This window comes from Bradyrhizobium sp. LVM 105 (genome assembly GCF_003957705.1).
Taxonomy (GTDB): domain Bacteria; phylum Pseudomonadota; class Alphaproteobacteria; order Rhizobiales; family Xanthobacteraceae; genus Bradyrhizobium; species Bradyrhizobium frederickii.
Genome location: NZ_QZMV01000001.1, coordinates 850,253 through 962,060, shown reverse-complemented (window position 1 = coordinate 962,060; position 111,808 = coordinate 850,253). Strand labels below are relative to the sequence as shown.

At 63.5% G+C, this 111,808-nt stretch carries 113 protein-coding genes and 1 pseudogene (2 of these 114 cut by a window edge); 53 read left to right on the top strand and 61 right to left on the bottom strand.

Features of this window, described 5'->3' with window-relative positions; translation table 11 throughout:
• A protein-coding gene (locus D6B98_RS04600; protein ID WP_164718378.1) for a pyridoxal-phosphate-dependent aminotransferase family protein crosses the window boundary here: on the bottom strand, positions 1–36 show its 5' end (the start). 1,167 nt of this gene lie to the left of the window's left edge; the window shows 36 of its 1,203 coding nt (coding positions 1–36); it begins with the start codon at positions 34–36; its stop codon lies off the left edge, out of view.
• Positions 37–166: 130 nt separating this feature from the next.
• Here D6B98_RS04600 and D6B98_RS04595 point away from each other — a divergent pair, with 130 nt between their 5' ends.
• The 3 genes from D6B98_RS04595 (at position 167) to D6B98_RS04585 (ending at position 4,400) form a co-directional block, all read left to right on the top strand.
• On the top strand, positions 167–904 hold the full coding sequence (locus D6B98_RS04595) for a GntR family transcriptional regulator (RefSeq protein ID WP_164718377.1): 738 nt from the start codon (positions 167–169) through the stop codon (positions 902–904).
• A 102-nt stretch (positions 905–1,006) separates the two neighbouring features.
• Positions 1,007–3,979: an FAD-binding and (Fe-S)-binding domain-containing protein gene (locus D6B98_RS04590; protein ID WP_126255703.1), complete on the top strand. Its 2,973-nt coding sequence runs from the start codon at positions 1,007–1,009 to the stop codon at positions 3,977–3,979.
• A complete protein-coding gene (locus D6B98_RS04585) occupies positions 3,972–4,400 on the top strand; it encodes a GlcG/HbpS family heme-binding protein (protein WP_126255702.1) in 429 nt (142 codons plus the stop codon). The genes D6B98_RS04590 and D6B98_RS04585 overlap by 8 nt, the downstream gene beginning before the upstream one ends.
• A gap of 183 nt (positions 4,401–4,583) precedes the next feature.
• On the opposite strand, the gene D6B98_RS04575 is transcribed toward D6B98_RS04585, so the two are convergent.
• Positions 4,584–5,366, bottom strand: a complete 783-nt coding sequence (locus tag D6B98_RS04575; RefSeq protein ID WP_126255701.1) for an enoyl-CoA hydratase/isomerase family protein — start codon at positions 5,364–5,366, stop codon at positions 4,584–4,586.
• A 165-nt stretch (positions 5,367–5,531) separates the two neighbouring features.
• On the opposite strand from D6B98_RS04575, the gene D6B98_RS04570 reads away from it, so the two are divergent.
• Positions 5,532–6,926, top strand: a complete 1,395-nt coding sequence (locus tag D6B98_RS04570; RefSeq protein WP_205680448.1) for a caspase family protein — start codon at positions 5,532–5,534, stop codon at positions 6,924–6,926.
• Here D6B98_RS04570 and D6B98_RS04565 read toward each other — a convergent pair.
• Entirely contained in the window at positions 6,923–9,013 is a 2,091-nt protein-coding gene (locus D6B98_RS04565; RefSeq protein WP_126255700.1) for a molybdopterin oxidoreductase family protein, read from the bottom strand. The two genes, D6B98_RS04570 and D6B98_RS04565, sit on opposite strands and share 4 nt — an antisense overlap.
• Positions 9,014–9,246: 233 nt before the next feature.
• Between D6B98_RS04565 and D6B98_RS04560 the strand changes: the two genes are divergently transcribed.
• The 4 genes from D6B98_RS04560 to D6B98_RS04545 are packed head-to-tail and all read left to right on the top strand — an operon-like array spanning position 9,247 to position 13,531.
• Complete coding sequence (locus D6B98_RS04560) at positions 9,247–10,221, top strand: tripartite tricarboxylate transporter substrate binding protein (RefSeq protein ID WP_164718376.1); 975 nt, start codon at positions 9,247–9,249, stop codon at positions 10,219–10,221.
• A 15-nt stretch (positions 10,222–10,236) separates the two neighbouring features.
• On the top strand, positions 10,237–10,707 hold the full coding sequence (locus D6B98_RS04555; RefSeq protein WP_126255699.1) for a (2Fe-2S)-binding protein: 471 nt from the start codon (positions 10,237–10,239) through the stop codon (positions 10,705–10,707).
• 2 nt (positions 10,708–10,709) lie between these two features.
• Entirely contained in the window at positions 10,710–12,836 is a 2,127-nt protein-coding gene (locus tag D6B98_RS04550; RefSeq protein ID WP_126255899.1) for a xanthine dehydrogenase family protein molybdopterin-binding subunit, read from the top strand.
• A complete protein-coding gene (locus D6B98_RS04545) occupies positions 12,833–13,531 on the top strand; it encodes a molybdate ABC transporter substrate-binding protein (protein WP_126255698.1) in 699 nt (232 codons plus the stop codon). Before D6B98_RS04550 ends, D6B98_RS04545 begins: the two co-directional genes overlap by 4 nt.
• A 9-nt stretch (positions 13,532–13,540) precedes the next feature.
• Here the strand turns inward: D6B98_RS04545 and D6B98_RS04540 are convergent, their stop codons facing one another.
• From D6B98_RS04540 to D6B98_RS04525, 4 genes are all read right to left on the bottom strand, one after another.
• Complete coding sequence (locus D6B98_RS04540) at positions 13,541–14,347, bottom strand: SDR family NAD(P)-dependent oxidoreductase (RefSeq protein ID WP_126255697.1); 807 nt, start codon at positions 14,345–14,347, stop codon at positions 13,541–13,543.
• A gap of 23 nt (positions 14,348–14,370) precedes the next feature.
• A complete protein-coding gene (locus tag D6B98_RS04535) occupies positions 14,371–15,663 on the bottom strand; it encodes a TRAP transporter large permease (protein WP_126255696.1) in 1,293 nt (430 codons plus the stop codon).
• The gene (locus D6B98_RS04530) at positions 15,654–16,205 is read right to left on the bottom strand and encodes a TRAP transporter small permease (protein ID WP_126255695.1); all 552 of its coding nucleotides are present in this window, start codon (positions 16,203–16,205) and stop codon (positions 15,654–15,656) included. Before D6B98_RS04530 ends, D6B98_RS04535 begins: the two co-directional genes overlap by 10 nt.
• 65 nt (positions 16,206–16,270) lie before the next feature.
• A complete protein-coding gene (locus D6B98_RS04525; protein ID WP_126255694.1) occupies positions 16,271–17,242 on the bottom strand; it encodes a TRAP transporter substrate-binding protein in 972 nt (323 codons plus the stop codon).
• Positions 17,243–17,540: 298 nt separating this feature from the next.
• Here D6B98_RS04525 and D6B98_RS04520 point away from each other — a divergent pair, with 298 nt between their 5' ends.
• Positions 17,541–18,317, top strand: coding sequence for a cyclase family protein (locus D6B98_RS04520; protein WP_126255693.1), 777 nt, complete (start codon positions 17,541–17,543; stop codon positions 18,315–18,317).
• A 10-nt stretch (positions 18,318–18,327) separates the two neighbouring features.
• Here the strand turns inward: D6B98_RS04520 and D6B98_RS04515 are convergent, their stop codons facing one another.
• Both D6B98_RS04515 and D6B98_RS04510 read right to left on the bottom strand, forming a co-directional pair.
• Positions 18,328–19,056 (bottom strand): Crp/Fnr family transcriptional regulator, encoded by a 729-nt coding sequence (locus tag D6B98_RS04515; protein WP_126255692.1) that lies wholly within the window; start codon positions 19,054–19,056, stop codon positions 18,328–18,330.
• Positions 19,057–19,555: 499 nt separating this feature from the next.
• Positions 19,556–20,269 (bottom strand): helix-turn-helix domain-containing protein, encoded by a 714-nt coding sequence (locus D6B98_RS04510; RefSeq protein ID WP_126255898.1) that lies wholly within the window; start codon positions 20,267–20,269, stop codon positions 19,556–19,558.
• A gap of 154 nt (positions 20,270–20,423) precedes the next feature.
• Here D6B98_RS04510 and D6B98_RS04505 point away from each other — a divergent pair, with 154 nt between their 5' ends.
• Entirely contained in the window at positions 20,424–20,741 is a 318-nt protein-coding gene (locus D6B98_RS04505) for a c-type cytochrome (RefSeq protein WP_126255691.1), read from the top strand.
• A gap of 6 nt (positions 20,742–20,747) precedes the next feature.
• On the opposite strand, the gene D6B98_RS04500 is transcribed toward D6B98_RS04505, so the two are convergent.
• From D6B98_RS04500 to D6B98_RS04490, 3 genes are read right to left on the bottom strand one after another with little or no spacing between them, the layout of a single operon-like run.
• Entirely contained in the window at positions 20,748–21,851 is a 1,104-nt protein-coding gene (locus D6B98_RS04500) for an ABC-type transport auxiliary lipoprotein family protein (protein WP_126255690.1), read from the bottom strand.
• A gap of 3 nt (positions 21,852–21,854) precedes the next feature.
• Positions 21,855–22,622: an ABC transporter ATP-binding protein gene (locus D6B98_RS04495; protein WP_164718375.1), complete on the bottom strand. Its 768-nt coding sequence runs from the start codon at positions 22,620–22,622 to the stop codon at positions 21,855–21,857.
• Between the two features lie 2 nt (positions 22,623–22,624).
• The gene (locus D6B98_RS04490) at positions 22,625–23,761 is read right to left on the bottom strand and encodes an ABC transporter permease (RefSeq protein WP_126255688.1); all 1,137 of its coding nucleotides are present in this window, start codon (positions 23,759–23,761) and stop codon (positions 22,625–22,627) included.
• 174 nt (positions 23,762–23,935) lie between these two features.
• Here D6B98_RS04490 and D6B98_RS04485 point away from each other — a divergent pair, with 174 nt between their 5' ends.
• Entirely contained in the window at positions 23,936–24,211 is a 276-nt protein-coding gene (locus tag D6B98_RS04485; RefSeq protein ID WP_126255687.1) for a hypothetical protein, read from the top strand.
• Positions 24,212–24,724, top strand: coding sequence for a phage holin family protein (locus D6B98_RS04480; protein WP_126255686.1), 513 nt, complete (start codon positions 24,212–24,214; stop codon positions 24,722–24,724). It begins immediately after the preceding gene.
• A 9-nt stretch (positions 24,725–24,733) separates the two neighbouring features.
• Here the strand turns inward: D6B98_RS04480 and D6B98_RS04475 are convergent, their stop codons facing one another.
• Positions 24,734–27,427 (bottom strand): bifunctional acetate--CoA ligase family protein/GNAT family N-acetyltransferase, encoded by a 2,694-nt coding sequence (locus tag D6B98_RS04475; protein ID WP_126255685.1) that lies wholly within the window; start codon positions 27,425–27,427, stop codon positions 24,734–24,736.
• A 66-nt stretch (positions 27,428–27,493) separates the two neighbouring features.
• Positions 27,494–28,333 carry a universal stress protein gene (locus D6B98_RS04470; RefSeq protein WP_126255684.1) on the bottom strand — a complete coding sequence of 280 codons (840 nt, stop codon included), beginning with the start codon at positions 28,331–28,333 and terminating at the stop codon, positions 27,494–27,496.
• Positions 28,334–28,501: 168 nt separating this feature from the next.
• On the opposite strand from D6B98_RS04470, the gene D6B98_RS04465 reads away from it, so the two are divergent.
• The 3 genes from D6B98_RS04465 to D6B98_RS04455 are packed head-to-tail and all read left to right on the top strand — an operon-like array spanning position 28,502 to position 32,026.
• Complete coding sequence (locus D6B98_RS04465) at positions 28,502–29,485, top strand: zinc-dependent alcohol dehydrogenase family protein (RefSeq protein ID WP_126255683.1); 984 nt, start codon at positions 28,502–28,504, stop codon at positions 29,483–29,485.
• 23 nt (positions 29,486–29,508) lie between these two features.
• Positions 29,509–31,068, top strand: a complete 1,560-nt coding sequence (locus tag D6B98_RS04460) for a bifunctional aminoglycoside phosphotransferase/ATP-binding protein (RefSeq protein WP_126255897.1) — start codon at positions 29,509–29,511, stop codon at positions 31,066–31,068.
• Positions 31,055–32,026 (top strand): CHAD domain-containing protein, encoded by a 972-nt coding sequence (locus tag D6B98_RS04455; protein WP_126255682.1) that lies wholly within the window; start codon positions 31,055–31,057, stop codon positions 32,024–32,026. The genes D6B98_RS04460 and D6B98_RS04455 overlap by 14 nt, the downstream gene beginning before the upstream one ends.
• Here the strand turns inward: D6B98_RS04455 and D6B98_RS04450 are convergent.
• Entirely contained in the window at positions 32,023–33,876 is a 1,854-nt protein-coding gene (locus D6B98_RS04450; protein ID WP_126255681.1) for a PHA/PHB synthase family protein, read from the bottom strand. The genes D6B98_RS04455 and D6B98_RS04450 overlap by 4 nt on opposite strands.
• A 209-nt stretch (positions 33,877–34,085) precedes the next feature.
• Between D6B98_RS04450 and D6B98_RS04445 the strand changes: the two genes are divergently transcribed.
• Complete coding sequence (locus D6B98_RS04445) at positions 34,086–34,814, top strand: CBS domain-containing protein (RefSeq protein WP_126255680.1); 729 nt, start codon at positions 34,086–34,088, stop codon at positions 34,812–34,814.
• Between the two features lie 49 nt (positions 34,815–34,863).
• Here D6B98_RS04445 and D6B98_RS04440 read toward each other — a convergent pair whose 3' ends face one another.
• The 3 genes from D6B98_RS04440 to D6B98_RS04430 all read right to left on the bottom strand — a co-directional run bounded on the left by D6B98_RS04440 (position 34,864) and on the right by D6B98_RS04430 (position 37,696).
• Entirely contained in the window at positions 34,864–35,322 is a 459-nt protein-coding gene (locus tag D6B98_RS04440) for a RidA family protein (RefSeq protein WP_126255679.1), read from the bottom strand.
• Positions 35,323–35,343: 21 nt separating this feature from the next.
• Positions 35,344–37,035 carry a benzoate-CoA ligase family protein gene (locus tag D6B98_RS04435; RefSeq protein ID WP_126255678.1) on the bottom strand — a complete coding sequence of 564 codons (1,692 nt, stop codon included), beginning with the start codon at positions 37,033–37,035 and terminating at the stop codon, positions 35,344–35,346.
• A 142-nt stretch (positions 37,036–37,177) separates the two neighbouring features.
• A complete protein-coding gene (locus D6B98_RS04430; protein ID WP_164718374.1) occupies positions 37,178–37,696 on the bottom strand; it encodes a MarR family winged helix-turn-helix transcriptional regulator in 519 nt (172 codons plus the stop codon).
• Between the two features lie 249 nt (positions 37,697–37,945).
• Between D6B98_RS04430 and D6B98_RS04425 the strand changes: the two genes are divergently transcribed.
• Together D6B98_RS04425 and D6B98_RS04420 are read left to right on the top strand one after the other, a co-directional pair.
• On the top strand, positions 37,946–39,118 hold the full coding sequence (locus tag D6B98_RS04425; protein ID WP_126255677.1) for an ABC transporter substrate-binding protein: 1,173 nt from the start codon (positions 37,946–37,948) through the stop codon (positions 39,116–39,118).
• Between the two features lie 88 nt (positions 39,119–39,206).
• Entirely contained in the window at positions 39,207–39,662 is a 456-nt protein-coding gene (locus tag D6B98_RS04420) for a cupin domain-containing protein (RefSeq protein ID WP_018643141.1), read from the top strand.
• Between the two features lie 9 nt (positions 39,663–39,671).
• On the opposite strand, the gene D6B98_RS04415 is transcribed toward D6B98_RS04420, so the two are convergent.
• The 4 genes from D6B98_RS04415 to D6B98_RS04400 all read right to left on the bottom strand — a co-directional run bounded on the left by D6B98_RS04415 (position 39,672) and on the right by D6B98_RS04400 (position 45,055).
• A complete protein-coding gene (locus D6B98_RS04415; protein ID WP_126255676.1) occupies positions 39,672–40,922 on the bottom strand; it encodes a flavin-dependent oxidoreductase in 1,251 nt (416 codons plus the stop codon).
• A gap of 51 nt (positions 40,923–40,973) precedes the next feature.
• The gene (locus D6B98_RS04410; RefSeq protein ID WP_126255675.1) at positions 40,974–43,325 is read right to left on the bottom strand and encodes a bifunctional salicylyl-CoA 5-hydroxylase/oxidoreductase; all 2,352 of its coding nucleotides are present in this window, start codon (positions 43,323–43,325) and stop codon (positions 40,974–40,976) included.
• A 101-nt stretch (positions 43,326–43,426) separates the two neighbouring features.
• Positions 43,427–44,263 (bottom strand): enoyl-CoA hydratase family protein, encoded by an 837-nt coding sequence (locus D6B98_RS04405; protein WP_126255674.1) that lies wholly within the window; start codon positions 44,261–44,263, stop codon positions 43,427–43,429.
• A gap of 30 nt (positions 44,264–44,293) precedes the next feature.
• Entirely contained in the window at positions 44,294–45,055 is a 762-nt protein-coding gene (locus tag D6B98_RS04400; protein ID WP_126255673.1) for an SDR family NAD(P)-dependent oxidoreductase, read from the bottom strand.
• Between the two features lie 158 nt (positions 45,056–45,213).
• Here D6B98_RS04400 and D6B98_RS04395 point away from each other — a divergent pair, with 158 nt between their 5' ends.
• From D6B98_RS04395 to D6B98_RS04375, 5 genes are read left to right on the top strand one after another with little or no spacing between them, the layout of a single operon-like run.
• Positions 45,214–46,032 (top strand): alpha/beta fold hydrolase, encoded by an 819-nt coding sequence (locus D6B98_RS04395; protein ID WP_126255672.1) that lies wholly within the window; start codon positions 45,214–45,216, stop codon positions 46,030–46,032.
• A gap of 7 nt (positions 46,033–46,039) precedes the next feature.
• Positions 46,040–47,329, top strand: a complete 1,290-nt coding sequence (locus tag D6B98_RS04390; protein WP_126255671.1) for an acyl-CoA dehydrogenase family protein — start codon at positions 46,040–46,042, stop codon at positions 47,327–47,329.
• A gap of 2 nt (positions 47,330–47,331) precedes the next feature.
• On the top strand, positions 47,332–48,858 hold the full coding sequence (locus tag D6B98_RS04385; protein ID WP_126255670.1) for a class I adenylate-forming enzyme family protein: 1,527 nt from the start codon (positions 47,332–47,334) through the stop codon (positions 48,856–48,858).
• The gene (locus D6B98_RS04380; RefSeq protein WP_126255669.1) at positions 48,855–49,943 is read left to right on the top strand and encodes an NAD/NADP-dependent octopine/nopaline dehydrogenase family protein; all 1,089 of its coding nucleotides are present in this window, start codon (positions 48,855–48,857) and stop codon (positions 49,941–49,943) included. Before D6B98_RS04385 ends, D6B98_RS04380 begins: the two co-directional genes overlap by 4 nt.
• A 3-nt stretch (positions 49,944–49,946) precedes the next feature.
• The gene (locus D6B98_RS04375) at positions 49,947–50,939 is read left to right on the top strand and encodes a 3-hydroxybutyryl-CoA dehydrogenase (RefSeq protein ID WP_126255668.1); all 993 of its coding nucleotides are present in this window, start codon (positions 49,947–49,949) and stop codon (positions 50,937–50,939) included.
• Here the strand turns inward: D6B98_RS04375 and D6B98_RS04370 are convergent.
• From D6B98_RS04370 to D6B98_RS04345, 6 genes are all read right to left on the bottom strand, one after another.
• Positions 50,936–51,982, bottom strand: a complete 1,047-nt coding sequence (locus tag D6B98_RS04370; protein ID WP_126255667.1) for a 2,5-dihydroxypyridine 5,6-dioxygenase NicX family protein — start codon at positions 51,980–51,982, stop codon at positions 50,936–50,938. The two genes, D6B98_RS04375 and D6B98_RS04370, sit on opposite strands and share 4 nt — an antisense overlap.
• 34 nt (positions 51,983–52,016) lie before the next feature.
• Positions 52,017–52,784: an ABC transporter permease gene (locus tag D6B98_RS04365; protein WP_126255666.1), complete on the bottom strand. Its 768-nt coding sequence runs from the start codon at positions 52,782–52,784 to the stop codon at positions 52,017–52,019.
• Positions 52,781–53,566 carry an ABC transporter permease gene (locus D6B98_RS04360; RefSeq protein ID WP_126255665.1) on the bottom strand — a complete coding sequence of 262 codons (786 nt, stop codon included), beginning with the start codon at positions 53,564–53,566 and terminating at the stop codon, positions 52,781–52,783. The genes D6B98_RS04365 and D6B98_RS04360 overlap by 4 nt, the downstream gene beginning before the upstream one ends.
• Positions 53,563–54,408, bottom strand: coding sequence for an ABC transporter ATP-binding protein (locus D6B98_RS04355; RefSeq protein WP_126255895.1), 846 nt, complete (start codon positions 54,406–54,408; stop codon positions 53,563–53,565). The genes D6B98_RS04360 and D6B98_RS04355 overlap by 4 nt, the downstream gene beginning before the upstream one ends.
• A gap of 82 nt (positions 54,409–54,490) precedes the next feature.
• Positions 54,491–56,185 (bottom strand): dihydroxy-acid dehydratase, encoded by a 1,695-nt coding sequence (gene ilvD / locus D6B98_RS04350; RefSeq protein WP_126255664.1) that lies wholly within the window; start codon positions 56,183–56,185, stop codon positions 54,491–54,493.
• A 71-nt stretch (positions 56,186–56,256) separates the two neighbouring features.
• Positions 56,257–57,240, bottom strand: coding sequence for an ABC transporter substrate-binding protein (locus D6B98_RS04345; RefSeq protein ID WP_164718373.1), 984 nt, complete (start codon positions 57,238–57,240; stop codon positions 56,257–56,259).
• Between the two features lie 246 nt (positions 57,241–57,486).
• On the opposite strand from D6B98_RS04345, the gene D6B98_RS04340 reads away from it, so the two are divergent.
• On the top strand, positions 57,487–58,317 hold the full coding sequence (locus tag D6B98_RS04340; RefSeq protein WP_245481240.1) for an NAD(P)-dependent oxidoreductase: 831 nt from the start codon (positions 57,487–57,489) through the stop codon (positions 58,315–58,317).
• 25 nt (positions 58,318–58,342) lie between these two features.
• Here the strand turns inward: D6B98_RS04340 and D6B98_RS04335 are convergent, their stop codons facing one another.
• The 4 genes from D6B98_RS04335 to D6B98_RS04320 all read right to left on the bottom strand — a co-directional run bounded on the left by D6B98_RS04335 (position 58,343) and on the right by D6B98_RS04320 (position 62,186).
• Positions 58,343–58,906, bottom strand: a complete 564-nt coding sequence (locus D6B98_RS04335) for a flavin reductase family protein (protein ID WP_126255662.1) — start codon at positions 58,904–58,906, stop codon at positions 58,343–58,345.
• A 9-nt stretch (positions 58,907–58,915) separates the two neighbouring features.
• Positions 58,916–60,121, bottom strand: a complete 1,206-nt coding sequence (locus D6B98_RS04330; RefSeq protein ID WP_502699878.1) for an acyl-CoA dehydrogenase family protein — start codon at positions 60,119–60,121, stop codon at positions 58,916–58,918.
• Between the two features lie 137 nt (positions 60,122–60,258).
• Positions 60,259–61,524 (bottom strand): CaiB/BaiF CoA transferase family protein, encoded by a 1,266-nt coding sequence (locus D6B98_RS04325; protein ID WP_164718372.1) that lies wholly within the window; start codon positions 61,522–61,524, stop codon positions 60,259–60,261.
• Between the two features lie 233 nt (positions 61,525–61,757).
• Positions 61,758–62,186, bottom strand: coding sequence for a GNAT family N-acetyltransferase (locus tag D6B98_RS04320; RefSeq protein WP_126255659.1), 429 nt, complete (start codon positions 62,184–62,186; stop codon positions 61,758–61,760).
• Positions 62,187–62,263: 77 nt separating this feature from the next.
• Here D6B98_RS04320 and D6B98_RS04315 point away from each other — a divergent pair, with 77 nt between their 5' ends.
• A complete protein-coding gene (locus D6B98_RS04315) occupies positions 62,264–62,866 on the top strand; it encodes a hypothetical protein (protein ID WP_164718371.1) in 603 nt (200 codons plus the stop codon).
• Between the two features lie 138 nt (positions 62,867–63,004).
• Here D6B98_RS04315 and D6B98_RS04310 read toward each other — a convergent pair whose 3' ends face one another.
• Both D6B98_RS04310 and D6B98_RS04305 read right to left on the bottom strand, forming a co-directional pair.
• Positions 63,005–63,346 (bottom strand): hypothetical protein, encoded by a 342-nt coding sequence (locus D6B98_RS04310; RefSeq protein ID WP_126255657.1) that lies wholly within the window; start codon positions 63,344–63,346, stop codon positions 63,005–63,007.
• Positions 63,343–63,552 carry a hypothetical protein gene (locus D6B98_RS04305; RefSeq protein ID WP_126255656.1) on the bottom strand — a complete coding sequence of 70 codons (210 nt, stop codon included), beginning with the start codon at positions 63,550–63,552 and terminating at the stop codon, positions 63,343–63,345. Before D6B98_RS04305 ends, D6B98_RS04310 begins: the two co-directional genes overlap by 4 nt.
• Before the next feature lie 248 nt (positions 63,553–63,800).
• Here D6B98_RS04305 and D6B98_RS39700 point away from each other — a divergent pair, with 248 nt between their 5' ends.
• The 3 genes and pseudogenes from D6B98_RS39700 (at position 63,801) to D6B98_RS04295 (ending at position 66,125) form a co-directional block, all read left to right on the top strand.
• The gene (locus D6B98_RS39700; protein WP_164718370.1) at positions 63,801–63,965 is read left to right on the top strand and encodes a hypothetical protein; all 165 of its coding nucleotides are present in this window, start codon (positions 63,801–63,803) and stop codon (positions 63,963–63,965) included.
• A 58-nt stretch (positions 63,966–64,023) separates the two neighbouring features.
• On the top strand, positions 64,024–64,368 hold the full coding sequence (locus tag D6B98_RS04300) for a response regulator (protein WP_126255655.1): 345 nt from the start codon (positions 64,024–64,026) through the stop codon (positions 64,366–64,368).
• Positions 64,369–64,593: 225 nt separating this feature from the next.
• Positions 64,594–66,125: pseudogene (locus tag D6B98_RS04295) on the top strand (FAD-dependent monooxygenase).
• Positions 66,126–66,276: 151 nt separating this feature from the next.
• Here D6B98_RS04295 and D6B98_RS04290 read toward each other — a convergent pair.
• The 3 genes from D6B98_RS04290 to D6B98_RS04280 all read right to left on the bottom strand — a co-directional run bounded on the left by D6B98_RS04290 (position 66,277) and on the right by D6B98_RS04280 (position 69,908).
• Positions 66,277–67,914, bottom strand: a complete 1,638-nt coding sequence (locus tag D6B98_RS04290; RefSeq protein WP_126255654.1) for an AHH domain-containing protein — start codon at positions 67,912–67,914, stop codon at positions 66,277–66,279.
• Between the two features lie 375 nt (positions 67,915–68,289).
• Positions 68,290–68,922 carry an imm11 family protein gene (locus D6B98_RS04285; RefSeq protein WP_126255653.1) on the bottom strand — a complete coding sequence of 211 codons (633 nt, stop codon included), beginning with the start codon at positions 68,920–68,922 and terminating at the stop codon, positions 68,290–68,292.
• Positions 68,923–69,128: 206 nt separating this feature from the next.
• Positions 69,129–69,908 (bottom strand): DUF4261 domain-containing protein, encoded by a 780-nt coding sequence (locus D6B98_RS04280; protein ID WP_126255652.1) that lies wholly within the window; start codon positions 69,906–69,908, stop codon positions 69,129–69,131.
• Between the two features lie 509 nt (positions 69,909–70,417).
• Here D6B98_RS04280 and D6B98_RS04275 point away from each other — a divergent pair.
• Together D6B98_RS04275 and D6B98_RS04270 are read left to right on the top strand one after the other, a co-directional pair.
• On the top strand, positions 70,418–70,618 hold the full coding sequence (locus D6B98_RS04275) for a hypothetical protein (RefSeq protein ID WP_126255651.1): 201 nt from the start codon (positions 70,418–70,420) through the stop codon (positions 70,616–70,618).
• Positions 70,615–70,842 (top strand): hypothetical protein, encoded by a 228-nt coding sequence (locus D6B98_RS04270; RefSeq protein ID WP_126255650.1) that lies wholly within the window; start codon positions 70,615–70,617, stop codon positions 70,840–70,842. Before D6B98_RS04275 ends, D6B98_RS04270 begins: the two co-directional genes overlap by 4 nt.
• Positions 70,843–70,980: 138 nt before the next feature.
• On the opposite strand, the gene D6B98_RS04265 is transcribed toward D6B98_RS04270, so the two are convergent.
• Complete coding sequence (locus tag D6B98_RS04265) at positions 70,981–71,229, bottom strand: hypothetical protein (RefSeq protein WP_126255649.1); 249 nt, start codon at positions 71,227–71,229, stop codon at positions 70,981–70,983.
• A 350-nt stretch (positions 71,230–71,579) separates the two neighbouring features.
• On the opposite strand from D6B98_RS04265, the gene D6B98_RS39695 reads away from it, so the two are divergent.
• The 4 genes from D6B98_RS39695 to D6B98_RS04245 all read left to right on the top strand — a co-directional run bounded on the left by D6B98_RS39695 (position 71,580) and on the right by D6B98_RS04245 (position 74,984).
• On the top strand, positions 71,580–71,738 hold the full coding sequence (locus D6B98_RS39695; protein WP_164718369.1) for a hypothetical protein: 159 nt from the start codon (positions 71,580–71,582) through the stop codon (positions 71,736–71,738).
• 187 nt (positions 71,739–71,925) lie between these two features.
• Positions 71,926–72,111 (top strand): hypothetical protein, encoded by a 186-nt coding sequence (locus D6B98_RS04255; RefSeq protein WP_126255647.1) that lies wholly within the window; start codon positions 71,926–71,928, stop codon positions 72,109–72,111.
• Between the two features lie 229 nt (positions 72,112–72,340).
• Complete coding sequence (locus tag D6B98_RS04250; protein WP_126255646.1) at positions 72,341–73,627, top strand: NRAMP family divalent metal transporter; 1,287 nt, start codon at positions 72,341–72,343, stop codon at positions 73,625–73,627.
• A 145-nt stretch (positions 73,628–73,772) separates the two neighbouring features.
• Complete coding sequence (locus D6B98_RS04245) at positions 73,773–74,984, top strand: mandelate racemase/muconate lactonizing enzyme family protein (RefSeq protein ID WP_126255645.1); 1,212 nt, start codon at positions 73,773–73,775, stop codon at positions 74,982–74,984.
• 5 nt (positions 74,985–74,989) lie between these two features.
• Here D6B98_RS04245 and D6B98_RS04240 read toward each other — a convergent pair whose 3' ends face one another.
• The gene (locus D6B98_RS04240) at positions 74,990–75,274 is read right to left on the bottom strand and encodes a hypothetical protein (RefSeq protein WP_126255644.1); all 285 of its coding nucleotides are present in this window, start codon (positions 75,272–75,274) and stop codon (positions 74,990–74,992) included.
• Positions 75,275–75,410: 136 nt separating this feature from the next.
• Positions 75,411–79,442: a LuxR C-terminal-related transcriptional regulator gene (locus tag D6B98_RS04235; RefSeq protein ID WP_126255643.1), complete on the bottom strand. Its 4,032-nt coding sequence runs from the start codon at positions 79,440–79,442 to the stop codon at positions 75,411–75,413.
• A gap of 119 nt (positions 79,443–79,561) precedes the next feature.
• On the opposite strand from D6B98_RS04235, the gene D6B98_RS04230 reads away from it, so the two are divergent.
• Positions 79,562–79,897: a nuclear transport factor 2 family protein gene (locus tag D6B98_RS04230; RefSeq protein ID WP_235885097.1), complete on the top strand. Its 336-nt coding sequence runs from the start codon at positions 79,562–79,564 to the stop codon at positions 79,895–79,897.
• 335 nt (positions 79,898–80,232) lie between these two features.
• Here the strand turns inward: D6B98_RS04230 and D6B98_RS41375 are convergent, their stop codons facing one another.
• Positions 80,233–80,355, bottom strand: coding sequence for a hypothetical protein (locus tag D6B98_RS41375; protein WP_283810147.1), 123 nt, complete (start codon positions 80,353–80,355; stop codon positions 80,233–80,235).
• Between the two features lie 5 nt (positions 80,356–80,360).
• Complete coding sequence (locus D6B98_RS04225; RefSeq protein WP_235885098.1) at positions 80,361–80,567, bottom strand: hypothetical protein; 207 nt, start codon at positions 80,565–80,567, stop codon at positions 80,361–80,363.
• A 227-nt stretch (positions 80,568–80,794) separates the two neighbouring features.
• Here D6B98_RS04225 and D6B98_RS04220 point away from each other — a divergent pair, with 227 nt between their 5' ends.
• Entirely contained in the window at positions 80,795–81,211 is a 417-nt protein-coding gene (locus D6B98_RS04220) for a hypothetical protein (RefSeq protein ID WP_126255642.1), read from the top strand.
• Positions 81,212–81,285: 74 nt separating this feature from the next.
• On the opposite strand, the gene D6B98_RS04215 is transcribed toward D6B98_RS04220, so the two are convergent.
• On the bottom strand, positions 81,286–81,624 hold the full coding sequence (locus D6B98_RS04215) for a hypothetical protein (protein ID WP_126255641.1): 339 nt from the start codon (positions 81,622–81,624) through the stop codon (positions 81,286–81,288).
• A 371-nt stretch (positions 81,625–81,995) separates the two neighbouring features.
• Positions 81,996–82,163: an addiction module antidote protein gene (locus tag D6B98_RS04210; protein ID WP_126255640.1), complete on the bottom strand. Its 168-nt coding sequence runs from the start codon at positions 82,161–82,163 to the stop codon at positions 81,996–81,998.
• 222 nt (positions 82,164–82,385) lie between these two features.
• Between D6B98_RS04210 and D6B98_RS39690 the strand changes: the two genes are divergently transcribed.
• The gene (locus D6B98_RS39690) at positions 82,386–82,556 is read left to right on the top strand and encodes a hypothetical protein (protein WP_164718368.1); all 171 of its coding nucleotides are present in this window, start codon (positions 82,386–82,388) and stop codon (positions 82,554–82,556) included.
• A gap of 125 nt (positions 82,557–82,681) precedes the next feature.
• On the opposite strand, the gene D6B98_RS04205 is transcribed toward D6B98_RS39690, so the two are convergent.
• On the bottom strand, positions 82,682–84,223 hold the full coding sequence (locus tag D6B98_RS04205) for an OpgC domain-containing protein (RefSeq protein ID WP_245481237.1): 1,542 nt from the start codon (positions 84,221–84,223) through the stop codon (positions 82,682–82,684).
• Between the two features lie 1,107 nt (positions 84,224–85,330).
• Between D6B98_RS04205 and D6B98_RS39685 the strand changes: the two genes are divergently transcribed.
• Positions 85,331–85,477 (top strand): hypothetical protein, encoded by a 147-nt coding sequence (locus D6B98_RS39685; protein ID WP_164718367.1) that lies wholly within the window; start codon positions 85,331–85,333, stop codon positions 85,475–85,477.
• Between the two features lie 353 nt (positions 85,478–85,830).
• Positions 85,831–86,178: a DUF3551 domain-containing protein gene (locus D6B98_RS04200; RefSeq protein ID WP_349644810.1), complete on the top strand. Its 348-nt coding sequence runs from the start codon at positions 85,831–85,833 to the stop codon at positions 86,176–86,178.
• A gap of 336 nt (positions 86,179–86,514) precedes the next feature.
• Here D6B98_RS04200 and D6B98_RS04195 read toward each other — a convergent pair whose 3' ends face one another.
• From D6B98_RS04195 to D6B98_RS04165, 6 genes are all read right to left on the bottom strand, one after another.
• Positions 86,515–88,050, bottom strand: a complete 1,536-nt coding sequence (locus D6B98_RS04195; RefSeq protein WP_126255639.1) for a PAS domain S-box protein — start codon at positions 88,048–88,050, stop codon at positions 86,515–86,517.
• A 415-nt stretch (positions 88,051–88,465) separates the two neighbouring features.
• Positions 88,466–88,792: a GcrA family cell cycle regulator gene (locus tag D6B98_RS04190; RefSeq protein ID WP_126255638.1), complete on the bottom strand. Its 327-nt coding sequence runs from the start codon at positions 88,790–88,792 to the stop codon at positions 88,466–88,468.
• 39 nt (positions 88,793–88,831) lie between these two features.
• Positions 88,832–89,023 (bottom strand): hypothetical protein, encoded by a 192-nt coding sequence (locus D6B98_RS40495; protein ID WP_205680446.1) that lies wholly within the window; start codon positions 89,021–89,023, stop codon positions 88,832–88,834.
• A 99-nt stretch (positions 89,024–89,122) separates the two neighbouring features.
• The gene (locus D6B98_RS04180; RefSeq protein ID WP_126255637.1) at positions 89,123–89,434 is read right to left on the bottom strand and encodes a hypothetical protein; all 312 of its coding nucleotides are present in this window, start codon (positions 89,432–89,434) and stop codon (positions 89,123–89,125) included.
• A gap of 154 nt (positions 89,435–89,588) precedes the next feature.
• Positions 89,589–90,083, bottom strand: coding sequence for a dodecin family protein (locus D6B98_RS41370; RefSeq protein ID WP_283810146.1), 495 nt, complete (start codon positions 90,081–90,083; stop codon positions 89,589–89,591).
• 317 nt (positions 90,084–90,400) lie between these two features.
• The gene (locus D6B98_RS04165) at positions 90,401–90,811 is read right to left on the bottom strand and encodes a hypothetical protein (RefSeq protein ID WP_245481236.1); all 411 of its coding nucleotides are present in this window, start codon (positions 90,809–90,811) and stop codon (positions 90,401–90,403) included.
• A 353-nt stretch (positions 90,812–91,164) separates the two neighbouring features.
• Between D6B98_RS04165 and D6B98_RS04160 the strand changes: the two genes are divergently transcribed.
• Together D6B98_RS04160 and D6B98_RS41880 are read left to right on the top strand one after the other, a co-directional pair.
• Complete coding sequence (locus D6B98_RS04160; RefSeq protein ID WP_126255635.1) at positions 91,165–91,551, top strand: nuclear transport factor 2 family protein; 387 nt, start codon at positions 91,165–91,167, stop codon at positions 91,549–91,551.
• Between the two features lie 121 nt (positions 91,552–91,672).
• Positions 91,673–91,861 (top strand): heme-binding protein, encoded by a 189-nt coding sequence (locus D6B98_RS41880; protein ID WP_164718366.1) that lies wholly within the window; start codon positions 91,673–91,675, stop codon positions 91,859–91,861.
• A 110-nt stretch (positions 91,862–91,971) separates the two neighbouring features.
• Here D6B98_RS41880 and rocF read toward each other — a convergent pair whose 3' ends face one another.
• The gene (rocF, locus tag D6B98_RS04150; RefSeq protein WP_126255633.1) at positions 91,972–92,949 is read right to left on the bottom strand and encodes an arginase; all 978 of its coding nucleotides are present in this window, start codon (positions 92,947–92,949) and stop codon (positions 91,972–91,974) included.
• Between the two features lie 250 nt (positions 92,950–93,199).
• On the opposite strand from rocF, the gene D6B98_RS04145 reads away from it, so the two are divergent.
• Entirely contained in the window at positions 93,200–93,460 is a 261-nt protein-coding gene (locus D6B98_RS04145; RefSeq protein WP_126255632.1) for a hypothetical protein, read from the top strand.
• A gap of 33 nt (positions 93,461–93,493) precedes the next feature.
• Here the strand turns inward: D6B98_RS04145 and D6B98_RS04140 are convergent, their stop codons facing one another.
• Positions 93,494–96,235 carry an EAL domain-containing protein gene (locus D6B98_RS04140; RefSeq protein ID WP_126255631.1) on the bottom strand — a complete coding sequence of 914 codons (2,742 nt, stop codon included), beginning with the start codon at positions 96,233–96,235 and terminating at the stop codon, positions 93,494–93,496.
• 59 nt (positions 96,236–96,294) lie between these two features.
• Positions 96,295–97,509, bottom strand: coding sequence for a FecR domain-containing protein (locus D6B98_RS04135; RefSeq protein WP_126255630.1), 1,215 nt, complete (start codon positions 97,507–97,509; stop codon positions 96,295–96,297).
• Between the two features lie 130 nt (positions 97,510–97,639).
• Here D6B98_RS04135 and D6B98_RS04130 point away from each other — a divergent pair, with 130 nt between their 5' ends.
• From D6B98_RS04130 to D6B98_RS04120, 3 genes are all read left to right on the top strand, one after another.
• Positions 97,640–99,436: a ShlB/FhaC/HecB family hemolysin secretion/activation protein gene (locus D6B98_RS04130; protein WP_126255629.1), complete on the top strand. Its 1,797-nt coding sequence runs from the start codon at positions 97,640–97,642 to the stop codon at positions 99,434–99,436.
• A gap of 156 nt (positions 99,437–99,592) precedes the next feature.
• On the top strand, positions 99,593–100,423 hold the full coding sequence (locus tag D6B98_RS04125; protein ID WP_126255628.1) for an alpha/beta hydrolase: 831 nt from the start codon (positions 99,593–99,595) through the stop codon (positions 100,421–100,423).
• Between the two features lie 284 nt (positions 100,424–100,707).
• Positions 100,708–101,025 (top strand): c-type cytochrome, encoded by a 318-nt coding sequence (locus D6B98_RS04120; protein WP_126255627.1) that lies wholly within the window; start codon positions 100,708–100,710, stop codon positions 101,023–101,025.
• Between the two features lie 291 nt (positions 101,026–101,316).
• On the opposite strand, the gene D6B98_RS04115 is transcribed toward D6B98_RS04120, so the two are convergent.
• A complete protein-coding gene (locus tag D6B98_RS04115; protein ID WP_126255626.1) occupies positions 101,317–101,658 on the bottom strand; it encodes a phasin in 342 nt (113 codons plus the stop codon).
• Positions 101,659–101,782: 124 nt separating this feature from the next.
• Positions 101,783–101,968 carry a hypothetical protein gene (locus D6B98_RS04110; RefSeq protein ID WP_007601490.1) on the bottom strand — a complete coding sequence of 62 codons (186 nt, stop codon included), beginning with the start codon at positions 101,966–101,968 and terminating at the stop codon, positions 101,783–101,785.
• 644 nt (positions 101,969–102,612) lie between these two features.
• Here D6B98_RS04110 and D6B98_RS04105 point away from each other — a divergent pair.
• Positions 102,613–102,969, top strand: coding sequence for a hypothetical protein (locus tag D6B98_RS04105; RefSeq protein WP_126255625.1), 357 nt, complete (start codon positions 102,613–102,615; stop codon positions 102,967–102,969).
• A 14-nt stretch (positions 102,970–102,983) separates the two neighbouring features.
• On the opposite strand, the gene D6B98_RS04100 is transcribed toward D6B98_RS04105, so the two are convergent.
• Both D6B98_RS04100 and D6B98_RS04095 read right to left on the bottom strand, forming a co-directional pair.
• The gene (locus tag D6B98_RS04100) at positions 102,984–103,559 is read right to left on the bottom strand and encodes a hypothetical protein (RefSeq protein WP_126255624.1); all 576 of its coding nucleotides are present in this window, start codon (positions 103,557–103,559) and stop codon (positions 102,984–102,986) included.
• Positions 103,560–103,601: 42 nt separating this feature from the next.
• A complete protein-coding gene (locus D6B98_RS04095; RefSeq protein ID WP_126255623.1) occupies positions 103,602–104,132 on the bottom strand; it encodes a GcrA family cell cycle regulator in 531 nt (176 codons plus the stop codon).
• A 166-nt stretch (positions 104,133–104,298) separates the two neighbouring features.
• On the opposite strand from D6B98_RS04095, the gene D6B98_RS04090 reads away from it, so the two are divergent.
• Both D6B98_RS04090 and D6B98_RS04085 read left to right on the top strand, forming a co-directional pair.
• The gene (locus D6B98_RS04090) at positions 104,299–104,907 is read left to right on the top strand and encodes a S24 family peptidase (RefSeq protein WP_035705094.1); all 609 of its coding nucleotides are present in this window, start codon (positions 104,299–104,301) and stop codon (positions 104,905–104,907) included.
• 100 nt (positions 104,908–105,007) lie between these two features.
• Positions 105,008–105,283, top strand: a complete 276-nt coding sequence (locus D6B98_RS04085; protein WP_126255622.1) for a hypothetical protein — start codon at positions 105,008–105,010, stop codon at positions 105,281–105,283.
• 33 nt (positions 105,284–105,316) lie between these two features.
• Here D6B98_RS04085 and D6B98_RS04080 read toward each other — a convergent pair whose 3' ends face one another.
• Positions 105,317–106,291 carry a quinone oxidoreductase family protein gene (locus tag D6B98_RS04080; RefSeq protein WP_126255621.1) on the bottom strand — a complete coding sequence of 325 codons (975 nt, stop codon included), beginning with the start codon at positions 106,289–106,291 and terminating at the stop codon, positions 105,317–105,319.
• A gap of 225 nt (positions 106,292–106,516) precedes the next feature.
• Here D6B98_RS04080 and D6B98_RS04075 point away from each other — a divergent pair, with 225 nt between their 5' ends.
• The 3 genes from D6B98_RS04075 (at position 106,517) to D6B98_RS04065 (ending at position 109,193) form a co-directional block, all read left to right on the top strand.
• Positions 106,517–106,717, top strand: coding sequence for a hypothetical protein (locus D6B98_RS04075; protein ID WP_126255620.1), 201 nt, complete (start codon positions 106,517–106,519; stop codon positions 106,715–106,717).
• A 146-nt stretch (positions 106,718–106,863) separates the two neighbouring features.
• Entirely contained in the window at positions 106,864–107,811 is a 948-nt protein-coding gene (locus D6B98_RS04070) for an AAA family ATPase (RefSeq protein WP_027562443.1), read from the top strand.
• Positions 107,812–107,816: 5 nt separating this feature from the next.
• Positions 107,817–109,193, top strand: coding sequence for a vWA domain-containing protein (locus D6B98_RS04065; protein ID WP_126255619.1), 1,377 nt, complete (start codon positions 107,817–107,819; stop codon positions 109,191–109,193).
• 33 nt (positions 109,194–109,226) lie between these two features.
• On the opposite strand, the gene D6B98_RS04060 is transcribed toward D6B98_RS04065, so the two are convergent.
• Entirely contained in the window at positions 109,227–109,409 is a 183-nt protein-coding gene (locus D6B98_RS04060) for a hypothetical protein (RefSeq protein ID WP_126255618.1), read from the bottom strand.
• 346 nt (positions 109,410–109,755) lie between these two features.
• Between D6B98_RS04060 and D6B98_RS04055 the strand changes: the two genes are divergently transcribed.
• Positions 109,756–109,977 carry a hypothetical protein gene (locus D6B98_RS04055; RefSeq protein WP_126255617.1) on the top strand — a complete coding sequence of 74 codons (222 nt, stop codon included), beginning with the start codon at positions 109,756–109,758 and terminating at the stop codon, positions 109,975–109,977.
• Positions 109,978–110,016: 39 nt separating this feature from the next.
• Here D6B98_RS04055 and D6B98_RS04050 read toward each other — a convergent pair whose 3' ends face one another.
• Entirely contained in the window at positions 110,017–111,399 is a 1,383-nt protein-coding gene (locus tag D6B98_RS04050) for a hypothetical protein (RefSeq protein ID WP_126255888.1), read from the bottom strand.
• Positions 111,400–111,805: 406 nt separating this feature from the next.
• Here D6B98_RS04050 and D6B98_RS04045 point away from each other — a divergent pair, with 406 nt between their 5' ends.
• On the top strand, positions 111,806–111,808 hold the start of the coding sequence (locus tag D6B98_RS04045; RefSeq protein WP_164718365.1) for an ABC transporter ATP-binding protein. The gene runs 1,587 nt beyond the window's last position; 3 of the gene's 1,590 nt are visible here — the first part of the coding sequence; the start codon lies at positions 111,806–111,808; the stop codon falls past the right edge of the window.

Here is a 111,808-nt window from a genome sequence, read left to right as displayed (position 1 = left end):
GCCCGGGATCTGGAGGAAATGACGTCCCTGATGCATGAGGCCTCCCTGGCCGCGGTCTTGGCAAAGCCGACAGCCATTTTGCATTCATTTTTTGCCGTTTCAATCGATTTTTGGTATGCGATTGTGGACATCGACGCGACCGAACGGGCAAATTATTGTGCTGCAAATGAAATCCACGATTCCCGACAGCGGGGTTCCAATCGCCCCGCCCGCCGGCAATGGCGCTGACCGCCAGGAGGCCTCGCTCCACGGCGAGATCCTATTGCGGCTGCGCGACTATGTGGTGGAAGGCAATATCCCGGAAGGAGCCCGCATTCCCGAGCGGCAGCTCTGTGAGATGCTCGGCATTTCCCGCACGCCCCTGCGCGAAGCCCTGAAGGTGCTTGCCGCCGAGGGCCTGATCGAGCTTTTGCCCAACCGCGGCGCTCGGGTGCGCCAGCTCAGCCAGCGCGACCTCGAAGAGCTGTTCGACGTGATGGCGGGGCTGGAGAGCCTTGCCGGGCGCCTCGCCTGCGAGGCGATCAGCGACGCGGAAATCGCCGCGATCGAGCAGCTGCATTACGAGATGTACGGCCATTATCTGCACCGCGACATGCACGGCTATTTCCTGGCCAACCAGCGAATTCATGAGAGCATCGTAGCGGCCGCGCGCAACGAGGCGCTGAAGACGGCCTACGCCAATTTCGCGGGGAGAATCCGCCGCGTCCGTTACTCCGCCAATTTCGCCCGCAAGCGGCAGCGCTGGGCCGAAGCGATGCGCGAGCATGAGGCCATCCTCGATGCGCTGCGCCGGAGAGCCGGCAGCGAGCTCAGCGACATCCTGTTCCAGCACCTGCGCAACAAGCGGACGGCGGCGATCGAGCACCTGATCGAGCCACAAGAGCCTGCACCGGCCTCGCCCTGAGGGCGGCCAGCCTGCTCTTTTTGAATTCATAATACGTCGGCCGGGAACAATAATGAATAACTCAGCAAGGCGGGGCCTTACTGGATCAGTCCGGGACCAGGGATGACAAACGCCTCCTCGCTCGAACGGCGCCTGCGGTCGGAACTGACCGGCGACGTCCTGTTCGACCCCTTCAGCCGCGGCCGCTACGCCACCGACGCCTCGTTCTATCAGATCGTGCCAGCCGGCGTGGTAGCGCCCAAGACCATGGACGAGGCCCTGCGGGCGCTGGCGATCGCCCGCGACGAGGGGCTGAAGGTCACCCCGCGCGGCGGCGGCACCTCGCAATGCGGCCAGACCGTCAATGACGGGCTCGTTGTCGATCTCTCCAAGCATCTGAACCGGATCCTGTCGCTCGACCTCGAGGGCCGGACCTGCGTGGTCGAGCCCGGCATCGTGCTCGACGACCTCAACCGCCAGCTCAAAAAGCACGGGCTGTGGTTTCCGGTCGACGTCTCCACCGCCTCGCGCGCCACGATCGGCGGCATGGCTGGCAACAATTCCTGCGGCGGCCGCAGCCTCCGTTACGGCACCATGCGCGACAACACGCTGTCGATGGAGGCGGCCCTCGCCGACGGCACGCTGAGCCGCTTTGGCGAAGTGTCGCGCGACCTCGCCGAGGTTGATGCGGACGACAAAGTGCGAGCGCTGTTTCGCGACATGCTCGATCTCGGAATGCGCGAGGCCGGGGAGATCGCGGCGCGGTTTCCCAAAGTGCAGCGCCGCGTCGGCGGCTACAATCTCGATGCGCTGGTGCCGCGCAACGCGCCGAACAACATGGCGCATCTTTTGGTCGGCTCAGAAGGCACCCTCGCCCTCACCACCAAGGTCGAGCTGAAGCTGTGGCCCGTCATCCGCAACAAGGCGCTCGGCGTCTGCCATTTCGGCAGCTTCTACGAGGCGATGGACGCGGCCCAGCATCTCGTCAAGCTGAAGCCGATCGCGGTTGAGCTGGTCGACCGCACCATGATTGCGCTCGGCCGCGACATTGCGATGTTCAGGCCGATCATCTCCGCCGCCATCAAGGGCGATCCGGATGCCGTGCTGGTGGTCGAATTCGCCGAAGAGGACCAGGCAGACAACCTCCTTCGTCTGAAACAGCTCGGCGAGCTAATGGGCGATCTCGGCTTCGGCTGGAGCAACGACACGCGCAAATGGGGCGGCGTGGTCGAGATCACCGAGCCCGCGCTACAGAGCGGCATCGCCGATTTCCGCGCCGCCGGCCTCAATGTCATGATGTCGATGAAGCAGGAAGGCAAGCCGGTCTCCTTCGTCGAGGATTGCGCAGTGCCGCTGCCGCACCTTGCCGACTACACCGCGCGGCTGAACGAGGTATTCGCCAGGCACGGCACCAGCGGCACGATGTATGCGCACGCCTCCGAGGGCTGCCTGCACGTGCGTCCCGTGCTGAATTTGAAGCTGGAAAAGGACGTCAAGGCGATGCGCGCCATCGCCGAGGAGGCGTTCGCGCTGGTGCGCGAATACAAGGGCTCGCATTCCGGCGAGCACGGCGACGGTCTGGTACGCTCGGAATTCCACGAGACCATGTTCGGCGCGCGCCTCGTTGCCGACTTCAGGGAGGTGAAGCAGCGCTTCGATCCCGACGGCGTCCTCAATCCCGGCAAGATCGTCGATCCGCCCAGGATGGACGACCGCTCGCTGTTTCGCTTCAAGCCCGACTATCGCGTCGGTGAGCTGAAGACAAAACTCGACTGGTCTGCCTATCCCGGCGCCGGCGGCGGTTTCCAGGGCGCGGTCGAGATGTGCAACAACAACGGCGCCTGCCGCAAGCTCGAGGGCGGCGTGATGTGCCCGTCCTATCGCGCCACGCGCAATGAGAAGGACGTCACCCGCGGACGCGCCAACACGCTGCGGCTCGCGATCTCCGGCCAGCTCGGCCCCGATGCGCTATCGTCCGACGAAATGATGGAGACGCTCAAACTCTGCGTCTCCTGCAAGGCCTGCCGCCACGAATGCCCGACCGGTGTCGACATGGCCAAGATGAAGATCGAGGTGCTGGCGGCACGAGCAGCGAGCCATGGCCTGACGCTGCGCGACCGCCTGGTCGGCTATCTGCCGCGCTATGCCGGCCTCGCCTCGCGCCTCGCGCCGCTGGCGAATTTGCGCAATCGCAGCCCATGGCTGCGACGACTGTTCGAGCGCTTTGCCGGCATCAGCGCGCGCCGGACGCTGCCCGCGTTCCGCAGCGACGTGTTCGCGCCGCCGGCCGAAAGCGTTGGCCCGGAAGCCGGCCGCGAGGTCGTGCTGTTCGCCGACACCTTCAATCGCATCTATGAGCGCGAGAACCTCGAGGCCGCGCTGCGCGTGCTCGTCGCTGGCGGTTATCGCGTGCATCTGAAGCCGGCAAGCGGCAGCCGCCCGCTGTGCTGCGGCCGCACCTTCCTGTCCGCAGGGCTCGTCGACGAGGCCAGAGCCGAGCTCGACCGGCTCGTGACCGCCTTCACGCCCTTCGCAGCGCGCGGCGTGCCGATCGTCGGGCTGGAGCCGAGCTGCCTGCTGACGCTGCGTGATGAGCTCGCTTCACTGCGCAAGGACAAGGATGCCAAGGCGGTCGGCGCCCATGCGTTGACCTTTGAGGAATTTCTGGTGCGCGAGGCCGAAGCCGGCCGGCTGCAACTGCCGCTCGGCAGCGTCGCCGATAAGGCCGTGGTGCACGGCCATTGCCACCAGAAATCCTTTGGCGCCTTCAAGCCGGTCGAGCAGGTGCTCCGGCTCGTGCCGGGCCTCAAGGTCGAAACCATCGAGTCGAGCTGCTGCGGCATGGCCGGTGCCTTCGGTTATGGCGCCGACACCTATGATGCCTCGATCGAGATGGCCGAGCTGTCGCTGCTGCCCGCCGTGCGGCGCGCAAGCGAGACGACACTCGTCGTTGCCGACGGCACATCCTGCCGCCACCAGATTCACGACGGCACGGGGCGCGAGGCGCTCCACGTCGCACGCGTGCTGGCGCTGAGCCTCGAGCGCGCCGAGCCCAATTCCACTTCCACCACTGCAAAGGAACCCAGCCATGGCTGACCTCACGCTCGAAGTTGCCCGCAAGATCCTCGACGCCGCCCTCGCGAAGGCCGGCGAGCTCAAGCTGAAGCCGCTGGTCGTCACCATCCTCGACGCCCGCGGCGTGCTCAAGCTCGCCGCCGCGCAGGACGGCACCAGCCTGATGCGCGCCGAGATCGCGCACGGCAAGGCCTATGGCGCGCTCGCCATGGGCATGGGCTCGCGCGCGCTGTTCCAACGCGCCCAGGAGCAGGCCTATTTCATCGATGCCGTGAACACGATTGCCAAGGGCGCGCTGGTGCCGGTGCCCGGCGGCGTGCTGATCATGGATGGCACGACCCTGCTCGGCGCCGTCGGCGTCTCCGGCGATACCTCCGACAATGACGAGGCTTGCGCGGTGGCGGGTATTCAGGCGGCGGGGCTGAAGCCGAACGCGGGGTAGTCGTCCCAGAGCGCATCACATTGAACCATCACCGTCACTCTGAGGTGGCCGCTTCTTCAGCGGCCCTCGAAGGGCGACGGCCCGGCTGCATCTCGGCCGTGCATCCTTCGAGGCTCCCGGCGCGATGCTAGACGCACCGCGCCACTCGCACCTCAGGATGACGGATCAACCAGCAGCCTTCCCTCACCGTCCCGTCCAGACCGGCTTCCTCTTCTCGCTGAACGCCTTCAGGCCTTCCTTGGCGTCCTCGGTCATCGCGAGCAGCGCGATCTGGCTTTCGGTGTAGGCGATGCTCTCGTCGAACGACATCGCGGCGATGGCCCGCATGGCGTACTTGCCGCGGCGGATCGCGGTCGGGGACTTGTCGACGATGCGGCCGATCATCCAGTCGACCTTGGCGTCCAGCTCGGCGGTGGGCACGACGTAGTTGAGCAGGCCCGCCGCCTGTGCGGCCTTGGCGTCGAACGGTTCGCCCGTGAGCGCCCATTCGTTGACGAGGCGCGGCGGCGCGATGCGCTGGAGCAGGCTCAGCACCTGCATCGGGAACACGCCGACCTTCACCTCCGGCAGGCCGAACACGACGTGATCGGCCGCGACCGCCATGTCGGTCATGCAGAGCAGGCCCATGCCGCCGGCCATGCAGACGCCCCCGACCCGCGCAATCGCCGGTTTGGTGGCGTTCTGTGACAAACGTAACAGATCGGCATAGTCGACATTTGGTTTGGAATGGTCCATCGCGAAAGCCGCGCCGGAATTCTGCAAATCGGCGCCCGCGCAGAACGCCTTGTCGCCCGCGCCCGTCAGTACGATGACGCGGACGTCCTTGTCGTCATGCGCGTCGCGATAGCCTTTGGTGATGCCGGCGATGACGTCGCCGTTCAATGCGTTGCGCTTTTCCGGCCGGTTGATGGTGATCCAGAACGCCTGCCCGCGCTTCTCGGTGATGATTGCTGTGGTGTCGGTCATGGTAGGCTCGCTTCCCTGGCTCTGTTTTGCAGCCATTTGCGGCAGGACGGGCCGCGCGCGCAAGGGCAATCTGCCACCCCCGTCACCATAGCGTGTGGGCGCAACTTCACTTGCCGATTGTATTGTGAGTGACGGCCGCTATCCTGTCCGGAGATTTTGATCACCATGAGCCATTTCATGCGCGCCGCGATGATGGTGTTGCTAACAGCCCTGCTGGTGCTGAGCAGCGGCCCTGCAAGCCGCGCGGCCGACGTCGCGAAGATCGCGCTGGTGATCGGCAACGCCAGATATCCGGACAACGAGTTCGTGCTGAGCGACGTCGCCAACGACGCACAGGACGTCGCAGAAGAGTTGAAGCGCGACGGCTTCGTCGTCGACCGGCAGAGCAATCTCACGGCCGACGCCATGCGGCAGGCGCTGGATCGCTTCTATGCCCGCATCGAACGCGGCGCAGTGGCGCTGATCTTCTTCGACGGCTTTGCCATCCAATCCAACCGGCAGACCTATCTGCTTCCGGTCGACGCGCAGATCTGGACCGAGCCGGACGTCTCACGCGACGGCTTCAGCCTCGACAGCATCCTCGCCGAAATGAACACGCGCGGTGCCGCGATCAAGGTCGCGCTGATCGACGCCTCGCGGCGTAACCCGTTCGAGCGACGCTTCCGCCGCTATTCGGCGGGCCTTGCGCCGGCGATCGCGCCGAGCAATTCGCTGGTGCTCTACTCCGCGGCGCTCGGCGCGGTCACGGCCAGCGGCAAGACCGATCACGGCCTCTTCGTTGCCGAACTGCTCCGCGAGATGCGTGCGCCGAACATCAGCGCCGAGCAGGCCCTGATCAACACCAAGAACGGCGTGATCGCCGCCACCAAGCGGGAACAGGTGCCGTGGCTGTCGTCCTCGCTGACCACGGAATTCTCGTTCGCAGGCTCGGTGACCCGGCCGCCCGACAGCAAGGGCGACCCGACGCCGACGAAGCCCGAGCCTCAGAAACCGGAGCCGCAGAGACCGGTCTGCGAGGCGCCGCAGGCAGAGCCTCCCCCGAGCGCCGACGATCTCGCCAGGGATCCGGTCATCGCCGATCTCACTCGCAAGATCGCGGCGAACGCCAATGACATCGTCTCGCGCTACAAGCGCGGCCAGGTCTATGCGATCAAGCGCGCTTATGCGCTCGCCAGGCAGGATTTCGACCTCGTGATCAGCAGGAATCCGAGGGATGGCGAGGCGTTCAACAACCGCTGCTGGGTGCGCGCTGCGACCGGCGACCTGCAGGGCGCGCTGGCCGACTGCAATCTGGCGCTCCAGATCAATCCCGGCTTGAGCGATGCGCTCGACAGCCGCGGGCTCGTCAACCTCAAGCTCGGCCGCAACGCGGAAGCGATCAAGGACTACACCGACGCGATCCAGCGCAATCCGCGCTCGTCATCGTCGCTGTTCGGCCGCGGCATCGCCACCCGCAAGAGCGGCGGCGACGGGGCCACCGATATCGCGCAGGCGAAATCCATGAACCCCGATATCGCGAAGGAGTTTGCCGGCTACGGCGTCACGGAGTGCAGCCCCTAGGCCGTCGCGGCCTTCCTGATCCAGACCTTGTTGTCATGGAATGCGGCCCCGCCGATCGGCGCGACGGTTTCGGCGCCCGTCAGCATGTTGATGCCACGGCCGCCGATATGGTTCTTGTTGGGGTGAACGGATTCCGCGATCAGGACGCCGCGCCGCACGCCGTCGAACAGGGTTGCGATCAGCGTGGTCTCGCCGCGCGTATTGCCGAGCGTCACCGCGTCGCCGTCGGCGATGTCGAGCGCGGCGGCATCCAGCGGATGGATCATCACGCTCGCCTTGCCCTCGCGGGCCTGCGAGGACGGCGTCTCGTTGAAAGTGGTGTTGAGGAAGCTGCGCGAGGGGCTGGTCGCGAGCCGGAACGGATGGGCCTGATCGGTTTGCTCGATCACGGCCCAATGATCCGGCAGGGACGGCATCTTGTCGACATCGCCCATGGTCACGCCGAATGGCGGGTGCGCCCAATCGGCCCTGAAGTGGAATTTGCCGTCGGCATGGGCGAAGCCGTCGAGATAGTGAGACGTGCGGAAACCCGGTTGCAGGTCGCGCCAGAGATCGGCCTCGAGGCCGCCGATGTCGCCGTGGCCGCTCAGCTTCAGCGTCGCGTCGATCAACTGGCGCGGCGTCATCTCGAAACCCCGATGCCTGGCGCCGAGCCGCGGCGCCAGCGCCTGCAGGACCTCGTGGTTGGAGCGGCATTCGCCGGGCGGGTCGATCAGCTTCGGCCCGACCGAGATGTGCTGGTGGCCGCCGCCGTAATAGAGGTCGTCGTGCTCCATGAACATGGTCGCGGGCAGCACGATGTCGGCCATCTGCGCCGTCTCGGTCATGAACTGCTCGTGCACCGCGACGAACAGATCCTCGCGCGCAAAGCCCTGCCGCACCAGCGCCTGTTCCGGCGCCACCGTCATCGGGTTGGTGTTCTGGATCAGCATCGCCTTGACCGGGCCCTTGCCTTGCAGGGCTTCGGCATCGCCGGTGAGGATGCGGCCGATCTGCGACTGGTCGAGCGCGCGCGTCGACTTGTCGATCGCGTCGTGACCTTCGATGATGGATTCGTTGAAGTGCCACAGCGCGTAATTGTTGAAGAAGGCGCCGCCGCCTTCGTATTGCCAGGCGCCGGTCACCGCGGGAATGCAATTTGCCGCGTGCATCTGCGTGGCGCCGTTGCGGCTGCGTGTAAAGCCGTAGCCGAAGCGGAAGAAGGTGCGCTTGGTCTCGCCGACGGCCTTGGCAAAGGCCTCGATCTCCGTCACCGGCACGCCGCAAATGGCGGACGCCCATTCCGGCGTGCGCGTCTTCAGATGCGCCTCGAGCTCGGCGGGGCAATCGGTGTATTTGTCCATATAGGCGCGGTCGGCATAGCCGTCGCGGAACAGGACATGCATGACGCCGCAGGCAAACGCGCCGTCGGTGCCGGGCCGCAGTATGATCTTGATGTCGGCCTGCTTCATGGTCTCGTTGTCGTAGATGTCGACCGCCGCGATCTTCGCGCCGCGCTCTTTCCGAGCACGGGAGGCGTGCGTCATCACGTTGACCTGGGTGTTGACGGGATTGGTGCCCCAGATCACAACGAGATCGGACAGCGCCATCTCGCGCGGATCGACGCCGGCGATCTTGCCGGTGCCGATGGCAAAGCCGATGCGGGCGACGTTGGCGCAGATGGTCTGATAGAAGCGAGAATATTTCTTCACATGCGTGAGGCGGTTGAGACCGTCGCGCATCACCAGCCCCATCGTGCCGGCGTAGTAATAGGGCCAGATCGATTCCGCGCCGAACTCGCGCTCGGCCGCGTTGAAGCGGTGCCCGATCTCGTCCAGCGCCTCGTCCCAGGAAATCCGCGCGAATTGCCCGGAGCCCTTCGGTCCAGTGCGGCGCAGCGGGTACATCAGCCGCTCAGGATGATGGATGCGCTCGGCGTAGCGGGCGACCTTGGCGCAGACGACGCCGGCTGTGTAGGTCTGCCTTTTCGAACCGCGGACACGACCGATGCTGCGGCCCTCGACCACCTCGACATCGAGGGCGCAGGCGGAGGGGCAATCATGCGGACAGGTCGAATGGCGGATTTCGATCTTGGCGTGCTGGTTCATGTCCCAGTTCGTAACACCAAAATACCTGCCAGCCGAGGGCATTTATCCGGCAGCGCCCATGCGATTTGCTCAAACCGTGCGCGCCGGCGGTTCCTGCTGCAACAGCGAAATGCAGACGGCCACACCGGACGTCGCCGGCTATTCCCGGCTCGGGCGCTTTTGTGAGGCGTCGACAGTCCGCATTCCCTGCCGCTACAGTGCCGGCCAACAAGAACGACACCAGGGAGGTGGGCATGATCGCCCGAAGATTCGCGCTGGCATTGGCGGCCGGCCTGCTTGCCGCGTCCTCCGCAGTCCCCTCCTCCGCACAGGACTATCCCACCCGCGCGGTCCGGATCGTCGTGCCGTTCGGCGCCGGCGGGCCGGCCGATGTCGCGGCCCGGCTGATCGGCAACGTGCTGCAGGAGAGCTTCGGCCAACCCTTCGTGATCGAGAACCGCACCGGCGCGGGCGGTGTCATCGGCACGATTGAAGCGGCGAAGTCGCCGGCCGACGGCTACACGCTGCTCATGATGTCCAACACCCAGACCGCGAATGAATCGCTGCTGACGGCGGACAAGCGCAAATACGAACTGATGCGCGACCTCGTGCCGATCGCGCCGGTGAACTATTCCGATCTCGTCATCGTGGTGAACCCGGGCGTTGCAGCGAAAACGCTGCAGGAATTCATCGCCCTCGCCAAAGCGCAGCCAGGCAAGCTGAATTACGCCTCCTCCGGTCAAGGCACGCCCTACCATATGGCCGGCGAGCTGTTCAAAGCCATGACCGGCATCGATATCGTCCACGTGCCCTACCGCAACAGCGGCGAAGCGCGCAGCGGCGTGATCGGCGGGCAGGTGCAGATGATGATCGACGCGGTGCCGGCGATGGCGCCGAACGTCGCCGAGAACCAGGTGCGCGCGCTTGCCACCACCGGCAAGCAACGATCGACCGTGCTGCCGAACGTGTCGACCGCGATCGAGGCCGGCGTCCCCGGCTATGAGGCGACGATCTGGCTCGGCCTGATGGCACCGGCCGGCACGCCGAAGCCCGTCGTCGACAAGCTCAATGCCGCCGTTAACGCCATGGTGAAGCGGCCCGACATCGTCAAGCTCTGGACGGAACAGGGCGCCGTACCCATGTCGATGACGCCGGACCAGTTCGACAGATTCCTGCGCGGCGACATCGAGAAATGGGCCGATGTCGTCAAGAAGTTCGACAAATCCTGAGGCCGCAGCGCGATCATGCCGATCATTCAATTCCGTCTCAACGGCGCCGCCATGGCCGTCGATGCCGATCCCGATCAGATGCTGCTCGATGTGCTGCGCGGCCGTCTCGGCGTCACGGGGGTGCATTTCGGCTGTGGTGCCAACGAGTGCGGCGCCTGCTATGTGATGGTCGGCGATCGTGCCATGGCCTCCTGCGACATGCCGTTATGGTCGGTAGCGGACAAGGATGTCGTCACGGTAGAAGGCCTCGGTACGATAGAAGCACCACACCCGCTGCAACGCGCCTTCATCTCCGAACAGGCGATGCAGTGCGGTTATTGCGTCTCCGGAATCCTCGTCAGCGCCGCAGCGCTGCTGAAACGCAATCCGTCGCCGACGGAGGCGGAGGTCAGAGCCGCACTGGATCGCAATCTGTGCCGTTGCGGATCGCATAACCGCATGATCCGCGCCGTGCTGCGTGCGGCTGCGGAGATGGCGGCGTCATGAGCATGCCATCCCCGGTCCCGAAGCTGCCGGTCAGCCTCATGACCAATCCAAGACTGTCGTCATGGGTGCGGTTCACCGGTGACGGCCGCGTGACGATCTTGCCCGGCAAGGTCGAGATTGGCCAGGGCATCGTCACGGCGCTGGCGCAGATCGCGGCGGACGAGCTCGATGTCGATATCGGCAGGGTCGAGATGATCCGTGCCTCGACGGCGACCAGCCCGAACGAAGGCGTCACCTCGGGCAGCCTGTCGATCCAGCAGTCCGGTCGCGCGCTCCGGCACGTCTGCGCGGAGGTGCGCCAGCGCTTTCTTGGCGCGGCATCGGAACGTCTCGGCGTCGATGCGCCGCTGCTCGATGTCGACGACGGAACGATCTCGGGTCCCGGCAATGTCAGGACCAGCTATTGGGAATTGAAGGGCGACGTGTCACTCGACCACGATGCCACCACGGACGCGACTGCGAAGGGCGCCGCCAAGCGCAGCATCGCCGGACATTCTATCCAGCGCGTCGACATTCCCGACAAGGTGTTCGCGCGGCCGCGCTTCATCCACGACCTTGCACTGCCGGGACTGGCGCATGGTCGCGTGCTGCGGCCGGATATATCGGGTGCCAAATTGATCGCACTCGACGAGGAGGCCGCGCGCGCGGTTCCCGGCCTCGTTGCGATCGTCCGCGACGGCGGCTTTGCCGGCGTGGTCGCTGATACCGAGGCGGCGGCCGACATAGCGCTCAGGGCCTTGCGCAAGGGCGCGACATGGTCGGCCGGCGAGCCGCTGCCCGATGAAGACGATCTGGCAGGGTTTCTCAGGAGCCAACCGGTCGAGACCACCATCATCGACACCAGGATGGCGGAGCCGGCGCGCAAGCCCGCCCAAACGCTCCGCCGGCAATACACCCGCCCCTACGTCGCGCATGCCTCGATGGCGCCGTCCTGCGCCGTGGCACAATGGGACGGTGATCGTGTTCATGTCCGGACGCACAGCCAGGGCGTCTACCTGCTCCGCGCCGATCTCGCGATCGTGCTGAAGCTGCCTGCAGAGAATATTGTCGTCGAACACATGGAGGGCGCCGGCTGCTACGGGCACAATGCGGCCGATGACGTCGCGCTTGACGCCGTGCTGCTGGCCGCGGCCGCCGGCGGCCGTCCGGTCCGGGTGCAGTGGTCACGCCACGACGAGATGTCGCACGCGCCGTTTGGCGCCGCGATGGCGATCGAGATCGAGGCCGACCTCGATGCGGGCAACGAGATCGTCGGCTGGCGCCACGCGATCTGGAGCAACGGCCACGCCGCGAGACCGGGGCGCGCGGCAGAGCCGGCGCTGCTGGCCGCAACCGAGATCGCCAATCCCTATCCGCGCATGATCTCGACCAACCCGCCCGCCGCGAACGGCGGCGGCGCCGACCGCAACTCCGTTCCGCTCTATGATTTTCCGGCCTGGACGGTCACGAGCCACCGGCTGCTGACCATGCCGGTGCGAACCTCGGCGCTGCGGACGCTGGGCGGGCAAGGCAACGTGTTTGCCATCGAGTCCCTGCTCGACGAGATCGCCGCCTTGCGCGGTGAGGACCCGATCGCGTTCCGCCTGCGCCATCTGCGCGATGAGCGGGCGAAGCATGTGATCCGCGTCGCGGCGCGGCGCGCCGCCTGGAAACCGCAGCAGCGTCCCGGCATCGGCTACGGCATCGGCTTCGCCCGCTACAAGAACTCGGGCGCCTATTGCGCCGCGATTGCCGAGATCGAGGGCGCCGACGATATCCATGTGAAGCGGCTGACGCTCGCCGTCGATGTCGGCGAAGCCATCAATCCGGACGGCGTCATCAACCAGATCGAGGGCGGCGCGATCCAGGCCACGAGCTGGGTGCTGAAGGAACGCGTCCGGTTCGACCGGACCCGCATCACCTCGACTTCGTGGACGGACTATCCGATCCTGACCTTCAGCGAGGTGCCGGCCGTGGACGTCGAGATCATCCAGCGGCCGGAGATCGAGCCGGTCGGCGCCGGTGAAGCCGCGCATGGCCCGGTGACGGCGGCAATCGCAAATGCAGTTTACGATTGCCTCGGCGTGCGCGTGCGCGACCTGCCGATCTCGCGCGACAGGGTCATTGCAGCCATGGAGCGTACGTCTTGACGACACTGAACATCCTGAGCGGCGGCGCGGCACAGGGCCTGGTGCGTGGCCTCACGGAGGCTTTCAGGGCGCAGACCGGCCTCGGCATCGAAGGTGAGTTCGGCGCGGTCGGCCTCATGGCTGACAAGCTGCGCGCGGGAACGCCGGCCGATCTCGTGATCCTGACGCAGGCTCTCGTTGCGAACCTTGCCGGGGAAAAGCTCATCGTCCCCTCCTCGATCACGGATGTCGGCCGGGTCGAGACCGCGCTGGCGGTCCGCAGCCATGATCCCAAGGCGACGGTGACGACCGAGGCCGATCTGCGCGAAGTACTGCGCGGTGCCGACGCGATTTACGTCCCCGACACCAAGGCCTCGACCGCGGGGCAGCACGTCGCAAGAGTGCTGGACCAGCTCGGCATCGCCTATGAGGTCGCCTCGCGCCTCAAGATCTTTCCGAATGGCGCGACCGCAATGCGCGAGCTTGCGAATTCGACCGCGACGCGGCCGATCGGCTGCACCCAGGCGACCGAGATCATCGCAACCGACGGCATCACGCTATCGGGATCGTTGCCGCCCGGCTGCGAGCTCGTGACGATGTACTCGGCCGGCATAACCGTGCGCGCCGCACATCCGAAGCAGGCCGCCGCGCTGATCGCGCTATTGAGCGGCGCAGATCGAAAGAATCTACGCCAACGCATGGGCTTCACTGGCTAGGCGCGAAGCCTATTTGTGCAGCTGGGTGAGACCGGTCGGCGGACCGTCGACGGCGGTCCAGCCGCCATCGACGAACAGCGTGCTGCCGCTGACATAGCTTGCGGCGTCCGAAGCGAGATAGGCGACCGCGGTCGCGACCTCGTCGGCACTGCTCCAGCGGTTGAATACGGTGTGGCCGGCATAGAGATTGTAGATGTCGGGCCGCTGCTTGAACGGACCGGTGAGCGCCGTCTCGGCGATGCTGGGCGCGATGGCGTTGACGCGCACGCCGGCATGGCCGACCTCGGAAGCAAAGCCCTTCACCAGCAGGCCGATCGCCGCCTTGGTCGAGCCGTAGACGCCCAGTCCCGGCTCGATAGTCACCGCGCGCACCGAGGAGCAGGCGATGATGCTGCCGCCCTTCTGCGCGACCATGATGCGGCCGAAGGCCTGGAAGAACCACACCGTGCCCTTGACGTTGAGGCTTAGAACGCGATCGAGATCCTCCTCGGTATAGTCGAGGATGGTCTTGCGGATGTTGAGCCCCGGCGTCGTCACGGCGATGTCGAGCCGCGGGAATTTCTGCATCACGACCTTGGCGAGCGCATTGACGTCCGCAGCGCTCGCGGCGTCGCAAGCAGCTGCTTCCGCCCAGCCACCCCTGTCGCGAATGCCGGCGGCGGTCGCCTCCGCCCCGTCAAGCGCGCGATCGGCACAGACAACGCGGGCCCCTAACCCGGCCAGCGCCTCGGCCGACGATTTGCCGATACCCGAGGCGGCGCCGAGCACCACGGCCGTCTTGCCGGTGAGATCGAAAAGCTTGCGATAGTCCGTCACTGATAGCTTCTCCTGTGCTGCTGCTATCCCTTGTAGCCCATCAAGAGGCGCGGCAGCCACAGCGAGAATGCGGGGACATAGGTCACGAACATCAGAGCTGCGATCAGCGCAGCGTAGAACGGCAGTATGGTGCGCATCACCGCGCCCACCGATATGCCACCGATGGCGCATCCCACGAACTGCGTCGTTCCGACCGGCGGGGTGTTCAGCCCAAGGGCGCAGTTGATCAGCATCAGCATGCCGAACTGCACCGGGTCCATGCCCGCCTTCATCGCGATCGGCAGGAAGATCGGGGTGCAGATCAGGATGGTCGCCGCCATGTCCATGAACGTTCCGAGCACGAACAGGATGACGTTGATGAGCAGGAAGATGACCCAAGGCTGCGTCGAGACCCTGCTCATCATCTCGCCGGCGAGGTCGGCCACCTCGTAAAGCCCCATCAGATATTGGAACATGGTGGAGACGCCGATCAAAAGCAGCACCACACCCGTCGTCTTCACCGCCTTGGCGGCCGCGCGCAGGAAGTTCTGCAGGGTCATGGTGCGGTAGATCAGGAACGTCAGCAGGATCGTGTAGGTCACCGCAACGGCTGCGGATTCCGTCGCCGTGAAGACGCCGGACAGGATGCCCGCCAGGATGATGCCGACGATCAGAAGGCCCGGCAGCGCGGCTGCCAACGAGCGGAACACCTCGGCCCAACCCGGGAACTTGCCGGCCGGATAGCCGCGCTTCACCGCGACGGCGTAGGCAGCGACCAGCATGCACACCATCAGCACGATCGCCGGCAGCAGGCCGGCGGCGATCAGCGCGCCGATCGAGACCTTGCCGCCGGCGGCGAGCGCATAGATGATCATGTTGTGACTGGTCGGCATCAAGGCCCCGACCAGCGAAGCGTGGGTGGTGACGTTGACGGCGTAGTCGGTGTCGAACCCTTCCTTCTTCATCATCGGGATCATCACCGCGCCCATCGCCGACACGTCGGCCACGGGCGAGCCGGAGACGCCGCCGAACAGCGTGCAGGCGACCACGTTCGACATGCCGAGGCCGCCGCGGATATGTCCGACGAGATTCTTGGCGAGCTGGACGATCTTGTCGGCGACGCCGCCATGCAGCATCAGCTCACCGCTGAATACGAAGAAGGGAATCGCGAGGAAGGAGAAGATGTTCATCCCCGACATCATCTGCTGGAAGATGACGGCGACCGGCAGGCCTTCGTAGAGGATGGTGCAGATCGCGGAGAGGCCGATCGCGAAGGCAACCGGGACGCCGAGGATCAGAAAGCCGAAGAAGGTGGCGCCGAGGATGATCAATTCCATGACGGGACGACCTCTTCGCCGCGCAGAAGAGCCATGATGTGCTCGATGGAAAAGGAGACGATCAGGAGGCCGGAAGCGATCAGCGGCACGTAGCGGATCACCTCGGGAAGGCCGAGATTGGGAATCTTCACGGTGCCGACAGACGACCCGAGGATCCAGCCGTTATAGGCCATGGCAATGCCGAACACGGCGACCAGCACGTGGATCACGATCTCGATCTTCTCTCGCGCGTGATCGGGAAGCATCACAAGCAGACTGTCCATGCCGATATGTCCGGCATCGCGCACGCCGACGGCGGCGCCGATCAGCGTCACATACAGGATCAGCACCAGTGCGAGGTTCTCGGTCCAGGTCGGGCTGGAATTGAGCACGTAACGTCCGAATACCTGGTAGAAGACGATGGCGACGATGACGAGCAATCCGGTCACGGACAGATACATGCCCACACGCGCGACAGGTGCGTTGATCCGCGACAGCAAGCCGGTGGACGGGCGTCCGGCGACCGCGTCATGCTCGTGATCTGCGACTTGTGGGTCTGTCATCCCGGGTCTCCTTGCGCGGGCCCGGGTCGCCTTTGCGGCGACGCCGGGCCCGCGCTGCTGGCGTTCTACTTCGTGCCCTGGATACGCTTGACGAGGCCCTGCAACTTCTCGTCGCCGGCGAACTTCTGATAGACCGGCTTCATCGCATCGACGAATTCCGCCTTATTGGCGATCGTGACGACCTGAACGCCGGCCGCCTCGACGGTCTTGCGGGACGCCTGCTCACGCTCGTCCCACAGCTTGCGCATCACCGGCACCGATTCCTTGGCCGCCTTGCGGATCATCGCCTGATCCTCCTTGCTCAGCGTGTCCCAGACCTTTTTCGACATCACGAGAACTTCGGGCGCGAGGGAGTGCTCGGTGATGTTGTAGAACTTGGCCGCCTCGAAATGGCGCGAGGACTCGTAGGACGGCCAGTTGTTCTCGGCCGCATCCACCAGGCCGGTCTTCAGCGCGGTGTAGACCTCGCCATACGGCATCGGCGTCGGGTTGGCGCCGAGGCTCTGGATCATGCCGACCCAGAGATCGGATTGCTGGACGCGGATCTTCAGGCCCTTGAGGTCGGCGAGCGACTTGACGGGTGCCTTGACGGTGTAGATGGACCGGGCGCCGCTGTCGTAATAGGCGAGACCGACCAGGCCCGCAGGCTCCATGGCGGCCAGGATCTCGTCGCCGATCGGCCCATCGAGCACGGCGCGCATGTGCTGCGTGTCGCGGAATACGAAGGGCAGGCACAGGGCGATGGTCTCGGGCACGAAGTTGTTGAGCGGCGATGCGTTGATCCGCATCATGTCGAGTGCGCCGATCTTGAGCTGCTCGATGGTGTCCTTCTCGGAGCCCAGGGCTCCATTGGGAAACACCTTCACGCCGAGCTTGCCACCGCTCGCGGTCGCGAGCTGCTTGCCCATGAACTTGACGGCCTCGACGGTCGGATAGTCGGCGGGGTGGACGTCGGCCGAACGGAAATCGCGCGCGGTCGCCAGGGGCGCTGAGACCGCCAATGCAACGGCTGTGATAATACCGGTGAGTGTCTTCATCTGGGCTTTCCTCCTGGGTTGATTATGTCGTTGTCGGGCGGATGCTGCGGGCCGGCCTTGGGTCGCTCCACCTCAGACATGAAGTCAAGCGCCAATGTCGTCCCTAGGGCGCGCGGCATTCCCTGTCCAAGCCAAATCCGGCATCGATCGATGCAACAGTTGCATCAATCGATTTCTGGCGCAATTCGCATTGCGGTGGGTCGGGTGGGTCGGCTGACGTCGCCGGCACGTGACTTGACGCCAGCAATTGGGGCCCCTCAAGATGACCGGCACAGCGGACCATCTCGAAGGAATGCCCATGCCGCGGAAGCTGATCGATATCTCGGTGCCGCTCAGAAACGACGTGACGGCCGATCCGCCGGGCAACCATCCGACCATCCAGTATATCGACCATCAGCAGGGCCTGCCGCGGATGCTGCAATTCTTCGACGGCCTCAAGGCCCAGGATCTGCCCGACGGACAGGGCTGGGCCGTCGAGCAGGTCTCGCTGTCGACCCACAACGGCACGCATCTCGACGCGCCCTGGCACTTCCATCCGACCATGAACCGCGGTGAGCGGTCATGGACGATCGACGAGGTCCCGCTGGAATGGTGCTTTCAGCCGGGCGTGAAGCTCGACTTCCGGCATCTGCCCGACGGCTGCGTGGCGAGCGCCGACGACGTCGAGAAGGAGCTGAAGCGCATCGGGCACAAGCTGTCGCCGCTGGAGATCGTCGTCGTCAACACCAGCGCCGGCGCAAAGTTCGGCAAGGCCGAATACGTCAATTCCGGCTGCGGCATGGGCTATGAAGCCACCATGTACCTGCTCGAACGCGGCGTGCGGCTGACCGGCACCGACGGCTGGAGCTGGGACGCGCCGTTCGTCTACACGGCGAAGAAATATGCCGAGACGCACGACGCCGGCCTGATCTGGGAGGGCCACAAGGCGGGACGGCATATCGGCTATTGCCATCTCGAGAAGCTGCACAACCTCGACCAATTGCCCTCGACCGGGTTCATGGTCTCATGCTTTCCGGTCAAGATCGAACGCGCCTCGGCGGGGTGGACCCGCGCGGTCGCCATCATCGACACTTAGGCAGACGCCGTCACGCGCCGTCGAGGCCGCTCTCGGCGAGTTCGCGCAGCGCATCCGTATCCAGCACGACGATGGCGCCGTGCTCGAGGCGAACCCAGTTGCGGCCGGCCCAGACGCGCAATTGCTTGTTGATGCTCTCGCGCGTCATGCCCACCATCTCGCTGATCTCCTGCTGCGTGATGGCGAGCGTGCCGCTGCCGGAGTCGAACTTGCGCTCCTCGGTGAGACCGAGCAGCGCGCTCGCGAGCCGCCCCGGCAGATTCTGCAGGATCACCTGCTCGACCTGCTGGCTGGTCCAGCGCAGCCGGGCGCAGAGCAGCTCGATGAACTTCATCGCCAGCGCCGGCTGGCTCTTCACGAACGGCAGGAAGTCCCGGCGGTCAATGACGTAGAGCTCGCAATTGGTGTTGGCGGTCGCATCGGCCGATCTCGGGGCGCCGTCGAGCACCGCGATCTCGCCGAAGATTTCCCCGGGACCGATCAGATTGAGAATGGCGTTGCGGCCGTCCGGCGAGGAGGAGGAAATCTTCACCGTCCCCGAGATCACCGCGAACAGATTATTGCCGGGATCGCCCTTTGCGGCGATCGTCGCGCCGCGCTTCACGGTGGTGTGCTTGGCGTAGCGACAAAGCTGATCGAGCGCTTCCGGCTCCAGATCCGCGAAGATCGGGTGCTTGCGCAGGACCGATAGCTTGTTGCCCGCCGAGTGTCGGGGGTCGCCGGTCTTGTCCTGAGGCACGCCGCGGGGCTCCTAAGACTGCGAGGCAGTGAGGTTCCTGCGTAGTCAACGTTATCAGGGTTTTCAACCGGAAAGCACCCGCTCGGTTTGAGACAAATGCCGCGAAAAAGCCGCGGTCGGGCCGAAAGCCCGCATCCGAAGGATGCGCCTGGACATTCCAATCGATGCAGAGTTGCAGGCGGCGCGAGCCGCGATTGCGTTGAGGCGCTGGCGAACAGCCGGGCCGGCCGGACGAGCGTCGGCCTGTTGGCAGGCCTTAGCGGACTACGATCTTGGGAGCTTCAGCGCCTGGAATCCGGGTCGAGCCGGACGGAGCTGGTTTGCCTATCGGCCCAAGCCAGGACAGCGGCAAACACCACGAAAATTGCGACGACGACAACGGTCACCAGCAACGCGTCAGCGGGCATTATTCCCTCCCCATAGTTTGCGGCATTATTTTGCTGCAGTCGGCCGGCGTCATTGATCGAGATCAAAAACGTCAGGGCGTTGCGGCGGAATGTCAGGCTGCTGCCATCGCCTCGGCGCGCGCGGGATCGAGCAGGCTGATACCGCCGTGAATGATCTCGATCACGCCGTGACGCTCCAGCTTGGTGAAGGTGCGACTAACGGTTTCGATGGTCAGGCCGAGATAGTCGGCGATGTCCTGACGGCTCATCGGAAGCGGAACCGTGTCGGACAGGCCCTTGCGCGCGACCAGCCGTTCACGCCAGCCGAGCAGGAAGGTCGCCACCTTCTCGTCGGCCGAACGGCGGCCCAGCAGCACCATATGATCGCGCGCCTGACTCAACTCGCGAATGGCCAGCTCGTTGATCCGCTTGAGCAGAAGCGGCCGGTCTTCGATGAAACGGCTGAACGGGGCTTTGGCGAACTGGCACACGGTCACGACACCGATCGCATCGGCCGAAAAATTGTGCCGGCCGGAAATGTTCATCCCCAGGAAATCGCCGGGCAAGGCGAAACCGACGATCTGCCGCCGCCCGTCCGGCAGCAGCTTGTACAGCCGCATGACGCCTTCGAGGACGTTGTAGAACGAGGTCGTGATGTCCTCTTCGGAGAAGACGGTCTCGCCCGAGTCGAAATGAACGCGGCGCCCGAGATGCTCGAACTCCCTGAGCTCGGCCGCATTCAGCGACGAACAAACCGCCGCACCGCGTACGGCACAATCGTTGCAATAATGTCCGTTCGGCTCAATCATGACCACGGAAGGCTTCATCCACCGCTCCCCGCGCCGGCTGCGCCCAGCCCCAGGCCGAGTCCACCGCGCGGCTTGGATTTTACTGCACTGCGCCAAAGCCAATTGACTCAGATCAAATTTGGGTGGCATCCCCGTCTTATTCTGCTCCAGCGTTCGACGGGATCACTTTTCCATGCTGCAAGGCGCCCTACGTCACAGCCTGATTGGGCTGCTTCTGATTACGCCTGCCCTGGCGGCGCCGACCGCCGAACAGCGTGGCAAGGCCTTTGCAAAGGCCAATTGCGCGCGCTGCCATGCCATTGACCGCGCTTCCCGCAGCCCGCTCGAGGGCGCTCCCCCGCTGCGCATGCTGCATCGGCGTTACCCGATCGAGACCCTGGGCGAGGCGCTGGCCGAGGGGATTTACACCGGTCACGCCGACATGCCGGCCTTCGAGCTCAATCCAGGCCAGATCCACGACCTTCTGTCCTACCTGAAAACGCTGGAATAGACCGCGCTATACCGCCTGCACGGTCCACCCGATCAGCTCCTTGGCGATGCGGGCAAAGGCCGCGTCGAAGGCGGCGACTGAAGCGGCGGGCTCGACCTTGTCGAGCTTCTCGCTGGTCTCGACCAGGCGCGAGGCGACCACCTTGCCGTTCTTGTCGACGATCCGCGCCGACAGTCCGATCTCGACCCTCGCCTCGCCCTCCGTGGCGATCCGAAAGCGCCGGATGTCGATCAGGAGCTGGTAATCCGCCTGACCGAGATCGCTCGCGCGCAACGGGGCGTGGGCGATGTCGTAATTCTCGAAACTGTCGATCAGGCGTGCCTGCACCAGTTTCGGAATGCTGTCGGCCCAGAGGAAGTCGGCAAAGCCCGGCCTGTCGCCGACGGGCGCGAACAGCATGCGCTGGGTCTGCAGCATTGCGACCGCGCTGGGCTCGGGGATGGCCAGTGACGCCGACAGCGTCTTGCCGGAGGGCCCTAGGTTCTGCGGCGTGTGCAGGTCGTAGGTGACCTTCTGCGCGGGAGCGCCGCCGCCGGTCATCTTCTCCAGGCCGGCCAGAATGCCGTCGACCTTGCCGGTGTTGCGCGCGAGCCCGTCGGAGAAGGTCTTGAAATTCGCGATGGTGTCCTTGAGCGGGCCGGAATTGTCCTGAAGCACCGTATCGACCCGCCGCAGCGCATCCCGCGCCGCCTGCGTCATGCTCTGGCCGGCGCCGGCCTCGGCGATCAGGGTCACGGGCTCGCCGGATTTGGCGACGATCACGCCGCCCTCCAACGTCACCACCGGCACGCCGGTCAGGCCCTGAAATTCGAGGCCGACCTTGGTATCGGAGCGGACCGGCGTGGTGGTCGCAACCGAAATCGTGGCATTGACGAAGCGCGGATTGTCCGGCGCGAGCCCGAGCTGCGTCACCTCACCGACGCGGATGCCGTTGAACAGCACGCCGGCGCCGACCAGCAGGCCTGGGACCGGCCCCTGGAATTGCACATGGTAGTTCGTGCGCGGTCCGATGCCGCCAGTGTTGCTCAGCCAATAAACGAAGCCGAACACCGCAAGGATCGCGGCCAGCACGAAACTGCCGATCAGCACGTAGGGAGCGCGGGTTTCCATGTCTCATCTCATCTCGTGTTGCAGCATCTGCGAGCGCTTGCCGTGGAAATAAGCGCGCACCCAGGGATGCTCGGATTGCAGCAATTCGCGCATCGGGCCGATCGCCACGATCTTGCCGTCGGCGAGCGCGGCGACGCGGTCGCAGACCGTGGTCAGGCTCGCAAGATCGTGGGTCACCATGAACACGGTCAGCCCCAGCGTCTTTTGCAGCGTCTTGATCAGCGCATCGAAATCGCCGGCGGCGATCGGATCGAGGCCGGAAGTCGGCTCGTCCAGGAACAGGATCGGCGGATCGAGCGCGAGCGCGCGGGCCAGCGCCACGCGCTTGGTCATGCCGCCGGACAGCTCCGCCGGATATTTGTCGGCGTCCTGGGCACGCAAGCCGACCATTTCGAGCTTGGCGATCGCGATTTCGTCCATCAGCTCCTGCGACAGGACCAGATTTTCGCGCAAGGGAAACTGGACGTTCTGGCGGACCGTGAGCGAAGAGAACAGCGCGCCCTGCTGGAACAGGATGCCCCATGTCGTGGCTGCGCCTCGACCGTGCCCCCCGGTGGGTTGTCCCATAACTTCGATGGTCCCGCCCCGGCGCGGGATCAGGCCGATGATGGTCCGCATCAGCACCGACTTGCCGCCGCCGGACGCCCCGACCAGCCCAAGGATCTCGCCGCGGCGGACGTCGAGCGACAGATGGTCGAGCACCGTCTGGCGGCCAAAGCCGACCACGAGGTCACGGACGCGGATCGCGAACTGGTCTTGCGGCGCGTCCATCGTCACATTCCGATCGAGGCAAAGAAGACCGCAAACAGGCCGTCGAGCACGATCACCAGGAAGATCGATTTCACCACCGACGTCGTGGTCTGTCGCCCGAGCGACTCGGCGCTGCCCTTGACCCGCAGTCCCTCGCTGCAGGCCACGATCCCGATCACCAGCGCCATGAACGGCGCCTTCAAGATGCCCACCTCGAAATGCGTGACGGAGATGGCCTCGTGCAGCCGCGCCATATAGATCGCCGGTCCCATATCGCCATAGAATTGTGCGACGAGACCGCCGCCATAGAGCGCGGCAATCGATCCAATGAAAGTGAGAATGGGCAAGGCAATGACCAGGGCCGCAACGCGCGGCAGGATCAGGACCTCCACGGGATCGAGCCCCATGGTGGAGAGCGCGTCAATCTCCTCGCGCATCTTCATCGAGCCGAGCTCGGCAGTGTAGGCACTTCCCGACCGGCCGGCGACCATGATGGCGACGATCAGCACGCCGAGCTCACGCAGCACCAGGATGCCGACCATGTCGACAGTATACGATTCCGCGCCGAATCTGCGGAAATGGAAGAAGCCCTGCTGCGCGATGATGGCGCCGATCAGGAAGGTGATGAGCGCGACGATGGGAATCGCCTGCCACCCGATGCGGTAGAGCTGATAGACCAGCGAGGTCAGCCGCAGCGAACGCGGCCGGCGCAGTACACCGATCACCGCCATGAACAATGCGCCGAGCAACTCGAGGAAGATCGTGACGTCTTCGCGGGCGCCGACCGTGGATTTGCCGAGATCGCCGAGCCTCGCCAGCACCGGGTTGGGCGCAGCCGTGGGGGCCGGCGTGTGGCGGTTGACCTGGCGCACCTCATCCATCAACCCGCTGAAATGATCGGCGACGCCGACGAACTCAGCCGATCTTCCGGATGATGCGGCCCTGCGCGACAGCTTCTCGAGGACCCAGGCGCCGAGCGTGTCGAGCGCACTGACGCCCGACATGTCCAGGGTGACGACGCGCGAGCGATCGACGTCGGCTCCGACCGACCGGGACAATGTCTCGAGCGTCACCACATTCGCGGCGGTCCAGGGCCCTTCGGGACGCAGGTTCAGCACGTCGCCGGACGGCGTCGCGAGCAACAGCGGTTCGTGGTTCACGCTTCCACCTCGTCGGGACAGTCGGTCCCCATTCAGACGGCATTTCTAGGCCAGCATATGGCGGCCGGCTTGACCTGTCTCAAGAGCCGAACTGCCCTGCCGATTGACGCAAATCAAGCGTGATCGCGTACGCGGGCCCTAGGCTTGCGTCCGTTCAATGGGGATATCAGGTCCATGTTCGACCGTGACAGGATGAGCGAAGAATTGCGCACGCTGAAGGTTGATGTGACGCGCTTGCTGAGCACCGCCGGCGAGGAGATGTTCGAGAGCTCGAAAGATCGCGCCGAGGCGCTCGCCGATCAGATCAGGGCTGCGCTCGCTGAACTCGGCGAGACCGTCGAGGAAGAGCAGGAGCAGCTTCGGGGCCTCATTGCGGACCGTCCTATCGCATCGCTCGCCTCCGCCTTCGCGCTCGGCGTGGTCGTCGGCTTCATGCTGAGGAGACACTAGGTGAATACCGAGAACGTGGTCAAACATCTGCGCGTGCTGTGGCGCACCGACAGGATCATCGCGGACATCAGGCTGCGTCATCTGCTGATAGGCCTCGGCCTGCGCGCCTTCGCGGCACTGATTGCGGCGTTCGGGCTTCTGATGCTGGAGCTGTCGGCCTATTTCGCGCTGGTCCAGATCTGGAGTGCGATTGCCGCGGCAGCCATCCTCGGTGCCGTCAATTTCGCCATCGCGGCTGCCATCTTCGTCATCGCCGGCCGCGCTCCGTCCGGCCGGGACATTGAGCTCGCCGGCGAAATCCACGACGCCTCCATCGAAGCCCTTCAGCTCGAGGCGCGCGCACTCCAGGCCCAGGTGTCGGGCGCGGTGCATCATCCGCTCAGCACGATCGTGCCGGTGCTGGTGCCGCTGATCGCGATCATCGTGAAGAATTTGCGATCGACGGCCGGAACGTCGGCCAAGACATCAGCCAAGACATCCGCCGCCGCAGGTTCGGCCGAAGCGCGCTCCTGAGGGGTGCGCTCAGAGCTTCAACTTGACGTCGCAGATGTCGGGTTCGGCCGGGTCCGGCTTGACCTCGAAGCCGAGGTTTCGGCACATTTCGAGCATCACGGTGTTCTCCTGGAGCACGTCGCCCGAAATGACCTTCAGCCCTTCCGACCTGGCATAGTCGATGATGAGCTGCATCAGGGCCCAGCCGAGCCCCCTGCCCTTCAGGTCGGACCGCAGCAGGATCGCATATTCACCGCTTTCGTAGATCGAATCCGAATGGAGCCGGACCACGCCGACCATCTCGCCGGTGGCCTCGTCGAATGCAATGAAGGCCATTGCGCGCGCATAGTCGAGCTGGGTCAGGCGCGCGATGAACTCGTGGGTAAACTCCTTCATCGGCGCGAAGAACCGCAGGCGAAGGTCGTGCGGCGTGACGTGGCGCAGGAATTCGTGGATGGTCGGCTCATCCTCCGGGCGCATGGGCCGCACGAAGATGCGCCAGTCGTCCTTGAGCTTGAGGCGGCGCTCCCATTGTGACGGATAAGCGCGAACGGCGAAATTGGCCGGGCCGGAGCCGACGAACTTCCGTTGCGGCGGGCCGACCGCGACGCGGGCATCCACCGCAGTCACGCCGGTTTCGTCCGCCAGCAACGGATTGATGTCGAATTCCCGGATCTCGGGAATATCGGCGGCCATCTGCGCCAGCTTGACCAGCACCATGGCGACCGCGTCTTGCTTCACCGCTGGCACATCACGATAGGCCTTCAGCAGCCGCGACACGCGCGTGCGGTCGATCAAATCGCGGGCGAGCTGCAAATCCAGCGGCGGCAGCGCGAGCGCCTTGTCGTTGATGATCTCGACCGCCGTGCCGCCACGACCGAACACCACGACCGTGCCGAAAGTGGGATCGTCCGCGAGGCCCAGGATCAGCTCGCGCGCCTTCGCCTTGACGATCATGGCCTGGACGATGACGCCGCCGATGCGGGCCTCGGGCCGCAGCCTTCTCGCCCGGGCGAGAATATCGGAGGTGGCCGCACGCACGGCCTCCGGCGTTGTCAGATTGAGCACGACACCGCCGACATCGGATTTGTGGACGATGTCCCGCGACATGATCTTCAACACGACAGTGCCGCCCTGTGCGAAGATTTCCTTGGCATAGGCTACCGCCTGCTCGACATCGGCTGCGGCATAAGTCGGCACCATCGTGATGTCATAGGCTTCGAGCAGATGCTTGATCTCGACCGGCTCGAGCCATTGGCGGCCGTCCGCGATCGCGGCGGTGACGATCCGCCGCGCCCCTTGAGCGTCCGGAACGAATGTGTCGGGCATCGCGGGTGGAACCTGACTCAGCTCCTCCACCACTTCCCGGTGCCGGACCAGATGCATGAAGCCGCGCACGGCGTCGTCCTCGGTCGGATAGTTCGGCACACCGGCGCTGGAAAGCGCCTGAATGATGTCCTGATCGGCGCCGACCCAGGCCGCCAGCACCGGCTTGGCCCATCGGCGGTGCTCCTTCCGATATTTGCCGACGAGCTCCGTCACGGTCGCAGCGATCTCGGCCGCCGAGGCGATCGCAGTTTGCACGTTGAGAACCAGAACCGCGTCATTGTCGCGATCGGCTAGCAGCAGCTCCAGCGCCGTCGCATAGCGCGCGGCGTCGGCGTCGCCGACGATGTCGACAGGATTTGCACCGGACCAGGTCGGCGGCAACACAGCATCCAGCTTCTTACGCGTCTCCACCGAGATGGTCGCCGGAATTCCGCCGAGTTCGACCAGTCGATCGACGGCGAGCACGCCGATGCCGCCGCCATTGGTCAGGATGGCGAGGCGCTTTCCGGTCGGCGATTCGACGCGCCCGAGTGTCTCGGCACAATCGAACAGCTCACGCAGATCGGAGACCCGCAGGACGCCCGCGCGGCGGAACGCCGCGTCGTAGACCGCGTCAGCGCCGGCGAGCGCGCCGGTATGCGTGGCAGCCGCCTTCGCGCCCTGCGCCATGCGGCCGGACTTCACCACGACGACCGGCTTCACGCGCGCGGCGGCGCGCGCCGCCGACATGAACTTGCGCGCGTCCTTGATGGACTCGATGTAAAGCAGGATCGCGCGCGTCTTGTGGTCCATCGCGAAATAGTCGAGCAGATCGGCAATATCGACGTCGATCTGATCACCGATCGAGACGATGCCGGAGAAGCCGACGCCGCGTTGCGCGGCCCAATCGACCATGCCGGCAGCGATCGCACCCGATTGCGAGATCAGCGCGAGGCTGCCCGCCCCCGGCATATGCGCGGCAAAGCTGGCATTCAGGCTGACGCCGGGCATCATGATGCCGAGACAGTTCGGTCCGATCAGCCGCATGCCGTATTTGCGGGCTGCCGTGCTGGCGGCCTCGTGCAGAGATCCCGGTCCGTGGCCGAGCCCGGCCGAAACGATCAAGGCGCCCGCCGATCCGCGACGCCCGGCTTGGTCGATGATACCTGGAATCTCACGCGCAGGCGCGGTGATGACCACGAGCTCGGGCACGAAGTCCAAAGCGTCCATGCTCTTCACCGCGGCGATGCCGCCGATTTCGGCATGACGTGGATTGACGAGGCCAAATCGCCCCTTGAATTCGGCCTTGCGAATGTTCTCGAGAACGGCGCGTCCCACCGAGACCGGACGGGCGCTCGCGCCGACGAGCGCAACTGAACGCGGCGCCAGAAGATTATTCAGACGATAAGTTGACATGAAAGCAAATGCGCCCGGTCGGCGACGGTTCCGATTGTTGACGATCAGGCTGGACGAATGGCGAGCCTAGTGCGAGATCATAACCCAGCATGGTGGCTCGCCAATGACGGTCGTTGTCACACCGCCCCAGACGATCTCGTTCAGGCGCGAATGATGATAGGCGCCCATCACGATGGCGTCCATGCCATGGGAATTCGCCCAATTTCCCAAGACCTTGCCGATCGAGCTGCCGCGGCTCTTCGCCGCTTCGAACGAGGCATGGACACCGTGTTCCCTCAGATGATCGACCAGAGCGGTTCCGGATTGCACGATCGCGTCGGTCTTCTCATCCGCCACGGTCACCACGCGAACAGAGGCCGCCGCCTGCAGGACCGGCAACGCGTCGCCGACCGCACGTGCCGCACGCGCGGAGTGATCCCAGGCGATCATAACCTTCTCGAATTTTGGGCGCAGCTCTCCTGCGAGATGTTCCGGACAGAGCAGGAGCGGCCGGCCGGATCCGAACAGCAAGGCATCAACGATGCTCTCCGTTCGACTGTCATGCGGCTTCACGGGGAGCAGCGTGAGATCGCTGAAACGAGCGTGTTCGGCAAGGATGGCCGGGATCTGGTCCGCCGGCACCTTGCCCGTTCGGCTCTGGGCGCGAATGTCGGCGCGTGATGTCGCATTGGTGAATGCGTTCAGGAGCTGCTGCACGTCGCTCATTTCGCGCAAACTGCCGGGCTCCGCAGACTCGCGATCGTAGGGCAGCATCACCTTCGGCCGCTCGTAAACCTCTTCCTCGAGCGCGAGCGCGGTGATCCTGGCGCCGAGATCGGCAGCAACGGCCACGCATTTCTCGATCGCAGCCAGGGCCGGCCCGCGCGGCTGGCCGACAAGCGGCAGAAAGACGTCCTTGATGGGCATCGGGATTCTCCTTGGCCGCCACAATAGGCCGGCTTTGGTCGAGACCCTTGATCCTCGTCAACCCAAGGGAACTCAGTCCGGCCCGTATAGCGTTGACCGGCGTCAAGGACTGGCCGCACTGCTATTCTATGGATAATTCAGTCGGAGCGGTTCGCCCTGGAGAAGCTCATGCGTGCGATGGTGTTGCCGGCCGCACGAACGCGGCTCCAGATGGAGGAGCGGCCCGACCCGATCCCCGGCGAGGGGCAGCTCCGGGTGAAGATCAGCGCCTGCGGGGTCTGCCGGACCGATCTTCACCTCGTCGACGCCGAATTGCCCGAAATTCGCTATCCGATCGTGCCTGGTCACGAGATCGTCGGTCGGGTCGATCTCGTGGGCCCGAATGTCGCAACGCATGTGCCCGGTGATCGGGTCGGCATTCCCTGGCTCGGCTTTACCTGCGGACATTGTCGCTTCTGCCGGGATGGCACGGAAAACCTGTGTGACGCCCCGCTATTCACCGGATATACGCGCGATGGCGGCTATGCGACCCACACCATCGCCGACGCACGCTACGCCTTTCCCCTTGGTGAGGACGGCAACGACGAGGAGATCGCGCCTCTGCTATGCGCGGGGCTGATCGGCTGGCGCTCGCTGGTGCTGGCCGGCCCTGCCGAACGGCTCGGCCTCTATGGTTTCGGCGCGGCCGGCCACATCATTGCGCAGGTCGCGCGCTGGCAGGGACGATCCGTCCACGCATTCACGCGACGCGGCGACGCCGCTGCGCAAGATCTTGCACGTCGTCTCGGCGCGGTCTGGGCGGGAGCATCTGACGAGGTGCCAGACGAGCCGCTCGACGCCGCCATCATCTACGCACCATCAGGCGAGCTCGTCCCGGCTGCGCTACGCGCGGTCCGCAAAGGCGGGCGCGTCGTATGCGCGGGCATCCACATGACCGACATTCCAAGCTTTCCCTATGATCTGCTCTGGCAGGAACGGCAGCTGGTGTCGGTCGCCAATCTCACCCGACAGGATGGCCTCGATTTCCTCAAGATCGCGCCGCAAGCTGGCGTTCGCACCGAAACGACGGCATTTCCACTCGAGCAGGCCAACGAAGTTCTGACCATGCTGCGGGCTGGCCAGATTCTCGGCGCGGCCGTGCTGACGCCCTGATGGTGCTCCGGATGTCCGTTTCCATGAAGGACGACATGGCAGCCCAGGAGCGGATCTTCCGGACGCTGACCGACCATCCCGGCGTGACGCGGATCGACACGCATGGCGCCTCGGTGTTCCTCGACGGGAGGCGCGCGTTGAAGATCAAGCGCGCCGTCCGATATCCCTTTCTCGATTATTCGACACTCGATAAGCGCAAGGCGGCGTGCGAGGAGGAGATCAGGATCAACCGGCCGCTGGCGCCGCAGATCTATCATCGCGTCGTGGCGATCACGGAAGAGCCGGATGGATCGGTGCAAGTCGGCGGCGCCGGCCGGCCGATCGAGTATGCGGTGGACATGTCGCGCTTCGACGAAAGCAGAACGCTGGATCATCTGGCAAAGGCCGGGCCGCTGGATGCAAAGCTCGCCTCGGCTGCCGCCGATGCGGTCGTGGCTTCCCATGGCGCAGCCACAAGCGCGGATGCCATAGCATGGGTCTCCTCCATCCCCGCCCTGATCGACGGCAACGGTCACGGCCTGCGGGCCGGCGGCCATCTCGACGCGGGAGACATCCACAAGCTCAGCCGAGCCTCGCACGAGGCCTATTTGCGCCTCCGCCCCCTGCTCGCGGAGCGCGGCCGGAAAGGTTTCGTGCGCCGCTGTCATGGCGATCTGCATCTCGCAAACATCGTCCTGATCGATGACCGTCCCGTGCTGTTCGACGCCATCGAGTTCGATGCGCAGATGGCGACCGTCGACGTGCTCTACGATCTCGCATTCACGCTGATGGACCTGTTGCACCACGATCAGCCACGCGCGGCCAACATCGTCCTGAACCGCTATCTCGCCGCGACGCCCGCCGATAATTTCGACGCGCTCTCGGCCCTGCCGCTGTTCATGTCCGTCAGGGCGGCGATCCGCGCCCAGGTGGCCCTGACACGGCTGAGGCCGCCGCATTCCGACGACCCCAGCATTCTCGAGCAGGCACGGCGCTATTTTGACCTCGCCAGGATGCTGATCCATCCTGCCGCTCCGCGCCTGATTGCCGTCGGCGGATTGTCAGGCACCGGCAAGACCGTTCTGGCGCAAGCGCTGGCGCCCAGCATCGCACCGCCGCCCGGAGCCGTGTTGCTGCGCAGCGACATCGTCCGCAAGCAGATGTTCGGGGTCGAGGACACCCACCGCCTGCCGCCCTCCGCCTACACGCCGGAGCATGCAGCCCGCGTCTACGACACGCTGGCTCAGCTCGCCCGGCGGGTGCTGGCGCAAGGCCATTCGGCGATCATTGACGGCGTATTTGCCCGCGAGGACGAACGAAACGCGATCGCCGCACTGGCGCGCGAGTGCAACGTGTCGATGGACGGCCTGTTTCTGGTTGCAGATCTTGCCACCCGGCAGACGCGGATCGGAAGCCGCCGGGGAGACGCATCCGACGCCACGCAAGAGGTTGCCGCGCTGCAGGAGCACTATAATATCGGCCATGTCGGTTGGGCGACCATCGATGCATCCGGGACGCAAGAGCAGACGCTCCAGAACTGCCGGAACGCGATCGAAGGCAAACAAGGCAATCTGATTGGCGCGGGCAAAGATGGCGCGACCTAGCACGACCTCGACGGCCGCTCGCGTCGCGCCGGCGGCACGTCGCAATGCCCTGCCCGGCCGCCTTAGTCCAGGCATGGCCTGCGACACGGCGTTCCGGATCATCGCGCGCCGTCACCTCGCTGCCGTCCTCGCCCAACATGACGGCACCTGCCGCGGCGATCCCGACGCGCTGCATCAGATCCGGATCGCACTGACGCATCTGCGCACCGCCATCCGCTTCTTCTCGCCGATGATCGACGACGCTCTGCGGCCGACTATCTGGACCGAGCTGAAATGGCTGAACAGCCAGCTCGGCATGGTGCGGGACCTCGATGTGGCGATCGAGCGGGTCGTCGCCGAGAGCGGCGACGAGCTCGCCGTGATCGCCGAGCTTCAGCACTGGGACGAAAAACGCACCGAGAGCCACCGCGAGCTGGCGCGTGCACTGCAATCCCCGCGGTATCGCCGCCTTGTCGAGCAGACCTCGGCCTGGATCGAGAGCGGCCCCTGGTCGACCCGGCGCAACAAGGAGGCCATCCGGTTGCGCCGCTGCACGCTCGCTGACCATGCAGCGCAGCGGCTGGCGGAGTGGGAAACGACGCTGCTCAAGAAGGCGCGAAAGCTCCGCAAGCTCGACGTCGAGAAACGCCACAAGCTGCGGCTTCTCAACAAGCGGATGACCTATTCGATCGAGTCGCTCCAGGACCTGTTCGCCGATGAATCACTGACGAAACAGAAATCCATCCTCAAGAAATTGCGCCAGGCGCAACGGTCACTCGGACAATTGAACGACGATGCGCGGGGACAAGCGCTGGCGGCGTCATTGGATGGCGCCGGCCAAGAAGCCGGCGCTCGCTTCCTCAACCGCAAGCGGGAGAAGAAGCTGTTGCGGAAGGCGTCAGCCGCCTACCGCAAACTGGACAAGGCCAAACCCTTCCGCTCCTCGGATCTCGCGCCAAGGTCCGAGCCGGAGGCTTAGGTGTGGACGTAGTCCCCCGGCGCATCGGGCAGTCCCGGAGCGTCTCCAACTCCGGTTTGCGGCGGACCGCAGGGCGCGCCGGAACGCGCCGCTAGCCAATTGGCCCATTCCGGCCACCACGAGCCCTCGACGTGCGGAGCCAGCTTCAGCCATTCGTCCGGACCAACATAGGGCGCATCGGCAGGCTTGGTCAGCACCTGATAGCTGTGGCCGGGCTCCTCTGGAGGTGCAACGACACCGGCATTGTGGCCGCCGCTGGTCAACAGGAACGTCACGTCGGCATCGACCTGATAGTGGATCTTGTAGACGGATCGCCACGGCGCCACGTGATCGGCGAGCGTGCCGACCACGAACATCGGCGCGTGAATATCGGACAGCGAAACGCTCCTGCCGTCGACCTGATAGCGTCCGCCGGCCAGATCGTTGTCGAGGAACAACTTGCGCAGATATTCCGAATGCATCCGATAGGGCAGCCGGGTTGCGTCGGCGTTCCAGGCCATCAGGTCGCTCGGCGGCGCGCTCTCGCCCATCAGATAGTCGTGTGACAGACGCGACCAGATCAACTCGTTGGAACGCAGCAGCTGAAAGGCGCCGGCCATCTGCGTCGTGTCGAGATAGCCTCGCTGCCACATCACGTCTTCGAGAAAGGCGACCTGGCTCTCGTTGATGAAGAGCGTCAGCTCCCCAGCCTCGGTGAAATCGGTCTGGGCCGCAAGGAGCGTGACGGTGCCGAGGCGGTTGTCGCCGTCGCGTTCCATCGCCGCCGCGGCGATCGACAGCAGCGTGCCGCCCAGACAATAGCCGAGCGCATGCATCTTCCGCCCCGGCATGATCAGGCCGATCATGTCCAGCGCCGCCATGACGCCCAGCTTGCGATAGTCGTCAAAGGCGAGATCCCTATCCCTCGCATCCGGATTGCGCCAGGAGATCGCGAACACGGTGAACCCTTGACCGGTCAGATATTTGACCAGCGAGTTCTGCGGCGAGAGATCGAGAATGTAGTACTTCATGATCCAGGCCGGCACGATCAGGATCGGCTCGGGCCTCACCTGTGCGGTGGTCGGGTGGTACTGGATCAGCTCGATCAGCTCGTTGCGGTAGACGACCTTGCCCGGTGAAACCGCCACGGTCTTGCCGACCACGAACCGCCCGTCCTCCGCCAGCTTCGAGTTGGAGAGCAGGCGCATCAGATCGCTGCACCAGTTCTGCCAGCCAAAGACGAAATTCTCGCCGCCGCTCTGGAACGCCTTCTCCAGCACCTTCGGATTGGTCGCCGCGAAATTCGAGGGGGCCAGCATGTCGAGCATCTGGCGCATCGAGAACTCGACGATGGCCTCATTGGCGTGCGACACGCCCCGCACGCCCGTCGCGGCATCGCGCCACCAGCGTTCTGCGAGCAAGAACCCCTGCGCCAGCAGATTGAACGGCGCAGTCTCCCATTGTGGTCCACTGAAACGGCGATCCCGCGCCTGCGGCCGGATCACGGACCACGGCCTTTGCTCCGGCGACGCCGCGTGCGCGGCGGCTTCCGCCAGCCGCCCGGTGTCGCGCAGGACGGTGCGGGAAATCTCCATCTGGCGTTGCGGCGCCGCAGCGAGATGCGAGCTCCAGTCGAGCCAGGCAAGCGACAAGGCCAGCGGCGAAATACCGCCGGTAAACCGTGCCAGCATGGCGTGAAACGCGCGATCGAATGGATATGGCTCGGATTCTGGCAGAGAATCGGCGGCAATCGTCTTTTCCGCGAGCTTTTCGGCGCTCACCGTCGAAGCTCCGGGAGCAGCGGCGGGACTGAGCGGGAGGGCCTGCACCGCCGGCTCATCGGCCCGTGGATAAATCTTCACGACGCTCATGGCTCAATGATCCGAAGGGCTGCGGTTTGATGTCGGCGGAAGGATATGGCCAGTCTTCGCAACAGCGTTGAGCTGCATCAAACCGGCGGGCGGATCACAATTGCTTCATCGATGCGGACGGGTTCGTCCCATTGACCTGAGTCAAGCCGCAGCCCGGCGTCCGGGCTAGTTTTCGCGCATCGAAATTTGACAAGCCAGCGGAGTCTTCCATGCGCGCCCACCAGATCATGACCCGGTCGGTCATCTCGGTTACCCCCGACACCAGCATCGTCGAGGCGGCGAATATCATGCTGAAGCGGCATGTCAGCGGCCTCACGGTGGTCGACGAGACCGGCAAGCTGGTCGGCGTCGTCTCCGAAGGGGATTTCATCCGCCGCAGCGAAATCGGCACCGGGCGCAAGCGCGGACGCTGGCTGCGGTTCATCCTGGGGCCGGGCAAATCCGCCAGCGATTTCGTCCACGAGCACGGCCGCAAGGTCTCGGAAGTGATGACCGACACGCCCATCACCATCACGGAGGATATGGCGCTCGCCGAGATCGTCGACCTCATGGAACGCAACAACGTGAAGCGGCTGCCCGTGGTGCGTGGCGACAAGGTCGTCGGCATCGTATCGCGAGCCAACCTGCTGCAGGCCGTGGCGGGGCTCGCCCGCGAGGTGCCGGATCCGACGGCGGACGACGATCACATTCGCAGCCGTATCATCGAGACCATGGAGAAGAACGACTGGTGCCCGTTCGGGCTGAACGTCATCGTCCGTGACGGCATCGTTCACCTCAGCGGCGTCATCAGCGAAGAGCGCACACGGCAGGCGGCGATCGTCGCCGCCGAGAACGTCGAAGGCGTGAAGAAGGTGCACGACCATCTGTGCTGGGTCGACACCATGTCGGGCATCTATCTGAACTCGCCCGAGGACGACGAGCTCGCCAAGGCCAGTTGACAAGGCCAGTTGACAAGCCAGCTGACAAGGCGAGCTGAGCCTGCGCGATTCAGCGTGGAACGACGGCGGTGGCTTCGATTTCGACGCGCGCCGCCTTCTCCACGAGGCGGACCACCTGAACCAGCGCCATCGCAGGATAGTGGGCTCCGAAGACGTCGCGATAGACCCTGCCCAGTTCCTTCAGATTGGCCAGGTACTCGTCCATGTCGACGACGTACCAGGTCAGGCGCACGAGGTGCTCGGGCCGCGCGCCGGCTTCGGCCAGGATCGCCGCGATGTTGCTCAAGGTCTGGCGCACCTGCGCAACAAAGCCGTCGGCGAGACGCTCCTCAGCGTCCCAGCCGATCACCCCGCCGGTGACGACGATGCGCCCTTCGGCGGCCATGCCGTTGGCATAGCCCTTCGGCATCGGCCATCCCGACGGCTGGAGCACCTGCACCCGCGAACGGGTGCCATCCTCGGCGGCTGTCGGCAGCACCGCGAGCTGCGGGCCTTTCGGCGTCGTCACGGACAATTCGTCATCCTTTTCTCATTCCGCCGCGACGCCTGAGGACGTCACGGCAGCTTGCGCCAGTTGCCGCAGGGCAAAGCGCTTCACTTTTCCAGTCTCGGTCTTCGGCAGTTGCGTCACGAACTCGATCGCCCGAGGATACTTATATGGCGCGATCTCGCGTTTGACATGCTCCTGCAACTCGGCCACGAGCTGAGCATCCGGCGTTACGCCGGGTGCAGCGACGACATAGGCCTTCACGATCATGCCGCGCGCCTCGTCCGGGGCGCCGACCACACCGCACTCGGCGACCGCCGGATGCGTGAGCAGGGCCGCCTCGACGTCGGTGCCTGCGATGTTGTAGCCGGACGACACGATCATGTCGTCGGAGCGGGACTGGTACCAGAAATAGCCGTCGCTATCCATCAGATAGGTGTCGCCGGTGATGTTCCAGCCGTTCTGGACGTACTTGCGCTGCCGCTCGTCGGCGAGATAGCGGCAACCGGTCGGCCCGCGCACCGCAAGCTTGCCCATCGTGCCCGGCGGCACGTCATGGCCATCATCATCGACGATCTTGGCCTCGTAGCCAGGCACGGGCTTTCCGGTGGCACCGGGACGGATCTCATTCTCGGTCGCGCTAATGAAGATGTGCAGCAGCTCGGTCGAGCCGATCCCGTCCATCAGCTTGATGCCAGTGGCCTTGAGCCAGGCGTCGAAGGTCGGCTTGGGCAGAGTCTCGCCGGCCGAGACGCATTTGCGCAGCGAGGAAATGTCGCGCCCGGCGAGCTTGCCGATCATGGCGCGATACGCCGTGGGCGCGGTGAAACAGACCGTGATCTTGTACTGCTCGATCGCCGTCAGGATGTCGTCGGGCGTCGTCTTCTCCAGCACCACGAAAGAGGCGCCGATGTGCATCGGAAACAGCACGCCGCCGAAGCCGAAGGTGAACGCGAGCGGCGCCGAGCCGACGAAGCGATCCGTCTGCTCGGCCCGCAAGATGTTGCGCGCATAGCCGTCGCAGACCGCGAGCATGTCGCGGTGGAAATGCATCGTGCCCTTGGGATCGCCTGTCGTGCCGGAGGTAAAGGCGATCAGGCAGACATCGTCGGAGGCGGTATCGACGGCCCTGAACTCCGCGCTCGCGTCGGCGATGAGCGCTTCGAGCGAGTCCGGGGCGCCGTTGCCCCAATAAACGATACGTCTGAGAGCGGGCGCCGCAGCCCTCGCCTTCTCCATTTCCTCGGCGAGCTTGCCGTCGCACAGCGCCAGCGCAATCTCCGCCTTCTGGATCGGATAGGACAGCTCCTTGGCACGGAGCAAAGGCATCGTCGCCACGACTATGCCGCCGGCCTTGATCACCGCGAGATAGGTCGCAACCATCATCGGGTTGTTGGCGGAGCGCAGCAGCACCCGCCCGCCGGGGACGAGACCGAGCTTGCCGACCAGCACATTGGCGATACGGTTCACGAGCGCCTGCAGCTCGCGATAGGTGTAGCTGACGGCGGGGCTGATGACGCAGGGCGCATCACCATGGCCCTGCTCGACCCAACGGTCGAGGAAGTAACTGACGCAATTCAATCGTGGCGGATAGTTCAGCTCCGGTCGCGTGAAGATGAATTCGGGCCAGAGCTCGCGCGGCGGCAGATGCTGCTGCGCAAACGTATCGACATGGGCCGTGGCGGCGTTGCCGTCATGCGAGCCCGTCACTTGAACCTTGGCGGCGTTGGCCATCGCACGCTCCTTTCAGCATGGATTGCACCCGGCAGCACGATCTGGAAAACATTTTAGGCTTAAAACAATTCGGCGCAATAGCGGATTTTGGGCATCCCGTGCTTTTTCCTGCGGCAAAAGGGATTGGGCGGCCGGCCTGCGCCTACGGCCGGCGGCGCGCGGCCGATTTCTGCGCCGACGCCTTGGTCTTGGCGAGCAGCCGCATCAATTCGCGGACGTCCTTCGGCGAGAGCTCAGCGAACAGATCGGCGATCCAGGTCTCATGTTCCGCAGCCATGCGGCGGAACTCGGCGCGACCAAGTTTTGTGAGACGGATCACCTGGACACGGCGGTCCGTTTCGGAGGTGCGGCGGTCGAGATGACCGGACTCCACAAGGCGCTCGACAAGTCCGGTGACGTTACCGTTCGACACCATCATGCGCTTGGAGACATCGGACAGCGTCATACCGTCGGGCGCCTTGTCGAGCTGCGCCATCAGATCGAACCGGGGCAGCGTGACGTCGAAGCGCTGCCGCAACCGGCCGCGGACCTCGCCCTCGATCAGCGTCGTGCAGGTCAAAAGGCGCAACCACAGCCGCAGCTCGTCGGCGTGGTCTTCCGGCGTTTCGACGGCCTTGGTCTCGGAATCGAGCATCTCGATGCAGTCACTCTCGGCGGGCATTGGCGCCGGCACGGACTCCCCAACATTTTGAGCTTCAAGTAAATCGGAGCCGGCCGCAAGTCCAAAGCTGCAACAATCGACCGCACGTCAACTTCTTTAGGCTTCAAATAATTGGCGCGCCGCTTGCATGCCGCTGCTCGCAGGATGGCGATAGTTTGAGCGCTGCTTGCCGCGGCAGCCGTCATCGGCATAAGCTTGGATTGAAGTACGCGGCTTGCAGCGCAAGCCTTGATGTCACGGGGACAGATCATGAAGACGCAATTGACCTTGGCCGCAGCCTTGCTGGCCGGCACCGCCCTCAATCCAGCCGTGGCGCAGGAGAAGATCAAGCTGGGCGTGGTGGTGACCCTGTCGGGACCCGCCGCTGCGCTTGGTCAACAGGTTCGGGACGGCTTTGCGCTCGCGGTGAAGGATCTCGGCGGCAAGATGGGCGGCCGCGATGTCGAGGTGATCGTTGCGGATGACGAGCTGAAGCCGGATGCGGCGGTGACCAAGGTCAAGGGCCTGCTCGAGCGCGACAAGGTCGACTTCGTGATCGGCCCGATCTTCTCCAACATCCTGCAGGCGATCCACCGGCCCATCACGGAATCGAAAACCTTCCTGATCAGCCCCAATGCCGGCCCGTCGACGTTCGCCGGCAAGGATTGCAACCCGTTCTTCTATGTGACCTCGTACCAGAACGACCAGGTGCACGAGATCCTCGGCAAGGTCGCGCAGGATCGCGGCTACAAGCGCATGTACCTGATGGTGCCGAACTATCAGGCCGGCAAGGATTCGGTGGCGGGCTTCAAGCTCGACTACAAGGGCGAGATCGTCGAGGAATCCTACATGCCGCTGAACACGCTGGATTTCCAGCCGGAGCTGTCCAAGATTTCCTCACAGAAGCCCGATGCGCTCTTCACGTTCATGCCCGGCGGCCTCGGCGTCAATCTCGTCAAGCAGTACCGGCAGGCCGGCCTTGCCGACAGCATTCCGGTGCTCTCGGCGTTCACGGTGGATGAATCGACCTTGCCGGCGCAGCAAGACGCGGCGGTCGGCATGTTCGGCGGCGCGAACTGGGCGCCCAATCTCGACAATCCCCAGAACAAGAAATTCGTCGCGTCCTACGAGGCCACCTATAACGTCGTACCCGGCACCTACGCCTTCCAGGCCTATGACGCCGCGATGCTGATCGACAGCGCGGTCAAGGCCGTGAAGGGCGATCTGTCGAACAAGGATGCCGTTCGGGCGGCGCTGAAGAAGGCCGATTTCACCTCGCTGCGCGGCGCCTTCAAGTTCAACACCAACGGCTATCCGATCCAGAACTTCTATCTGACCAAGGTCGCCAAACGTCCGGACGGCAAGTTCCAGACCGAGATCGTGCAGAAGGTCTTCGAGAATTACGGCGACCGTTATGCCAAGGACTGCAAGGCGGCGAACTAAAGCATGGTCCGGAAAAGTGCGTAGCGGTTTTCCGAAAAGATCATGCTCGAACAATAGCCGCGCGTCGCGTTAAGGGAGGAGTGCTGCAATGAAGAGCGAAATCACCGGCATCACGCGGGCCAATGAGGGCATCCAGGGCATATCCTGGAATATTCTCGGCCAGACCTACGTGCCGAAGAGCTACGCAGAAAACAGCTTCTCCTGGCATGCGACGCTGCCGCCGGGCACGTTCGTCCCGCCCCACATCCATCCCGACCAGGATGAGTATCTCTACATGCTCGAGGGCAAGCTCGACTTTGTGCTCGGCAATTCCGAGGCGCAGGCCACCGCCGGCGATCTGATCCGGCTCGGCATGGGCGTGCCGCACGGCATCTTCAACAAGTCGGAGCAGACCGCCAAGGTGCTGTTCTGGGTTTCCCCGAGCCGCAAGCTGTTCGACCTGTTCTGGGGCCTTCACAACATGAAGGAGCAGAAGCCGGAGGACGTGGTGGCGATGGCGGCCGAGTTCAACATCCACTTCCTGCCGCCGCCGCCCGGCGGTTAGCGCCAGGTTTCAGGCGCGCACCGCCGCAAGCCCAGGCACGGCGGCGAAACCGGCCTTGGTGGCATAGCCGCGCACGATGGCCTCGCGCTGGGAATAGCTCAGCACGTTGTCGACATTGTCGAATCCATCGGGGGCGAGCTGCTCGACGGCGTCGATGACGCCCTCGGGGCCACCGCGCCGGTTGGAGCGCACGATCTCGGCCGTCATGGGCAGGCGCTTCTTCTCATATTCGAGCAGCGCCTGGCGCGGATGCTCCGCGCGCACCAGCGCGTCGGCAAGGCAGCGCGCATCGAGGATCGCCTGCGAGGCGCCATTGGAGCCGACCGGATACATGGGGTGCGCAGCATCGCCGAGCAGCGTGACGCGTCCGGACGACCAATAGGGTAAGGGATCGCGGTCGCAGGTCGGATATTCGTAGAATTCGGGCGTCGCCGCGATCAGGCTCTTCACGTCGATATAGGGCACCGAGAAGCGCGCGACGTGCGGCATCAGCTCCTCGCGGCGGCCCGGTCGTGACCAGTCCTCCTTGCGCGGTGGCGGGGCGTTACCCTCCCCGACCTTCACCAGCACAGCCCAATTGGTCAGGCGGCTCGCCGGGCTCGATCCTTCCGCGATCGGATAGATCACCACCTTGGCATTGAGGCCGCCGGCCACGATCATCGATTTGCCGGTCAGGAACAGCGGCCAGTCGCGTGCGCCGCGCCACAGCATCAGGCCGTTCCAGCACGGCGGGCCTTCATTCGGGAACAGCGTCTCGCGAACGCGGGAATGAATGCCGTCGGCGCCGATCAGGATGTCGCCGCGCGCGGTGTGGACATGCGCCCCGGCGCGATCGAAGAAGTAAGCGGTGACACCGCCCTCGTCCTGGGTAAAGGCTCCCAGCCGGCAGCCGGTGTGGATGGCAGCAGCCCCAAGCCGCTCCTCGACCGCGCGGTGGATGACGCCCTGAAGGCGGCCGCGATGGATCGAGAATTGCGGCACGTCGTGGCCGGCATCGATCCCGCGGGCTTCGCGCCACACCTCCTGACCATGGCGGTTGAGATAATAGAGCTGGTCGGTGCGGATCGCGACGTCGTCGAGCTTCTGAAGGAGGCCGAGACCGGCGAGCTCGCGCATGGCATGCGGCAGCGTGTTGATGCCGACCCCAAGCTCGCGAATGGTGTCGGCCTGCTCGAAAATCTCGCAGTCCAGGCCGCGCGAGCGGAACATCAATGCCGTGGTGAGACCACCGATACCGCCACCGACGATAATCGCCTTCATCGCCCTTACTCCACTCGAAACACAGGCAACGGGTTAACGTTGCACGGGCGGTCACTCCGCCGCAAGCGGCTTTGTCGCCTCCGCCTTGAGCTCGGCCCGGGTCTTGGGCTTAGCCTTAATTCGCAGCTCCTCGAGGTCCTGCCGATCGCGGACACTGTTGCGGAAAATCTGATCCTTTCCGGGCAGATATTGCGGCGGGCAGAACGCGTTCTCTGCCCCGTACCAGGCCGCCGCCTTCATGGTGAAGAACGGATCGACCAGATGCGGCCGGCCAAGGGCGATGAGGTCTGCCCGGCCGGCAGCCAGGATCGTATTGGCCTGGTCCGCCGTCGTGATGTTGCCGACGCACATCGTTGCAACACGCGCCTCGTTGCGAACCTGATCGGAAAACGGCGTCTGGAACATGCGGCCGTAGACCGGCTGCGCATCGCGCACGGTCTGTCCGGTCGAGACGTCAACGAGATCAACGCCGGCCTCGGCGAAGGCGCGCGCGATGGCGACGGCGTCGTCACCGGTGATGCCCCCATCGGCCCAGTCGGTCGCGGAGATGCGCACCGACATCGGCTTGTGCGATGGCCAGACCGCGCGGAGCGCCTCGAAGATCTCGAGCGGGAACCGCAGGCGGTTTTCCAGCGAGCCGCCATATTCGTCCGTGCGTGTGTTCGTCAGCGGCGAGATGAAGCTCGCGAGCAGATAGCCGTGGGCGCAATGCAGCTCGAGCATGTCGAAGCCGCAGCGCTCGCCGCGCTCGGCCGCCGCAATGAAGGCGTCCCTCACCGCCTTCATGCCGGCGCGGTCGAGTTCGCGCGGCACCTGGCTATCGGGAAAATAGGGCAGCGGCGATGCTGAGACCACGTCCCAGCCGCCCTCCTCCAGGGGACGGTCCATCCCGTCCCACATCAGCCTGGTCGCGCCCTTGCGGCCGGCGTGGCCGAGTTGCAGGCAGATCTTTGCAGCCGAATTGGCGTGGACGAAATCCACGATACGCCGCCAGGCGGCTTCCTGCTCGTCGTTCCACAATCCGGCGCAGCCGGGCGTGATGCGGGCATCGCGGCTGACGCAGGTCATCTCGGTGAAGATCAGGCCTGCGCCACCGATCGCACGCGAGCCGTAGTGGACGAGGTGGAAATCAGTGGGCACGCCCTCCTTGGCCGAGTACATGCACATCGGCGACATCACGGCGCGATTGGCGATCTCCATCTCGCGCAGCCGGAACGGCTGGAACAACGGCACCGCCGGCTTTTTGGTGTCGACGTCAAAGCCGCTGTCGCGAACCTGTCTGGCAAACGACTTCTCGACCTCAGCCACGAAATCGGGCGCGCGAAGCCTGAGATTGTCGTAGGTGATCGCCTTGGAGCGCGTCATCACGCCGAAGGCAAACTGCACGGGGTCGAAATTCCAGAAGCGGTCGACGTGCTCGAACCAGACCAGCGACACGTCGGCGGCGTGCTGGGTCTTCTCGACCTCCTCGCGGCGGCCGTGCTCGTAAATGTCAAGCGCGGCCTGGATGTCCGGAGCTTTCTCCATCGCCTCGGCCAAGGCGATGGCATCTTCCATCGCGAGCTTGGTGCCGGAGCCGATCGAGAAATGCGCGCTCGCCTTGGCATCGCCAAGCAGCACCATGTTGTCCTTGACCCAGCGCTTGCTGCGGATCATCGGGAAATTGCGCCACATCGAGCGATTGGTGAGCAGCTTGTGCCCATCGAGGAACCAGCCAAAGATCTCGGCCATCCGCGCGGAGGACTGCGTCTCGTCCAATCCTGTCAGGCCGGCCCGCTCGAACGTCTCAGGATCGGTCTCGAAGATCCAGGTCGAGTGTCCGGCCTCATACTGATAGGCGTGGGCGATGAACGGGCCCCACTCGGTCTCCTGGAAGATGAACGTGAAGGCATCGAGCGGCCTGGTCGAGCCCATCCAGGCGAACTTGTTGGTACGCAGATCGACTTCCGGCTCGAAATGATCGACATATTTCTCGCGGAAGCGGCTGTTGATGCCGTCGGCGATCAGCACCAGGTCGGCATCGGCGAAGCGAGCTTCGTCCTCGATGTCCACCTCGAAGTGCAGAACGACCCCGAGCTCGCGCGCCCGCTCCTGCAGGATCAAAAGCAGCTTGCGTCGGGAGCAGCCGCAGAAGCCGTTGCCGCCGACCCGGTGCACGGTGCCGCGGAAATGCACGGCGATATCGTCCCAGTACGCGAACTCCTGGGTGATGCGGCGATAGCTCGGCAGATCGTGCTTTTCGAAATTGTCCAGCGTGGCATCCGAGAACACCACACCGAAGCCGAACGTGTCGTCGGCCCGGTTGCGCTCGTACACCGCGATCTCGGCGCTCGGGCGCTGTTTCTTGAGCAGGATCGCAGCATAGAGACCCGCAGGTCCGCCACCGATGATCGCGAATTTCATGGGAGCCTCGCCAATTCACCCGGCCATGGAAACTATTTTAAGCCTAAAATAATTTCGCGCAAGCCCCCGTTGCTGGCCTGGCTTCAGGCATGGAGTCCGGCCTAGTCGCCCCTGAAGACCGGCTTGACCTTGTTGGCGAACGCCTCGAAGGCGCGCTCGAAATCGGCCGTGGTCATGCACAGCGCCTGGGCAACGGCCTCCGCCTCGATCGCCTCCTCCACCGACATGGCCCATTCCATCGCCAGCATCCGCTTGGTCATGGTGTTGGCAAAGGTCGGCCCTTCCGCAATCTGCCTCGCCAAGACCTGCGCCTGGGGCAGCACCTGCTCCGGCGTGACGATGCGGCTGAAGAAGCCCCAGCGCTCGCCCTCCTCCGCGGTCATGAAGCGGCCGGTGTAGAGCAGCTCGGAGGCGCGGGACTGTCCGATGATCCGCGGCAGGATCGCGCAGGCGCCCATGTCGCAGCCAGCCAGCCCCACCTTGTTGAAGAGAAAGGCCACCTTGGCCCCGCTTGCCGCGAGCCGCATGTCCGAGGCCATGGCGACGATCGCCCCCGCGCCGGCGCAGATGCCCTCGACGGCCGCGACGATCGGCTGCGGGCAAGCCCGCATCGCCTTGACGAGGTCGCCGGTCATGCGCGTGAAGGCGGTCAGCCCCTTGGTATCCATCTTCACCAGCGGACCGATGATCTCGAACACGTCGCCGCCCGAGGAGAAATTACCGCCGGCGCCGGTGACGACAATGGACTTGACCGCGTCGTCGAAGGCGCAGGCGCGGAAGAAGTCGGTCAGCTCCCGGTAGCTTTCGAACGTCAGCGGATTCTTCCGTTCGGGCCGGTTGAGCGTGACCGTCGCAACGCCGTCGACCACGGCCAGCAGGAAATGCTGCGGCGAGTAATCCGCGAGCGGCAGGGTGACGGGATTGGCTGGTCTGCTCATGCGATCTCCTTGGTATGTCTGTTCCGCGCGCTAGATTTCGCCGCCTGCGACTGCGATCGCCTGTCCGGTGATCGCACTGGCGCCCTGGCCGCACAGCCAAAGCACGGCGTCCGCCACCTCTTCAGGCGCGATCAGGCGCCCTTGCGGATTGTGTTTGGCAAGCTCGGCGATGGCCTGCTCGCGGCTTCGTCCCGTTTTCTTCATGATGTTGTCGATGCTGCCGGCCACCAGGTCAGTATCAGTGAAACCCGGGCACACCGCATTCACGGTCATGCTGCTGCCGGCGAGCTCGAGCGCAAGCGAACGAACCAGACCGATCGCAGCGTGCTTGGCCGCTGCGTATGCGCTGACATAGGCATAGCCCTTGAGGCCCGCGGTCGACGCAATCACGACGATGCGGCCATAGGGGCGGTCTTTCATGCCCGGCAGCACGCCGTGGATGCCATGAACCACGCCCATGAAATTGACGTCCATCATGCGCGCGAACAGGGCGCTGTCCGATTTCGCGAATGGCGCGGATTCGGCGCTGCCCGCATTGGCGATCAGGATATCGATCGGCTTGCGGGCGTGGGCCTCGGCAATGGCGGTTTTCAGGGCGGTCTCGTTCGCGACGTCGGCGGCCGCGGCAAAATGAGCGGCGCCTGCACTGACTGCCTCGTCAAGGACCGTGGCATTCCGGCCGATGATCGTCACGGTGGCGCCGGCGCCGACGAGAGCCGCCGCGATTGCGCGGCCGATGCCGCGACCTCCGCCGGTCACCAGTGCGTGCGGCGAATGCGGCAATCCGGACATGCGCTGGCTCCCTCGGATCTGTAATCGTTGCACCGATATATTTTAACCTTCAAATTTTTGCAACGAAGGCGGCCTGGAAATTGCTTTAAGTGTAAAATTATCGCTTCCCATCCCCGAAAGGCCTGCTAGCATCGAAGGGCCAAGCAAAAGGATGTCGCGTGCCGCAGCCTGGGCCGATGATAACAGAGGACGGACGCTTCGCCTATGAAGCCGCGGGCGATCCGAACGCGATCCCTCTGATCTTCCTACATGGCATCGGCGGTGCGGCGCGAGCCTGGCGACGGCAGCTTGCTACGTTCGGCGGCCGCTTCCGCGCCATCGCGTGGGACATGCCGGGCTACGGCGGCTCGGCACCGCTCGCGAGCGTCAGCATCGCTGCCCTGGCGGACGCGCTCCAGCAATTCATCGCGCAGCTCGGCGCAACCAGACCCATCCTGGTCGGTCACTCGATCGGTGGCATGATCGTTCAGAAATTGCTCGTGCAGTGCCCGAAATTGGCACGCGCGGTCGTGCTGGCGCAGACCAGCCCGGCCTTCGGCAAGGCCGACGGCGACTGGCAGAAATCGTTCCTCGCGGCGCGGCTCGGGCCGCTCGATCGCGGCGAGACGATGCAGTCGCTGGCGCCCTCGCTGGTGAGAGAGCTGGTCGGCGACGATCCTGATCCTGCGGGGATGGAGCTCGCTCGCGAATGCATGGCAAGCGTGCCCGAGGCAAGCTATCGCGCCATGATGCTCGCTCTCATCGGCTTCGATCAGCGCAGCACGCTCAAGGATATCTCGGTCCCCACGCTGCTGCTATCCGGTTCCAAGGACAACAACGCGCCAGCGCCAATGATGGCGAAGACCGCGACCTACATCCCGGGGGCCGAATACGTCGAGCTTCCCGGCGTCGGCCATCTCGCCAACCTCGAGCGTCCTGAAGCGTTTGACGAAGCGATCGGCCGTTTCCTGAATTCCGTTGACCAAAGCGTAAGGTGACTGCGCGATGACCATGCAAGTCAGCAAGACCATTGGCGCAACCGGCAAGGTCGCGCTGGATGCACCGATCTTCGATCCCGTCGCGTTCCGCCTGAGCGACGAGCAGGCCGGCATCATCACCCGCGCAAGGGAGATCGGGCAGACCGTATTTGCCGATCGCGCTGCCACCTACGATCGCGAGGCAATCTTCCCGACTGAAAATTATCGCGACCTGCATCGCGTCGGCCTGCTCGGCATCGCCGTTCCCAAGAAGCACGGCGGGCTCGGTGCGAACTACCAGACCTATGCCCTGGCAGCCGCCGAGATCGGCCGCTATTGCGGCGCGACCGCGCTGACCTGGAACATGCATGTCTGCTCGACCCTGTGGTCGGGCCCCCTCGCCGACGACCTCGACATGGACGCGGTGACCCGCGCCGAGCACGAACGGAGGCGCGCGATCCACTACAGGCGGATCGTCGAGGACGGTGCCATCTATTCGCAGCCCTTCTCCGAGGGAGGCGCGGCGGCCGCGGGCGGCGTCGCCTTCGGCACGGAAGCAAGGCCGGTCACGGGCGGCTGGATCGTCAACGGCAAGAAGATTTTTGCGTCGCTCTCCGGCCATGCCGACTATTACGGCGTGCTCTGCACCGAGATCGAGGAAGGCGAGAAAGCGTCTCGCCGCAACACGCTTTACGTCGCAATCTCGGCCAAATCGGAAGGCGTTTCGGTCGTTGGCGATTGGGATCCGCTCGGCATGCGTGGAACGGTGTCGCGGACGCTGCTGTTCAAGGACGTGTTCGTCCCGGAGGAGTCTGCGCTGATGCCCCGCGGCGTCTATTTCCAGGCCGCGATGCGCTGGCCGCACATGTTCCTGACACTGTCGCCGACCTATATGGGCCTCGCGCAAGCCGCCTATGACTTCACCGTGCGTTATCTGCGCGGCGAAGTCCCGGGCATGCCGCCGGTGAAGCGCCGGATGTACCCGACCAAGCAGATCGCGGTCGCGCAGATGCAGATCAAGCTGGAGCAGATCAAGGGGATTTGGTTTCAGGCCGTTACCGAAGCCTGCGCCAATCCGAGCAAGGAGCAGGTGCTGCGGGCCTATGCCGCGCAATATTCGGTGATGGAGGGCGCCAATGAGCTGGCGGCGCTCGCGATCCGCACCTGCGGCGGCCAGGCGATGCTACGCTCGCTGCCGCTGGAGCGGATCTATCGCGACAGCCGCTGCGGCTCGCTGATGCTGCCCTGGACGGCCGAACTCTGCCTCGATCGCATCGGACGCGAGGCGCTGTACGAGGCCGGCGAGACGGACGACTGACAGTGGACCTCTGTAGTCTGATCGATCGCAACGCGGCGTTCGCGCCAGGCAAGACCGCCATCGCCTTCGAGGGCGAACGGCTGAGCTATGCCGCGTTCGCCGCGCGCATCGAACGGACCGCAACGGCCTTGAAGCAGGAGCTCGGCGTCGGCCGCGGTGATCGCGTCGCGATCCTGAGCCTGAACCGGCCCGACTATCTGGTTCTGCTTTATGCCTGCGCGCGACTTGGCGCGATACTGGTGCCCCTGAATTGGCGACTGGCCGTCGCCGAGCAGCTCTTCATTCTCGCTGACGCCGGCGCCAAAGTGCTGGTGCTGGAACGGGCGTTCGAGGGAGTTCTGCCCGAGCTTGCGCCGGGGACGTCAGTCGTTGGCCTCGACTTCGCGCCGCCTCGCGGCACAACCTTCGAAAGCCTGCTGGCCCGGAGTGACGGCACCAGCCGAAACCCGCACACCGACCTCTCTTCCCCGCTCTTGATCGTCTACACGTCAGGAACGACCGGACGACCCAAAGGCGCGGTGCTGCGCCAGGAGGCGCTGTTCTGGAACGGCGTCATGAGCCAGCACATGCATAACATGACGTCCGACGACCACGTGCTGACCGTGCTGCCATTCTTCCACGTCGGCGGCCTCAACATCCAGACCACGCCGGCGCTGCAGCTCGGCGCGACCGTCACGGTTCACGCGCGCTTTGCGCCGGATACCGCGCTTGCGGCCATCGAACGGGAACGACCGACCCTCACGGTGATGGTGCCTGCGATCATCCAGGCCGTGAGCGAGCATCCCGCCTGGACGAGCGCTGATCTTTCGTCACTCAAGGCCGTCGCCACCGGCTCGACCATCGTGCCTCCGCAGCTGATCGAGCGTTTCGTCGCCCGCGACGTTCCCGTGCTCCAGGTCTACGGCTCGACCGAGACCTGCCCCATCGCCATCTACACGCGGCTCGGCAGCGATTTGTCGCGCACGGGATCGACCGGCCTCGCCGGCCTGTGCTGCGAAGCCAAGGTGGTCGATCATTCCGGCAGCGAGGTCCCGGCGGGCACGCCGGGCGAGATCGCAGTGCGCGGCCCCAACGTGTTCTTCGAATATTGGGGCAACGAAGCCGCAACGCGCGAGGCGTTGCACGACGGCTGGTACCGCACCGGTGATATCGGCCTGTGCGACGCCGATGGCTATTTCTGGGTCCGCGACCGCAAGAAGAACATGATCATCTCAGGCGGAGAGAACGTGTACCCGGCCGAGGTCGAGCGCGTCCTGCTCGAACATCCCGATGTCAGCGAATGCGCCGTGATCGGCAGGCCTGACCCGCGCTGGGACGAGGTCCCCATCGCGTATGTGATCCGCAGATCCGGCTCCCGGCTCGAAGCGGATGAACTCAGAGCGCATATCCAGGCGCAACTCGCACGGTACAAAGTTCCGCGCGACATTGTCTTCGTCACCGACCTGCCGCGCACGGCGCTGGGCAAGGTCCAGCATTTCCTGCTGAAGCAGCTCGATGCGCAGTCTCGCGCGCAAGGAGAAGCATCTTGAGGGTTGCAGTTCTGGGAGGGGGAAACGGCTCGTTTGCGGCCGCGGGCGACTTTGCGTTATCGGGACACGAGGTGCGGCTTTGGCGCCGCGATGCCGATCAAGTCGCGGCGCACCGCGCCGCCGGCTCGCGCATGCTGGTGAAGGATCACAACGGCCGTCACGACGTGACGCTCGCGCTGGTCACGACCGATATCGCCGAGGCCGCCGACGGCGCGGAGCTGATTCTGTGCCCCGCTCCTGCCTTCGCGCAAGCAGATATTGCTCGCCTGCTCGCCCCGCATCTACGCGACGGCCAGGTCGTATTCTTGCCGCCGGCGACATTCGGCTCGATGGTCTTCGCCCAGGCCGCGAGGGACGCCGGCAACCACGCCAAGGCGAGCTTTGCCGAAACCGGCACGCTGCCGTGGCTGACGCGCAAGCACGGACCGTTCGAAGTCGCCATCACCATCCGCGCCAAACGGCTACCGGTCGGCGTATTCCCGCTCGACCAGGCGCCGCACGCCCTCGATGTGATCGGACGGGCTTTCCCCGAGGCGGTCGAACCGTGCGGAGACGCATTATCCGGGGCACTGATGAATGCCGGTCCGATCATCCATCCGCCGCTGATCGTGATGAACGCTGGCCCGATCGAGCACTTCGAGAAATGGGATATCCACAAGGAAGGCACGCAAGCCGCGATCCGGCGGGTCACGGACGCACTCGACGCGGAGCGGATTGCCGTGCGCGAAGCGCTCGGCTATGGCGCGCCGCATTTCCCGCTGGCGCATCACTACGCGAGGGAAGGCGAGATCTGGATGTATGGCCGCGGCTCGCACGACCGCCTGACCGATTCCGGCGACTGGCGCGAACGGATCGTGCTGACCGAGCATCGCTACATGCGCGAGGATTTGCGGCTCGGGCTGTCGCTGCTGGTCTCCGTCGCCGGCCTGGCTGGCGTGGCCACTCCGTTGGCCAAAGCGTTTCTATCGATCGGCGGCGCGGTCTGCGGCGAGGATTTTTCGCAGGGCGGCCGAACGCTCAAGACATTGGGGCTCGACAATCTCAGCAAGGCTGAATTGCAGACGCTGCTTCGCAATGGATTCTGATCGATGACCAATCGCGCCAATATCGCCTGTCTCGGCGCTGGCCGCATGGGCCGCGGCATTGCCGTCGCGTTCGCCTACGCGGGGCACAGGGTCACGATGATCGACGTCAAGGCGCGCTCCGCGGAAGAGTTCGCCAAGCTGGAGGCGGACGCGCTTGGTGAAATCCGGAAGACCTTTGCCAGCCTGTCGAAGCTGGGACTGCTGACCGAAGCGGATGTTGATCCGCTGATCGCGCGGGTCTCGGCGGTGCCCGCCAGCCGGAGCGGGGCAGCGCTATCCGACGCCGGAATGGTTTTCGAAGGGGTTCCCGAGGTCGTCGAGCTCAAGCGCGAGGTGCTCGGGGCGGCTTCGGAGCAGGTCGGTCCGGATACGGTCATCGCATCGACGACGTCCACCATACTCGTCGACGACCTGTCTGGCGCGATCGTAAATCCCCGCCGCTTTCTCAACGTGCACTGGCTCAATCCGGCCTATTTGATCCCACTGGTGGAGGTTTCGCCTGGCAAAGCCACCGACCCAGCCATCATCGACGAGGTCAAGAGCCTGCTCGAAGGCATCGGCAAGGTGCCGGTGGTCTGTGCTGCGACGCCCGGCTTCATCGTCCCGCGCATCCAGGCGCTGGCGATGAACGAGGCCGCCCGCATGGTCGAGGAAGGCGTTGCCAGCGCGGAAGAGATCGACAAGGCGATCCGCTACGGCTTCGGCTTCCGCTATGCCGTGCTCGGGCTGCTCGAATTCATCGACTGGGGCGGGGGCGACATCCTCTATTACGCGAGCCGGTATCTCGAGGGCGCGCTCGGTAGCGACCGCTATCGGGCGCCGGACGTCATTTCCCGCAACATGCATGAGGGCCGGATCGGCCTGCGCACCGGCGCCGGCTTTCTCGACTATTCAGGGATGGACGTCGACGCCTATCGCGCGAAGCGGCTCCAGGCCATGGTCGATTTGCTCCGCCACTTCGATCTAGCGCGTCCGCCAGTCCTCGATCCCGACTAGCCGAAGACGTCCTGAAGTACGCCGTCCCGGACCACGGCAACCCCATCGAGCTCGATCGTCGTTCCCATCATCGGCAGGTCGAAATGCCCAGCCGTGTAGCGGCCGGCGAATTCGTTAGCGCCGGTCGAGAACAGGAAGTTGCCCGCGACGGCCCGGATCTCCGTGCCATTGGTGTCGCGTTGGTCGTACATCGAGAGCGCCTCATAACGCGCACCCGGATTCATGCCGAAGCCGACATGCGAGACCGCATAGGCCTCGCGGTCACCCCAGGCCGCCAGATATGCGCGCATCATCGCGGCATCCGTGCCCTCGCCTTCCAGCGCGACGACATAGTCGTCCTTCAGCGTCATCTTCACAGCCGACGTCAGGTAACGCTTGAAGGTGAGATTGATGTCGCCTGGCGCCATCACCAGCGTGCCGTTGATGGTCCCGCTCTTCGGGAAGCTGACGACGATGCCGCCCGGCCAATGCGCCAGCGTGCCGGGCTTGTCGGTCCAGCCCCACACACCGACCGTGGACGCACCGACCATATCGACGTCGAGCGCCGTGCCGGCCTTCGAGGTCACCCGCATCCGCTTGGTCCCCCGCAGCATCTTCGCCGCCGCGCGAACGCGCTTTTCGAGCGCGGAATCCGGCACCATCCGCTCCAGCGCCTCGGGATGCTCGTTGGAGATCACCAGGATCCGCGCGCCGGCTTTGAGGATCTCCGGCGTTTCCACCGCGTGCATCAGCCCTTCGATGGTGCAATCCACCACAAATCCCGCCTGCTGCAACGCGCTGATCACCGGGCCAAGCTTCTGGATCGCCTCACTCGCGCCGGTGGAGCGAACCGGGACGATATGGCGGTTGCGCGGTGTCGGCATCACCACGTGAAACGGCCGCGCGCCCATGCGCAGCAGCGCAAGCTCCGCCAGATGCACATTCAACGCGCGTGACTGGGTCTCCGAGAGAATTGCCGCGGTATCACCAGGCTTGACGGCACATCGCTCGAAAATCTCGCAAAATGCGTCGATCCATTTTGCCTCGATGCGGTCAGCCAGCATGGGTCACTCCCGATCTTGTTATTCTTCGCTCAGATCACGCTTCTGGAAAGCCGCGCAATAGGTACGACCGCAGGGCGCCCAGCAGGGCGTTCAGGATCAAACCCAGCAGGGAGATCGTGATCAGCGGCACGAACATGTCGACGGCCTGAAAAGTCCGCGCCGCGGTCACGAGCGCGTGCCCCAATCCGTCCGTCGACGTGATCATCTCGGCCAGAAACACCACGATGCAGGAAATAACAAGCCCGATCCGGCATCCGGTCAGGATCGACGGCATCGCCGCCGGCAGCACCACCCTGAACAGAATTTGGGTACGCGGCGTGCCCGCCGCCATGGCCGACCAGATCAGTTTCTGCTCGACGGTCGACGCACCGTAATAGGTCGAGAGCAGAATGGGAAAGAGTGCGTCCGCTGCCACCAAGGTGACCTTCGATCCGTGGCCAAACCCGAGCAAGAGCAGGAGCGCCGGATAGAGCGCAACCTTGGGCAGCGGGGCCAGGACGCGGACGATCGGCCGCACCACGGCGTTGATCGCTGGACTGGCGGCAGCAGCAATGCCGATGCTGACGCCGAGCACGACCGCAATGGCGAACCCGGCAAACAGCCGGATCAGGGTCGCCACGATTTCCTGCTGGAAGGTCCAGGTCGCGAGCTGCTGGAGCAGCCGGCCGAAGACGAAGCCCGGGGGCGGCAGCAAGACCGCGGGCGCGAAGCCGAATGACACCAGCCCCTGCCACAGGGCAATGATCAGCGCAATCGGGGCAATGCCAAGAAGGACGTTGGCGGAAAGAAGGCGCGACATCATGAAAAGCTCAGCGGCAGGTCGAACTGAGGCTCGGACCAACGCACGAGCCTGGCGCGAACCCTCTCAAAAATCGCGTCAAAGAAAATTCCCATGGAGCCCACGATGATGATCATCGCAAAGACGGTTTCATACTGGCCCATGTCGAGCGCATTGAACAGGATGTTGCCGGCGCCGGACTGGCGCGCGATCATCTCGCTGGTGATCATCGTGATAAGCGCCAGCACCAGACCCGTGCGGCATCCAGTCAGGATTTCCGGCAGCGCCGCGGGCAGTACGATCCGCACCAGGCGCTGTGCGGGCGAAAGTCCCATCGCGGCACCTGACCACAGCATCTTCTCTTCGACAGCCTTGGCACCCTCGAAGCTGTGATAGATCACGGGCAGGCTGACACCGAGGAAGATCACCAACGTCTTCGTAATGTCGCCAACGCCCAGCCACAGCATGATGATCGGCATCAAGGCGGCCTTCGGCACCGGATAAATCACCATCAGGAGTGGATTGAAGAAAGACGCGACGCTCCGGCTGCGTCCCATCAACAGGCCCAGCGGAATCGAAATCAGCACCGCCACACAGAACCCGAGCGCCATGCGGCGAAGCGAGGCCAGGATGTTGAGCAGGGCTTCCTTGTCGCCGAGAATATCCGGAATCGCCCGGATCGCCTCGACCGCGGTCGGGAAGCTGTCGTTCTTGAGCACAAGCGACGCAACCTGCCACACCACGAGCAACCCGATACAGGCCAGTACCGGAGCTGCTCGTCTGATCAGGGCAGCCGGCGATATCATGACGCTATCCCGGCCTCGTCGCTTTCATCGAACATGCGCTCGATATCGACGACATACTTCTGATAGCGGGGGTCGAGCAACAGCTCGCTGCGACGGCGGGGCCGCGGTAGATCGATGTCGATGACCTCGCGGATGCGGCCGGGCGATTTCGACATCATGACGACCTTGTCAGAGAGAAAGACGGCTTCGTCAACCGAATGGGTGACGAACAGCACTGTCTTGCGATCGCGCTCCCAGATATTGAGAAGGTCGTTCTGCAAGCGGGTCCGCGTATGGGCATCGAGCGCGCCGAACGGTTCGTCCATCAACAGGACTTCAGGATGGTAAGCGAGCGTCCGGGCCAGCGCCACGCGTTGCTTCATCCCACCCGATAGCTCCTTGGGATAGAAATTCTCGTAACCCTTGAGGCCGACCATCTCGATCAAGGCCAGGCTCTGCGCTTCCGCCTCGGTAGCGCGCACACCCTGTTGGCGGGGGCCATACATCACGTTGCCGAGCACGGTCTTCCAGGGAAATAGCGCGAATTCCTGGAACACCGGCCCGCGGTCTGGACCGGGGCCTGTGATCGCCTGCCCCTTCATCTTCGCCGCACCGCTGGTGGGGGTGACAAAGCCACCGACGATATAAAGCAGTGTCGACTTGCCGCAGCCGGACGGACCAAGGATGGAGACGAAGGCTCTCTCATCGATCGTCAGCGAGATGTCCGAAAGCGCCACATGATCCCTGCGCGCCGAGGTCTGAAAGACCTGCGAGACGCGATCGATCTCGATGATTGCCGAAGCCGGTTCTTTTGATGTCACCGGTCTCACCCATTCGCTCGGTCTCGCAGGCACCACCGTCATCCCGTCGCTCGCTTTGCTGTAAGGCACGGACTTAGCAAGAAGCCTGCCAGACAGGCGGCGGTTTTCGCACCCGTGCGATACGTCATTCGAACCACGACCATTCTGCGGGGCCTTCATGCGTCACGGCTCCGCCCGGCGCCTGCCCAACCAGCCGCGCATACTTCGCAAGTGCCCCTGCACGATGGCGCGGCGCACGCTGCTTCCAATCGCGTCGCCGCGCGGCGAATTCCTGCTCATCGAGCAGGACATCCATCCGCCGGTTTGCGGCATCGATCCGGATCCTGTCACCGTCGCGAACGAGCGCCAGCGGACCGCCGACAAATGCTTCCGGGGCCACGTAGCCGATGCACATGCCGCGGGTGGCGCCGGAGAACCGGCCATCGGTGATCAGCGCCACCTTTTCGCCCATGCCCTGCCCATAGATCAGCGCGGTGACGCCGAGCATCTCGCGCATTCCGGGTCCGCCGACCGGCCCCTCATTGCGGATGACCAGAACCTCGCCGGCCGCATAAGTGCGATCCCGAACCGCCTTGACGCAGGCTTCTTCATCCTCGAACACGCGCGCCACGCCTTCGAAGAACTGGCTCTTCAGGCCGGCAACCTTGATCACCGCGCCATCGGGACAGAGATTTCCCTTCAGCACTGCCACGCCGCCGTCAGGCATGATCGGCGCACGAGCCGCGTAGATCACCTCTCCGTCCGGTGCGTTCGCTGTGCCGTATTCTTCAGCAAGCGTGCGGCCGGTGATGGTGATACAGCTGCCGTCGATGTGACCGTTTTGAATCAACTCGCGGATCACCACGGCGGCGCCGCCAATATCATAGACATCCTTTGCCGTGTATTTGCCGCCCGGCCGCAGGTTTCCGATCAGCGGCGTCCTTGCAAAGACCTCGCCTACGTCATCGATCGTGAATGCAATGCCGGCCTCGTTTGCAATCGCCGGCAGATGCAGCGCGGCGTTGGTCGAGCCTCCCGTCGCCGCAACGATCGCCGCACCGTTCTCCAGGGATTTCCGCGTCACGATGTCGCGCGGCAGCGGCCCGCCGCGTTCCAGCATCTGCATGACCAGGCGTCCGGCCCGGCGCGAGATCTGCGCGCGTTCGGCATAGACGCCGGGGACCATGGAGACGTTCGGGATGGTCAGCCCCATCGCCTCCGAGACCATGCCCATCGTGTTCGCGGTGAACTGGCCGGCGCACGCGCCGATCGTCGGCAGGCAGGCACGCTCGATCCGCTCGAGCGTGGCGCCGTCGATCTCGCCGGTCATGAAGCTGCCGACAGCCTCATAGGAATCGAGCACCGTCAGCGTGCGCCCGTCGACGCGGCCCGGCAGCGAGCTGCCGCCATAGATGAAGATGGACGGCACGTTGCAGCGAACCATGCCCATCATCACGCCCGGAAGCGTCTTATCGCATCCGCCGTATCCGATCAGTGCGTCGTAGGCCAGACCATGGACCACAGCTTCGATCGAGTCGGCGATCAGCTCACGCGAAAACAGCGAGAACTTCATGCCCTCGTGGTTCATGCTGATGCCGTCAGAAACCGACACGGTCGAGAATTCGCGCGGCGTGCCGCCGGATTCCTCGATGCCGGTTTTGGCCGCAGCCACCTGGAAGTCGTGGGTCATGTTGCAGGGCGTCTGCTCGCCCTTCATGCTGACGACGCCCACCATCGGCTTCGCGATCGCAGCGTCGTCGAGCCCCATGGCGCGCATGAATGCACGATGCGGGGCCCGGTCGAGGCCGTCTGTCGTCACTCGCGATCGCAGCTTCTTCATGCGTGCATCTTCATTGTGCGTCGTCCCGGATCCGGGACGCGGCTAGATCCCTGTCCGGATCGTTGGCTCGCCTACTCCAGCGGAGCGACGATCGTCGGATGCTTGAGCTGCGTGACATCCAGTTTCGGCAGCATCCCGGTCTCGGCGTAGATATCCAGCATCTTCTGGATTGCCGGGAAGTTCGGCGCCGCGCCTGGATCCCGACCGAAGTCGTTGTCCTTGAGCAGGTAGGTCTCGAGCACCGGAATAGGCGCCTTCAGCACTTCGTTGACGACCTTGAGAGTCTCCTCGCGGTTCGCCAGCGCCTTCTTCATGCCCGAGGTGATGTCGCGAACATACGTCTTGACCAATTCAGGGTTCTTGTCGACGAAATCGGCGCGGCAGGCTTCCAGAATATGCACGATGTTCGGCATGGCCTCCGACAGAGCGAAGAGCTTCCTCGTGCCGCCCTTTGCCTCCGCGCGCGCGGCAAACGGCTGGTTCATGTTGACCGCATCGACGCGGCCCTGGCGCAGCGCGTCCTCGGAGACCGCGAAACCGACCTCGACCAGCTTGATATCCTTGGCTGGATCGACGCCATTCTGCTTCAGGAGCAGATTGAACGGACCTTGGGTCCCGCCGCCGATCACGGAAATGCCGACCGTCTTGCCCTTGAGATCGGCGATGGTCTTGATGGGCGAGTCATCCTTGACAGCCCAGTAGACCGAGAAACCGCCGGGCTTTTCGAACACGTGCTGGGCCACGATGTAGGCTTTGAGATTGCCGCCGACCACGCCGTTGGCAAGCGACAGCGGTGCCTGCGTCGCGCAGTCCAGCGCGCCGGCTGCCAAGGCCTGCGTCATCGGCGCGGTACCCTGGAATTGGGTCCATTCGATGTTGTAGGCCTTGCCGATATTGGGAAATTCAGCCGGGCGGCGCATCATCCAGTACTTGGATTCCTCGGCTGGGATGGTCCAGCCGACGCGGATCGTCTGTTGCGCCCATGACGGGCTAACCCCCGCGCTCGCGGCGGCCGCCGCCCCCAAAGCCAGGATCCACTTCGAAACGGTTCGCATCGTGCCCACTCCGCTGCTCCGGCGCCGATGGGCGCCACTCAACCCGACCGGCGCAAATGTTTCATGGTTCAAACATTCAGGCAAGCCATGCGAGCCGGGAGGTTCTGCCGTCCGACGCGCAATGTATGATAGGCCGGCGTCGCGCGCTGCGACAGAAGGAGGCAACCTATGGCTGATGCGAGCAGGACAAACTCGCCCGGCGCCGCGAGACTTGGCTATCTCGGCCTCGGGTTGATGGGAACGCCGATGGCCCGGCGCCTGCTCAAGGCCGGCTATCAGGTGACGGTCTGGAACCGCTCGGAGGGCAAGGTGGCTCCGCTCGTCGAAGCCGGTGCCAGGCGCGCAGCCACGCCTCGCGATCTCCTGGTAAACTCGGATATCGCCTTCATGTGCGTGACGGATGCAACGGCCGTCGAAGAGGTGATCTTCGGGCCGGAAGGGCTGGCAGCGTCGCCCGGCGCAGGCAAGCTTGTCGTCGATTTCTCGTCGATCCATCCGGACGCCGCGCGGCAGCTCGCGAAGCGACTGAAGGACGCCAATGGCGCGGGCTGGATCGATGCGCCGGTTTCCGGCGGGACGAAGGGCGCCGAGGAAGGCTCGCTTGCGATTATGGCCGGCGGAGAAGCAGACGATATCGAGCGAGTCCGGCCCTACGTGCTGGCCATGGCGCGCAGGCTCACCCACATGGGCCCGACCGGCGCCGGCCAGACCACGAAGCTCTGCAATCAGGTGATCGTCGGATGCGCGATGGCCGTGCTGGCAGAAGCCTCGCGCCTCGCCGTCAACGCTGGAATTGATGCCAATCGCCTGCCCGAAGCGCTCGCCGGCGGCTTCGCTGACTCCATTCCGCTTCAGCTGTTCGTGCCGAGGATGTTGCAAGGCATTCACTCACCACCGCTTGGGCACATTGCCACGATGCTCAAGGATCTCGATACGGTTGCCGACGTCGCACAGGCAACGTCGACGCCGGTGCCGATGGCTTCGCTTGCGGGACAACTTTTTCGGCTGGCCAAGGCCGCGCACGGCGCGGAAGCGGACGCGCTGGAGATTTACAAGCTTTCAGCAGCAAAGCGTTGAGCCGTCGAGCGCGACCCGAAGCCGACTAGGGTGACTTCTTCCGCTCGTCGTCGGCGAGAAACCGGCCAAATGCCCCCCGCGCGAAGAGCAGCGGCTCGGTCGCATTGTACGTATAGGCCTCGACCGCGCCGAGAAAGATCACGTGGTCACCGCCATAATAGCGATTCACGGACCGGCATTGAAAGTTGGCGACACCTTCGGCAAGCACCGGCGCCCCGCCGAGGCCCGGCGTCCAGTCCACGCCGGTGAACTTGTCGTCCGAGGACTTGGCGAATTTGCTCGCAAGAGCCTGCTGTGAAGCGCCAAGCACGTTGACCGTGAAATGGCTGGCGTTCTGGAAGATGGTCAGGCTCGAGGAATAGACGACGAGACTCCACAGCACCAGCGGAGGATTCAGCGAGACGGAGGCGAACGAATTGCAGGTCAAGCCGTAGGGCTTGCCGTCAGGCGCCGCGGCGGTGATGATCGTTACGCCCGTTGCAAAGGTCCCGAGCGCATTGCGAAAGTCGCGAGGATCGATCGACGAGCTGTCGCTCGCGAACTCGTTGGCGGGATCGGGAACGCGGGGCTGCTGCGGCTGATCATTCATCGGCCGGCCTCACAGCGTGAGATTCTCGGACGGCAGGCCCAGCGCCACACGTCCATAATTGGTTCCGGCCGCATCGAAGTTGAAGGCGAGATGCGAGTTGATCGCGTGCGCATCGCGGAACTGGCGCTGCAACACGCCGCTCGTGAACAGGCCGCGCGCCCCGCTCGCGGCAAACAGCATCGAGACCGAGTCCGTGCACAAGTTCACAGAAAAGGAGCCATCGCGCCGATATCGGGTCTTGGTCGCCATATCAGGAATGCGACCGCGCCGCGCGTCCTCCATGGCATCGAGGCATGCCGACCGCATGATCAGGCGTGCGGCGTCAATCTTCGCCGAGGCGTCCGCGATCTTGATCTGGGTGCTCTGAAAATCGCTCAGCTTGGCGCGGTTGTAAGTCGAAATACGATGACGTGCGACCTCGATGTAATCATCGAGGCATGCCTGCGCATTCCCCAGCGCAACGCCCGAGAGGACGTATGGGAACAAGGAGAACACAGGCAGCGCATACAGCGGATTCGGATTGACCCTGCTTCCCGGCGTGGGGCCGCCGGCGAGATCGCCGACAGCGACCGTCATATAGTCGGCCACGAAGGCGTCCCTGACCTCCACGTCGCAAGACCCCGTCCCGCGCAATCCCGCAACATTCCAGGTGTCGAGCACGTTGTAGTCGCCCTTGGGCAGCAGAAAGATTCGATACTCGATGCCGTCCGCCTCGTCTTCTGAGTACACAACGCTTGCCAGCATGTTCCACTCACAAGAGGCAACGCCGGAAGAGAACGGCCAGCTGCCGCGCAGCTGGTATCCGCCCTCCACCCGCGTGGCGCGTCCGGCGGGAAAAATGAACGAGGATGCGATCAGCACGTTCGGATCACGGCCCCAGACCAGATCCTGCGCCTTCTCCTCGAACATGCCGAGCATCCAGTGATGGCTCGCCAGATTGGCGAGATTCCAGGCGACCGACGCATCCGCTTGTCCGAGCAGCTCGGCGCAGTCGACGAGCGCGACATAGTCAAGCTCCGCGCCACCAATCCGTGCCGGTTGCAGCATTCGGAACAGGCCGGCATCGTGGAGATCCCTTTCGGTTTCCGGCGGGAGATGCCGCAGATCCTCCGTCCTCGCCGCCCGCTCACGTAGATGCGGCACGAGAGCCCCAGCCTTCGCGATCATTTCCGCGTGGGCGCGTCCGCCGGCTTCCGGGCCGGTGGGCTGATCCATGCTCGGCTTTCGACCAGGCGCCATTTGTGTCCCTCGCTCTTACATATTTATGCGGCCGCCCTATCACCAAATCAAGCCATGCAGCCGGCACCGGCCCGCAAGCCGGAGGCTGGTGCCATGGAGGCCGACCGTGGGGCCTAGCCCGTCGAGGGTTTGCTCGCGCCAAAGACGCCCTTCTGGGCAAATTCGGCGATCCGATGCTCGTCATAACCGAGAATATTACGCAAGACGTCCTCGGTATGCTCGCCTAGAAGCGGGGCGGCAACGGGATCGACTGTGCCGGTCAGGCTCATGCAAATCGGGGGCTCTATGTTGGGCACCCATTCCGCCGTCGGATGCCGAATCCGGTTCAAGCGCTGGCGCTCGCGAGCCTCGGGCGCATTGAACCCCTCCTCGACCGTCCGGAGATACCCGACCGGAATATTGGCCTGCTTCATCTTCGCCATCCAGTTCTCGAGCGTATCGCTGGCGAAGACCTCGGCGATGGCTGCGCGCAAGAGCTCCTTGTTCTCGGAACGAGCCTTGCGCGTGGCAAACTTGGGATCGGTGATGAGATCTGGCCGGTTCAGTACCTCGACCACGAGCCGACGATAGAGCCGATCATTGGCGCAGGCCATATACAGTGGCCCATCGGAGGCCTCATAGACGCCGACGGTTGGAGACCCGCTGGGCGAATTGCCGAACCGGCCGGGATTTTCGCCGTTGATGAGATAGGCCATGCCGTAGAAGCCTGTCATTCCCATCGCGACGTCGAACAGCGCGACCTCGACATGTTGTCCGCGGCCGAGCCTGTCGCGCGCGAGCAGCGCCAGCAGGATGGCGTTACAGGCGGACATCCCCGTCGCCATGTCCACGATGGGCGGGCCGGTGCGAACCGCCGGGCCGTCGGCGAATCCGTTGAGCGACATGAAGCCGCTCTCCGCCTGCGTGATGGGATCGAAACCGGGGCGCGAGGCGAACGGTCCGGAGCGGCCGTAGGCGGAGATCGAGCAATAGACCAGCCGTGGATTGAGCGGCGCCACCGACTCATAGTCGAGTCCGAACTTCTTCATGACCCCGCTCGAGAAATTCTCTACGACGACGTCCGCCTTGCGGATCAGATCCAGCGCGATCTCGCGGGCTTCCGGTACGGAAAGGTCGAGCGCAATGCCGCGCTTGTTGCGGTTCAGGCTGAGATACGCGGCGCTCTCGCCGCCGATTTCCGCGTGCTCATAGGCGCGCGTGTCGTCGCCGCCGTCGGGATTCTCGATCTTGATGACATCCGCGCCAAAATCGGCGAGCGTCTGCGTGCAGGCCGGTCCGGCGACGACACGCGTGAAATCGACGACCAGAAGACCTTCGAGCGCACTCGGCCCTCCCGTCGCCCGCGGCGAACGTTCCGGCAATTGAGGTCTGGTCGGCATCGATGGCGCTCCCTTACATCGGCTTATGGCCGCCGAATTTCCTGCAATAGCAAACTTAAAGCCCGCCGCCGCCAACTTCGCAAGTGCCTCACTTGCATTGCGTATAGACGCAAAAGAAGCCCGGCAGCCATCGGGCTGCCGGGCTTCTCGCTATCCTGCACACAGGCTGTGCCGCACTTCTGATGAGTCATTGCAGGCCATGTTCCGCATCACGGGAAACGCACCCCGCCCACTCAGCGCAGCCATTTTCGCCAGTAAAGCGTATGCGACCAGGCCCAAGGCGTTTCGGGCTCATAAAGCCGATAGCCTGCCTGAATAAAGTTATTGGCAGACACGGGATTGTCCGTTGTATCCGAAACCACACTGTCCCATCCAATGCGGCGTCCCCTCGCCTCGATCGCTCGCATCAGCCTGACTTGAAGGCCCTGCCCCCAATGCCGCCGCAAGACTCCGACTCTGGAGAAGTAGCCGCTATTTCGGACATGCGTCGACGGCACGACACCGGCAAAGGCGACTGCATCATCACCGCGATAGGCCAGCCACCATGCTCCAAGGTCGAACTGGGGCATTGCCGCAGCATCGAAAAACGTCAGCCGATGCAGATCGGCCAAGGTGTCGGCAACGTCGTCATCAGACGCATCGACAATACGAATTCTGTACATGACGTATCCATCGACGAGAGACAAATTCGCTCCGTCGCACGACGACATGGCCGGAGCCTCACTTACCCAGCACGACCTTGACGCCGAGCCAGACGGCCCCCATCAAACCGGTGGCGATCTCCGTTCAGAAGAGCCTGAACGGAAAGCTCAAGGACGCTCCCTGGCGTGGGGCCTACTGCCCTCTCAGGACCCAGCGCGCGCTTGCCGAAGCCACGCTGAGAGCCAAGGTGGAGGCGAAGCAGAAGGCCGACCTGGAGCAAGCTCTGAAAGACGCTCACCCGCGGGACGGCGTCTACGCGGCGGCCGGCCCCGACTTTGAGGAGCGCTGTGCGAAGTTCAACGACACGGTCGTTACGTTCTCCGGAAAGTCGATCACGACGGCCTCGAACATCTGCAACATCGAAAAGACTCGGGTTCAGCTTCCCGACACGGTCCGGATCGGCGCCGACTGCACATTGCGGCCGGCTTCAGGCGCGGATACCGTCAGCGTACAGAATGTGGACACCACTCCGGACCGCGAGAACCTGATGTTCAAGAAGATCGACGACAAGACCGTCGTCCTCTGGATCATCAAGGACGGACACTTCACCGGCGATGGCCGAAAGCTGTCCTATTGCAGCGACCAGGTGCAACGCGCCTATGCCGGGCAGCGCCGGGCCGGCAAGCCGGGCAAGAACTAGCGATCATCGAAACGAAAAACCCGCGGCCAATTGCTCGGCACGGGCTCAACCAACTCGAATTCGATGATGCCATTCTGCCAGTGTTTTGCCCGACGGGTCAAACGGACAATCGAAAATCCGAATCGAGATCTTGCCAACTCAGGCGTTACCGGCTTCCTGATCGGCATGGCCGGCGTCTTCCGGCCGCACGATGACGCGCTCGACCCGGTGCACCGTCTCAACGCCCTCTTCACCGCTCTCGATCGGTTGTGCAGCCTTGCCCCAGCCGCGATCGAGGATGGCGTTGGCGGCGGAAAGGCGCACGGCGGGCGTCGCCTCGTCGTTGCGCATGATGCCGACGAGAACCCGTAGCGCCGTCCTGGTGTGGCTGCGCGCCAGCGAGCGGATCTCGGTCGGCTTACGCGCCCCAGCCCTTGTCTTAGCAGCTAGCGGCGGCCGGAGGGGCTCGCCTGCGATCTCGCCTGCGACCTCCTCGCTCACGACACCATCTCCCACAGCGCGATTGCGACGAGGCCCGCGAGCGCGAGCGAAATCAAATAAGCGGTCATCATCATCCTCCATGCGAAGAAAATGCGCGGCAGATCGGCCAGGCGAAGCACGATCGTTTCGGGCGCGAACCCTATCTCCGTGTCTTCCGGAGACCGCAGCGGCGCGGGCGCATCGGCCCCAGCGCCGCAGGCCGGCACGTTCGCGCGTGCACGGCCGGCAATGGTTCGGACGGCGGCGCGCCGATCGGCGCTCCAGGTTTGTCGAGTGCGTGGCCGGATGCGCGGCCACCGTCCGATTCTGCAACCGAGACGAAAAAACCCGCGGCGGATGATATCCGCGCGGGTTGAACCAAACTCGTCTCGATGATGTCATTCTGCCGGTGTTTTGCCCGACATGTCAAACGAACCATTGCACCGCGCCGAAGTTGATCGGTCGGAGGACCGTCATGACACCCAGGACAGATCGCAAGCCGCGCAGCAAGCCCATCCCGGACCAGGCCATCATCGACGAGCCCGGCGTAAGCGCCGACGGCGGCCGCGACCTCGCGCGCGGCGAAGGCGGCACAATCGATCTTCCGGCCGGGCCGGGCGATTTGTCGAAGGACGATTAGGCGGGCCGGAACTTACGCGACGAGAGGCGCGTTGACGTCGTGGTTGGAGGGAACGTTGATGAGCCACACTGTCCTGGTTGTTGACGACGATCCCCCCGTCCTCGAGACGATCGTGGCCATGCTCGAGGATCTCGGCTGCGAGGTGGTCAGCGCCAGGAGCGGCCCGGATGCACTGGAGCGGCTCGGGGAGAACCGCGACATTTCCGTCCTCATCACCGACATCAACATGCCCGGCATGGACGGTCATGAACTGGCCGAGCTGGCGCGGCGCCTCCGTCCCGAGCTGAAGATGCTGCAATTGTCGGGGCGCGAGCCCCGGCGCGGCGGCCTGCCGATGATCAGGAAGCCGTTCTCGTTCGAGGAACTCGCCGACATCCTGCAGCGAACCGCAGGCATTCACTGACCACAGGCAAACAAAAAACCCGCAACGGATGGCGTCCGCGCGGGCTGAACTCACTTTTTTCGATGATGCCACTATGGCGGTGTTTTGCCCGACGTGTCAACGCGGCGAGCGCGGAAGAGAAAGCCTCTCCTCCCAGCTCAATATGTGGTGCGCAACAGGCTTGCTTCAAGTCCCCGCTCCTGCCGTAGAACCCCCGACCCAACCAAACCCATCGAGGGGGTCAACATGCCTGCCCTGCTTCCGACGTCCCGTTCACGCCGCAGCGCCCAGGGCGCCGATGCTGCGATGGAAACGCCGAGAGACCATGCCGTCGTGATCGCCGGCGGCGGCCCGACTGGGCTGATGCTGGCCGCCGAGCTCGCGCTCGCCGATGTCGACGTTGCCGTGGTCGAGCGGCGCCCCGATCAGTCGATCGTCGAGACCCGCGCCGGCGGCCTGCACGCCCGCACCATCGAGGTACTCGATCAGCGCGGCGTCGCCGAGCGCTTCCTGCGCGAAGGGGAGATCCTCCAGCTCGCCGGCTTTGCCTGGACCCCGCTCGACATCAGCGATCTGCCCACGCGACATGCTTACGGCCTCAAGCTGCGGCAGACCCGCATCGAGCGCATCCTGGCCGATTGGGTCGAACAACTCGCGGTCCCGATCTACCGGGAACGCGAGGTCACGGGCTTCGCACAGGACGAGACTGGCGTCGACGTCACGCTGTCCGGCGGCGCGCGCCTGCGCGCAAGATATCTGGTCGGCTGCGACGGCGGCCGCAGCCTGGTGCGCAAGATCGCCGGCATCGACTTCCCCGGCACCTCACCGACGCTCAGCAACCTCATGGCCGAGGTCGAGATGCGCGAGGCGCCGGAGTTCGGCCTGCGCCACGATGCGCTCGGCTTTCACGGCCTCAGCAAAACTGAGAGCGGCCGCGTGCTGGTCGTCGTGACGGAAGCAACGCTCGCGGCGACCGGCCAGCCGACCTTGCGCGATCTCAGCGATGCGCTGTTGCCGTCTACGGCACCGACTTCGGCATGCAGAACCCGGCGTGGATCTCCCGCTTCACCGATGCGGCACGGCAGGCTGCATCCTATCGCAAGGGCCGCTTGCTGCTCGCCGGTGATGCCGCCCATATCCATCATTCCGTCGGCGGACAGGGCCTCAACCTCGGTGTGCAGGACGCCGTCAATCTCGGCTGGAAGCTGGCGCAGGTGGTCAAGGGCCTCGCGCCGGACAGCCTGCTCGACAGCTACCACGCAGAGCGCCAGCCGGTGGCCGCCCGCGTGCTGAAGAACACCAGGGCGCAGATCGCCCTGCTCCGGCGCGGCGACGACGGCCGCAAGGCGGCGCGCGAGGCGATCGCCGAGCTGCTCGCCATGGACGAGCCGCGCCGGCGCTTCGGCGCGATGATGAGCGGGCTCGACATCGCCTACGATCTCGGCGAAGGCCACAAGCTGCTCGGCCGGCGCATGCCCGATCTCGATCTGGCGGTCGAAGGACGGATGCTGAACCTGTTCACGCTGCTGCACCGCGCGCGCGGCGTGCTGCTCAACTTCGGCAAGCGCGGCGGCATCGTCTCGGCGCCGTGGGCGGACCGCATCGATGTCGTCGACGCCGACTACGATGGTGTCTGGGAGCTTCCGGTCATCGGGCGGGTTGCAGCGCCTAGCGCGGTGCTGGTGCGGCCCGACGGGCACGTGGCTTGGGTGCAGCACGAAAGCCAGCTCGGGCTCGAGGAGACGTTGGCGCGGTGGTTCGGGCCGGCTGCTGCGTAGAACACGAAACGTCACAGCTCTTCGTATATGAAAGCCCGCGGTATCCCGCGGGCCTTGATCCGAACTCTTCCGATGACGCCATTTTGCCGGTAATTTTGCCCGACGTGTCAAACGATCGAACCGGCTCGGCGTCGACCACGCCGTACGCTCCTCACTGCGGTGGAAGCAACGGACGTATCCAGCGCGAGAACCACTCCCCGGCGTCGGTATGAGAATTTCCTGGATTCTCCACGCCGAAGATCGGAGGTGGAACGAAATAGCTCGGCTCGTCGGCGAAGAAACCGATCGGCTTGCTGGGCTGCGGTCGCCCGCTTCCAGCGATCGGCACTGTCCAATTGCCGAACCGCTCGTTGAATTCCGTGGAAGGCAGATACGGGACCGGCGCACTGCCGGACGTGAACACGCTGCCCGCATTCGACTCGTTGGTCCGCGTGAGGCGCCGAACGTTTTCGGGCGCCACCGTTCCGTGTGGAGGAGTGTCCGGCACGTTATCCACGTTCTCGGCAGGCACGGAGCCGTCTGGCGTGCTGGCCCAGTTGCCAAAGCGATCCGCAAAGGCGCTTGCAATAGTCTTCGGATCGATCGAGGACGTTGCACCCGGCTGCCGCCCGAAGGTCGATGATGCCGAAGAGCCGCGGCTGCTGGCCCCGTCGTCGACGCGAAAACCGTTGCCGATAGTGTCGTGCGCAGGCGCTTCTGCCGAGAACACTCCTCGCCCAGGCGCAGTAGCGCCCTCCGTCGTGCCCGGACTGCTATCCTCTGCGTTGGCAGCGCGCGTAACCGCCAAAATGCCTCCAATGCCGAGCAGCCAGGGGAGCAAGGAGGGAGCCGCTAGCACGGCGGCGCCACCGGCCAACCAAGGAAGAATATCACGCTCCGGAGATGCGCCTCCAGCCAACGGATTCTCGTAGTATGGATTCGTAACGCCGGAGTGCGGATCGGATTGCAGCACCAGCGGGTCTGATGGAGCGGCCGTTGTCGGCGGCAATCGACCGATCTGCTGTTCATTGGGATCTAGCTGGGGGAACGGAGGCAGCGCGCGTTTGAAGCGGGGATCACTTCGCGCGAACCCTTCCTGTTCGTTCAAACCGGCCAGCGAAGGTGAATTGTAGCCGGGCAGCGGCGGAAAGTCGCTCGGGTTCACTGGCGCGATACCCGGAGTGTAACGAATGTCCGAGGAAGGGTCGAACACTTCGAACTTGGACCAATTCGTTCCGCGCAGGTCGCGATTACCAGCCGTCACGTTGACATCGCGATTGCGAGCAATTGCCTCGTCTATGAGTTTCTGCCGCTCCGGATGATCCAGGTAGAGCAACCATTTGATCAGATGATCCTGACCGGCGCCCGCTCCCCTTCGCTCGATATCTCCGATGGTTCGCAATAGATCGGGGTATTGATCGCGGTAAGCCTTGGGGTGCGTCACAATTTTCTCGATCCACTCAACGACGTCTTCTCGTGTTTTATCGATAGGCACATTGGGGTAGAGATGGCCATTGAGGAAGCCGACGCGCATAGCATCGATCAGTGTCTTAATCTCCGCTAGTCGCTCCTCTGGACTTTCGACCTTTGCAATCTGATCAAGTTTTTTACAAACGAAGCTTTTGTAAGGTCCGACATGCCCGCCGGGATGGGGCGAAACATTCAACTTGGCAGCGAGCTCTCGATTTGCTGGCAGATAGATTCGGTTTGCCGGTGAGTCGATATCGAACGTCTGCTTTTCAATGCCGCGAAACGCGCTGTGATCTTTACAGCTCTCTGGAATAATATGATGGTCGGAAAAGATTGACATGCACCCTCACAAAAGGGACTTCATTGAGTATGGGGGGTGGCAAATTGGATGGATGAGCGCGCAAGCGCGGTCGCGACGGGAGGCCCGCGCGTTCATCGACAAGGCTGCAGTATTTTCTGAAGTGCTATGGCACGCGGCGCAGTCGATCCGACCGCACGCAGGCAACGGCCTCAAGGCGCGAGGTTGTTGGATTCTCTTAGATCAAGAGGAAATATGGCGCCCGCGTCGCCATCCGCTCGCGAGCGCCAGTCTTGTTGCCAGCAGAATATGCCTGCCTGCACGGTTCATCGCCGAACCGAAACGGCCCCTCGCGTGTGTTTCAGGAAAGCACACTCTCAACGAGAGAAAAGACTTCATTCCTCGGGAAGGAGAGAGTCAAATTTCGCCTTTCGAAGTGTCGGCAAAGTGGATCTTCTTCAACCCCGCCGACTTGCAAGCGTCCTTGAACTCCTGGTCGCATATGACTGTCGCTTCTTCGTAGGCCATGCGGAAGATGTGCGCCGTGCCGATCACGTCTTCTCTGAAGACCAGCTTGTATCCGAGAGGGAATTCGTAATATTTCATGCCATGGTCCATGTAGCGGATATCGTCCCGAATTCCGATCTGCAAATGCGATTGCGCTTCGTCCACCGCATCGAGGACGCGAACAACATCGCAGATCCAATAGTCCGGCCCATGATAGCTACCTTTCGGTAGTCGCACGTCGCATCGCACAAAAACGAAGGCTTCCGGATCCATCCTCTCGAAGACAGCCTTGGTTCGATCCGAAATGAGCCACCACCCCCAGCAGAGCTCCAGGTCGCCGGGCGGACGGCCGTCCGATTTATCGAACATGTAAGGCACAGGCGGCGTAGAAGCCGGCAATCGAGATACTTGGTAGGGAGGAAGGACGCTTTCGTCCGCGATCCAAAAGCCGGGCCGGCCGCTGAGATCGTAACTTATCTTGTGGAAGCGGCGCTTCCGTGCTCTCGGTCGCTTCGGCACAGAATTCTCTTTTTCGTCAGTCACGACTGCATCTCACTGAACATTGTACCCGTGACACACGCGGTGAAGAGCGCGATCGGTCGCACAACAATAAAGCCCGCGGCTTCCCGCGAGCTTGATCGGCTTTTTTCGATGATGCCATTCTGTCGGTGTTTTGCCCGACGTGTCAAACGATCGATCTCGAGCAGTGAAGCTGACGGCAAGCAACGATCGGAAATCGCTCATCGACATCAGTGCTTGAACTCATTAACACAGTAAAACACCGGCATCCCGCTAAACGCGTCGGAATTCTTGTGGCGAACCTGGATCCGCTCGCTCGCACTTGCCCCGATGGTGTCGCCGTCCTTCACCACGCTGCCATGCTCGATCAGATACGCGGACAGTCCCGCCACCTTGTCGAACAACGCCGAAAGCGTGAGCTTACCGGTCACGAACTCGATCTCACGATCGACGAATGCCGACAGTCCCATTGTCACCGCGCCGATCTTGGCACCTGACCGGAACGGAAGAATGTCGACCCACAGCCTGAAGGGGTAGTCGGGATACGGTGCGAATGCATCCCGGGACGTTTCGAGCCAGAGATCGGCGGGCCGCACGACCCGGCCGGCCCACACCACGCCGCAACATTCCGGCATCGTGGCAATCAACGCGCCGATGAGTGCGGTCGTGCCGCGCGCGGCGACCAGCGGCTGCTCGCTCTTTCCGAGCATCGACACGATCAGATGACCGCGATGCCGGGCGGCTACCGCCTTGCTCTCCGGCCAGGTGGTGGCGGCGCGCACCCATAGTCCCTGGTCGTGCGGAACGGGTGCGGGCATCGACATCACGGCAACAAGCTCGTGACCACAGCGAATGAGCGGCGAATTTGCTTGTGTCTGTTGCGCACGTCCGTCGCCGATCGCCTCCGTCGCCAATTCCGGATGCCGGGCGTGAAGGATCTTGGCGACCGCCGACATGTCCGGCGTCGCCGGGTTGTCCAACAAGACAAAAGCGAGAAGCGAGCTACTCATCGACTGCCCCGCAGAAAAATTCAGGCCAACGCCGATCCATCGGCGTTTCGCTCAGAGGTTGAAATGTTGTCTTGCTAGAACAAACAGAGAACGTTGTCAATCGACTTTTTGATCGTAGCGCAAATGGGATCTCGGCCACGCAGGAAACGGCCCGTGGTGCGCGCTGACCAGCGCGGGCGTTGCCGCGCATCGTTCAGCGTATCGCCTCCGACTCGTCCTTCTTGTCTTTGTTTGCGTCGCGAAAAAGTTTGGCGGCGGATGCACTAGCGGCTCGCGGCATTCGCGCACGCGCCGGCGGAGATGAGCGCACGTATCGCCGCGCACTCAAATTGAGTAAGTCGCTCAACAGGCTCAGCTTTGCGTCGAAATTTAATCTGCGGACGTATCAAAAGATACTGACTGGCCACCGCGCTTAAAGTAGCCTCCATCCATCACCGCAAAACACTCGGCATTCATCGGTGATGAGAACGCCAATCGCGCTCCCGCCACTCCAACCAGGAGGCAGCGCCATGCTGAAGCGACGTCGTATCAAACAGACCAGGACACTGACCGAACGCCTCGCGGACGAAGCCGCGCGGTGCCGCGAAGAAGCGCGCCGGCTCGCGCCGGGGCGCCACCGCGAGATATTGCTGCGCCGGGCCCGCCAGGACGAGACGGCCATGCAGATCGACGCCTGGCTGCGATCGCCCGGCCTGAGGGCGCCGACATGACCCATCAATATCGCGCTTATCTCGTCGGCGAGAACGGCGTCTTCCGCTCGGCGGAAGCCTTCGAAGCCGCGTCCGACGATTCCGCCCTCGCCTTCGCGCGGCAGTTCACGCGGCACGGCAAGGTCGAGGTGTGGCAGCTGGGCCGCAAGATCGCCGTGCTCGACGCCGCGCAATCCTGGCCGTCACCGCCGCGGCAATCGCGATCGACGCTGACGCGTCAATGATGGTGTGACTGCGGTCGCGACGCGGGAGTTGACGCCGCGACGTAGATGGTCACTGCATCACGGGATGCGGCAGCGTTGCGTGTTCCTGTACGAGGACCGATCTGACCGAACCAGGACCGCGCCCGCTTGCGCAGTCCCCTACTCTTCCGCGAGCTTGCGCTCGATATAGGCGTCCACCGTCTCGGCGAACGAGCGCTGCACGCCGACCGCCACATCATGCTGGTCGAGTGCGTCGCGCTGGAGCACACGCAGGCCGCGCCCGCGGGCGCTGATCGGCGCCGTGTTCAGATACTGATCGATGGCGCCCTTGGCGAGCGGGATGGCCTTGGGATCGCCCCTGGCGATCAGGAGCCGGAGCAGGCTCTGGCATTCGGCCAAACCTGGCATGGGTTTACTCTCACCTCTGCTGCGATTTCGGCTTCGGCCGCCGCACCGGCTGGGTGTGGGTGCCGAACAGCGCCAGCAAGAACGCGACTTCTTCCTTCGAACCGATCTGGATCATGATGATCTCCTTTTCGCTTCGTTGGTCGAGGGCCGGGCGCACGGAGTTCAGGACAATCGGGTTTCAGCATTGTTTCAGGCGTGTTTCGTCGGATTTCGATGCTCAGGGCCTGCCTGCTTGTGTCCACAAATGGACATGGGCAAGCGGATCGACGTGTCCCTGGCCGGGTGAGGCATTTTCTTCCGTTGAGCTGGTCATAAGTCAAAAGCCCGCGCGGATTGCGACGTCGCTGGCGATGCTGGTCGCCCTCATGTCCGTGGCGCTGGCCGAGCCCACTAGGGATCAGGTGCGGCCTGCTGCTCAAGGCGCCGCCGAGGCGCGTCCGATCCGGGTCATCCTGCCCGCACCCTGGGAGCCCGCCACGACGCAAGCCGAAGCTCCGCCGGTGAAATGACGCGGCGCTTCTCGGTAATTGTTAGCCAGATCCACCTTGCCGCGCCGGGAAAAACCGGAAAATAGCGCCAAATTTAGCCAAATCCGGCACATCGGATTTGGCGGAATGAAAGCTCTTCGCGCCATGCTGAAGCGTGTCGCTGCTCTGCTTGCGCGGGCGCCATCGGAAGAGCTTCGGAGAGATCGCCATGTACTACGTCGCCGCTGCATTGCTGGTGCTGTCGGGACTGTTCTACTCGGCGAGCCATCACGAGATCGGCTCGTTCGGGGTCACCATGTGCTCCTATGGCGGCACGTTCTGCGACAACCCGCTGATCGTCTTTGCCGGCGCAGCGCTGGCGGCCGCCTGGGGCATGTTTGTCAGCATCAAGTAGAGGCGGCGCAAGACCTCTCATCGCGACCGTTCAAGACAGCGCTCGCGGGGCCCACACCCACGCGACCGTACGTTCGAGAAGTCTTGCGATGATGGCAATCTACACGTGTTTTGCCCGGCGGTCAAGTTGAATTAGCATTTTCAGAAATGGCGGATCTTCCCGCGCGGCGTGGAACCGATATTCCCTCCTTGGCATTTGCTATGGAAACACCGATCGAGGTCCACCTTCCATGAGCGACAGCGCCCTCACCCCGACGAAATCCTCGCCGACGCTTCTGCAACGGCTGGGGCCGGGCCTGATCACGGGGGCTGCCGACGACGATCCCTCGGGCATCGCCACCTATTCGCAGGCCGGCGCGCAATTCGGCTACGGGCTGTTGTGGACGGCGTTTCTCACCACGCCGTTCATGATCGCCATCCAGCTCGTCAGCGCGCAGATCGGCCGCGTCACCGGCAAGGGCCTCGCCGCCAACGTCATGCAGATCGCGCCGCGCTGGGCGGTGCTGGGCCTCGTCGCCATGCTCGTTGCCGCCAACACCTTCAACATCGCCGCCGACATCGCCGCGATGGCCGAGGCGCTGTCACTCGTGATCGGCGGGCTCAACCACGAGCATGCGCTGATCTTCGCGGCGGGCTCGACCCTGCTGCAGGTCTTCCTGCCCTATCGCCGCTATTCGCCGGTGCTGAAATTTCTCACCCTGGCGCTGTTCGCCTATGTCGCGACCGCCTTCACCGTGAATATCCCCTGGAGCACGGCGCTGCTCGCCGCGGTGTGGCCCAAGGCCAATGTCAGCGCCGATTATTTCCTCATGGTCGTCGCCGTGCTCGGCACCACGATCAGCCCCTATCTGTTCTTCTGGCAGGCCTCGCAGGAGGTCGAGGAGATGAACCAGGGCACGCGCGACAAGCCGCTGCGCGAGCTCAAGCGTGGCGGCCGTCCGGAGCTCGACCGCATCAAGTCCGACACCATCTCCGGCATGCTGCTGTCCAACGGCATCGCCTTCTTCATCATTCTCACCACCGCGTCAGTGCTGCACGCCAACGGCATCACCAACATCGATTCGGCGACGCAAGCGGCCGAAGCGCTGCGACCGCTCGCCGGGGACTTCACCTTCGCATTGTTCGCGCTCGGCATCATCGGCACGGGTCTGCTCGCGATCCCGGTGTTGGCGGGCTCGGCTGCTTACGGCGTTGCGGAGATTTTCGGCTGGCGCGCCACGCTGGAGGCCAAGCCGGACGAAGCGGCCGGCTTCTACACCATCATCGCCGCGGCGACCCTGATCGGCTTCGGCCTCGGCTTCACGGGGATCGACTCCATCCACATGCTGGTGTGGAGCGCGGTGCTGAACGGCATCGTTGCCGTCCCCATCATGGCGATGATGATGCTGATCGTCTCGAACCGAGCGATCATGGGCCGCTTCAGGGCAAGGCCGTGGCTGATCGCGCTGGGCTGGCTCGGCACCGCGCTGATGGCGCTGGCCGTCCTCGCCTTGCTCGGCTCGTCGGTGATTGGCTGACGAGAGCCGAGAGTGCCGCTTGCAGGCGCTCGGGCCTGCATCACTGCGCCCTTCACGCCGGTCATCTGTTGCCCTAACAATGCCGTCAGGGCCCGGCCTGGGATCGGGCCGCAAAAAAAGGCCCGGCCGGGCGACAGGGAGCGTCATGACCAAATCAAAAGCAACAAGCCTCGAAATCCTCGCCTGCGATGCCGGCTGGAGAAACTATCATTTCGTCAAGCTGACGACCGAAGACGGCATCGTCGGTTGGAGCGAGTTCGACGAGGGTTTTGGCTCGCCCGGCGTCGGGGCTGCCATCCAGCGCCTTTCTGCCCGCGTCATCGGGCAGAACGTATTCCAACACGAGCGCATTTACGCCGAATTGTTCGCCGCCACGCGTCCCGCGGCCGGCGGCGTGGTGGCGCAAGCGCTCGGTGCGATCGAGAATGCGCTGCTCGATGCCAAGGCGAAGTGCCTGGGCGTGCCCTGTTACGAGCTGCTCGGCGGCAAGCTTCGCGACCGCATCAGGGTCTACTGGTCGCATTGCGCCACCTGGCGGATCAATCACCCGTCCTGGTACAAGCCGGCGATCGAAAACCTCGACGGCGTCAAGGCGATGGGACGCGAGGTGCGCGAGAAGAAGTTCACCGCGCTCAAGACCAACATCTTTTCCTATGACGACGGCAAGCCGACCGGCTGGCGCCCCGGCTTCGGCTCGCCCTTCGCGCCCGAGATCAACGTCGACCGCAAGATCCTGCGCGACCTGCACATGCATCTGGAAGCGATCCGCGACGGCGCCGGCCCCGACGTCGACATCCTGCTCGACTGCAACTTCAACGCCAAGACCGAGGGTTACCTAAAGATCCTGCGCACGATTGCCGACATCGACATGTTCTGGGTCGAGATCGACAGCTTCAATCCGGAAGCGCTCGGCTATATCCGCAGGCAGAGCCCGCATCCGATCTCCTCCTGCGAGACGCTGCTCTCCGTGCGCGAATTCCTGCCCTATTTCCAGGCCCAGGCCATGGACGTCGCGATCATCGACACGCCCTGGAACGGCGTCTGGCAATCGATGAAGATCGCGGCCGCCGCGGAGGCTTTCGAGGTCAACGTCGCCCCGCACAATTTCTACGGCCATCTCTGCTCGATGACGAACGCGCATTTCTGCGCCGCCGTTCCAAACCTGCGCATCATGGAGATCGACATCGATCGCCTCGCCTGGGACCGCGAGCTCTTCACCCATGAGCCGGAGATCGAGAACGGCTATCTGGTCGTGCCGGACCGGCCCGGTTGGGGCACCGAACCCAATGAGGAAGCCTTGCGCGCCCATCCGCCGAAGACGAGCGGCGGACTCTTGAATTACGGCCGCAAGGGCTGACGAGATTACGGCGTCACGGGATTGACGACCGGGGACGTCTTGGGCCCCGGTCGCGCCGGCTCGATCGGCGATTTCGGGGTGGTCGGAAGCACCTTGGCCCCAGCGGCCCGTGCTGCTTCGCCCGTGGTCGCATACATCGCGACCTGGGCCGGCTGGGTCTTGGCGCGATTCCAGGGACCGTGATCGACGATCAGCATGGCCGCAATCGTCACGCCGGCGACGACCAATGCGATCACGCCGGGATGGCGAAGGGCGGTAGAGATCGAACTGCCAAAGCGACGTCTTTTCATCACAGAATCCGCTGTTGTCCTGTCGCAGGTTAACTCGAAAGCGCCCCTCCCGGTTCCCCGGCGCCGTCAACCTGGTTCCGCTCGACATCGGGCCGCGCCGGCGCGCTGCTGCCTGTTTTCGAGCAATGAGGATGCTTCAAATCAGCAGATCATGAGGCCCATGTAGAATGCCGGGATGCGGACCATGATGGCCCTGCTGCGGCGCGTGTTCGTCCGGAACGTGAGGGACCGTCTCGACGATCGTCCTGAGCCCTCCCTGACCGAGCGCGGCGTGCGGATTATGAAGCTCTTGAGGCTCGGCGAATTCGACGAGCGTTGCAGCAGGTGCCTCGCCATCGAAGCGGAATACTGGCTCTTGATCGGCGCCCCAAAGTTCGGACGCAGCCTTTGCCGGCTGCGCGGCTAGTGATGCGTTTGCACCGGAATGCGCGCCCTGCTGCGGTTTGCCGTGGTCCGTGCTGTCGTTGGTTGCGACGCTCTCGCCTGCCTCCACTTCTTTGGCAGAAGCCGAGTGGCCCGAATTGCCGTGCTCGGCGCTGCCGGACTCTGCTGCTCCTGGGGCGTCGCCCGAAGCCTGGGGATGATGCTGATTGTCATCGGCGGCGCCGCTGTCCAGTTTGAACTTGGCTCCCGCCATCTCCATGGCCGCGGGCTTTGCCGGCACCGGCTCCGCAGCGTGCTGTGGGCGGCCTTGCTCCGTGTCGTCAGTTGCGACGCTCTCGCCCGCTTCCGCGCCTTTGCCAGCAGCCGAGTGGCCCGGATTGCTGTGATCCGCGCCGCCGGGCTCTGCCGTCTTCGCTGCTCCTCGCGGACCGTCCAAAGCCTGGGAATGATGCTCATTGTCATTCCCGTCGCCGTCGTCGGATTTGGACTTCGCTTCGGCCATCTCCGTGGCTGGCGTCTTTGCAGGCTCCGGCTCCGCAGCATGCTGCGGTTTGCCGTGGTCCGTGCTGTCGTTGGTTGCGACGCTCTCGCCTGCGTCCGCTTCTTTGGCAGAAGCCGAGTGGCGCGAATTACCGTGCTCGGCGCTGCCGGACTCTGCTGCTCCTGGGGCGTCGCTCGAAGCCTGGCGATGATGCTCATTGTCATCGGCGGCGGCGCTGTCCAGTTTGACCTTGGCTCCCGCCATCTCCATGGCCGCGGGCTTTGCCGGCACCGGCTCCGCAGCGTGCTGTGGGCGGCCTTGCTCCGTGTCGTCAGTTGCGACGCTCTCGCCCGCTTCCGCTCCTTTGCCAGCAGCCGAGTGGCCCGGATTGCTGTGATCCGTGCCGCCGGGCTCTGCCGTCTTCGCTGCTCCTTGCGGACCGTCCAAAGCCTGGGAATGATACTCACTATCCTTGCCGGCGCCGCTGTCCGGTTTGGACTTCGCTTCGGCCATCTCCGTGGCTGGTGTCTTTGCAGGCTCCGGCTCCGCAGCATGCTGCGGTTTGCCGTGATCCGTGCTGTCGTTGGTTTCGACGCTCTCGCCTGCGTCCGTTTCTTTGGCCGAAGCCGAGTGGCCGGAATTGCCGTGCTCGGCGCCGCCGGACTCCGGCGCCTTCGCTGCCGCTGACGAACCGTCCGCAGCCTGGAAATGATGCTCATTGTCGTTCCCGGCGCCGTCGTCGGATTTGGACTTCGCTTCGGCCATCTCCGTGGCTGGCGTCTTTGCAGGCTCCGGCTCCGCAGCATGCTGCGGTTTGCCGTGGTCCGTGCTGTCGTTGGTTGCGACGCTCTCGCCTGCGTCCACTTCTTTGGCAGAAGCCGAGTGGCCGGAATTGCTGTGTTCGGCGCCGCCTGACTCCGGCGCCTTCGCTGCCGCTGACGAACCGTCCGCAGCCTGGAAATGATGCCCATTGTCATTCCCGGCGCCGTCGTCGGATTTGGACTTCGCTTCGGCCATCTCCGCGGCATTCGCCGATCCCTGGTCCGAAGCGTGCTCAGAGTTGCCCCGGCCGGTGCTGTCGGCCGTCTCGAGGCCCAACGGGACGATCTCGTTCTGCGTGGTCGACTGAGCACCGCTGTTCGGATTGAACGACCCACTCTTCGTGGTGAGATCTTCGACTGCCGCAGGCGGCGCACCATGACCTGTCGCGGGCCATGATCCGGAGGCCGGCAAACCGGACGCACCAGCACTCTCCTCCGTCGTGTCCGCCGAGTCGCGCGTGAAGGCGCTGGACTTTACCGACGTCCCGGCGCCAGTCCGAACTTTCGTGAATTGGAAGCTCAGGCCGTCATCGGCCAAGGCGCTCCAGACTCCGGCCGCCGCAAGTGCACTCTCGCTCCCATGGATATTGTCCGCGCTCGAAACAGCCTCATCGGTTGCGGTCGCCGATATCAACGCTTGTTCGAGCTGCTCCAAGGTGAACGTGACGGCTACACCATCTTGTGGGGCGACGCCCTCCGCCTCCGCAACGGTAACGATCCCCTGCAAATGGATTTCCAGCAGGCCGCGATCCCCGATCTCGAGGATGTGGTCGGTCGGATTGACATAGACGATCGTTTGATTGCTTGCGGGATCGTAGATCCAGGCGAGGGTATGTGGCGGGATGGATTTGGTCGCCGCCGTCAGATGCAGCCAAGCAAGCGCCCCGAAAGCTGCAAGATTGAGCCTGCCCGGCCCGGATGCGACATCGAGGAGGGAATCGGAAGAGCTGGACTTGGAATCGGGCGGGCTGTGATGCACAGCGTTTTCAACGCTGCCACCCATCAGTTGATCGCGGCCATCTCCGCCCGGGCCGGAAAGGTGACCAGAATCCAAGACGCCATCGACTTTTTGGCCATTGTCGACCGCGGTGCCCTGGGCCGTTTGCCCCTGAACGCCTTGGTGAGCGATGTTATCGCTTCCGGTGACAAGGCCAGAAGGCCCGCCAAAATCGCGTGACAGGAAATGCGGGGCTGAGTTCTCGGCGCGACCAGCGTCAACATGCGTGATCGCGGCGAGCTTTGTGGTCGCATCGTCTCCGGTACCGGTCAGGAAGCTGTCGATCGATGCTTGATCCAACTCACGCGCCTGCGCGGCGAGACCGGGATCGTTGAGGGCGTAGATCAACGCGCCGGCGACAGCGGCGAAGGTGCCATAGCCGCCGGGGATCGACGTCGGAGGGAAGGCCAACCGCGGAAGGTGATCTTCCGCGGCAGGACCACCTCCCGTCGGACTGCCGTTGGGTCCTGGCAGCAAAGGCGCAGGCAGACTTGCCGTGCCGGATCCAACAGCAGCGCCGTCTTTCCACGGCCTCAAACCCAGGAGTTGCTCCGCCGCGCGCAGCGCTTCCATGGCCGCCGCCGGGTTCGTGGCTTGGCTTGCTTTGGCAAAAAAGTCTCTCTCCGCGAACGCGGGCGTCCCGCCGGATTTCGAGACGATGAGATGCTGGAGAATGGCTTTCTTCCAGATCTCAAATCCGGCGTGCTCGTCCGTCTGATCGGGGCCATCGTCATGCGCAAACATGTCACTTGCGTCGGCAGCCTTGAGTTCGTCGGCAATGGCGAACGCCAGGAAGGCCAGAGCGAGCGCGCTGAAGCCAGACGTACGTTGCAACAGCGAGATGGTCGCAAGCACCGTTCTGTTGGTGATCTCGAGCTTCTGAAAGATATTGTGCAGGTGGACCTTGACTGTGCCTTGCGACAGGTCGAGTTGGCGCGCGATCTCCTTGTTGGACATTCCCTCCGAGACCAGCCGGACAATCTGACGTTCCCGCGGCGTCAACAGGTCCAGCATCTTATCTATCTTGCCGCCGCCATCAGCCTCCTTGCCGGCTGGCGCGAGATCGGACTGCTCCAGCGACACACCGCTCTTCGCCATCTGCCGCAGCGATCTCAGCATGGGGCCGGGAGCGGCATATTTCGAAATTGCGCTGCAGGCGCCGGCTGCAACCGCAGCGGTGAGATCGGGGTCGGTGTCGGACTCGGTAAAGAACACCAGGCGCGTGGGGAATTTCTCGGCTTGCGCGACCACGAGGATGTCGGATGCCGTCAAATCCGGAAGGTTGTCGGCAATCACCGCGACGTCGGGCGACAAATTCCTGATGGCCTCGAGGCAGCTTGTCCCGTCGCTGGTCGACGCGACAACATCGAAATCCTGCTGTGTCCCGAGAATCGACTTCAGTCCCTGCAGGACGATCGGTTGCCGATCGACGAGCACAAGCCGGATGGGTTTCAGGATCCCCTGCTTGGCGGACGCGTCCAACATCGACTTTGCCTCGGCCCGGTTCTCTATGTCCTACGGCATATGGCCGTGGCCGGGTGGGATAATAAAATTAATTAACCGACTTGGTTCCCCCAGCTTAAATCAGTTTGGACGGCAGTAAAGTGGCAAATACCTCCTTTGACCCGATGGGCGTTGCAGTCGACTGGCTTGATGCCTATCGCGCCGGCGATATCGAAGCGATCTTGGACCTTCATGCTGACGATGCCGTGGTGCACTGCGGCTGCTATGGCGCCCAAACAATCACCGGGCGCGAGGCAATTCGAGCCTATTGGATCGAGCGCCTCCGAAGATGTCCCGCAGGCACGTTGGACGATCTCAATCCGTCGGACCATGGAACCGTGATCTCTTACCTCACCAGTACGGGTGTCATGAGCGCGGTCTTGGCGTTTGACACCTCCGGCAGGATCAAGGTCCTGGACTGCAGTCCCCTGCCCTAGCAGGGCAATCGCATAGGGAAGCGCTCTCGCCTGGAGCCATCCTTCGAGACGCCCGCCGTTGGCGGGCCCTCAGGACGAGGACCGGATGCGCGGCACTAGGTTTCAACAAGCACCAATGCTGCCTAGCATCCTCAGGAGACCGCGAAGCGGTCGCCTCGAAGGGCGAGGCGCGCGCTAGGTCTCGCCACGCTCTGCGAGCGCGTCGGCCGCGAGCGGGAGAGGCCGAGCAAGCCTGCAGACGGTCCCCGTGTCCCCCGTGTCATTCATATGCGATGCCCTGCCTGCCCTAGGGGCCTTCGGCGCGATCCGGGCCGCCATCCTTGGTGTCTCCGTAACTAACTCCCGAACACGATGCGCAAGGCGATCACGATGACCGCCGAGATGAGAAACGAAATCGCCAGCAGCGTCCAAACCGGCCTTGTGCTTCCGCGGGCTATGCGCGCGACGAGCATTTTCATGCTCGTCAACATTCGCCGCTGGGAAGCCGGTCCAGGTAGGCTATCCCGAAGCTGGCGAGTTCTTCGGCATCGCTCTCGCGCTCTTCCCTTCTCCTGAGCAAATGGCGTTCCAGCAGGCTTCGCCGACTGTCGCATGCGTCGACATGGGGATTCCGCGCCCGGTACACCGTCCAGGCGGTTTCGGCGGCTTTCTTCAAGACGGCGTCGTCCACGATGCTTGCTCTCCAGGACACGGATCCATCGCTGCCAACTCAAGGCATTCCTGATGTTTCCAATTCTTCCCGGTCTCTTTAGTCGAACGGACGACATCGCCCAGCACGGTTTCACTCGTGTGCTCTCGATGCAGGCGCGGAATTGGCTTCACCAGGACAGCTCGCAACTATTGCCTATTTTTCCCGTTATCTCCGGGGCGGAAGCAAGCGATGTGAAAGGTGTCCCGATGAAGAAGATCGCACTGTTGGCCCTGATGGCCGGCGCTCTTGGTTTGAGTTCGATCGCTGCGACGTCTCCGGCTGACGCCCACTGGCGAGGCTGGGGACCGGGCCTTGCCGGCGGCCTTGTCGCAGGCGCCGTGATCGGCGGGCTTGCCTCCTCGGCGTATGGATGGGGCCCCGGCTATGGCTATTACGGCTACGGTCCAGGCTATTACGGCGCCGGCTATTATGGCGGCCCATACGCCTACGATTATGCGTACGATGCACCGTATCGTTGGGGCGGGGGATACACCACAGCCACCTACTACACGCAGCCCGTTTCCTACGGCTATCGCTATCGCCGCGTCGTGCGCCCTGCCTACGCCTATTACGGCGGATCATATCCTGTGGTGCGGCACCGTTGGCATCATCACCACTGGTAAGCGCTGCGCGTCATCTCGAATGCGGCCGCGCTCCCAATAAGCGCGGCCTTTCTTCGATGAGGCGCGGCGTTTCGCTAGGTTCGCGGCGCCGGCTGCGGCGGCGCAGCAGGTTGCTGCGAAGGTGCGGCGGGCGGCTTGGTCGGCTCCGCCGGCGTAACAGGATCTCCCCCGCCATGAGGCACACAGGTCCCGACGTTGCTCAGCAGTCTTTTCGCCTCGAGTTCGCGGGCTCTCCTATAGTCGCTGCGCCGGTCGATTCTTGCTGCGGCCAAGCGGTCCCAGGCATCGAACGCGTCAGAGTAATGCTGTCGCATCTGCGCCTCGGCGGACAGGCAGTCGCTGAACTTGTCGAATACGAGATCCGTGTTGACGGGCGCGACGCCACCGACGAGGACCACAAGCATCCATTTCATGGCGTCCGCCTACGTTCGTGCCTGGCACCGGCAACGGTGATGCGTCGGCAAAGTTCCGGCCGCGTCCGCCGCCCGGTCGCGATGGAAAAAAGGCCCCAGCTCGCGGGATAGTGGGGGCGTTGGGAGCTGGGGCCATCGGGGTCACCCTTGGGGAAGGGCATCGGGAAAACTTGGCAATTGAGAGAATGTTCCTGCCCAATCTCGCGAGGAGGTGAGTTCGCGGCTCGAACGATTGAATCGACGCGGCCTTACCTGACGCCCCGAATGCAAGCCGAACGCCAAGCGGATGACAAGTATCCTCAGGCCGAGGCGCAAACCGGATTCTTGGATGGCGCTCAGGCGACTTTTGTGCCTTCGGTTCAGCATGAAGCTCAACGCCTGGTGAGTTCAGCTTTCATAACGCTGCTCAACTCTGGGTGGCTTTCTGAACTGAGTGCTTTGTAGAGGTTTTCACTGGAAAGGCCGGCATCCTTGGCCAAGGCAGCCATCCCACGAGCGCGTGCCACAGTGCCGATGGCTTCGTTACAAAGCGGGGTCATGAGTCTCAAACTCCTACGTCGGCCAATACAAAGCGGAAGCCTGCAACGAGTGTGGTCGGCGGCTCATGACCCGGAAGCGACGCGGGCCTAGGTTCGCAGAACCGATTGCCTGTCTGCTCCGATCTCTTTGGTGGTGTCGAAGCACCGGCAAGTATACCTCTGTATGATCCAATTGCGGAGCTCATGGAGTAGCATCGGTCCTGTTTTGAGGGGGACTTTAAAATGGATCTGCTCCGCGCAGAGAAGATCGCAGAAATCGAAAATAATTCGGACCGGAAATGTCGTCTCTGCGACAAGCAGCTGGTGCTAGTTAGCGCGATCCTGAACATGGAAACCGGGAACCTCATCCACCTGTTCGAATGCGAATGCGGCGAACGCATCTGGAACGACTGAGGCCGCCTCAGTTGCCAGTGTGAGCGTGCCGGAGTGAGACCAATGAATCTAAACCCCTGTCGTTAAGACGAATGCCTACTGGAGCATTGCCAAGGACAAGTGCTGCGACCCTCCAACTCTCCAAGTCATCGCGGCTGACGCCTGGGCTTTATCCGGATGGAGTCCAGCAGCGCTGCGGCCGCAATCATCAGCAGAATGCCAGCGAGGCTGAGCGCGATCTGCATCGCAAAACCACTCGAAATGCCGACCAGTACTATTTGGCTGGCGAGCGCCAGCAGAACGCCGATGCAATAGATTGCCAGCGAATTCTCACCACAGAGGATCGCTGCGCGCACCAGCGGCATCGGCAGTGCCCGCCAATCGCGAGGTACTAGCCATACCGCCAAGAGCGCAAGCGCCAAGAAATGCAGCAGCCGCAAGGGAGCGAGATTCGATTTGTCGACTTCGTAAATCACCTTGGCGAACGCTGGTGGGACCAGATCTTGCAGGGCGGTGACCCACCAACTCAACGCGACGACCAGACTAAGAGTCAGATAGAGAACTGCAAATACCAGCATCACGCGACAGCTCATAAGAGGCCAAATTCGCTTGCCCGCAATGACATACCAAGCGCCGAGCACGACCAGTAACTGCCATGCCAGCGGGTTGAAGAACCACACCTTGTCGGGCCATGCCGGGACGACCCAACCGAAGACGTGCACCATTGCATAAAGCAACAGCGACGCGCCGAGTGCCGTGTTCGGCACTCGCAACAGCAACCACAACAGGGGTGCGAACAAAAGATGATAGACCACGAAGATCGGCAGGATGTCGGTATTGACGGGACGGTATTGCAGGATCGCCGCATGCGCCAAAGCCGCACCGGGATACTCAAGCAAAAGGCGCGTGTTGCTCTCATCCGCGAGCCGGTCACCACCGCTCAGGTAAACCATAACGGCGCAAGCCACCGTTAGCAGCAGAAATGCTGCGTAAATATCCCAGCTTCGCCGCAGCGTACGTGTGACGACGCCGGGCCAACCGTCGCGCGCATATGCACTGCCGTAAGCCAGCGCGCAGGTCACGCCGGACACGAACATGAACATTTCCGCGCTATCGCTGAAGCCGTAGTTCCGCAGCGTTAGCCAGCTTCCGGCGTTATTGGGAAAATGATTCAGAAAGATGCACCAGAGCGCGAGGCCGCGGCAAGCATCGATCCGTCGGTCGCGGCCTGGCCCTTTCAGCTCCGGCGCCGCGCCACCCAACGGTCTCGCAGGCGCCGCGAGCAACTCGGGTCTAGGCTGCGGAGGCAGACCGCGCAACGCCTTCGTATTTCGTTCGATCTCCGCCAGCTTCTGGCGAACGACAATGTTCAGCGCTGTCCGATTCTTGTCGAGATCGACAGACACGTGCTCAACGGAACACGATCGCATCGGCTCCCGGGCATCAGACAGGTCGATCGAACTGATAGCCACCATCTCGACGAAAGAGCCGCGGGGTGCGGGCAACAATATCATAGTGGCGATGGGCCGAAAGGATGGGAGCGATAGTTCATGTATTCCTTCCATCAACTCTTCATCGCTAACCACTTCATACGAGCCAGCCGGTAATATTCGCTCGAAGCTTGTGATCCTGAAGGGGTGCTCGAACTCTATGGTTTCACGTCGTGACCGGGTGCTTGTCATGATCATCCTCGCTCGTTGGCGAGGACGCGCCGGGATGGCGGATAGCAGCTGGCAAATAGAGGCGATTTCGCGGGTGCTGAACGCTCAATGGCGAGCTATTCGTTACTTTGGGCAAAAGCGATTCCACTGCAAACCGAGACTGGAAACTCCGCCTCATAGCCTTGCGCGTCCGGACTAATAGTTATCGAATGACCTCGGGTGACATGGCTCTTGTGGCTGCGGCCTTTCAGAAATGCAGCTCAGCATCTAGAACAATCCATAGGACTGCAAAACTCGCGACAGAAAAGTGAAAGAACGAAAAAGAGAAAGAGAAAAAGAGAAAGAAATGAGAGAATAGGCGATCGCTTCATATCTCCCTTTCCGATATCGAGACATTGACGACGCGTGGGGCCCGAGAAATCCAACGAAGTATTGTCTCTCGTGAACAAGCTGATTGCTGCTACCGCCTGGGACTGAGCCCTGACTCAGATGATTGGTGGACAGCGAAGTTGCCGCAGCAGTGACAGTCCGGTGCAAGCAGCGGCACAAACATCGCGAAAAGATGCCAAGATGGGACTGACTGATACCGTTTGGAGCCGGGTCAGCTCGGCTGAAATCTTGAGTGTCAGTGCGTTGCCTGGCAACGTACTAGATGCCGGCACACAGACCTATTCAGTTGGAAGAGCATGATCTCATCAATGGCGAACGCAACACACGAATTATGAACGCGCGGAGGTTTCACACAACCGGTGTGGCATCGAAGGGCAGCGGCGCACGAGACGAGCTCAGGTGACAGAAATATTTCTTTCTGGCCGTTCGCGACTCTCTGAGCGTTGTCCGGCCATTTCCGAAGTTGGTAGTAGACGGACCTGACCGTCCAGCGCCGAAACGGGCAGTGTTGACCCTTAACGGACTCTGGCTGTCTTTGAAGGGAGTGGATGACCAGGAAACGTGTTTCCTTACCTTGTTGAATGGGCACGTCGATGAACGTCGATATCAGGCGACATGCAGAGCGGCCCGCGGAATCGGTCTGCCCGTTGAATGTGAGCAAAATTGACCATCCTGCAAAGACAGCATATGCCAACTCTTCCCGATTGCCTGGGGGCGACGCGTCCTACGGAATGGAGGACAGTGATGGAAAACGACAACGGACCTTCTTCAAAGACCGAGCTGACCACCGTTGAGCGCCTTAAGAGCACCGCGCTTGGGGACATGGATGGTCCCGAAATCCTCAAGCTTATTAAAGAAATCGAGGATGAGATCAGAAGAAGGGGTTCTTGAGAATCTCGTTCCTAAGGCTGGCCACGTGGAGCAGCGCAAATGCCGTCAATCGAACAATGCAGAGCCTACGCTGCGGAATACAAAATGCTAGGAGCTGATCCGAAAAATTCAGCCCGCCGGTCTGCCCTGCTTATGAACATTTCACGGAGCTGGATAGCGCTAGGGCACCAGCTTGAGAGCCTTGCGGATACGGTGAAATCGGAAGAAGAGTAAGACCGCCTCGGTTGGCGGCTTCCCTCATCTAGAATGCGCCTGTTGGCCCTTGGGCGACCTCCGACCATGTCCACTTTGGCTGGTGAGGGGCGAACGGACATCCGAGAGTGTCCAAACCAAGCGCCAGAATTGTCTAATGGATGTCGGCTACGGGTGGCCTTTTGATGCTCCACTTGCTTTCGACATGTTCTATAATCCGTCGGCTTTACATGATGGAGGGTCGAATGCGACTAGCTTTGCTTATCGGGGTCCTGCTGATGGGATTTTCTTCAGCAGCAGAGGCCGGCCGTGACTATCCCTGGTGCGTCTTCGGTGGCCATGCCGCCGCTCCCGAGTGCATGTATGAGACGAGAGAGCAGTGCCTGGCTTCGGCGTCCGGACGGTGGACCACCTATTGCGATATCAATCCGCGCGTGAGATTCCAGCAGCCGGCGCCGGGCCCGACAGCATGTGACTCTCGGGGACGCCGATGCGCGCCGAGACCGTGAGTCGTGCAGTGGGGCTCTGACCGTACGATCATGCCTGGCTTCCGCTTTTGGCCCTTCGGCGAAGTGGCAGCATCGCTCCACGAGGTCCGCTTGTTGAGGCTTGGCGAACAAGATTTTCTCAGGTTGAGCTGTTCGCATTTTGACCGGGAGTGGACTTGCCACCCAGTCGTCATGTGACGAGTGAGCACGCTGGGCCTCCGCATTAACGCGATGTTTTTGCAGAGAGTGACACGTGCGCTTACAGGCGATGAGCCGATCGTGGTCAATCCGCAGCGAGGATGCGTTTGAGGCCGTGAACTCCAGCCTGCGCAACGCCCGCTCCTGAAAGAATGTGGATCACCCCTGTTCCGAAGGCAGGCTGAACTGAAACACGGCCCCCCGCGGTTCATTCGCACCAGTCCAAAGTCGTCCTCCGTGCGCCTCGATGATCGATTGGCAAATCGACAAGCCCATGCCGGTCCCGTTCGGCTTGGTTGTGTAGAAGGGCTCGAACAGGCGGTCAACGATTGCCACGTCAAGTCCGGGTCCGGTATCCCGTACGCTGACAACAACGAGATTCGAGGCATCTGCAGCCGAGCTGATCCGCAGCTTCCGTCCGCCAACGTCGAGGACGTCCATTGCCTCGATCGCGTTGAGGATCAGATTGAGAACAACCTGTTGCAGCTGAACGCGATAGCCCTTCACGAGCGGCAAGCCCGGAGCGAGGTCGGTCTCGATCAAGACATCATGTTTGAACAGCTCGCTACGGGCTATGGTGATCACGTCCAGGATTGCACTGTTGACATCGACGCTCTCCTGCGGCGCCGGAGCCTTCTTGATCAAGGAACGGATCCAACTGATGATCTCGCCGCCTCGCTTGGCTTCTGCGACAATGGATGCGAGCGCCTGCCGTGCCTTTTCCAAATTCGGAGATGGCGATCCTAGCCAGTTCAGTGCGGCCTCTGCGTTGCAGAACATCGCAGTGATTGGTTGGCTCAATTCGTGTGTGACCGAAGCCGTGACCTGGCCCATTGCCGCCGCGCGATTGGCGTGTGTTAGTTCAGCCTGCATCTCGCGGAACGTCTCGGCGGTTCGCTTGCGTTCCGTAATGTCGCGGCTCAAACGAATGATTCGTGACTGGCCGCCTTCGCAGAATTCCCGCATGCGGACTTCGACGGGAAACACAGTGCCGTCCTTTCGGCAATAGCGCCTCTCGAGCGTAGCGATGCCGCCAGCCTTCAGGCGCTCGCGGTTGCTCCGCCAAGTCGCTTCATCCATCTCCAGATCGAACAGGGCCCCAGTTGCCCCAACCAGTTCAGCCCGGCTGTAGCCGAGACTTTCGCAGGCATTCCGGTTCACGTCGAGAACGCGACCATCTTCACTGTGGAGCATGAACGTATCGGTCGCGTGGTCCACGAAGGTACGGAAACGGGCCTCGCTCTCGATCAGCGCCTGTTCGGCTCGCTTTCGCTCCGTGACGTGGCGCCCCACACCGCGATAGCCCACGAAGTTCCCCATCTCGTCAAAGATGGGGAGCCCAGAGACGGAAATATAGCGCTTGCCGCCGTCGGGCGTCGGCCGCGCGAGCTCGAAATCGCGAAACGGGAGGTGGGCGTCGAGTATCTCCCGGTGCTTGCGCCAGCCATCTGCATCGGGCTCCAGATACGGGACCTCCCATCGTGTCCTGCCGATCTCGGAGACCGGCGGCTCGGGAAGAGTCTCAGCGAACTCCTGGCGGATGAATCGATGCTGCGCGTCCGTTTCCCAGTACACATCAAAGGAGAACTGCACCAGGGTGCGAAAGCGCTCCTCGCTCTCGCGCAGTGCCTCCTCGGGGCGCTTGCGCTCATTCGAATCGAGCGCGACCGACGGCGCTTGAATCGGATGTTGCATGATGACCTCTTGCTCACGCGCGATGGATCAATCGACAGATTTCTCGTACCGGGTTACGGGCCCGTCTTTCGCCCCGGAGTCGCAAATAGCGCCGGCGATGGCTAAATGCCCCGGCGGGTCGAAGCTGCAGCACCCAAGATCGATCGGGAGTATGCCTTCTGAGGACTATACCCCCGGATACAAGGCTTCTCTATAGCCATATGGCTGTGACGGTCCCAACCCGAAACGCGGCGAGCTGGAATCCCGGTTCCGTCAACGCTAGCGTGTGAGGCGGACCCATCTCGTGCCGCGCGGCATCGACTCGCATGTTGACCCATAGCAGACATGCGAAGCAGACGAACAAAGTGCACCACCTCCGAAACCGACGAGCCGGGCCAGACACCGACTGCAGCGCAACAGCGTTCGCGGTGAACTCTTAGCCGGTATTTTTGACCGCCTCAGCCAGGATCTCGTAAAGCTGCTGCTTGCTGAATTGCTTGGGCTGCTGCCTCTCAGGTGCTTTCCGCGACACCTTCTTTGCGACTGGACGGGTGCAAGCTGCCGACGTCGGCTTCAGCTTCGGGGACGGCCTTATCTTGGGCCTTGCCGTGGGCGGCTTGTGGCCTCGCTTCAGTCCCTGACGAGTCAGCATCCCGCAGACCGCATTACGACTGCATCCGAGCCGACGCGCAATCTGCGCCGCGCTCTGCCCTGAGGACCAGAGCCTGGTGAGGAGCCCAATGTCTTTCGCATCCCAGCCCATGGAGGATATTATAGCGCCGATTGCCAAGCACGCGTCAATCTAGTCTTCGTCCGGCTCGCGCACGACCGCCGGTTCGTCTGCGTCATCCTCCTCGTCGTCGTCTTCGTTCTCCTCATCTTCTTCCTCTTCATCTTCATCAGGATCTCTTGGCGGCTCCGCGGTGCCCATAAGGACGAGCGATGTCCAGCAGGCCGCCGTGATGGAAAATGCTTCGAAAGTGTGTTGCTTCATGTCGTTGCTGCTCCTCGAAAGCCCCCGCGGTCGGATGTTCCTGAGCGGCGGCACGCGTAGATCCAGAGCAAGGGCAGCACCCGTCATGGAATGGCGACGCTACTTTATGCCGGAAGATCCATCAGACTCTATGTCCACCAATAGCTCGCCGCTGATTATTTCGGGAACCCCAAGATCGAGGTCATGCAGACTTGCCTGAACAAACGCCAGTATCTTGGCGTTCGCTGCGTTGGCGCTTTCGCGGTCATCGAATAACATCACCGCGATACCGACGCCGTCGCCCGCATCCAACACATGGTAAGATCTAAATCCCTGCGATTGCCTCAGGATCTCACCGACGCCGCTCTTGGCGCGACGAGCGGCGTCCGCAACCGAACGAACCTTCGTGTACTTGCGAATGATCATGTACATGGGGCCACCACGCACCATACGCTCTCTCGCATCAGAGCACATCCGCCCCGGTCGGACCAGTGCCAACTTCCGGGATAGGCCACAGCGCCCGGCATCCGTGCAACGCACTTTTCCAACGAGCCATCCTCGCCCGCGAGGGCGAGGTGCTTGAGGCTCAGGTGCCCTCGAACTTGAACGACACGTTGAGCTTGGCGCGATAGGCCTCGACCTTTCCCTTGTCATCTAGTTGCATATCGAGCTTGACGACCTCTGCAATGCGAAGATCCCGCAGAGATTTAGCGGCTTGCTCGACCGCATTGGCAGCCGCCTTCTCCCACGAGTCGGTGCTGGTGCCGATCAGTTCAATGACCTTGTAGACGCTATCGGGCATGACGTCCTCCTGTTCGGTAGAGGCCGGAAATCTAGCATCTGGAGTCCCGACACCGATACCTCGTGTCGGAGGGATGCTGCGGAAAAGGGTCTGATAGGCTGTCACTTTTCCCGTGCTCAATTGTGGGCTTATTCGAAGCCGAGGGACCTCGTTTTCTCGCTCGATGTCGATTTCCATTTCCAGCCACGGCTCGTCGAGCGGAAGCGGTTGTCCGACGCCACAAGCATGTTCGACGGCGACAAGAAGCGGGGCTGCTGCTGATAGAATAATATCCCGCATGTCGCCTTGCCCTCCGGCGAGACGGCAACATTTCCCTGGTTCGGAGACCTTCAGGGGGAGCTTTGAGAGAGGAGCCGTTTCTTGCTCAGCGAGCCGTCGTTCTCCTTCGACTACATCGCGCTCGATCCGCCTCAGCGCATCAAATAGTGCCGTCCATGACAAATGACGCGACAGTGTTGCGAATGCCTGTCCGCAGAGCAGAACTGCCAGCAGACTTCAAATTCGGCCAACTTCTCGAATGTTCCGACCGATGCGCGAACCCTCCAAGCGAAGGCACGCCGCCGAGCGGCATTGACAAGCGACACCCCGTTGCCTGGTCAGTCATTCACGCCGATGTCTGTAAAAAGGAACCCTGCCGGCGTCTTGGTAAAGACGAAGATGAGTTCGCCGCAAAAGATGAGGTAATTGTCATTCTTCTCTGGATCACGATCGTAAACCGCCTTGCCGCGCTGGATACACGCGCGATTTTTCGCCGTGAACGAGGTTCGATAGGTCTTGGCCCGAAATTGCGCGGCGTCGCGAATTTCGCTGTGGTTCATGAACGGCAATCGGGTCATACCAGCGACGGCGGCGGAGTCGTTCGTCCTCAGCGCCGCGCGAAACTTCTCCATGAAGCCATCGAATTCCTTCTGCAAGGCAGGAGAAGCAACGGCTCCCTTCGCCTGGGCGCCGGCTGGAGGAACGTTCACGAAAGCGGTTGCGAGCACAAGTCTCAGAAACAATCCCACGGGTCGGCTCCGTCCATCGCACAACTACTTCCGACCGAAAGAAATCCATGGCATTCCGTCAAGGACTTTCTGGCTCGCCGGGCGCAACTCGAACTCCGCCCAGGCGTGGACCAGCAACATTTGCCCGGGCATGCGTTGGCATATTTTTGCCGCGCCCGCTTATGGTCCGTTGCCGCCGTTCGCTGACGGGGCCGCTATGTCTGCCTTCAGGAGATAAGCCGACCTAGCTCAAGTCGGTTCGGAAGTCGGCCTGTGACCCGAAGGCGACATCGACCAGACGTTCAATCGGTCCTTCAACTCACCTGGTGCCTTTGTGTTATTGTAGCCCTTTCGAGAACTCGATGGAGGGAAGGATGGACATTCGATCGAAATTGATGGCGCTGTGTGAATCGTTCAACGCGCACGACTTGGATTCCATCATGGAGTTCTTTGCTGACGATTGTGTCTTGGAGATGCCGAGGGGCAGCGAGCCTTGGGGCTCTCGCTTCGAGGGCAAACGCAAGGTACGAGACGGGCTCGCGACGCGCTTTGCAGGCTTACCGGATGTTCACTACGGCGACGCCGAACATTTTGTGGATACGATGGCAAACACGGGCATTTCAAAATGGACGCTAACGGGCACTACAGGCGAGGGAAAAAAGATCGAAGTCCGAGGATGTGACTTTTACACTTTTCGCGCGGGCGAGGTGATCCGCAAGGACTCGTATTGGAAGATTGTTGAAGGACCTCCGTCAGCTTAACGACGCACATGTCCGAATGTGGACCCTTGACCGAACAATGCTGAGAACATCGTATTGTTGGCTATCGGCGGCAGACCGGACGCGGCGCCGTGCTCACTTCGACCGCTGTGGCACCAAGATCATGTTCGATCTCACCGAGACCGGTCATAACTACGTGATGACACTCGACCGCACTCTAGTGGGCTCACCTGGCGGCCTGCCAATTATCCTTGAAGGCAAACTCGTCGGTGCGATCGGTTGCAGCGGTGGGACTGGAGCGCAGGACGCCGTCGTCTGTCAGGCCGGCGTTGATGCACTCAATCGTCGCTGAGTGATAAGAGCCGCCCGCCCGGTAGAAATTTCGCCGCTGGGCCGACGTCATTCAATAGGCTGGCCAAGCAACTTCCGCTTCGAAACTCACCGTCTCGGTCAGCCGCCGCTTCACTCGCCCGGAGCGATCGCGTTGCTCGGCGTCGGCCGGTCGGTGATCTGCTGGCCGAACAGGCTGCCGATCAGCTCGACAGCCGTGCGCGCCGTCCGGCCGCGTTCATCCAGGAAGGGATTGAGCTCGACGATGTCGACTGATCCGACCGCGCCGGAATCGTGCAATAGCTCCATGATCAGGTGCGCCTCCCGATAGGTCGCACCACCAGGCACCGTGGTGCCGACGCCCGGCGCCACGCAGGGATCGAGGAAATCGACGTCGAAGCTGACATGCAGCACGCCGTTGCTCGCCTTGACCCGCTCGATGACGCGCCGGATCAACACGGCGACGCCGAACTCGTCGATCTGGCGCATGTCGACGACCCTGATCCGGCGCGCGCGCATCAACTCCTTTTCCAGCTTGTCGATCGAACGCGCGCCAAACAGGTCGAGCCTGTCCGGATGGATTGACGCGCGCGGATCGCCGCCGAGCAGGCCGTCGAGGCCGGGCTCACCGCACAGAAACGCGGCCGACATGCCGTGCATGTTCGCGGTGATCGTCGTCTCCGGCGTGTTGTAATCGGCATGGGCATCGAGCCAGAGCACGAACAGCTCCCTGCCCCGCTCCTGCCAGTGGCGCGCCATCGCATTGACCGATCCCATGGACAGCGTGTGATCGCCGCCCAGGAAGATCGGCAGCGCACCGGTCTTCGCGATCTCATGGCCTTTGCGGCTCAGAACCCGTGTCCAGCGCTGGATCTCGCGGTAGTGATTGGCTCGCTCCGGCGGCCTGTCGGTGAGGTCCCGGACTTCGCTTGCGGAAAGATCGCCGTAGTCGACGACCTCGAAATCCAGGCTTTCGAGCAATGTCGCAAGGCCCGCGGTCCGCAGCGCCGCAGGCCCCATCAAGGTGCCGCGCTGCGATGCGCCCATATCGATGGGCGCGCCGAGCAAGGCGATGCGCCGGGCTCGATCCGTCATGGTCCGATCGGTCACGGCCGCCTCCTCAGTCGACAAGGTTGATCCAGCCTAACAGAGATTCGCATCCGTCGTTTCACGGGGGCGCTTCGCTTCGGGAGGAACAAAAGCCCGAGCGCCGAATTGCCCATCCAAGGCCGGCACCCGCCGTTAAATGACGGCGCCTGTCGCGGATAGCCAAAGGTCGTCAGACCCGCTGTTCAAAACAAGCGCTCGCGCGGATAGCCAAAGGTGCCGGCCTCCGCCATCAGGCTTGGAGGTCGCGCACTTGAGCACGGAGATACCGGAATCCACGTCCCAACCCGGCATGGCCGAGCGTGCCATCGATACGGCAGCGGATGTCTCCCGCACTATCGGTGAGGTCGCGGGCGGCCTGCACGCGGCCGTCGATCGTTTCACCTCGACAATTGAGGAATCGCGCAAGCCCGGCGGAGCCCTCGCGACGGTCGCGGCGATCACGCGTGAAGCGCCGCTTGCCAGCCTGTTCGTGGCTTTCCTCTTTGGCGTCGCGGTCGCACGGCGGCGCTAGAGCCGAGCCGCCTGCTCGGCCAAACCGTCCTGCTCAGGCAGCGGTGACCGCGTCCAGCTCGGCCGTCAGAAATTGCCTCTCGAACGCCTCGGCAGGCATCGGACGTCCGAAGAAATAGCCCTGCCCTTCCTCGCATCCCATGCCGACCAGGAAGTCGGCCGTGGCGCGGTTCTCGATGCCTTCGGCCACGACCGTGAGGCCGAGCTGCTTGCTGAGGCCAATGGTCGAGCCGACGATCGCGGCATCGTCGGAATTGGCAAGCAGACCAAACACGAACGACCGGTCGATCTTGAGCCCGTCGAGCGGAAACTTCTTCAGATAGCTCAGGCTTGCGTAACCGGTGCCGAAATCATCGAACACGACCCGGACGCCGAGGTCCTGAATCCGCTTGAACATGGCAAGCACGCGGCGCTCGTCATGGAGCAGGATGTCTTCGGTGACTTCGATTTCGAGAAGCGACGACGTCAGCCCGGTCACCTCGAGCAGTGCTGCAACCGCATGCGCGAGATCGCCGGATTGCAGTTGCGAGGGCGAGAGGTTGATGGCGACGCGCACGTTGTTGCCGGACAATTCCCAGGCTCGCGCCTGACGGCAGGCCGTCTCCATCACCCAGTTCGCGATCCGCTCGGACAGGGCCGACGTGTTGACCACCGGCATGAATTCGGCTGGCGAGACGTAGCCGCGCACCGGATGTCGCCAGCGGATGAGCGCTTCGGCTCCGACCAGGCTGCCGTCGATCAGGCGAACCTGCGGCTGATAGAACAGCTCGAACTCGCCGCGATCCGCAGCAAGCGCCAGCTCGCTCTCCAGCGTCAACCGGTTCTCCAGCTCCTGCCTGATTGCGGTTTCGAACAGAACATGGCCGCCGCGCCGCGTCGCCTTGGCGCGGCTCAGCGCGAGATGGCCGTTGCTCAGGAGATCGTCGGCCGTTTGCCCGCCCTCCGGATAGACGGCGACGCCAACGCTTATCCTGATGCGGTGCTGCCGGGTGCCGGTCGCGAGGGGGGCTTCAAAGGCCTGCGCGATGCGCTCGGCGAACGCCGCGACCGGTTCGCCGATATCAGCGCAATCGAGCGCGATGGCGAATTCGTCCCCACTGAGCCGGGCGACGATTGCCTTGCCATCGACTTCGGCGCGGAGCCGCTCGGCGACCGCGCACAGCACGAGATCGCCGGACGAGTGCCCGAGCATGTCGTTGATCTGTTGGAAGCCGTCGAGCCCGAGCACGAGCAGAGCAACGCCGGACGACCGGCGCTCCGCCGCGGCGATCAGGTCGCTAAGGCTCGCGTGCAGCATGTTCCGGTTGGCAAGGCCCGTCAGCACGTCATGTTCGGCCAGATATTGAATACGTTCAGCTTCGCGCTTGCGGACCGAGATATCGCGCAGGATCGCGCCGTATTGAAAGCCGTCCGTTCCCTGCCAGCCCGAGAAGCTCGCCTCGACGGGGAAGGTTTCACCAGTCTTGCGCCGGCCCTCGAACTCGACGACCACCGCTCCGCCAGGAACCAGCAGCGCCTGGCGCGCGGCGTCGTGCATGGACGGTCTGACATCGCCGTCGACCGGCACAGCGCACAGCGTTTCGAACGGGCGGCCGATCATCTCGGCCGGCATGTAGCCGAAGATCGCGCTCGCGCCCGGATTCCAAACCGTGATCCGGTGATTCTCGTCGGTGCAGACGAGACCGTCGCCAAGCGACATCGCGATACGGTGAAAGCGGCTCTCGGCGATGCGCCCCAGCAGCCCACGGAAATCGATTTCGTCCAGCGCAATCGCGGTCAGATAGGCGACGATGGCAATGTGAAAAAGCGATGTGTCGATGACGAGGGGCCATCTTGCCTGCACCAGGGCCGCGGCCAGCTCGATGGCCGCGCCGGCGGCGACGAGGACCGCGACGCGAATCCCTGGTGCGAGGCGCCGCCACGAATACATCATCAGCAGAGTGATCAGGCCCAAGCCCAGGATCATGCCGGTATCGGAGGTCCAGCGCAGCATCCGGCCCTGAAGGATGGATTCCGCGGCCAGGGCCTGGAGCACCGGCCCCGAGACGATCCTGCCGTTGGGAACGCTGAAGCGATCGCCAAGCTCGAGCGCAGTGGCCCCGACGATGACCTTCTTGTCCTTCAGACCGTCGAGAGTCGCGGCATCGCCGCGCAACACGTTGACGTAGGAGACGGTCGGAATAGAAGCTGCACGAATGCTGAAATCGATCAGGAAAGGCGGCCGCCGATTGACGTCCTGCCCGGCCAGCACCACGGCCATCGACGGCACCACGACATCGCCGAGCTTCTCGCCGAACGGATAGCGGCGAACGAGCCCGTCGGATTCGATTGCGACGTTCACGACCGCCGGCCACGACTGGTTGCCGAACGGCTTCAGCGGACGATTGACGTGCGCCGCGCCACCATTTGGCGTCGGCTGCTTGAAGGACGGCAGGATCGTCGAGCCGCCGGCATTGCGAAGGGCCTTGACGAAAGCCTCGTCGGAAGCCGGATCCGACGGCGTGCTGAAATCGACATCGAACGCGATGTCCCCCGCGCCGGCCGCCTCGAGTCTCTTCAACAGGTCGGCGTGAAGCCGGCGCGGCCAGGGCCACACGCCAATCTGATCGATGGATGGTGCGTCGATGGCCACCACCACCACCTTGCCGCTGGCGTCACGCGACTGCCAGGTGAACCGCAGATCGGTGAGCGCGTTGCGAAGTGCGCCATGCCATCCCGTGGACAGCACGATCGCAAGCGCGATCACAACCAGAATATGCGGCCGATAGCGTTTCACTCCGATCCTCCCCCGTCCCCGCTTCTGCGGGTACGCCCCTCATCCCCTAGGAAATCGCCTCAGCGTCTGCCGTAGGCGTGACCGTGGCCATTGCTGCCATTGCCGCCGCTATTCCCATTGCCGTTGCCATTGTTGCCCTTGCCGTTGCCGGTGGCACCATTGTTGCCGTTATTGCCGCCGCCATTGCCGTTGTTGCCATTGCCGGAATTGCCGTTGCCGCCGGCGTTTCCGTTGCTGGCGGCCGCGGCGATCGCGGCGCCCGGGTTCGACGCGCTGTTACTGACGGAAGCTGCCGCACCGTTGCTCGTCAATGCCGTCTGGGCTGCGGTGTTGGACGCGGCGGTGCCGGTCTTGCCCTCGCTCCAGACCGTCTCGGTACCGGCGTTGGCGTTCGCGTTGCGCACCTGGCCGGGAGCAACGGTGCCGTGGGCAAGCCCACGCGTGACCTTGTGGAAGTTCAGCTTGACCTCGCCGAGCGAGCTCGAGATGCGCACGATTCCGGCCTTGGAAACATGACCTCCTGCCGCCTGATGCGATTGCTTCGGCGCCCCGGCAACCTTGGTCCCCTTGTCGATCGGACCGAGCGCGTGGATGGCATGGCCGTTCGCCGCATTGCGCGGCGCGGACAGGCCTGATTTCGGCACGGGCACACGCTCGATCGTCGGAGTGCGCGGCTTGCCGTGCTCGATCGGGTTGAACGTCCCCGCACCGCTCAGCCTGAGGCCGGGCTTGCCGTGCTCAGAGACGGTTGCGGCCTGTCCCTTCATGACCTGGGCAATCTGTCCCGTCCTGAAGTCGGAGACCTCGACCTGGCCGCGGAGCACGCCGACCTTGGTGCTGCCCGCCTCCACCGTGACGCTGAACTGGGTTCCCTTGACCACGGCGGCGAGATAGGGCGTCTCGACCTCGAAGTGCTTGACGTTGCGCTTCTCGACTTCGAGCAGGATCGAACCCGCCTGCTGGATGATGGTGGTCGAGAGTCCGTCCTTCTTCTCGGCCGGCAAGCCGACCACAGAGTTCGGGGAGATCAGGATCGTTTCCTCGCCGCGGACCAGCAGCACCCGGCCGGTGCGGCCGGTGCGGATGGTATTGCCGGGCTTGAGCGTCTCTTCCTGGTTCAGCGCGACCTGTTGCGCGCCGTCGGTTGCGACCCACACCTCACCGGTGGCCTTGCTGATCGACCAGACGCCATCCTCCGCCGCGAACGCGCCGGAAGCCGTTCCAAGCGTCAGCGCCACCACGAGGGCACACCGCATTCCAATTCTGCCGAGCATGACGATCCTCAGTCCGCGTTACAGCCAGATCTGAGGGGTATCCGAAATCACTCAAGAGAGGATTAGCAGGAAGCGGCCAGTGGAGCGGCGCCATTAACCAATCATTGACCATAAAAAACTATGAAAAATCATGCAGCTAACGAACCTTTTCCGCCCGGCGACGATTCCTCCGTCGAACTACGGAGAAAGTTTCGCCGCGCGCGTCGGGAAGCGGCATCTCATTACCGCATTGGCCTCGTTGGTCCCGATTTTGGCCGGAGGTCTCCAAGCGTTCGCACAGCAGGCGAACCAGCCGGGCTTCGATCCGCGCCAGCCCGAGAAATATTTTGAAAACCAAACCGAACGGGAAAAGTTGAGCCGCCCGCCGGTCAGCCTGCCGACGGTTGGCCAACCCAACGCCGGCGGCGATACCAAGCCGCAATTCGTCCTGCGCGGCGTAAACGTCAGCGGCGCCCACGCCGTCTCCCGCGATCGCATTGCCTCAGTCTATCAGACCTACCTCGGCAAGAAGGTCTCGCAGGCGGATCTCGCCGGGATCGCCGGCGCGATCAGCGATCTCTACCGCACCGACGGTTTCCATCTCAGCCGGGCGATCGTGCCGCCGCAGGACATTGCCGACGGCCGGGTCCGGATCCAGGTGATCGAAGGCGCCATCGTGCAGGTCGAACTGAAAGGCGACGGCGCCGAGCAGTTCGGCGTCAGGCCGATGCTCGAGCCGGTTCTCACCGAGCAGCCGTCGCGCCTCCCGACACTCGAACGCCAGCTCTTCCTCATCAACGCCAGGCCGGGCGTTCGGATCACCGACAGCGCGCTGGAGGAAATCGGCAGCGGCTCCGGCCGCTTCCGTCTCACCGTCTACTTGAAGACCTGGCACGTCTTCTCCTCGTTCGGCCTGGACAACCTCGGATCATCTTCGGTGGGCCCGTGGCAGACCTACGCCACCGGCGCGTTCAACTCCTACCTCACGCCCGGAGACACGCTGGCCGTCAACCTGTCGACCATTGCCAACGATCCTCGCCAGCTCGGCTTTGCGCGGCTATCCTATGACGCGCCCGTCGGCGTCGAGGGCGTACGTCTCGGCGCTTCCGTCCTCTACAGCGCGGTCCGACCAGGCGATGCCCGCCGCCTCGACAGCGACATCACGACGACTGAGGCCTTCGAGCTGCGCGCCAGCGTCGTTCCGCTGCAATCGCAATCCTCGACGCTCACGTTGACCGCGGCGACGACCTTCAGCAATGTATCCGAGCACGACGTTTACGGCCCGTGGTACAACGACCACATCAGAACGGCGAGCCTGACCGCCGACTATCGGCTGCAGGATCCATTCGGCGGCACCAGTTTCGCGACGCTGACCTATCGCCAGGGCCTGGACGTCTTCGGCGCCTCGCACTTCGACGACGATCTGTTGTCGCGCAACGGCGCCTCCTCGAACTTCTCGGTGCTGAACCTCTGGTACACGCGCTACCAGACGCTCAACGATGCCTGGTCACTCAAGCTCGCGGCGGCGAGCCAGACAGCGTCGCGGCCGCTGTTCACCTCGCAGCAGTTCTATCTCGGCGGTGTGGCCTTCGGCCGGGGTTACGGCGCAGCCGAGATCAGCGGCGACAACGGCCTCGCCGGCTCGCTCGAGCTGCGCTTCGATCAGAAGCTCAATTTCCGCTACTGGACCGGCTATCAGCTCTATGCCTTTGGCGACGCCGGCGCCGTCTGGAACGACGGCTACCGTTTGAGCGAAGGCCTGTCGCTCACATCGGCCGGAGCCGGTGTCCGCTTCTTCCTGCCAAACGATCTCCAGGCCGATCTTGGCGTGGCCGTGCCGTTGAGCTACCGGGCGCCGGACAACGAACGCCGCAGCCCCCGCCTTCTGTTCACATTGTCGAGCGCACTCCGGCTCTGCCCCGAACGCGGCAGGTCGGGCTGTCTCTAGCCGCCCGGTCGTTTGCGCAAGTGGCCCCCGGCATACGGGGCCATTGCGGCCTTGCTCACAGAGTTGCCTAAATTTAATCCCGTAACCTGCTCACGATCGCTCGATCGGAGAGTTCCCAATGACCATGTTCAGCCGAACGTGATTTGAGACGAAGCCATGAAGAAGGTGTTTGCGGTCCTGGCGTTTCTCTGCGTCCTCGGCGTCGGGGAATATCTCGTCGTCAGCCGGTTCGCGATCCGCCATGAGACTTTGGCGCTGTTCGACGCCTCGCGGCAGCGACCGATCTCGGTCGAACTGGCGGTGCGGCGCGATTACGAGACCAAGGCCAATCTCGCCCTCTGGAAACTCCCGCTTGCCATCATCAGTAACGGCAATACCGTCAAGGCCACCGAATATTCCTTCCTCGCCAATGCGCTCGCCGCGCGCGGCTATCTGGTTGCCAGCATCCAGCAGGACCTGCCGAGCGACCCGCCGCTGATGACCCTTGCCGGTCAGCAATATGTCGGCCGGCATGAGGTCTATATCCGCTGCGAGGCGAACATTCTCTTCGTGCTGGATAAACTGAAGAGGCAGCACGAGAACGTCGATTACGACCACATCACCCTCGTCGGCCACTCGAACGGCGGCGATGTCTCCATGTATGTCGCCCATCAGCACCCGGAGCTGGTGTCGAAGGTGATCACGCTCGACAATCTGCGGGTGCCCTTCGTGGTCAGTGACGGCATGAAGATCCTGTCGTTCCGGTCGAAGGACCCGCATTTCGTGACCGATCCCGGCGTGCTGCCGACGCCGGAAGAAGCCAAGGCGCGCGGCATCGCCATCGTCCACACCGGCGCGCAGCACACGGAAATGAGCGATCGCGGCCCCAACTCGGTCAAGGAGAAGATCCAGGAGACGCTTGACCGCTTTCTGCGTGAGAGCGCCAGCAGCGCGCTCGCGCCGGCCGATACGAAAAGCCCGATGATCATGAATCCGGGCGACTATTAGCCGGGAAAGCTTTGCGGCAGATCAAGGCGGCTCCGAGACGGCAGGATAGAAAACCACATGGCCTCGGAGAGACAGGTGTCGCATTCCATCGAAAGTCTTGATACGAAGGGTCTCGATGCAGGAAGCCTGAGCCTGCCGGCGGCGAGAATGCCGGCAGTCGCACGGCATCTCTATCGTTCGGTTCGCAAGCTGCTGCGGTCGATCATCGCCCGCATTGATCTCTCGCAATTTCCGGGATCGTGCTGCGGATAGGCATGGCGGACGGAACGCATGAAGGTTGCCCGATGCACCAGCATTTGAGACGAATCTGCCTGTTGCTTGCCGTAACCTCGAGCATCGGCACGTCGCCCGCGCTCGCAGCCGATGCCGGCCACGGTGCGGACCTCGCCAAGCGCTGGTGCGCAAGCTGCCATATCGTCGCCAACGGCCAGACCCAGGCGAGCGCCGACGTCCCTTCCTTTGCCTCTGTCGCGCGCAGGCCAGATTTCAGTCCGGAGAGACTCGCCTTCTTCCTGCTCGATCCGCACCCGAAGATGCCGAACTTCCCCTTGAGCCGGACCGAAGCGGGCGACATCGCGGCCTACATCGCATCGCTGCGCTAATGCATGATCCGGAAAAGCGCGGAGCGGCTTTCCGAAAAGATCATGCTCAAACAATACCCCCAAAGCACGATGACGATCTTCCTGATCTCATCGCGCTTTGGTGGCGCGCCGAGCACGGGACCTGCCACACATAAAAATCCCTGCCGGAGGACCGACAGGGATCAGCAGAAGAGATGACGGACGGCGAACAAGGTCATTCGGTGGCCCGTCATGGATCTGCGTCAGCATCGAAATGCGGATCGCCGTGCCACGCAAGTTCAATTTGTGGGCACTCTGCGCACAGGTCGAGGATCAGGACTTGCCCTTGCCCGATTGCATAAGACTGCCGGTCATCTGGCGCATGTGATCTCCAGCACTGGTGAACTGGCTGCGCAGGAAATCGGACTGGATTCGCATCGCTTCCTGAAGGTCGGTAGCGTGGACCAGCTTGCGCGCATGCTCGAAAGCCGACTTCATATTCTGCTCAGTGAAATTCAACGCCTGCTTCGACACCTCCGTCCCCGCACCTGGAACTGACGTCATTGACTTGCTAGCGGCTTCGAAAAACATGCCGAACGCTTTTTCGGCCTGATCAATCGTCTTCTCGGCCAGGTCGCGCAGTTCGGCCGGAACTTCAAGCTTCGGTTCGATCATGGTTCGCACTCCTCCCGTTTTCCCGACTGAATACCACACTTGCCGGATCGCCTTCCAGCGGCCAGCCGCGGGGAAACCTCGCCGGGGCCCGGCGAGGGCAGGAAAGCGAAGAGACGGGCCGGACTCAGGACAAGGGGTGCTCGGGAAGGGCTTCTTCGGTGGCGAGGTCTTCGACCAGCTTGATCACCTCGAAACGCTGTCGCGGCGCGAGCTTAAGGAACGCGCGGAGCAAGCGCAGACTTTCGACCGTGCCGCTTGCGGGCGCGCCGAGCTTGAGGTGCAACTCAGCCGCGAAATTGAGGTTCTTCATCTCGCACCTATGACAAGCGTCGGCCTTCGTGATCCGCTCGAGACCGAACGCCGCAACAAGACGCCGCAGCAAGCCGCCACAACAGACCTATGGCGACGAACTGTCGGCCGGGTGGCCCCGGCCGGCTGGCACGCCGAACGACATGTCCAACAACGCTCAACCATCTGGTTGTAACTATGCCAAGGAACAACCCGCCCGGCAAGTCCGACAGTGGGTGCAGAGATGCTTCATCTGCATCGCAGCACGGCAATTCCGGATAACAGGAATATCGACCGCCGTCACCCACCTGCGTCAAGAAGCGGCATCTATCACGCAACACAGCCTCGACCGCTGTCAATGGGCCCAACGTTTCGGCTCGTTTCCGACATGAATGCACATTGGCTGCATACGAGCGCTTCTCGGCGCGTACACGTAATTGTTGAGTCTGGCCCAGCGGTTGTATCGGCGGCAAATGAACCTCGACCTCGAAAGCTGATCTCCAGCGTCCCGATCTCGGCGCGCTGTCGCTCGTCGGTCCGGATGTCCGCCTATGAACCATTGTCCATAAGCGAGCGACCAAGCCGTTGCGACACGGCCACGCAGATTACGGGCGCCATGGCTGAGACTCTTCGATTCGGGCGCGCCTCAGCACCAAGGATGACGACATGATTTCTCGCTGCGATCTCATCAAGGGCGCCGCGGTCGCGCTTTTCACCCTCTCGATACAAGGCGCATGGGCGCAGGAGACCAAGATGAACCTGTTCAAGATCATCACCATCAAGGACGAAATCGTGATCGGGTTATCGGCGGAGGAGCTCCACGGGCTCGGGGGCAATGATGCGAGCGCGGTTGCGCACGCGCTCGCGCAGAAGGGCGATCTCACCGTATGGCAGTACAACGTGCATCGCGGCCCGAACGGTGAATTGCAGCAGGCGCCGACCGCCAAGATCGGGCTTCTGGCCAATGCCTCGCTGCGCGTCGAGCCGTACACGACGCCTTATAAGATCGTACCACATCCATAAGCGACCGACTGTCTTCACCCGCGCCGCTCCGCCCGCCGGGCGCTCGTTTCTGTCGCAAAGCCATAGACCAGCGCCAGCCGGTCCAGACATTCGCGAAAGCGCCGCGCAAAATAGTCGTTCCAGCGCTGCGCCCGAACGGCGCGACGCGCGCCGACCTGATCCATGGTGAGGCCCAGGATCAGCACGTCGTGCACCAGCGCGGCGCCGTCGGTGCCAAGCTCGCGCTCGACCCGGTTCAACCGCAACACCGCCTGGCGCTGGCTCTCGGTGACGGGGTCGCGCGTGCGCGTGCCGTCGACATATTCCCGGGTCGGGTCCACCGCCTGAGGCCCCCGCTCCGCCCTCTCCCAATCATTCTGGAAGGCACGCCCGCCGCGATATTGCGCCTCGTCGATCTGGTGGTGTGCGTGCAGCCGCCCCAGCGGATCGCCGCGGATCGAGCGGATGGCCAGGATCTTCTCACCAGAATCGAGCGCCAGCGGATTGTCGATCTCGACCTCCGCCACTTCGGCGTTGAACGGTACCTCGCGGGACCGCCGGTCGTAGATCTGGGCCAATTTGTAGGACTTGTTGCGTCGGACACGAGCCACTCGGATACTCCTTGCGAAATGGACGATGAAACGGGTGGGAGCTCAGGCAGCGGAGACCAGCCTCAGCACGACGGGACCGGTGGCGCGCGCGGATGCCGCACCGGAGCGGCGCGTCAGGCGCGCATGCGGCGCGCAATAGCTGGAACCTGGCCGGCAGGGATGACCACAGAAGGCAATCTCCTCCCCGTCCTTGTCGCCGCCATAGGGATAGCGGCAATCGGCCGGCTCGAGCTCGACCAGTTGGATCAGGCGCGGCTGAACGCCGACGCAGCGCAACTTCACCGGCGCCGCCGGCTTCATTGCGGACTTCGGCGGCACGTTCAGGTTCGGTAACACGGCGCGGCGCGGCGAAACCGGAGCCTCACCAGGCAAATATGGCGTGATCGACGGGCTCGTTATCCATTCCGGGATGACGAGCCCGAGCCGCTTGGCGCGGCCGATCACCGCATTGCGGGTATAAGCCGTTCCAAACCTTGCATTAATCTGTCTTCCGATCTCCGCATAAGACATGCCCTTGCGAAAATAGTCGCGAAGCGCGTCGGAGTGCTCCGACGGCCAATGGCCCGGTTCCATGATGCTGTCCTGTGATGCGCCTCCCCCCGTTGAGCGACCGGGAGACGAAACACACATTCCGGTATTCCGAAGCACGAGTCAAGCGATAATTCTGATATTCATAATTGCATCAATTCCGAATTTCGGATTACAAGAGGCAAGACGGTGCGCAATCGAGGGAATCAGCATGTTGGACGTTGCAATGATCGAGCGGGGCCTGGAGAAGACGGGCAAGAGCAAGGGCGGCCTGGCGGCGGCCATGGGCGTGCGCCCCGGCGCGGTCTCGGAGATCCTCGGCGGCGAACGTCTGGTGAAGGCTTCGGAGATCATTCCGATCATGGAATATCTTGAGCTCAATCTCGCGCCGATCATGGGCCGGGTCGGCGCCGGCGCCGTGATCGAGCCGGATTACGAGCAGGTTCCGCCCGAGGGGCTTGGCGACATCACGCTGCCCTTCCCGATCATGGAAGAAACCGTCGCATTCGAAATCGTGGGCGATTCGATGCTGCCCAAATACGAGAGCGGCGACGTGATTGTGGTCTACAAGGACCAGCGCCACCCGCTGTCGAGCTTCTACGGCGAGGAGGCCGTGGTCCGGCTCAAGACCGGCGAGCGCTATCTGAAGACCATCGAGCGGGGGAAAAGTCCGTCCGTCGTCAATCTCACCAGCTTCAATGCCAAGCCGATCGTCGGCGTCAAGCTCGACTGGGTCGGGGAGATCTGCCTGTCGATGCCCAAAGGACAGCTCGAGCGGCTGCGCGCCAAATCGGCGCGGCCGCGCAAGAAGGGCAAGTGACGCCAATTTCCGTTTTTCAGAAAGAATCCTTGACTTGATTCCGTTTTTCGGAAATACTCTGCCGCGTCCCCGGTGACGGGAGCGCGGCAGGGTCGTTTTCATGCAATATTTCGTGGTGATGATCGACTATGGGCGGCGCGGCCGTGAGGCGGTCGTCGACCCCGAAATCACCAGGCGCGAGGTCGTCTCCCGCATCGCCTCGGGCGAATATCAGAACGTCTCGTTCATCCACGAAATCGCGGAGAATTCGGTCGAGGACGTCACCGAGGCCATCCTGACCGAGGCGGCGCTGCCCCAGATCCCGCCGGAAGAGGTCGACCTCCAGGCAGTCCGCCTCGACCACACCCGCGATCTGCGCAAGCACGAACGGACGTGACGCAGCCGAGCCTGCGTCACGTCCCGGAGCGGATCAGACCGTGAGGACGGTCGATCCCGTCGTCTTGCGCGCGGCGAGATCGGCATGCGCCTTGGCGGCGTCCTTCAACGGGTAGGTCTGATGCACCTCGATCTTGACCGCGCCGGACTTGACGACGTCAAACAGCTCGCCTGCCATCGCAACCAGATTTTCACGCTTGGCGGCATAGGTGAACAGTGTCGGGCGGGTGACGTAGAGCGAGCCCTTCTGGGCCAGCAGGCCGAGATTGAGCGGCTCGACCGCGCCGGAGGACTGGCCGAACAGCGCGGCGACGCCGAGCGGCGCGAGGCAGTCCAGCGATTTCAGGAACGTGTCCTTGCCGACGGAATCGTAGACCACCGGCACCTTCTTGCCGCCCGTGATCTCGTCCACCCGCTTCACGAAATCCTCGCGGGTGTAGATGATGACGTGATCGCAGCCATGCGCCTTGGCAAGCTTGGCTTTCTCGTCGTTGCTGACGGTGCCGATCACGGTCGCGCCGAGGTGCTTGGCCCACTGGCTCAGGATCAGGCCGACGCCGCCGGCCGCCGCATGCAGCAGGATCGTGTCGCCAGCCTTCACCCGATAGGTCTGCCGGATCAGATATTGTGTGGTGAGCCCTTTGAGCATCATCGCCGCCGCGGTCTTGTCGTCGACGCCGTCGGGCAGCTTCAGCAAACGGTCAGCAGGGATCAGCCGCGCCTCGGAATAGGCCCCGAGCGGCGAGGCGCCATAGGCGACACGATCGCCCGGCTTCAGATCGGTGACACCGGGCCCGACCTCCTCGACGATTCCGGCCGCCTCGCTGCCGAGCCCGCTCGGCAGTTGCGCCGGGTACAGGCCCGAACGGTTGTAGATATCGACGAAGTTGAGGCCGACCGCGGTGTGGCGGATGCGCGCCTCGCCCGGCCCGGGCTTGCCGACGCTGACCTCCTCCCAGACCAGGACTTCCGGACCGCCGGTCTTGTGAAAACGAATGGCATGGGTCATGGGCGTTGCTCCCTTATCGTTGGGTGAGGATCCGAAAAAGCCGGATTGGCCGCAGAAATAGGCATTCCGTCTGCCCGTTACAGTACAGACACGTAACAAGAATGTCACAGCGAGCGACAAACCTCCGCCGTTCGACATCCGTTCGAAAGAGTTGATGGTGCGCCTGACGCAACCGGCAGTAACTTCTGCGCGGGGTTTGGTGGTCGCCTGCGAAGGAGAGCCGAGATGCCAGCTTATGTACAGCATCATCAGGACGTCGAAATCGCGCCCGTGAATTGCCCCACCTGCATGGGGTTCCTGCCGATGTATGTGCGCGAGGTCGAGCCGCATTGGAGCCTTGCCAAGATCGACTTTGTGTATGAATGCGCCGATTGCGGCGCCGAAGTCAGACAGACCATCCGCAAGCCGACCGTGCTGCGGCACTGATCCTGCGGACGGCGAACCGCTCAACTATTTGCGTTCAGCGGAAAAAACGCCGCTGATGCGGGTCTGATGTCTCCCAAACGAGGCTTGTTCTTTGCCGGGAACGCAGGCAGAACAAGCCTCAAGCAAGACCTTGGGAGCGCCCATTCGTGGCTGATCAGAAGGCCTCGACCTCGATCGAGGCAGTGGAGAGCGGCCTCGCCGCGCAGGGCTATATCGCGAGCCGGCAGATCGCGACCGCCGTCTATTTGTCGCAGCAGATCGAGAAGCCGATCCTGGTCGAGGGCCCTGCGGGCGTCGGCAAGACCGAGCTTGCCAAGGCGATCGCCGCCTGGCGCGGCATGAAGATGATCCGCCTGCAATGCTATGAAGGCCTCGACGAAGCCAAGGCGCTCTACGAGTGGAAATACGCCAAGCAGCTTCTCTACACCCAGATCCTTAAGGACAAGCTCGGCGAAGTCCTCGGCGGCGCGCAGACACTGCATGCCGCGCTCGACCAGCTCCACGATTTTGGCGACGTGTTCTTCTCCAAGGAATTCGTCGAGCCGCGTCCCCTGCTTCAGGCGCTGGAACAGCCGGGCGGCTGCGTGCTGCTGATCGACGAGATCGACAAGTCGGACGCGGAATTCGAATCGCTGCTGCTGGAGATTCTGTCCGACTTCCAGGTCACGATCCCGGAGCTCGGCACCGTCTCGGCGATCACGCCGCCGACCGTGATCCTCACTTCCAACAGCGAACGCGACCTCGGCGACGCCTTGAAGCGGCGCTGCCTGCATCTGCATATCGGCTTTCCCGAGCAGCGGCTCGAGGAGCGCATCGTCGAAAGCCGCGTGCCCGGCATCTCGCAGGCGCTGCGCCGGCAGATGGTCGGCTTCATCCACGAGATCCGCTCGCTGGATCTGAAGAAGCTGCCGTCGGTCAGCGAGACCATCGACTGGGCACGCGTCCTGGTGCTGCTCCAGGCCACCGAGCTCGACACCGATATCGTCAAGGACACCCTCAACGTGCTCCTGAAATACGAAGCTGACATCGAGGCCGCATCGCCGCAGGTGACGACCTTCATTGCCAAGGCGGCACGGTCCAACGTCTTCGGTTGACGCCGATGCGCGAGAACCTCCATCGTTTCTTTCGGGCAGCGCGGGGCGTCGGCGTTCACGTTTCGCCTGCCGAAAGCATCGATGCAATGCGCGCCGTCGCGCAAGTCGGCATCTCCGACCGTGCCGTGCTGCGCGACGCGCTGCTGCTGACGCTCGCCAAGTCGCAGGACGAGAAGCTCGCGCTCGGCGACTGTTTCGATCTGTTCTTCAGCCGGCCGGAACCGCGGCAGGACCAGCCCGAGACGAACAACGACGACGCTTCGCAGGACACAGATCAGTCGCCCTCGACCAGTTCGGCCAGCGAGCGGGGCGAAGTTCAGCCTCCTGAGGGTTTGGGTCCGCTTGCGCAGATGCTGCTGTCGCAGGACCGCAATGCGATCGCGGCCGCCATCGCCAGCGCCTCCGGTGCGGCCTCCCTGTCCGACATCCGCTACTCCACCCAGCGCGGCATCTTCTCGAGCCGCATCCTCGACGCCATGGGCCTGCAGCGCCTGCGCGACGATCTCGAACAGCTGACCGCGACCAACCCGGCGCTGGCCGAGCGCCTGCGCGCCGCGCTCGACGCCTTGCGCGAGGCGGTGCGCGACACGGTCGCGCAGGGGCTTGCGCTCTATGCCCGCGAGGAGGCCGAAAATCTTCGCAACGAGATCCTGCGCAACGCGCCGCTTGCCCGCATCGAGCGGCGCCAGGTCGCCGAGATGCGCGCCCTCATCCGCCAGATCGCGCGCCGGCTGCGCGAGCGCTATTCCAAGCCGCGCAAGCGCCAGCGCCGCGGCCATCTCGACGTCCGCCGCACGCTGCGCCGCAACGCGGCCTGGGGCGGCGTGCCGTTCCTGACTGCGTGGAAACGCAAGCATCGCGACCGGCCGAAGATCGTGGCGCTCTGCGACGTCTCCGGCTCTGTCGCCCAGGTCTCCGATTTCTTCCTGCTCCTGATCCACTCCTTGCACGAAGTGGTCGATGACGTCCGCTCCTTCGCCTTCTCCTCGCATCTGATCGAGGTCAGCGACGTCCTGGAGGCGAAATCGCCGGAAGAGGCGATGGCCGAGATCATGTCCAAGGTCGGTTTCGGCTCGTCGGACTACGGCTCTTCGCTGGTCGATTTCGAGAAGGACTTCATGAGCGCGCTGACGCCGCAAACCACGGTGATCGTCCTCGGGGATGCCCGCAGCAACAATCTCGACCCGCGCGCCGATATCCTGCGCCGCATCTCCGAACGCTCGAAGCGGCTGGTCTGGCTCAATCCCGAAGGACGGCTCGCCTGGGGCTTCGGCGATTCCGAGATGCCGCGCTACGCGACCTTCTGCAGCGTCGTGCGCCAATGCGCCACCGCGCAACAGCTCGAGCGCGCCGTCTCGGATATCGTGGCGACTTATCAGTAAGTCTCGCGCGCGGCCAACCGCGGTGGCGAAACGTCAGTTTCGCGCAAGCTCCGCCTGGCCGACGTTACACTCCCGGAAGTGACAGGCGATTTCCTCGAGCGCGCGCTGCTTCCATTCCTCGGCTTGCGCGAGCCAAAACAGCCGGCGATCAAAATCGCGGGCCGCACGCTCCCGGCACAGGGATTCCTGACTGCGAATTTCGACCAGCCTGTTCATGCACTCCACTCCTGCCGCGTGAAGTCATTCCCCGCAAATCAACCTAACAGAATCCCGGATTGCTCGCGTCACGATTTCTGTGCATATCGCGACGCATCATGGGACAGTGATACTTCCCGTGCACTGCGGTAGCTCGCAGCGCAGCATCAACTGTGGATCATCAATTAGTGATCAAGCCACGGACGTATTCCCGATCAAGCGATCTTCTTCTCGTGTCGCAACGTAGTGCGGCAATTTGTGAAGAGGCGTTCTAAACGGCCTACCGAATTCCCGACTCATTGTCGTCGCATGGTCTTCATGCGGCGCCGCTAACAGGGGCGCGAACGGCACGATCTCCTGAGGTGACATGAGCAACGATTTCGACTTCGAACTTGCGTCGGACCAGTGGGAAGCGCTGCGTACACTTCGTAACCCGCTGTCGAACGGCCGCCTCGCGAAGTCCTATCTCGTCGATGGCCTCGTCGAGCTTGGCCTTGTTGCCATCAACGACGGTGTACCTGCAATAACGCCGGCCGGACGCAAGGTGCTCGTGCGCGGATCGTGCCGGTTGCTGGATCTCGTGGCGTGACAGATTCGCGCTGATCCTCGGCGACAACCTGCCGGGATATCACCGAGTCCAGTCGTTCCACTGCAGGAGCGGGGATCCATATGCCCTCCTCCAGACGGACAAGAAGCGCGGAAACCAGGAGTGAGCCACCGCGCCGTTATAGGCCCAGGTGCGATATTTCAGACCCTGTTCGGAGATCAACTCCTGATATCCGCCGTGCAGCTCGGTCGCGGTCCGTATGTCCTTCAATATTCCCTGAGCGCAGGAACGGTAGGTGTCGCTTCCCGAGAATTCATCATAGTCCAGCATGCGATCCGCAAATTCGACGTTGAACGTCGGCCAGGAGGTACGTCCCTGGTAGGCAGGCGCCGCGATCTTGTGGATCATCTTGTTCCGCGGATTATCCGCGGACACCAGGAAGTGGTACGTGCTGGGGATGCGAAAGCGCGGCTCCGCAATGATCAGATCCGCCGTCGCCGCGAACAGCGCCCGCTCGCTGGCATCGTTCAGATTCCAGAAGCCGCGATGCACGCTGACGAAATCCAGCGCGACCGAGGACGCCGGCGGGCCCTCCGGTCCGTCGAGAGAATGCCTGACGTATCCGTCCCTGCCGAACAGGCGGAGCAGATCCTTCTTGTACTGCACGAGGTCGCGCCCGAGCAGACGCTTCAGCTCGTTCTCATCGACGATTCCAAGCTGCACGCTCCACACGAAGGTCGTATGGACGCAGGCATTGGTCACGAAGCGCCGGCGCTCGGCGCGGGTATCCGTTGCGGCGGAGCGAGGACCACGAGCGTCGCACAGCAAATAGGTGCTGCCGTCATGATCGAACGGCTCGAGCTCGCTTGCGAGCTTAAGGATGGCACGCTTTAGGTCACCGCCATATTCGGCCACCAGCAGGCGGCCGGCATGCGCGCATTGTGACATCGCCAGATAGGACGGCGCCCTCTGGTCGGCCAAGATCATCTGCTGCAGGCCGGCCAGAATGCCGAGCAGCGTATCCGACGGGCGCGAGAAGTAATTCACGCCGAGGTATCGACCGCGCCCGGCCGGGACGATGGTCGTCGTGACGACATCGGCGCGAACCGCCTCCAGCAACAAACGGATGCTCCTGTCGAGAAGCCGCGCCCGCCGCACCGCGTCCTGCGCATCCATGATGGTTTCGGGGTCGAGGACGTCAGGATAGAACCAGGCGAAGTCACGGGGGTAATAGGCGGATGCGTGGGGTGCGCCGGTGACGAGGAAGGCCTCGGTCACCGAAAATGCGCTGTCCATCGCGTGCCGGTAGAGGTCCTCGATGGCCGACAACGAATGATGCGATTTTCTCAGGAATCGATCCCCGAGAAAATTGACCGCCTGGAGGGCGTTGGCGAAAAACGTCGCAGCCACACCTTGGTAGAACCGGTTTCCGCGATCTGAGGACAACGAGATATCGCTATTCATATACGGGCTAGGGTAACTCCGATGGTGCGGCCACCATCCGAAGCTTGGCTGATTCGTATTTCGTCCAGATGACTTGCCGGCTGAGGCCGGCCGCCGCCGGGCATTCCATTTGATCTCGCTCTTCATATCGAGCGGATGTTGCGGAGCACGATGGTCAGGAGCCGACGTTGAGTCGATCCGCAGTGCATGGGCGCGCGCATCTTTGCCCACTGCGACGTCAAGTCAGCATGGCGGGTTCCACCGTCACAAATCTGCAACAGGCCCAGCTGAAGCGGCGCCCGCAGGCGATGCCAGGGCTTCAACACGCACGGTCCCCCGGTGCCTGCCGAAGCGTTGAGCAAGGGATGATGCATTTTCACACCTTACGCCGGGCTCCAAACTGGCCCACTATCGCGATATTTCACCCATG

Excerpts from the sequence above, each read along its gene's own strand:
- D6B98_RS04410 (WP_126255675.1), bottom strand. The coding sequence starts at position 43,325 with ATGAAATTCGCGATCATCGGTGGCGGACCTGCGGGTCTCTATGCTGCG.
- D6B98_RS04180 (WP_126255637.1), bottom strand. The coding sequence starts at position 89,434 with ATGTACATGATCATTCGCAAGTACACGAAGGTTCGTTCGGTTGCGGAC.
- D6B98_RS04445 (WP_126255680.1), top strand. The coding sequence starts at position 34,086 with ATGCGCGCCCACCAGATCATGACCCGGTCGGTCATCTCGGTTACCCCC.
- D6B98_RS39685 (WP_164718367.1), top strand. The coding sequence starts at position 85,331 with ATGGAAAACGACAACGGACCTTCTTCAAAGACCGAGCTGACCACCGTT.
- D6B98_RS04210 (WP_126255640.1), bottom strand. The coding sequence starts at position 82,163 with ATGACCCCGCTTTGTAACGAAGCCATCGGCACTGTGGCACGCGCTCGT.
- D6B98_RS04505 (WP_126255691.1), top strand. The coding sequence starts at position 20,424 with ATGCTGCAAGGCGCCCTACGTCACAGCCTGATTGGGCTGCTTCTGATT.
- D6B98_RS04585 (WP_126255702.1), top strand. The coding sequence starts at position 3,972 with ATGGCTGACCTCACGCTCGAAGTTGCCCGCAAGATCCTCGACGCCGCC.
- D6B98_RS04330 (WP_502699878.1), bottom strand. The coding sequence starts at position 60,121 with ATGGATCAGCCCACCGGCCCGGAAGCCGGCGGACGCGCCCACGCGGAA.
- D6B98_RS04370 (WP_126255667.1), bottom strand. The coding sequence starts at position 51,982 with ATGCTGGCTGACCGCATCGAGGCAAAATGGATCGACGCATTTTGCGAG.
- D6B98_RS04215 (WP_126255641.1), bottom strand. The coding sequence starts at position 81,624 with ATGAAATGGATGCTTGTGGTCCTCGTCGGTGGCGTCGCGCCCGTCAAC.
- D6B98_RS41370 (WP_283810146.1), bottom strand. The coding sequence starts at position 90,083 with ATGCGGGATATTATTCTATCAGCAGCAGCCCCGCTTCTTGTCGCCGTC.
- D6B98_RS04530 (WP_126255695.1), bottom strand. The coding sequence starts at position 16,205 with ATGACAGACCCACAAGTCGCAGATCACGAGCATGACGCGGTCGCCGGA.
- D6B98_RS04120 (WP_126255627.1), top strand. The coding sequence starts at position 100,708 with ATGCACCAGCATTTGAGACGAATCTGCCTGTTGCTTGCCGTAACCTCG.
- D6B98_RS04050 (WP_126255888.1), bottom strand. The coding sequence starts at position 111,399 with ATGAATAGCGATATCTCGTTGTCCTCAGATCGCGGAAACCGGTTCTAC.
- D6B98_RS39700 (WP_164718370.1), top strand. The coding sequence starts at position 63,801 with ATGACACCCAGGACAGATCGCAAGCCGCGCAGCAAGCCCATCCCGGAC.
- D6B98_RS04245 (WP_126255645.1), top strand. The coding sequence starts at position 73,773 with ATGACCAAATCAAAAGCAACAAGCCTCGAAATCCTCGCCTGCGATGCC.
- D6B98_RS04320 (WP_126255659.1), bottom strand. The coding sequence starts at position 62,186 with ATGTACAGAATTCGTATTGTCGATGCGTCTGATGACGACGTTGCCGAC.
- D6B98_RS04390 (WP_126255671.1), top strand. The coding sequence starts at position 46,040 with ATGACCATGCAAGTCAGCAAGACCATTGGCGCAACCGGCAAGGTCGCG.
- D6B98_RS04575 (WP_126255701.1), bottom strand. The coding sequence starts at position 5,366 with ATGACCGACACCACAGCAATCATCACCGAGAAGCGCGGGCAGGCGTTC.
- D6B98_RS04400 (WP_126255673.1), bottom strand. The coding sequence starts at position 45,055 with ATGTCCGGATTGCCGCATTCGCCGCACGCACTGGTGACCGGCGGAGGT.
- D6B98_RS04555 (WP_126255699.1), top strand. The coding sequence starts at position 10,237 with ATGCCGATCATTCAATTCCGTCTCAACGGCGCCGCCATGGCCGTCGAT.
- D6B98_RS41375 (WP_283810147.1), bottom strand. The coding sequence starts at position 80,355 with ATGAAAATGCTCGTCGCGCGCATAGCCCGCGGAAGCACAAGGCCGGTT.
- D6B98_RS04065 (WP_126255619.1), top strand. The coding sequence starts at position 107,817 with ATGCGCGAGAACCTCCATCGTTTCTTTCGGGCAGCGCGGGGCGTCGGC.
- ilvD (WP_126255664.1), bottom strand. The coding sequence starts at position 56,185 with ATGAAGAAGCTGCGATCGCGAGTGACGACAGACGGCCTCGACCGGGCC.
- D6B98_RS04220 (WP_126255642.1), top strand. The coding sequence starts at position 80,795 with ATGAAGAAGATCGCACTGTTGGCCCTGATGGCCGGCGCTCTTGGTTTG.
- D6B98_RS04280 (WP_126255652.1), bottom strand. The coding sequence starts at position 69,908 with ATGAGTAGCTCGCTTCTCGCTTTTGTCTTGTTGGACAACCCGGCGACG.
- D6B98_RS04550 (WP_126255899.1), top strand. The coding sequence starts at position 10,710 with ATGCCATCCCCGGTCCCGAAGCTGCCGGTCAGCCTCATGACCAATCCA.
- D6B98_RS04420 (WP_018643141.1), top strand. The coding sequence starts at position 39,207 with ATGAAGAGCGAAATCACCGGCATCACGCGGGCCAATGAGGGCATCCAG.
- D6B98_RS04415 (WP_126255676.1), bottom strand. The coding sequence starts at position 40,922 with ATGAAGGCGATTATCGTCGGTGGCGGTATCGGTGGTCTCACCACGGCA.
- D6B98_RS04495 (WP_164718375.1), bottom strand. The coding sequence starts at position 22,622 with ATGGACGCGCCGCAAGACCAGTTCGCGATCCGCGTCCGTGACCTCGTG.
- D6B98_RS04085 (WP_126255622.1), top strand. The coding sequence starts at position 105,008 with ATGCAATATTTCGTGGTGATGATCGACTATGGGCGGCGCGGCCGTGAG.
- D6B98_RS40495 (WP_205680446.1), bottom strand. The coding sequence starts at position 89,023 with ATGAAGCAACACACTTTCGAAGCATTTTCCATCACGGCGGCCTGCTGG.
- D6B98_RS04095 (WP_126255623.1), bottom strand. The coding sequence starts at position 104,132 with ATGGAACCGGGCCATTGGCCGTCGGAGCACTCCGACGCGCTTCGCGAC.
- D6B98_RS04340 (WP_245481240.1), top strand. The coding sequence starts at position 57,487 with ATGGCCCGGCGCCTGCTCAAGGCCGGCTATCAGGTGACGGTCTGGAAC.
- D6B98_RS04160 (WP_126255635.1), top strand. The coding sequence starts at position 91,165 with ATGGACATTCGATCGAAATTGATGGCGCTGTGTGAATCGTTCAACGCG.
- D6B98_RS04475 (WP_126255685.1), bottom strand. The coding sequence starts at position 27,427 with ATGTCAACTTATCGTCTGAATAATCTTCTGGCGCCGCGTTCAGTTGCG.
- D6B98_RS04590 (WP_126255703.1), top strand. The coding sequence starts at position 1,007 with ATGACAAACGCCTCCTCGCTCGAACGGCGCCTGCGGTCGGAACTGACC.
- D6B98_RS04565 (WP_126255700.1), bottom strand. The coding sequence starts at position 9,013 with ATGAACCAGCACGCCAAGATCGAAATCCGCCATTCGACCTGTCCGCAT.
- D6B98_RS04130 (WP_126255629.1), top strand. The coding sequence starts at position 97,640 with ATGCAGCTAACGAACCTTTTCCGCCCGGCGACGATTCCTCCGTCGAAC.
- D6B98_RS04375 (WP_126255668.1), top strand. The coding sequence starts at position 49,947 with ATGACCAATCGCGCCAATATCGCCTGTCTCGGCGCTGGCCGCATGGGC.
- D6B98_RS04365 (WP_126255666.1), bottom strand. The coding sequence starts at position 52,784 with ATGATGTCGCGCCTTCTTTCCGCCAACGTCCTTCTTGGCATTGCCCCG.
- D6B98_RS04195 (WP_126255639.1), bottom strand. The coding sequence starts at position 88,050 with ATGCAACATCCGATTCAAGCGCCGTCGGTCGCGCTCGATTCGAATGAG.
- D6B98_RS04055 (WP_126255617.1), top strand. The coding sequence starts at position 109,756 with ATGAGCAACGATTTCGACTTCGAACTTGCGTCGGACCAGTGGGAAGCG.
- D6B98_RS04485 (WP_126255687.1), top strand. The coding sequence starts at position 23,936 with ATGTTCGACCGTGACAGGATGAGCGAAGAATTGCGCACGCTGAAGGTT.
- D6B98_RS04290 (WP_126255654.1), bottom strand. The coding sequence starts at position 67,914 with ATGTCAATCTTTTCCGACCATCATATTATTCCAGAGAGCTGTAAAGAT.
- D6B98_RS04360 (WP_126255665.1), bottom strand. The coding sequence starts at position 53,566 with ATGATATCGCCGGCTGCCCTGATCAGACGAGCAGCTCCGGTACTGGCC.
- D6B98_RS04510 (WP_126255898.1), bottom strand. The coding sequence starts at position 20,269 with ATGAAGCCTTCCGTGGTCATGATTGAGCCGAACGGACATTATTGCAAC.
- D6B98_RS04435 (WP_126255678.1), bottom strand. The coding sequence starts at position 37,035 with ATGGCCAACGCCGCCAAGGTTCAAGTGACGGGCTCGCATGACGGCAAC.
- D6B98_RS04460 (WP_126255897.1), top strand. The coding sequence starts at position 29,509 with ATGAAGGACGACATGGCAGCCCAGGAGCGGATCTTCCGGACGCTGACC.
- D6B98_RS04405 (WP_126255674.1), bottom strand. The coding sequence starts at position 44,263 with ATGAGCAGACCAGCCAATCCCGTCACCCTGCCGCTCGCGGATTACTCG.
- D6B98_RS04235 (WP_126255643.1), bottom strand. The coding sequence starts at position 79,442 with ATGTTGGACGCGTCCGCCAAGCAGGGGATCCTGAAACCCATCCGGCTT.
- D6B98_RS04115 (WP_126255626.1), bottom strand. The coding sequence starts at position 101,658 with ATGATCGAACCGAAGCTTGAAGTTCCGGCCGAACTGCGCGACCTGGCC.
- D6B98_RS41880 (WP_164718366.1), top strand. The coding sequence starts at position 91,673 with ATGTTCGATCTCACCGAGACCGGTCATAACTACGTGATGACACTCGAC.
- D6B98_RS04075 (WP_126255620.1), top strand. The coding sequence starts at position 106,517 with ATGCCAGCTTATGTACAGCATCATCAGGACGTCGAAATCGCGCCCGTG.
- D6B98_RS04465 (WP_126255683.1), top strand. The coding sequence starts at position 28,502 with ATGCGTGCGATGGTGTTGCCGGCCGCACGAACGCGGCTCCAGATGGAG.
- D6B98_RS04595 (WP_164718377.1), top strand. The coding sequence starts at position 167 with ATGAAATCCACGATTCCCGACAGCGGGGTTCCAATCGCCCCGCCCGCC.
- D6B98_RS04240 (WP_126255644.1), bottom strand. The coding sequence starts at position 75,274 with ATGAAAAGACGTCGCTTTGGCAGTTCGATCTCTACCGCCCTTCGCCAT.
- D6B98_RS04205 (WP_245481237.1), bottom strand. The coding sequence starts at position 84,223 with ATGATCATGACAAGCACCCGGTCACGACGTGAAACCATAGAGTTCGAG.
- D6B98_RS04520 (WP_126255693.1), top strand. The coding sequence starts at position 17,541 with ATGCCGCGGAAGCTGATCGATATCTCGGTGCCGCTCAGAAACGACGTG.
- D6B98_RS04105 (WP_126255625.1), top strand. The coding sequence starts at position 102,613 with ATGATTTCTCGCTGCGATCTCATCAAGGGCGCCGCGGTCGCGCTTTTC.
- D6B98_RS04345 (WP_164718373.1), bottom strand. The coding sequence starts at position 57,240 with ATGCGAACCGTTTCGAAGTGGATCCTGGCTTTGGGGGCGGCGGCCGCC.
- D6B98_RS04090 (WP_035705094.1), top strand. The coding sequence starts at position 104,299 with ATGTTGGACGTTGCAATGATCGAGCGGGGCCTGGAGAAGACGGGCAAG.
- D6B98_RS04255 (WP_126255647.1), top strand. The coding sequence starts at position 71,926 with ATGTACTACGTCGCCGCTGCATTGCTGGTGCTGTCGGGACTGTTCTAC.
- D6B98_RS04535 (WP_126255696.1), bottom strand. The coding sequence starts at position 15,663 with ATGGAATTGATCATCCTCGGCGCCACCTTCTTCGGCTTTCTGATCCTC.
- D6B98_RS04080 (WP_126255621.1), bottom strand. The coding sequence starts at position 106,291 with ATGACCCATGCCATTCGTTTTCACAAGACCGGCGGTCCGGAAGTCCTG.
- D6B98_RS04250 (WP_126255646.1), top strand. The coding sequence starts at position 72,341 with ATGAGCGACAGCGCCCTCACCCCGACGAAATCCTCGCCGACGCTTCTG.
- D6B98_RS04335 (WP_126255662.1), bottom strand. The coding sequence starts at position 58,906 with ATGAATGATCAGCCGCAGCAGCCCCGCGTTCCCGATCCCGCCAACGAG.
- D6B98_RS04455 (WP_126255682.1), top strand. The coding sequence starts at position 31,055 with ATGGCGCGACCTAGCACGACCTCGACGGCCGCTCGCGTCGCGCCGGCG.
- D6B98_RS04570 (WP_205680448.1), top strand. The coding sequence starts at position 5,532 with ATGAGCCATTTCATGCGCGCCGCGATGATGGTGTTGCTAACAGCCCTG.
- D6B98_RS04355 (WP_126255895.1), bottom strand. The coding sequence starts at position 54,408 with ATGACGGTGGTGCCTGCGAGACCGAGCGAATGGGTGAGACCGGTGACA.
- D6B98_RS04450 (WP_126255681.1), bottom strand. The coding sequence starts at position 33,876 with ATGAGCGTCGTGAAGATTTATCCACGGGCCGATGAGCCGGCGGTGCAG.
- D6B98_RS04110 (WP_007601490.1), bottom strand. The coding sequence starts at position 101,968 with ATGAAGAACCTCAATTTCGCGGCTGAGTTGCACCTCAAGCTCGGCGCG.
- D6B98_RS04135 (WP_126255630.1), bottom strand. The coding sequence starts at position 97,509 with ATGCTCGGCAGAATTGGAATGCGGTGTGCCCTCGTGGTGGCGCTGACG.
- D6B98_RS04300 (WP_126255655.1), top strand. The coding sequence starts at position 64,024 with ATGAGCCACACTGTCCTGGTTGTTGACGACGATCCCCCCGTCCTCGAG.
- D6B98_RS04560 (WP_164718376.1), top strand. The coding sequence starts at position 9,247 with ATGATCGCCCGAAGATTCGCGCTGGCATTGGCGGCCGGCCTGCTTGCC.
- D6B98_RS04430 (WP_164718374.1), bottom strand. The coding sequence starts at position 37,696 with ATGCCCGCCGAGAGTGACTGCATCGAGATGCTCGATTCCGAGACCAAG.
- D6B98_RS39695 (WP_164718369.1), top strand. The coding sequence starts at position 71,580 with ATGCTGGTCGCCCTCATGTCCGTGGCGCTGGCCGAGCCCACTAGGGAT.
- D6B98_RS04525 (WP_126255694.1), bottom strand. The coding sequence starts at position 17,242 with ATGAAGACACTCACCGGTATTATCACAGCCGTTGCATTGGCGGTCTCA.
- D6B98_RS04500 (WP_126255690.1), bottom strand. The coding sequence starts at position 21,851 with ATGGAAACCCGCGCTCCCTACGTGCTGATCGGCAGTTTCGTGCTGGCC.
- D6B98_RS04470 (WP_126255684.1), bottom strand. The coding sequence starts at position 28,333 with ATGCCCATCAAGGACGTCTTTCTGCCGCTTGTCGGCCAGCCGCGCGGG.
- D6B98_RS04275 (WP_126255651.1), top strand. The coding sequence starts at position 70,418 with ATGCTGAAGCGACGTCGTATCAAACAGACCAGGACACTGACCGAACGC.
- D6B98_RS04200 (WP_349644810.1), top strand. The coding sequence starts at position 85,831 with ATGTCGGCTACGGGTGGCCTTTTGATGCTCCACTTGCTTTCGACATGT.
- D6B98_RS04270 (WP_126255650.1), top strand. The coding sequence starts at position 70,615 with ATGACCCATCAATATCGCGCTTATCTCGTCGGCGAGAACGGCGTCTTC.
- D6B98_RS04265 (WP_126255649.1), bottom strand. The coding sequence starts at position 71,229 with ATGCCAGGTTTGGCCGAATGCCAGAGCCTGCTCCGGCTCCTGATCGCC.
- D6B98_RS04325 (WP_164718372.1), bottom strand. The coding sequence starts at position 61,524 with ATGCCGACCAGACCTCAATTGCCGGAACGTTCGCCGCGGGCGACGGGA.
- D6B98_RS04190 (WP_126255638.1), bottom strand. The coding sequence starts at position 88,792 with ATGGGCTGGGATGCGAAAGACATTGGGCTCCTCACCAGGCTCTGGTCC.
- D6B98_RS04125 (WP_126255628.1), top strand. The coding sequence starts at position 99,593 with ATGAAGAAGGTGTTTGCGGTCCTGGCGTTTCTCTGCGTCCTCGGCGTC.
- D6B98_RS39690 (WP_164718368.1), top strand. The coding sequence starts at position 82,386 with ATGGATCTGCTCCGCGCAGAGAAGATCGCAGAAATCGAAAATAATTCG.
- D6B98_RS04425 (WP_126255677.1), top strand. The coding sequence starts at position 37,946 with ATGAAGACGCAATTGACCTTGGCCGCAGCCTTGCTGGCCGGCACCGCC.
- D6B98_RS04060 (WP_126255618.1), bottom strand. The coding sequence starts at position 109,409 with ATGAACAGGCTGGTCGAAATTCGCAGTCAGGAATCCCTGTGCCGGGAG.